106 protein-coding genes and 4 tRNA genes (2 of these 110 cut by a window edge) are annotated in these 115,343 nt (G+C 65.7%); 26 read left to right on the forward strand and 84 right to left on the reverse strand.

Going from position 1 to position 115,343, the window contains the following annotated elements; genetic code table 11:
- The 7 genes in view from AB0O58_RS07940 to AB0O58_RS07970 are tightly spaced (at most 39 nt apart) and all read right to left on the reverse strand, a layout consistent with a single transcriptional unit that may run on beyond the window.
- Window positions 1-246: the 5' portion of a metal-sulfur cluster assembly factor gene (locus AB0O58_RS07940; RefSeq protein WP_027497026.1), read on the reverse strand. 135 nt of this gene lie to the left of the window's left edge; the window shows 246 of its 381 coding nt (coding positions 1-246); it begins with the start codon at window positions 244-246; the stop codon falls past the left edge of the window.
- Entirely contained in the window at window positions 243-740 is a 498-nt protein-coding gene (gene sufU, locus AB0O58_RS07945; protein WP_027497025.1) for a Fe-S cluster assembly sulfur transfer protein SufU, read from the reverse strand. The genes AB0O58_RS07940 and sufU overlap by 4 nt, the downstream gene beginning before the upstream one ends.
- Window positions 740-2,032 carry a cysteine desulfurase gene (locus AB0O58_RS07950; protein ID WP_032372457.1) on the reverse strand — a complete coding sequence of 431 codons (1,293 nt, stop codon included), beginning with the start codon at window positions 2,030-2,032 and terminating at the stop codon, window positions 740-742. The genes sufU and AB0O58_RS07950 overlap by 1 nt, the downstream gene beginning before the upstream one ends.
- Window positions 2,033-2,034: 2 nt before the next feature.
- Entirely contained in the window at window positions 2,035-2,811 is a 777-nt protein-coding gene (gene sufC / locus AB0O58_RS07955; RefSeq protein WP_027497023.1) for a Fe-S cluster assembly ATPase SufC, read from the reverse strand.
- Window positions 2,812-2,850: 39 nt separating this feature from the next.
- Window positions 2,851-4,056, reverse strand: a complete 1,206-nt coding sequence (sufD, locus tag AB0O58_RS07960) for a Fe-S cluster assembly protein SufD (protein ID WP_206497595.1) — start codon at window positions 4,054-4,056, stop codon at window positions 2,851-2,853.
- A gap of 24 nt (window positions 4,057-4,080) precedes the next feature.
- The gene (gene sufB, locus AB0O58_RS07965) at window positions 4,081-5,526 is read right to left on the reverse strand and encodes a Fe-S cluster assembly protein SufB (protein WP_027497021.1); all 1,446 of its coding nucleotides are present in this window, start codon (window positions 5,524-5,526) and stop codon (window positions 4,081-4,083) included.
- Window positions 5,523-6,404: a metalloregulator ArsR/SmtB family transcription factor gene (locus tag AB0O58_RS07970; protein ID WP_032391608.1), complete on the reverse strand. Its 882-nt coding sequence runs from the start codon at window positions 6,402-6,404 to the stop codon at window positions 5,523-5,525. Before AB0O58_RS07970 ends, sufB begins: the two co-directional genes overlap by 4 nt.
- Before the next feature lie 217 nt (window positions 6,405-6,621).
- Between AB0O58_RS07970 and mptB the strand changes: the two genes are divergently transcribed.
- The 4 genes from mptB to AB0O58_RS07990 all read left to right on the forward strand — a co-directional run bounded on the left by mptB (window position 6,622) and on the right by AB0O58_RS07990 (window position 11,090).
- On the forward strand, window positions 6,622-8,280 hold the full coding sequence (gene mptB, locus AB0O58_RS07975) for a polyprenol phosphomannose-dependent alpha 1,6 mannosyltransferase MptB (protein WP_239536226.1): 1,659 nt from the start codon (window positions 6,622-6,624) through the stop codon (window positions 8,278-8,280).
- Window positions 8,277-9,221 (forward strand): ABC transporter ATP-binding protein, encoded by a 945-nt coding sequence (locus AB0O58_RS07980; protein ID WP_032365765.1) that lies wholly within the window; start codon window positions 8,277-8,279, stop codon window positions 9,219-9,221. Before mptB ends, AB0O58_RS07980 begins: the two co-directional genes overlap by 4 nt.
- A complete protein-coding gene (locus AB0O58_RS07985; protein ID WP_032382065.1) occupies window positions 9,218-10,018 on the forward strand; it encodes an ABC transporter permease in 801 nt (266 codons plus the stop codon). The genes AB0O58_RS07980 and AB0O58_RS07985 overlap by 4 nt, the downstream gene beginning before the upstream one ends.
- Window positions 10,019-10,085: 67 nt before the next feature.
- Window positions 10,086-11,090, forward strand: a complete 1,005-nt coding sequence (locus AB0O58_RS07990) for a heme A synthase (protein WP_206497531.1) — start codon at window positions 10,086-10,088, stop codon at window positions 11,088-11,090.
- Between the two features lie 190 nt (window positions 11,091-11,280).
- Here AB0O58_RS07990 and AB0O58_RS07995 read toward each other — a convergent pair whose 3' ends face one another.
- On the reverse strand, window positions 11,281-11,655 hold the full coding sequence (locus AB0O58_RS07995) for a hypothetical protein (RefSeq protein WP_027497017.1): 375 nt from the start codon (window positions 11,653-11,655) through the stop codon (window positions 11,281-11,283).
- Between the two features lie 135 nt (window positions 11,656-11,790).
- On the opposite strand from AB0O58_RS07995, the gene AB0O58_RS08000 reads away from it, so the two are divergent.
- Window positions 11,791-12,756, forward strand: a complete 966-nt coding sequence (locus tag AB0O58_RS08000) for a quinone oxidoreductase (RefSeq protein ID WP_206497530.1) — start codon at window positions 11,791-11,793, stop codon at window positions 12,754-12,756.
- Between the two features lie 28 nt (window positions 12,757-12,784).
- Here AB0O58_RS08000 and AB0O58_RS08005 read toward each other — a convergent pair whose 3' ends face one another.
- On the reverse strand, window positions 12,785-13,789 hold the full coding sequence (locus AB0O58_RS08005; protein ID WP_206497529.1) for a heme o synthase: 1,005 nt from the start codon (window positions 13,787-13,789) through the stop codon (window positions 12,785-12,787).
- A 444-nt stretch (window positions 13,790-14,233) separates the two neighbouring features.
- Between AB0O58_RS08005 and tkt the strand changes: the two genes are divergently transcribed.
- From tkt to pgl, 5 genes are read left to right on the forward strand one after another with little or no spacing between them, the layout of a single operon-like run.
- Window positions 14,234-16,333 carry a transketolase gene (gene tkt, locus AB0O58_RS08010; protein WP_032382068.1) on the forward strand — a complete coding sequence of 700 codons (2,100 nt, stop codon included), beginning with the start codon at window positions 14,234-14,236 and terminating at the stop codon, window positions 16,331-16,333.
- A gap of 3 nt (window positions 16,334-16,336) precedes the next feature.
- Window positions 16,337-17,461 (forward strand): transaldolase, encoded by a 1,125-nt coding sequence (tal, locus tag AB0O58_RS08015; RefSeq protein WP_027497013.1) that lies wholly within the window; start codon window positions 16,337-16,339, stop codon window positions 17,459-17,461.
- 3 nt (window positions 17,462-17,464) lie between these two features.
- Window positions 17,465-19,021: a glucose-6-phosphate dehydrogenase gene (gene zwf, locus AB0O58_RS08020; RefSeq protein ID WP_027497012.1), complete on the forward strand. Its 1,557-nt coding sequence runs from the start codon at window positions 17,465-17,467 to the stop codon at window positions 19,019-19,021.
- On the forward strand, window positions 19,018-19,926 hold the full coding sequence (opcA, locus tag AB0O58_RS08025) for a glucose-6-phosphate dehydrogenase assembly protein OpcA (RefSeq protein ID WP_027497011.1): 909 nt from the start codon (window positions 19,018-19,020) through the stop codon (window positions 19,924-19,926). The genes zwf and opcA overlap by 4 nt, the downstream gene beginning before the upstream one ends.
- On the forward strand, window positions 19,919-20,662 hold the full coding sequence (gene pgl, locus AB0O58_RS08030) for a 6-phosphogluconolactonase (RefSeq protein WP_283542089.1): 744 nt from the start codon (window positions 19,919-19,921) through the stop codon (window positions 20,660-20,662). Before opcA ends, pgl begins: the two co-directional genes overlap by 8 nt.
- 53 nt (window positions 20,663-20,715) lie before the next feature.
- Here pgl and AB0O58_RS08035 read toward each other — a convergent pair whose 3' ends face one another.
- From AB0O58_RS08035 to rpe, 16 genes are all read right to left on the reverse strand, one after another.
- The gene (locus AB0O58_RS08035) at window positions 20,716-20,901 is read right to left on the reverse strand and encodes a hypothetical protein (RefSeq protein WP_139278435.1); all 186 of its coding nucleotides are present in this window, start codon (window positions 20,899-20,901) and stop codon (window positions 20,716-20,718) included.
- Window positions 20,902-20,962: 61 nt separating this feature from the next.
- Window positions 20,963-23,794 carry a phosphoenolpyruvate carboxylase gene (gene ppc, locus AB0O58_RS08040; RefSeq protein ID WP_366238091.1) on the reverse strand — a complete coding sequence of 944 codons (2,832 nt, stop codon included), beginning with the start codon at window positions 23,792-23,794 and terminating at the stop codon, window positions 20,963-20,965.
- A 51-nt stretch (window positions 23,795-23,845) separates the two neighbouring features.
- On the reverse strand, window positions 23,846-24,079 hold the full coding sequence (gene secG, locus AB0O58_RS08045) for a preprotein translocase subunit SecG (protein ID WP_027497008.1): 234 nt from the start codon (window positions 24,077-24,079) through the stop codon (window positions 23,846-23,848).
- Window positions 24,080-24,198: 119 nt separating this feature from the next.
- A complete protein-coding gene (gene tpiA / locus AB0O58_RS08050; RefSeq protein ID WP_027497007.1) occupies window positions 24,199-24,984 on the reverse strand; it encodes a triose-phosphate isomerase in 786 nt (261 codons plus the stop codon).
- A gap of 3 nt (window positions 24,985-24,987) precedes the next feature.
- The gene (locus AB0O58_RS08055; RefSeq protein WP_222080170.1) at window positions 24,988-26,199 is read right to left on the reverse strand and encodes a phosphoglycerate kinase; all 1,212 of its coding nucleotides are present in this window, start codon (window positions 26,197-26,199) and stop codon (window positions 24,988-24,990) included.
- A 5-nt stretch (window positions 26,200-26,204) separates the two neighbouring features.
- Window positions 26,205-27,224, reverse strand: a complete 1,020-nt coding sequence (gap, locus tag AB0O58_RS08060; RefSeq protein WP_032400773.1) for a type I glyceraldehyde-3-phosphate dehydrogenase — start codon at window positions 27,222-27,224, stop codon at window positions 26,205-26,207.
- 121 nt (window positions 27,225-27,345) lie between these two features.
- On the reverse strand, window positions 27,346-28,329 hold the full coding sequence (whiA, locus tag AB0O58_RS08065) for a DNA-binding protein WhiA (RefSeq protein ID WP_027497005.1): 984 nt from the start codon (window positions 28,327-28,329) through the stop codon (window positions 27,346-27,348).
- Window positions 28,320-29,348, reverse strand: a complete 1,029-nt coding sequence (yvcK, locus tag AB0O58_RS08070; RefSeq protein WP_366238092.1) for a uridine diphosphate-N-acetylglucosamine-binding protein YvcK — start codon at window positions 29,346-29,348, stop codon at window positions 28,320-28,322. Before yvcK ends, whiA begins: the two co-directional genes overlap by 10 nt.
- Window positions 29,345-30,211, reverse strand: a complete 867-nt coding sequence (gene rapZ / locus AB0O58_RS08075; RefSeq protein ID WP_032365838.1) for an RNase adapter RapZ — start codon at window positions 30,209-30,211, stop codon at window positions 29,345-29,347. Before rapZ ends, yvcK begins: the two co-directional genes overlap by 4 nt.
- Before the next feature lie 86 nt (window positions 30,212-30,297).
- A complete protein-coding gene (gene uvrC / locus AB0O58_RS08080) occupies window positions 30,298-32,391 on the reverse strand; it encodes an excinuclease ABC subunit UvrC (RefSeq protein ID WP_052053350.1) in 2,094 nt (697 codons plus the stop codon).
- Window positions 32,392-32,471: 80 nt separating this feature from the next.
- Window positions 32,472-32,945: a PH domain-containing protein gene (locus tag AB0O58_RS08085; RefSeq protein ID WP_027497001.1), complete on the reverse strand. Its 474-nt coding sequence runs from the start codon at window positions 32,943-32,945 to the stop codon at window positions 32,472-32,474.
- A complete protein-coding gene (ribH, locus tag AB0O58_RS08090) occupies window positions 32,942-33,439 on the reverse strand; it encodes a 6,7-dimethyl-8-ribityllumazine synthase (RefSeq protein ID WP_027497000.1) in 498 nt (165 codons plus the stop codon). Before ribH ends, AB0O58_RS08085 begins: the two co-directional genes overlap by 4 nt.
- On the reverse strand, window positions 33,436-34,746 hold the full coding sequence (locus AB0O58_RS08095) for a bifunctional 3,4-dihydroxy-2-butanone-4-phosphate synthase/GTP cyclohydrolase II (RefSeq protein ID WP_045841912.1): 1,311 nt from the start codon (window positions 34,744-34,746) through the stop codon (window positions 33,436-33,438). The genes ribH and AB0O58_RS08095 overlap by 4 nt, the downstream gene beginning before the upstream one ends.
- An 87-nt stretch (window positions 34,747-34,833) precedes the next feature.
- A complete protein-coding gene (locus tag AB0O58_RS08100; protein WP_027496999.1) occupies window positions 34,834-35,445 on the reverse strand; it encodes a riboflavin synthase in 612 nt (203 codons plus the stop codon).
- Window positions 35,446-36,438, reverse strand: coding sequence for a bifunctional diaminohydroxyphosphoribosylaminopyrimidine deaminase/5-amino-6-(5-phosphoribosylamino)uracil reductase RibD (gene ribD, locus AB0O58_RS08105; RefSeq protein WP_045841913.1), 993 nt, complete (start codon window positions 36,436-36,438; stop codon window positions 35,446-35,448). It lies immediately after the preceding gene.
- A 38-nt stretch (window positions 36,439-36,476) separates the two neighbouring features.
- Window positions 36,477-37,151, reverse strand: a complete 675-nt coding sequence (gene rpe, locus AB0O58_RS08110; protein WP_032365752.1) for a ribulose-phosphate 3-epimerase — start codon at window positions 37,149-37,151, stop codon at window positions 36,477-36,479.
- A gap of 36 nt (window positions 37,152-37,187) precedes the next feature.
- On the opposite strand from rpe, the gene AB0O58_RS08115 reads away from it, so the two are divergent.
- Window positions 37,188-37,577 carry an MmcQ/YjbR family DNA-binding protein gene (locus tag AB0O58_RS08115; protein WP_032372467.1) on the forward strand — a complete coding sequence of 130 codons (390 nt, stop codon included), beginning with the start codon at window positions 37,188-37,190 and terminating at the stop codon, window positions 37,575-37,577.
- Here the strand turns inward: AB0O58_RS08115 and AB0O58_RS08120 are convergent, their stop codons facing one another.
- The 19 genes from AB0O58_RS08120 to AB0O58_RS08210 all read right to left on the reverse strand — a co-directional run bounded on the left by AB0O58_RS08120 (window position 37,578) and on the right by AB0O58_RS08210 (window position 58,405).
- Window positions 37,578-39,047, reverse strand: coding sequence for a transcription antitermination factor NusB (locus AB0O58_RS08120; protein WP_366238093.1), 1,470 nt, complete (start codon window positions 39,045-39,047; stop codon window positions 37,578-37,580). It abuts the gene before it with no gap.
- A complete protein-coding gene (fmt, locus tag AB0O58_RS08125; protein ID WP_366238094.1) occupies window positions 39,044-39,967 on the reverse strand; it encodes a methionyl-tRNA formyltransferase in 924 nt (307 codons plus the stop codon). The genes AB0O58_RS08120 and fmt overlap by 4 nt, the downstream gene beginning before the upstream one ends.
- A gap of 87 nt (window positions 39,968-40,054) precedes the next feature.
- Entirely contained in the window at window positions 40,055-40,753 is a 699-nt protein-coding gene (locus AB0O58_RS08130) for a PadR family transcriptional regulator (protein WP_080732089.1), read from the reverse strand.
- 234 nt (window positions 40,754-40,987) lie between these two features.
- Complete coding sequence (locus AB0O58_RS08135) at window positions 40,988-42,955, reverse strand: primosomal protein N' (RefSeq protein ID WP_366238122.1); 1,968 nt, start codon at window positions 42,953-42,955, stop codon at window positions 40,988-40,990.
- A 156-nt stretch (window positions 42,956-43,111) separates the two neighbouring features.
- Window positions 43,112-44,326 (reverse strand): methionine adenosyltransferase, encoded by a 1,215-nt coding sequence (gene metK / locus AB0O58_RS08140; protein WP_032372472.1) that lies wholly within the window; start codon window positions 44,324-44,326, stop codon window positions 43,112-43,114.
- A gap of 180 nt (window positions 44,327-44,506) precedes the next feature.
- The gene (coaBC, locus tag AB0O58_RS08145) at window positions 44,507-45,760 is read right to left on the reverse strand and encodes a bifunctional phosphopantothenoylcysteine decarboxylase/phosphopantothenate--cysteine ligase CoaBC (RefSeq protein ID WP_032372473.1); all 1,254 of its coding nucleotides are present in this window, start codon (window positions 45,758-45,760) and stop codon (window positions 44,507-44,509) included.
- Window positions 45,761-45,783: 23 nt separating this feature from the next.
- A complete protein-coding gene (gene rpoZ, locus AB0O58_RS08150; protein ID WP_008716576.1) occupies window positions 45,784-46,089 on the reverse strand; it encodes a DNA-directed RNA polymerase subunit omega in 306 nt (101 codons plus the stop codon).
- Window positions 46,090-46,161: 72 nt separating this feature from the next.
- Window positions 46,162-46,773, reverse strand: coding sequence for a guanylate kinase (gmk, locus tag AB0O58_RS08155; RefSeq protein ID WP_032372474.1), 612 nt, complete (start codon window positions 46,771-46,773; stop codon window positions 46,162-46,164).
- 5 nt (window positions 46,774-46,778) lie between these two features.
- Complete coding sequence (gene mihF / locus AB0O58_RS08160; protein WP_027496987.1) at window positions 46,779-47,099, reverse strand: integration host factor, actinobacterial type; 321 nt, start codon at window positions 47,097-47,099, stop codon at window positions 46,779-46,781.
- 205 nt (window positions 47,100-47,304) lie between these two features.
- The gene (gene pyrF / locus AB0O58_RS08165; RefSeq protein ID WP_032372475.1) at window positions 47,305-48,135 is read right to left on the reverse strand and encodes an orotidine-5'-phosphate decarboxylase; all 831 of its coding nucleotides are present in this window, start codon (window positions 48,133-48,135) and stop codon (window positions 47,305-47,307) included.
- Complete coding sequence (gene carB / locus AB0O58_RS08170; RefSeq protein ID WP_032372476.1) at window positions 48,132-51,473, reverse strand: carbamoyl-phosphate synthase large subunit; 3,342 nt, start codon at window positions 51,471-51,473, stop codon at window positions 48,132-48,134. Before carB ends, pyrF begins: the two co-directional genes overlap by 4 nt.
- On the reverse strand, window positions 51,473-52,603 hold the full coding sequence (gene carA, locus AB0O58_RS08175; RefSeq protein ID WP_032370494.1) for a glutamine-hydrolyzing carbamoyl-phosphate synthase small subunit: 1,131 nt from the start codon (window positions 52,601-52,603) through the stop codon (window positions 51,473-51,475). The genes carB and carA overlap by 1 nt, the downstream gene beginning before the upstream one ends.
- A complete protein-coding gene (locus tag AB0O58_RS08180; RefSeq protein WP_032372477.1) occupies window positions 52,600-53,106 on the reverse strand; it encodes a hypothetical protein in 507 nt (168 codons plus the stop codon). Before AB0O58_RS08180 ends, carA begins: the two co-directional genes overlap by 4 nt.
- A gap of 4 nt (window positions 53,107-53,110) precedes the next feature.
- Complete coding sequence (locus tag AB0O58_RS08185) at window positions 53,111-54,427, reverse strand: dihydroorotase (RefSeq protein WP_027496982.1); 1,317 nt, start codon at window positions 54,425-54,427, stop codon at window positions 53,111-53,113.
- A complete protein-coding gene (locus AB0O58_RS08190; RefSeq protein WP_032372478.1) occupies window positions 54,424-55,392 on the reverse strand; it encodes an aspartate carbamoyltransferase catalytic subunit in 969 nt (322 codons plus the stop codon). Before AB0O58_RS08190 ends, AB0O58_RS08185 begins: the two co-directional genes overlap by 4 nt.
- Window positions 55,389-55,976, reverse strand: coding sequence for a bifunctional pyr operon transcriptional regulator/uracil phosphoribosyltransferase PyrR (gene pyrR, locus AB0O58_RS08195; protein WP_032372479.1), 588 nt, complete (start codon window positions 55,974-55,976; stop codon window positions 55,389-55,391). The genes AB0O58_RS08190 and pyrR overlap by 4 nt, the downstream gene beginning before the upstream one ends.
- A gap of 141 nt (window positions 55,977-56,117) precedes the next feature.
- Window positions 56,118-56,672: a transcription antitermination factor NusB gene (nusB, locus tag AB0O58_RS08200; RefSeq protein WP_032370491.1), complete on the reverse strand. Its 555-nt coding sequence runs from the start codon at window positions 56,670-56,672 to the stop codon at window positions 56,118-56,120.
- Window position 56,673: 1 nt separating this feature from the next.
- Window positions 56,674-57,237: an elongation factor P gene (gene efp / locus AB0O58_RS08205; protein ID WP_027496978.1), complete on the reverse strand. Its 564-nt coding sequence runs from the start codon at window positions 57,235-57,237 to the stop codon at window positions 56,674-56,676.
- Between the two features lie 76 nt (window positions 57,238-57,313).
- The gene (locus AB0O58_RS08210) at window positions 57,314-58,405 is read right to left on the reverse strand and encodes a Xaa-Pro peptidase family protein (RefSeq protein WP_032372481.1); all 1,092 of its coding nucleotides are present in this window, start codon (window positions 58,403-58,405) and stop codon (window positions 57,314-57,316) included.
- Between the two features lie 115 nt (window positions 58,406-58,520).
- On the opposite strand from AB0O58_RS08210, the gene AB0O58_RS08215 reads away from it, so the two are divergent.
- Window positions 58,521-59,171 carry a B-4DMT family transporter gene (locus AB0O58_RS08215; protein ID WP_032372786.1) on the forward strand — a complete coding sequence of 217 codons (651 nt, stop codon included), beginning with the start codon at window positions 58,521-58,523 and terminating at the stop codon, window positions 59,169-59,171.
- Between the two features lie 102 nt (window positions 59,172-59,273).
- Here AB0O58_RS08215 and aroB read toward each other — a convergent pair whose 3' ends face one another.
- The 13 genes from aroB to AB0O58_RS08280 all read right to left on the reverse strand — a co-directional run bounded on the left by aroB (window position 59,274) and on the right by AB0O58_RS08280 (window position 78,261).
- Window positions 59,274-60,386 carry a 3-dehydroquinate synthase gene (aroB, locus tag AB0O58_RS08220; protein ID WP_032372482.1) on the reverse strand — a complete coding sequence of 371 codons (1,113 nt, stop codon included), beginning with the start codon at window positions 60,384-60,386 and terminating at the stop codon, window positions 59,274-59,276.
- A gap of 10 nt (window positions 60,387-60,396) precedes the next feature.
- Entirely contained in the window at window positions 60,397-60,951 is a 555-nt protein-coding gene (locus AB0O58_RS08225) for a shikimate kinase (RefSeq protein ID WP_032372483.1), read from the reverse strand.
- Window positions 60,948-62,135: a chorismate synthase gene (gene aroC / locus AB0O58_RS08230; RefSeq protein ID WP_206497520.1), complete on the reverse strand. Its 1,188-nt coding sequence runs from the start codon at window positions 62,133-62,135 to the stop codon at window positions 60,948-60,950. Before aroC ends, AB0O58_RS08225 begins: the two co-directional genes overlap by 4 nt.
- 12 nt (window positions 62,136-62,147) lie before the next feature.
- The gene (locus AB0O58_RS08235; protein ID WP_052062822.1) at window positions 62,148-62,735 is read right to left on the reverse strand and encodes a prepilin peptidase; all 588 of its coding nucleotides are present in this window, start codon (window positions 62,733-62,735) and stop codon (window positions 62,148-62,150) included.
- Between the two features lie 162 nt (window positions 62,736-62,897).
- Window positions 62,898-63,710: a shikimate dehydrogenase gene (locus AB0O58_RS08240; RefSeq protein ID WP_094717447.1), complete on the reverse strand. Its 813-nt coding sequence runs from the start codon at window positions 63,708-63,710 to the stop codon at window positions 62,898-62,900.
- A 1-nt stretch (window position 63,711) separates the two neighbouring features.
- Window positions 63,712-65,145: an endolytic transglycosylase MltG gene (locus tag AB0O58_RS08245; RefSeq protein ID WP_080730204.1), complete on the reverse strand. Its 1,434-nt coding sequence runs from the start codon at window positions 65,143-65,145 to the stop codon at window positions 63,712-63,714.
- Window positions 65,142-65,675, reverse strand: a complete 534-nt coding sequence (ruvX, locus tag AB0O58_RS08250) for a Holliday junction resolvase RuvX (RefSeq protein ID WP_032372486.1) — start codon at window positions 65,673-65,675, stop codon at window positions 65,142-65,144. The genes AB0O58_RS08245 and ruvX overlap by 4 nt, the downstream gene beginning before the upstream one ends.
- Window positions 65,676-65,677: 2 nt before the next feature.
- On the reverse strand, window positions 65,678-68,347 hold the full coding sequence (gene alaS, locus AB0O58_RS08255; protein ID WP_027496968.1) for an alanine--tRNA ligase: 2,670 nt from the start codon (window positions 68,345-68,347) through the stop codon (window positions 65,678-65,680).
- 43 nt (window positions 68,348-68,390) lie between these two features.
- Complete coding sequence (locus AB0O58_RS08260; protein WP_366238095.1) at window positions 68,391-69,782, reverse strand: replication-associated recombination protein A; 1,392 nt, start codon at window positions 69,780-69,782, stop codon at window positions 68,391-68,393.
- A gap of 49 nt (window positions 69,783-69,831) precedes the next feature.
- On the reverse strand, window positions 69,832-71,001 hold the full coding sequence (locus AB0O58_RS08265; protein WP_366238096.1) for a kinase: 1,170 nt from the start codon (window positions 70,999-71,001) through the stop codon (window positions 69,832-69,834).
- 153 nt (window positions 71,002-71,154) lie between these two features.
- Window positions 71,155-72,063: a transglutaminase family protein gene (locus AB0O58_RS08270; protein ID WP_027496965.1), complete on the reverse strand. Its 909-nt coding sequence runs from the start codon at window positions 72,061-72,063 to the stop codon at window positions 71,155-71,157.
- Window positions 72,060-74,744: a circularly permuted type 2 ATP-grasp protein gene (locus tag AB0O58_RS08275; protein ID WP_366238097.1), complete on the reverse strand. Its 2,685-nt coding sequence runs from the start codon at window positions 74,742-74,744 to the stop codon at window positions 72,060-72,062. The genes AB0O58_RS08270 and AB0O58_RS08275 overlap by 4 nt, the downstream gene beginning before the upstream one ends.
- A gap of 127 nt (window positions 74,745-74,871) precedes the next feature.
- Entirely contained in the window at window positions 74,872-78,261 is a 3,390-nt protein-coding gene (locus AB0O58_RS08280) for a transglutaminase family protein (RefSeq protein WP_366238098.1), read from the reverse strand.
- Between the two features lie 230 nt (window positions 78,262-78,491).
- Between AB0O58_RS08280 and AB0O58_RS08285 the strand changes: the two genes are divergently transcribed.
- Entirely contained in the window at window positions 78,492-79,538 is a 1,047-nt protein-coding gene (locus AB0O58_RS08285; protein WP_032372493.1) for a hypothetical protein, read from the forward strand.
- An 81-nt stretch (window positions 79,539-79,619) separates the two neighbouring features.
- Here AB0O58_RS08285 and aspS read toward each other — a convergent pair whose 3' ends face one another.
- Complete coding sequence (gene aspS / locus AB0O58_RS08290; protein ID WP_032372494.1) at window positions 79,620-81,407, reverse strand: aspartate--tRNA ligase; 1,788 nt, start codon at window positions 81,405-81,407, stop codon at window positions 79,620-79,622.
- Between the two features lie 169 nt (window positions 81,408-81,576).
- On the opposite strand from aspS, the gene AB0O58_RS08295 reads away from it, so the two are divergent.
- Complete coding sequence (locus AB0O58_RS08295; protein WP_032370624.1) at window positions 81,577-82,494, forward strand: neutral zinc metallopeptidase; 918 nt, start codon at window positions 81,577-81,579, stop codon at window positions 82,492-82,494.
- 11 nt (window positions 82,495-82,505) lie between these two features.
- Here AB0O58_RS08295 and AB0O58_RS08300 read toward each other — a convergent pair whose 3' ends face one another.
- Window positions 82,506-83,534 carry an Rv2578c family radical SAM protein gene (locus AB0O58_RS08300; protein WP_366238099.1) on the reverse strand — a complete coding sequence of 343 codons (1,029 nt, stop codon included), beginning with the start codon at window positions 83,532-83,534 and terminating at the stop codon, window positions 82,506-82,508.
- A gap of 128 nt (window positions 83,535-83,662) precedes the next feature.
- Between AB0O58_RS08300 and AB0O58_RS08305 the strand changes: the two genes are divergently transcribed.
- A complete protein-coding gene (locus AB0O58_RS08305) occupies window positions 83,663-84,133 on the forward strand; it encodes a DUF3237 domain-containing protein (RefSeq protein ID WP_032370476.1) in 471 nt (156 codons plus the stop codon).
- 13 nt (window positions 84,134-84,146) lie between these two features.
- On the opposite strand, the gene AB0O58_RS08310 is transcribed toward AB0O58_RS08305, so the two are convergent.
- From AB0O58_RS08310 to AB0O58_RS08320, 3 genes are read right to left on the reverse strand one after another with little or no spacing between them, the layout of a single operon-like run.
- The gene (locus AB0O58_RS08310) at window positions 84,147-84,785 is read right to left on the reverse strand and encodes a hypothetical protein (RefSeq protein WP_201009385.1); all 639 of its coding nucleotides are present in this window, start codon (window positions 84,783-84,785) and stop codon (window positions 84,147-84,149) included.
- The gene (gene hisS / locus AB0O58_RS08315; RefSeq protein WP_366238100.1) at window positions 84,775-86,046 is read right to left on the reverse strand and encodes a histidine--tRNA ligase; all 1,272 of its coding nucleotides are present in this window, start codon (window positions 86,044-86,046) and stop codon (window positions 84,775-84,777) included. The genes AB0O58_RS08310 and hisS overlap by 11 nt, the downstream gene beginning before the upstream one ends.
- A 2-nt stretch (window positions 86,047-86,048) precedes the next feature.
- Window positions 86,049-86,741 (reverse strand): MBL fold metallo-hydrolase, encoded by a 693-nt coding sequence (locus tag AB0O58_RS08320; RefSeq protein WP_204856520.1) that lies wholly within the window; start codon window positions 86,739-86,741, stop codon window positions 86,049-86,051.
- Between the two features lie 191 nt (window positions 86,742-86,932).
- Between AB0O58_RS08320 and AB0O58_RS08325 the strand changes: the two genes are divergently transcribed.
- A complete protein-coding gene (locus AB0O58_RS08325; RefSeq protein WP_027496954.1) occupies window positions 86,933-87,796 on the forward strand; it encodes a peptidylprolyl isomerase in 864 nt (287 codons plus the stop codon).
- Window positions 87,793-88,590 (forward strand): peptidylprolyl isomerase, encoded by a 798-nt coding sequence (locus AB0O58_RS08330; RefSeq protein WP_052068830.1) that lies wholly within the window; start codon window positions 87,793-87,795, stop codon window positions 88,588-88,590. Before AB0O58_RS08325 ends, AB0O58_RS08330 begins: the two co-directional genes overlap by 4 nt.
- A 72-nt stretch (window positions 88,591-88,662) precedes the next feature.
- Here AB0O58_RS08330 and AB0O58_RS08335 read toward each other — a convergent pair whose 3' ends face one another.
- The 12 genes from AB0O58_RS08335 to AB0O58_RS08390 form a co-directional block, all read right to left on the reverse strand.
- On the reverse strand, window positions 88,663-90,993 hold the full coding sequence (locus tag AB0O58_RS08335) for a bifunctional (p)ppGpp synthetase/guanosine-3',5'-bis(diphosphate) 3'-pyrophosphohydrolase (RefSeq protein WP_051365379.1): 2,331 nt from the start codon (window positions 90,991-90,993) through the stop codon (window positions 88,663-88,665).
- Between the two features lie 224 nt (window positions 90,994-91,217).
- Window positions 91,218-91,775 carry an adenine phosphoribosyltransferase gene (locus AB0O58_RS08340; RefSeq protein WP_045841766.1) on the reverse strand — a complete coding sequence of 186 codons (558 nt, stop codon included), beginning with the start codon at window positions 91,773-91,775 and terminating at the stop codon, window positions 91,218-91,220.
- Window positions 91,772-93,469 (reverse strand): ABC transporter substrate-binding protein, encoded by a 1,698-nt coding sequence (locus AB0O58_RS08345; protein WP_308051203.1) that lies wholly within the window; start codon window positions 93,467-93,469, stop codon window positions 91,772-91,774. The genes AB0O58_RS08340 and AB0O58_RS08345 overlap by 4 nt, the downstream gene beginning before the upstream one ends.
- 26 nt (window positions 93,470-93,495) lie before the next feature.
- Entirely contained in the window at window positions 93,496-94,677 is a 1,182-nt protein-coding gene (gene secF / locus AB0O58_RS08350) for a protein translocase subunit SecF (protein WP_032372500.1), read from the reverse strand.
- Between the two features lies 1 nt (window position 94,678).
- Window positions 94,679-96,448, reverse strand: a complete 1,770-nt coding sequence (gene secD, locus AB0O58_RS08355) for a protein translocase subunit SecD (RefSeq protein WP_032365084.1) — start codon at window positions 96,446-96,448, stop codon at window positions 94,679-94,681.
- A 160-nt stretch (window positions 96,449-96,608) separates the two neighbouring features.
- A complete protein-coding gene (gene yajC / locus AB0O58_RS08360; protein ID WP_027496947.1) occupies window positions 96,609-97,034 on the reverse strand; it encodes a preprotein translocase subunit YajC in 426 nt (141 codons plus the stop codon).
- A gap of 138 nt (window positions 97,035-97,172) precedes the next feature.
- Complete coding sequence (gene ruvB, locus AB0O58_RS08365) at window positions 97,173-98,201, reverse strand: Holliday junction branch migration DNA helicase RuvB (protein WP_366238123.1); 1,029 nt, start codon at window positions 98,199-98,201, stop codon at window positions 97,173-97,175.
- Between the two features lie 54 nt (window positions 98,202-98,255).
- Window positions 98,256-98,861 carry a Holliday junction branch migration protein RuvA gene (gene ruvA / locus AB0O58_RS08370; protein ID WP_032372502.1) on the reverse strand — a complete coding sequence of 202 codons (606 nt, stop codon included), beginning with the start codon at window positions 98,859-98,861 and terminating at the stop codon, window positions 98,256-98,258.
- On the reverse strand, window positions 98,858-99,475 hold the full coding sequence (ruvC, locus tag AB0O58_RS08375) for a crossover junction endodeoxyribonuclease RuvC (RefSeq protein WP_032370470.1): 618 nt from the start codon (window positions 99,473-99,475) through the stop codon (window positions 98,858-98,860). Before ruvC ends, ruvA begins: the two co-directional genes overlap by 4 nt.
- Before the next feature lie 106 nt (window positions 99,476-99,581).
- Window positions 99,582-100,340, reverse strand: a complete 759-nt coding sequence (locus tag AB0O58_RS08380) for a YebC/PmpR family DNA-binding transcriptional regulator (RefSeq protein WP_027496944.1) — start codon at window positions 100,338-100,340, stop codon at window positions 99,582-99,584.
- An 88-nt stretch (window positions 100,341-100,428) separates the two neighbouring features.
- A complete protein-coding gene (pdxT, locus tag AB0O58_RS08385; RefSeq protein WP_032400791.1) occupies window positions 100,429-101,031 on the reverse strand; it encodes a pyridoxal 5'-phosphate synthase glutaminase subunit PdxT in 603 nt (200 codons plus the stop codon).
- Window positions 101,028-101,879 (reverse strand): acyl-CoA thioesterase II, encoded by an 852-nt coding sequence (locus AB0O58_RS08390; protein ID WP_027496942.1) that lies wholly within the window; start codon window positions 101,877-101,879, stop codon window positions 101,028-101,030. Before AB0O58_RS08390 ends, pdxT begins: the two co-directional genes overlap by 4 nt.
- 40 nt (window positions 101,880-101,919) lie before the next feature.
- Between AB0O58_RS08390 and AB0O58_RS08395 the strand changes: the two genes are divergently transcribed.
- Window positions 101,920-102,573 carry a hypothetical protein gene (locus tag AB0O58_RS08395; RefSeq protein ID WP_288123789.1) on the forward strand — a complete coding sequence of 218 codons (654 nt, stop codon included), beginning with the start codon at window positions 101,920-101,922 and terminating at the stop codon, window positions 102,571-102,573.
- A 22-nt stretch (window positions 102,574-102,595) separates the two neighbouring features.
- Here the strand turns inward: AB0O58_RS08395 and pdxS are convergent, their stop codons facing one another.
- From pdxS to AB0O58_RS08440, 9 genes are all read right to left on the reverse strand, one after another.
- Window positions 102,596-103,471, reverse strand: a complete 876-nt coding sequence (pdxS, locus tag AB0O58_RS08400; RefSeq protein WP_094652899.1) for a pyridoxal 5'-phosphate synthase lyase subunit PdxS — start codon at window positions 103,469-103,471, stop codon at window positions 102,596-102,598.
- A 239-nt stretch (window positions 103,472-103,710) separates the two neighbouring features.
- The gene (locus AB0O58_RS08405) at window positions 103,711-104,736 is read right to left on the reverse strand and encodes an NUDIX domain-containing protein (protein WP_032365079.1); all 1,026 of its coding nucleotides are present in this window, start codon (window positions 104,734-104,736) and stop codon (window positions 103,711-103,713) included.
- On the reverse strand, window positions 104,736-105,860 hold the full coding sequence (locus tag AB0O58_RS08410) for a glycosyltransferase family 4 protein (RefSeq protein ID WP_027496938.1): 1,125 nt from the start codon (window positions 105,858-105,860) through the stop codon (window positions 104,736-104,738). The genes AB0O58_RS08405 and AB0O58_RS08410 overlap by 1 nt, the downstream gene beginning before the upstream one ends.
- Window positions 105,857-106,762, reverse strand: a complete 906-nt coding sequence (locus AB0O58_RS08415) for a phosphatidylinositol mannoside acyltransferase (protein ID WP_032372505.1) — start codon at window positions 106,760-106,762, stop codon at window positions 105,857-105,859. Before AB0O58_RS08415 ends, AB0O58_RS08410 begins: the two co-directional genes overlap by 4 nt.
- Window positions 106,759-107,442 (reverse strand): phosphatidylinositol phosphate synthase, encoded by a 684-nt coding sequence (gene pgsA, locus AB0O58_RS08420; RefSeq protein WP_032400792.1) that lies wholly within the window; start codon window positions 107,440-107,442, stop codon window positions 106,759-106,761. Before pgsA ends, AB0O58_RS08415 begins: the two co-directional genes overlap by 4 nt.
- 25 nt (window positions 107,443-107,467) lie before the next feature.
- On the reverse strand, window positions 107,468-108,022 hold the full coding sequence (locus tag AB0O58_RS08425) for an HIT domain-containing protein (RefSeq protein WP_032400793.1): 555 nt from the start codon (window positions 108,020-108,022) through the stop codon (window positions 107,468-107,470).
- A 1-nt stretch (window position 108,023) separates the two neighbouring features.
- Window positions 108,024-110,084 (reverse strand): threonine--tRNA ligase, encoded by a 2,061-nt coding sequence (gene thrS, locus AB0O58_RS08430; protein WP_032388436.1) that lies wholly within the window; start codon window positions 110,082-110,084, stop codon window positions 108,024-108,026.
- A 101-nt stretch (window positions 110,085-110,185) separates the two neighbouring features.
- Window positions 110,186-110,578, reverse strand: a complete 393-nt coding sequence (locus AB0O58_RS08435; RefSeq protein WP_094621941.1) for a TIGR02611 family protein — start codon at window positions 110,576-110,578, stop codon at window positions 110,186-110,188.
- Window positions 110,579-110,725: 147 nt separating this feature from the next.
- A tRNA-Val gene (locus AB0O58_RS08440) sits at window positions 110,726-110,797 on the reverse strand.
- Window positions 110,798-111,062: 265 nt separating this feature from the next.
- Here AB0O58_RS08440 and AB0O58_RS08445 point away from each other — a divergent pair.
- The 7 genes from AB0O58_RS08445 (at window position 111,063) to AB0O58_RS08475 (ending at window position 113,506) form a co-directional block, all read left to right on the forward strand.
- Window positions 111,063-111,134 (forward strand) — tRNA-Gly (locus AB0O58_RS08445).
- A 17-nt stretch (window positions 111,135-111,151) separates the two neighbouring features.
- Window positions 111,152-111,222: transfer RNA gene (locus AB0O58_RS08450), tRNA-Cys, on the forward strand.
- A 38-nt stretch (window positions 111,223-111,260) separates the two neighbouring features.
- Window positions 111,261-111,335 (forward strand) — tRNA-Val (locus AB0O58_RS08455).
- Window positions 111,336-111,461: 126 nt separating this feature from the next.
- A complete protein-coding gene (locus AB0O58_RS08460; protein ID WP_080736533.1) occupies window positions 111,462-111,812 on the forward strand; it encodes a hypothetical protein in 351 nt (116 codons plus the stop codon).
- Window positions 111,805-112,512: an alpha/beta family hydrolase gene (locus AB0O58_RS08465; protein WP_032372509.1), complete on the forward strand. Its 708-nt coding sequence runs from the start codon at window positions 111,805-111,807 to the stop codon at window positions 112,510-112,512. Before AB0O58_RS08460 ends, AB0O58_RS08465 begins: the two co-directional genes overlap by 8 nt.
- Window positions 112,513-112,529: 17 nt before the next feature.
- On the forward strand, window positions 112,530-112,982 hold the full coding sequence (locus AB0O58_RS08470) for a hypothetical protein (protein WP_032372510.1): 453 nt from the start codon (window positions 112,530-112,532) through the stop codon (window positions 112,980-112,982).
- Window positions 112,979-113,506 (forward strand): GNAT family N-acetyltransferase, encoded by a 528-nt coding sequence (locus AB0O58_RS08475; RefSeq protein WP_032400794.1) that lies wholly within the window; start codon window positions 112,979-112,981, stop codon window positions 113,504-113,506. Before AB0O58_RS08470 ends, AB0O58_RS08475 begins: the two co-directional genes overlap by 4 nt.
- A 21-nt stretch (window positions 113,507-113,527) precedes the next feature.
- Here the strand turns inward: AB0O58_RS08475 and zapE are convergent, their stop codons facing one another.
- On the reverse strand, window positions 113,528-114,541 hold the full coding sequence (gene zapE / locus AB0O58_RS08480) for a cell division protein ZapE (protein WP_027496929.1): 1,014 nt from the start codon (window positions 114,539-114,541) through the stop codon (window positions 113,528-113,530).
- Window positions 114,542-114,575: 34 nt separating this feature from the next.
- Between zapE and AB0O58_RS08485 the strand changes: the two genes are divergently transcribed.
- Window positions 114,576-115,343: the 5' portion of a pyrimidine reductase family protein gene (locus tag AB0O58_RS08485; protein ID WP_032370461.1), read on the forward strand. It continues 18 nt past the right edge of the window; the window shows 768 of its 786 coding nt (coding positions 1-768); it begins with the start codon at window positions 114,576-114,578; the stop codon falls past the right edge of the window.

The raw sequence follows: 115,343 nt of genomic DNA on the forward strand, positions 1-115,343 counted from the left end.
CTGATCCTCGATGACGTCCGTCAACGGGCAGGCCGCCGATGTCAGTGTCATGTCGACGGTGACGATGTCCTCGGCGTCGATCTTGATGTCGTAGACCAAACCGAGATCGACGACATTGATTCCCAGCTCGGGGTCGACGACGTCGCGCATCGCTTCTTCGAGGTCCTCGAGCACCTTGATCTCGTCGGCGGTGAGTTCCACCGGCGTCGTCGTCACAGCCGGTGTGGTCTCTGTTGCGTCGGTCATGATTGCTGTCCTCCGGAAAGTGCCGACTGGGCGGTCTCGCCCGTCGTAGCTGTCGTATCTGCGTCCACTACTTGAACAACCGCATCCTTGAAAGCCATCCAACCCAGCAAGGCGCATTTCACGCGAGCCGGATACTTGGCCACACCGGCGAACGCAATGCCGTCGCCGATGACGTCTTCGTCTCCCTCGACGGTACCTCTGCTGCCGACCATCTCGCTGAACGAATCCACGGTCTTCAGGGCGTCCTGAACTGACAAGCCGACCACCTGATCGGTCAGCACCGACGTGGCGGCTTGGCTGATCGAGCAACCCTGGCCGTCGTACGAGACGTCCGCAACGGTGCCGTTGTCGACGTGAACCCGCAGAGTGACCTCGTCGCCGCAGGTGGGATTGACGTGGTGCACCTCGGCACCGAACGGCTCGCGCAGTCCACGACCGTGCGGATGCTTGTAGTGATCGAGGATCACTTCCTGGTACATCTGTTCCATTCGCATCAGGCGTGTCCCTCCTCACCATTGCGGTCGGTGCCGAAGAACGATTGCGCGCGACGAATCGCGTTTGCGAGCACCTGCACTTCCTCGACCGTGTTGTACAACGCGAAAGACGCCCGCGCGGTCGCTGCCACTCCGAAGCGCCGATGCAGTGGCCACGCGCAATGATGACCGACGCGAATGGCGACGCCTTCGTCGTCGAGAATCTGCCCCAGGTCGTGTGCGTGGATACCGTCGACGACGAACGACACTGCCGAACCTCGATCGACGTTCTCCGTCGGGCCGATGACTCGAACGCCGTCGATCTTTGCGAACTCGGCGAGAGTGGCTGCGACCAAAGTCTTTTCGTGAGCTGCCACGGCGTCGATACCGATGTTGTCGAGGTACCGCACGGCGGCACCGAGCCCGATGACCTGCGACGTCATGGGCACACCGGCCTCGAAGCGTTGCGGCGGAGGCGCGAACGTCGTCTTCTCCATCGTGACCGTCTCGATCATCGATCCGCCGGTGATGAACGGCGGCATCGCATCGAGCAGCGCGGCCTTGCCGTACAACACTCCGACACCCGAGGGTCCCAGCATCTTGTGGCCGGAGAACGCTGCGTAGTCGACGTCGAGGTCGTGGAAATCGACCTTCATGTGGGGCACGGATTGGCACGCGTCGAGAACGACGAGCGCGCCGACAGCTCGGGCGCGACGCACCAACTCCTCGACGGGAGCGACGGCACCGGTCACGTTCGACTGGTGGGTGAACGCGACGACCTTCACCGCGGACGACAATTCCAGCGAGTCGAGGTCGATTCGACCGTCGTCGGTCACCCCGTACCACCGCAGAGTTGCGCCGGTACGGGCCGCAAGCTCTTGCCACGGAACGAGATTGGCGTGGTGTTCGAGTTCGGTGACGACGATCTCGTCACCGGGTCCGAGATGACGATCGAAGCGCTGATCGGCCAACACGTACGTCACGAGGTTGAGCGACTCGGTTGCGTTCTTGGTGAAGACGATCTCGTCGACGTCTGCACCGACGAACGCGGCGATATCCGCCCTGGCTCCCTCGTACGCGTCGGTGGCTTCCTCGGCCAGCTGATGCGCCCCGCGGTGCACCGCCGCGTTACAGGTGGTGAGGAACTCGCGTTCGGCGTCGAGTACCTGCACCGGCCGCTGCGAGGTTGCGCCGGAATCCAGATACACCAACGGCTTTCCGTCGCGGACGGTGCGCGAGAGGATAGGAAAATCGCGGCGAACGGTAGCGACATCGAACGATGTCGCTACCGCCACAGCTGCCGGTGCAGCCATACTCATGCTCCGGTGGTCGCGGCCTGCGTGTAGCCGGCGTAGCCGTTGGCCTCGAGCTCGTCGGCCAGCTCGGCGCCGCCGGACTTGACGATCTCACCGTTGACGAAGACGTGCACGAAGTCGGGCTTGATGTAGCGAAGAATACGGGTGTAGTGCGTGATCAGCAGCACTCCCCCGTCTTCACGCTCCTTGTACTTGTTCACGCCCTCGGACACCACGCGCAAAGCGTCGACGTCGAGGCCGGAATCGGTCTCGTCGAGGATGGCGATCTTCGGCTTGAGCAGTCCCAGCTGCAGGATCTCGTGACGCTTCTTCTCGCCGCCGGAGAAACCCTCGTTGACGTTGCGCTCGAGGAAGTTCGCCTCGATTTCGAGCTCGCTCATGGCGGTTTTGGCTTCCTTGACCCAGTGCCGCAGCTTGGGGGCTTCGCCGCGCACGGCGGTGGCGGCGGTGCGCAGGAAGTTCGACATCGACACTCCGGGCACCTCCACCGGGTACTGCATCGCCAGGAACAGACCTGCGCGGGCGCGCTCGTCGACGCTCATCTCGAGAACGTCTTCACCGTCGAGGGTGATGGTGCCGGAGGTGACGGTGTACTTCGGGTGGCCGGCAATGGCGTACGACAAGGTGGACTTGCCGGAGCCGTTGGGCCCCATGATCGCGTGCGTCTCGCCGGACTTCACGGTCAGGTCGACACCTTTGAGGATGTCGATCGGCTCGGCGGACGAGTCGGTGTTGGCGACGCTGACGTGCAGATCGCGGATTTCGAGTGTGGACATCAAAGTTCCTTTGTGCAGTCGAGAAAGGTTCGGTTGGGCCTACGCGCCGACGACGGCGAGCTCGGTCTCGATGGCAGCATCGAGACGCTCGCGTACGGCGGGGACCGGAATCTTGTCGATGATTTCGTGGAAGAAGCCGCGGACGACCAGTCGGCGGGCCACCTCCTCCGAGATGCCGCGAGCACGCAGGTAGAACAGCTGCTCGTCGTCGAATCGGCCGGTAGCACTGGCGTGCCCTGCTCCGACGATCTCGCCGGTTTCGATTTCCAGGTTCGGTACCGAATCGGCGCGAGCGCCGTCGGTGAGCACGAGATTTCGGTTCAGTTCGTACGTCTCGGTGCCCTCGGCCTCGGCGCGGATGAGAACGTCGCCGATCCATACGGTGTGTGCGTCGACGGTGCCGGGTCCGGTTTCACCCTGGAGCGCGCCCTTGTACATCACGTTCGACTTGCAATGCGGAGCCGAATGGTCGACGAGCAACCGCTGCTCGAGGTGCTGACCGGCGTCGGCGAAGTACACACCGAGCATGTTCGCGTCACCGCCGGGCGCGCTGTAGCGCACGGTCGGGCTGATGCGCACCAAGTCGCCGCCGAGGCTGACGTTGTAGTGGCGCAACACCGAGTCACGACCGAGCAGGGCGTGGTGGGCGGCCACGTGCACCGCGTCCGACTGCCAGTCCTGGATCAGCACGACGTGCAACTGCGAGCTGTCACCCAGCACGAACTCGACGTTCTCGGCGTACGTGCCGCTGCCGCGCTGATCGATCACCACGGTGGCGCGAGCGAACGTGCCGAGGCGAATCTGCACGTGTCCGTAGGCGACGTGGTCGACGCCCGGTCCGTCGATGGTGATCTCGATCGGCTCCGCTACCTCGACCTCGTTGGGAATGCTGACGATCGTGGCCTCGGTGAAGGCCGAATATGCCTGTGCAGCAATCCGATCGGCAGGCACGCCGGCCTTCCCGAGTCGATCGTCGTCGCGTCCCACGGTCTCCACGACCACCTGGTCCGCAGCCCCGACGGTGACCTGAGCGGTCCCGTCGGCGACTGCCGAACCGTCGTGCAGGCCGCGAAGGCGACGCAGCGGCGTGAAGCGCCACATTTCGTCGCGGCCCGACGGCACCTCGAACGCGTTCACGTCGTACGACGTGAATTGAGCGCCCTTGTTGGCGACGAGCTTCGACTTGTCTTCCTTGGCGGAATCGGGGTTCTCGGATGCCGGGTTTTCCGATGCCACGGCACCCATGACTCCGGTGAGGGGGTTGTTCACTTATCCGACCGACCCTTCCATCTGCAACTCGATGAGCCGGTTGAGCTCGAGCGCGTACTCCATCGGCAGTTCGCGAGCAATGGGCTCGACGAATCCGCGGACGACCATGGCCATCGCTTCGTCCTCGGTCATGCCGCGGCTCATCAGGTAGAACAACTGATCGTCGCTGACCTTCGAGACAGTGGCCTCGTGACCCATCGACACGTCGTCCTCACGGATGTCGACGTACGGGTAGGTGTCGGACCGACTGATCGTGTCGACCAGTAGGGCGTCGCACTTGACCGTCGAACGCGAGCCGTGCGCGCCCTTGTTGATCTGGATCAGACCGCGGTAGGACGTCCGTCCACCGCCACGGGCGACGGACTTGCTGACGATGTTCGACGACGTGTGCGGTGCCAGGTGCAGCATCTTGGAACCGGTGTCCTGGTGCTGATCGGGCCCTGCGAACGCGACCGAGAGAACCTCGCCCTTGGCGTATTCGCCGGTCATCCACACAGCCGGGTACTTCATGGTGACCTTGGAGCCGATGTTGCCGTCGACCCACTCCATCGTTGCGCCTGCTTCAGCCTTGGCGCGCTTGGTGACCAGGTTGTAGACGTTGTTCGACCAGTTCTGAATGGTCGTGTACCGGCAACGACCACCCTTCTTGACGATGATCTCGACCACGGCGGAGTGCAGCGAATCGGACTTGTAGATCGGCGCGGTGCAGCCCTCGACGTAGTGCACGTAGGCACCCTCGTCGACGATGATCAGCGTGCGCTCGAACTGGCCCATGTTCTCGGTGTTGATCCGGAAGTAGGCCTGCAGCGGGATGTCGACGTGCACGCCCGGCGGGATGTAGATGAACGATCCACCGGACCACACTGCGGTGTTCAACGCAGAGAACTTGTTGTCGCCCGCGGGGATGACGGTGCCGAAGTACTCGCGGAACAGCTCCGGCTGCTCCTTGAGTGCGGTGTCGGTGTCGAGGAACAACACACCCTGCGCCTCGAGGTCCTCACGGATCGAGTGGTAGACGACCTCGGACTCGTACTGAGCTGCGACACCGGAGACCAGGCGCTGCTTCTCGGCTTCGGGGATGCCGAGCTTGTCGTACGTGTTCTTGATGTCCTCGGGCAGATCGTCCCACGTAGCGGCCTGCTTCTCGCTGGACCGCACGAAGTACTTGATGTTGTCGAAGTCGATGCCGTCCAGGTCGGAACCCCAGTTGGGCATGGGCTTGCGGTCGAAGGTCTTGAGAGCCTTCAGACGGGCTTCGAGCATCCACTCGGGCTCGCTCTTCTTGGCCGAGATGTCACGGACGACAGCCTCGGACAAGCCGCGCTTGGCGCTCGCGCCGGCTACGTCGGAATCGGCCCAGCCGTATCCGTAGGTGCCGAGCGATGCGATGGTCTCGTCCTGAGTCAGCGGCGCGGCGGGTGTCACCTGGTCTGGTGTGACGGTCATGCGGGCTCCTTCCGGAGGCGTGTGCGTTCTCCGACACGGGGCTGCGTGTCGGACGTCATCTTGTGTGAACTATCTGTCGATACGTCGGTACCGGATCGACCGCTCCTCGATCGCGTCGAGGTGAGCGGTACGTGTGTGGTGCAAGCGCAGTTGCCGTTCGCAATGGTGGCAAGACGCTGCACATGCGTGCCGAGGATCTCGGCGAACGCTGCTTGTTCGGCCTCGCACAGCTCGGGAAACTCTGCTGCGACGTGCGACACCGGGCAATGGTGTTGGCAGATCTGCACTCCGTTGCCGACTTGCCGCGTGGTGGCCGAGAATCCCGCCGCACTGAACGCGTCGGCAATTCTTCCCGCCGCCGTTTCCACGGCATGTGCGTCGGAACCGGTCGCGGGTTCGACGTCGGCAACGATGGTGTTGACGCGTTGCCGCGCGAACGTCTCGATGGCGTCGTTGCCACCGATCTTGCGCAGCTGCCGCATGGCGGCTCCGGCCAGATCGTCGTAGGTGTGGCCCAGCCGATTGCGGCCGGCTGCCGTGAGCTGAAAATGCTTGGCCGGTCGCCCGCGTCCACGCTGACGTGCTCCCGCCGGGGTGGTGATCCTGGCCTCGCCTGCATCGATGAGCGCATCGAGGTGGCGCCGGACACCGGCCGCGCTCAATCCCAGGCGAGTGCCGATATCGGACGCGGTGATGGGGCCTTCTTCGAGCAGTAGGGTGACCACTGCGCCCCGCGTCTGCCCCTCGGGGGCCGATGCCGGTCGCACCGACGACGCGCCTGCTCCGGCGGTCGATGGATCGACGCTTTCCGGACGCACGAGCGAGCTCTCGGTTGTTTTCACAACACCAGTGTGACGGAATTGTTTCACCTGGTCCAGCAAGGGTGCCCTATCCCTCAGGTGAATCCGAGCCGGGCGACGAAGGCCGCGGAGTCCGGAGGACCGGGTGAATCGCGCCATGGCACACAGCTACGCTCCCACTGTGCCATCGACCGAGAGTGAGCAGAGTTCCGAGAACTCGCCTTCCGCGACCGGTGCCAGCTCGTCCCCCGATCCCGAGAACCCCGAATCCACGCGCGGCACGCTGCTGCACAGGATGATTCTCACCCCTGCTCGGCGCGTGTTCGGCCTGGAACCGACCCCACCGGGTGCCGGTGTCGCCACGTTGCACGGCGACGAGCCGGAGGCACCCGGTCTCGATCCCGCCGAGACCGTTCAGCTACGCAACATTCGCCGTTTCGGAGCCGCGGGCGCGCTGCTGATGGCGATCGGCGCGCTCGGCGCGGGTGCGCAGCCGGTACTGCAGAACCCGATCGCGGGCGTCCGGTTACTGAGCCTGCCGTCGCGCATGGCCACGTCGGCTCTGACGGTGACCATGACGGGAACCGTCGTCGTGGTCCTCGCGTGGCTACTGCTCGGCAGGTTCGCGTTGGGGCGGACGCGATCGGGCGCGACTCCTCGCCGCCTGTCACGATCGCAGATGGACCGAACTCTGCTGCTGTGGATCCTGCCGCTGAGCGTCGCACCGCCTATGTTCTCGCGCGACGTCTACTCCTACCTGGCCCAGAGCGAGATCACGGCCCGCGGTCTCGACCCCTACGAGATCGGCCCCGTGGATGCACTGGGGGCCGACAACGTCCTGACCCGGACGGTGCCCAACATCTGGCGAGAGACTCCGGCACCCTACGGTCCGCTGTTCCTGTGGATGGGGCGCGGGATCACGTACTTGACCGGCGAGAACATCGTCGCCGGCATTTTCCTGCACCGACTGCTCGCCTTGGCGGGAGTCGCGCTGATCGTCTGGGCGCTGCCGCGTCTCGCACGCCGCTGCGGGGTCGCGTCGGTCACGGCACTGTGGCTCGGTGCCGCGAACCCGCTGTTGCTGTTCCACCTGGTCGCCGGAATTCACAACGAGGCCCTGATGATCGGGCTCATGCTCGCGGGTACCGAATTGGCGCTGCGCGCGATCGAGCGCCCGGGTGCGTTGCGCAGCACCGATATCGCGTTCCTCATCGGTGGAGCGGGTGTGATCGCACTCTCGTCGACGATCAAGATCCCGTCGCTGATAGCGCTGGGGTTCGTCGGAATGGCGCTGTCGAGACGGTGGGGCGGCACTCTGAGATCGGTCGTCTACGCTGCGCTGCTGCTCGGCACGATCGCCGTCGCCGTCCAAGTCGTCGTGAGCCTCGGCAGCGGACTCGGATTCGGATGGATCCACACTCTGGGTACCGCGGGGGTGGTGCGCAGCTGGATGTCGATTCCCACGATTCTCGGCTTGGCCACCGGATTCGTCGGCGTGCTGCTCGGCCTCGGCGATCACACCACCGCTGTGTTGAGTCTCACTCGGCCGATCGCAGCCGTCGTCGCCGGCGTCATCGTCATCCGCATGCTGGTCGCTGTTCTGAGGGGTCGACTGCACTCGGTGGGAGCGCTGGGGGTGGCGCTGGGAGCAGTGGTTCTGCTGTTCCCGGTAGTCCAGCCCTGGTACCTGCTGTGGGCGGTGATCCCGCTGGCAGCATGGGCCACCACTCCGTCCTTCCGGCGTCCCGCCATTGCCTTCTCGTCCTTGGTCAGCGTGATCCTCATGCCGAACGGCAGCGAATACCAGCCGTTCCAGATCGTGCAGGCCGCAGTGATGACCATCCTGACCATCGTCGTGTTGTATCTGCTGACACGGAACCGGCTGCCGTGGCCCACGCGCAGCGGACCACCGGCACCCGAGCGGCACACCGACGAATACGCTGAGTCCTCGTGATCTCCGGGACGTCGAATGCGGCGCAACCTGTCGTGCAGTTGACCGACGTGCGCAAGTCCTACGACGGCACCACCGCCGTCGACGGACTGAGCCTGAGCATCGGTGCGGGTGAAGTTCTCGCGCTGCTCGGCCCGAACGGTGCCGGAAAGACCACCACCGTCGAGATGTGCGAAGGCTTCGTCGTACCCGACAGCGGCACGGTCAGAATCCTCGGCCTCGACCCCATCGCCGAGTCCGCCCAGCTCCGACCCCGCATCGGCGTCATGCTGCAGGGCGGCGGTGCCTACCCGGGGTCCAAGGCGGGCGAAATGCTCGAGCTCGTCGCCTCGTACTCGGCCGACCCTCTCGACACGACGTGGCTGCTCGACTGTCTGGGCCTGACCTCGGCGGTCCGCACACCCTATCGACGGTTGTCCGGTGGCCAGCAGCAGCGACTGGCGTTGGCCTGTGCCATCGTCGGCCGCCCCGAGTTGGTGTTTCTCGACGAACCGACAGCCGGACTCGACGCCCAGGCCCGACTGCTGGTGTGGGAATTGATCGACGCACTTCGACGGGACGGCGTCGGCGTTCTACTGACCACACATCTGATGGACGAGGCCGAGCAGCTGGCGGATCGGTTGACGATCATCGACAACGGTCGCGTCGTCGCCTCCGGATCCCCGTCCGAGCTCACCAAGCAGGGAGCCGAGGGACAGTTGCGCTTCTCCGCTCCCCCCGGTCTCGATCTGTCCCTGCTCGACGCGGCCCTGCCCTCCGGTTACGTACCGTCGGAGACGTCACCGGGGTCGTACGTCGTCACCGGAGTGATCGAACCGCAGATCCTGGTGGTCGTCACCTCCTGGTGCGCACAGCAGAACGTGTTGGCGACGGAGTTGCAGGTCGATCAGCGGCGGCTCGAGGACGTCTTCCTCGAACTGACCGGCAGAGAATTGAGGATGTGACGGTGCGCAGAGAAGCCCGGCTCGCCGACAACCGTTTCGAGACAGGACTGTTCGCGCCGCGCCCACAGCCGGCGTCGGCCGCTCGGATGCTGTTCGCGCAGTCGCGTCTCGAGCTGAAGTTGTTGCTGCGCAACGGTGAGCAGCTGCTGCTGACGATGTTCATTCCGATCACGCTGTTGATCGGACTCACCCTGCTGCCGTTCGGTGAGCTCGGCGACGACCGCGTCGCGCGGGTCGTGCCGGCTGTGATGATGGTGGCCATCATGTCGACGGCATTCACCGGACAGGCGATTGCCGTCGGGTTCGATCGTCGCTACGGCGCCCTCAAGAGACTCGGTGCCACGCCACTCCCACGGTGGGGAATCATCGGCGGCAAGTCGGTAGCCGTCGTGATCGTGGTGATCATGCAGTCGGTTCTGCTGGGCTCGATCGGCGTCGCCCTCGGCTGGCGACCGAGTGCGGCAGGCCTGCTGCTCGGGGCGGTCGTCATCGCTTTGGGAACGGTGACGTTCGCCTCGATGGGGTTGCTGCTCGGCGGCACCCTGCGGGCGGAGATCGTGTTGGCATTGGCCAACGTCGCCTGGTTCGTGATGCTCGGGATCGGCAGCGCGGTGTTCGTCGACGACCAGATTCCGCAGGGCCTGCAGAACGTCGCACGGATAGTCCCGTCCGGCGCACTCGGCGAGGCGCTCAACCGCGGTGTGGCCTCGTCGTTCGACCTCTTCGGGGTCGCCGTGCTGCTCGTCTGGGCTGCGGTCTGCGGCACTCTCGCGGTCCGAACCTTCAAATTCACCTGAGCGAGGCTTTCCGCCGGTCGCTCTACCCAACGACGCTGTGTAGTTGATCGGCGTTTACCATCGTGGAGTGCCCTACCTCCTACGGAAGCTCTACGGCGTGTTCCTGCGCCTCGTGGCCTATCTGCCCCTGCCCTCGCTGCGGGTACAGCGGGTGCTGGCATTCATCGCCATCCTCACCCAGGGCGGCATAGCCGTCACCGGTGCGGTGGTTCGAGTGACCGGCTCCGGGCTCGGGTGCCCCACCTGGCCACAGTGCTTCCCCGGAAGCTTCACGCCGGTCGGAGTATCCGAGGTTCCGGTGCTGCATCAGGCCGTCGAGTTCGGTAATCGACTGCTCACCTTCGTGGTGGTCATCGCCGCTGCGGCCGTCGTTCTCGCTGTCACTCGCGCGGCCCGGCGGCGCGAGGTGTTGCTCTTCGCGTGGTTCATGCCGCTGGGAACCGTCGTGCAGGCCGTCATCGGTGGCTTCACCGTGTTGACCGGCCTGCTGTGGTGGACAGTGGCCATTCACCTCGTGGTGTCGATGGCAATGGTCTGGCTGGCTACCCTGCTGTTCGTCAAGGTGGGTGAAACCGACGCCGCGCCGAAGTCGTTGCCCACCGTCCCCGCCGCGCTACGCGGGCTCACTGCTCTGTCCGGCGTCGCGCTGACCGGCGTACTGATCGCCGGGACGATGGTGACCGGTGCCGGCCCGCACGCCGGCGACAAGAGCATCGACGAGCCGGTACCGCGCCTGGGCATCGAGATCGTCACGCTGGTGCACGCCCACTCGCAATTCCTGGTCGGGTATCTCGCGCTGCTCGTCGGGCTCGGTTTCGCCCTGTACGCGGTCGGAGCGCCGACTGCCGTCAAGCAGCGGCTGCACGTTCTGGTGGCGATCGTGCTGGCCCAGTCCCTGATCGGCCTGGTGCAGTACTTCACGGGCGTTCCCGCAGTACTCGTCGCGTTCCACGTTGCCGGTGCCGGTGCCTGCACGGCTGCCACGGCTGCGCTGTGGGCATCGTGCAGAACACGCGGTCCTGCGGTTGCCGATCGGGAAGCCGACGTGGACAGGGTCGCCGCAGCGTCCTGAGGCCCGGCAGTCTTCGGGTGTCGGCTCCTCAGCAGGCTCGACACGCGGGTGTCCAAGCACGGCAGTTTCGAATCATAGCGGAGGGGCAGCCGACCTCCCCCTCAGATGGCCGACTGCCCCTTCACTGACTTCGACGCATCGGACCGCGAGACGGTTCCCGTCGAGTCGAAAAAACTTTGCGGCTCTCGTCCTACCCGACGATGGCCTGGTTACGGGCCTTCGGGAACTTCTTCTGCCGAGCGACCCAGCCGGCCATCTTCTCGTAATGGCCCGGTGCCGGATTGACCGAACTGACCAGCTCGCGGTCCCACTCCGCCTCGGTCAGTTCGTCGAACCTGGCGACGATCGCGTGTGCGACCGCAGTGGACGGAACCACCTGATCTCCGAGCACTCCGTCTGCGCCGACCAGCGTGAGCCGGGTTCCGGCCCGACCGATGGGTTGGATCACCACACTTGCCGAGTTGCCGTGATCGGCGAGAAAAGCCTTCACAGCCGCGAGAGTTCCCTTCGGAACCTCGTTGGACGTGTCCTTCTCGTTGCCCGCACTGTCGATTTCGGTAGCCATGCAGACACGATACCGAGGTCGTCCACCGTGCCGGCATCGGCCCGCCGAATCGCTACTGATCGGTAACTTGTCGCACCGGTCGTGGAAGCGTGCCTCCGCCCTCGAACTCACATCGCTCCCGTGTAGAACAGGGATATGCGTGCCATTCGAGTAGACAACACCGGCGGACCCGAGGTCATGGTCGTCGTGGACGTGCCCATTCCCGAGCCCGGACCGGGGCAGGTTCTCGTGCGCGTCGACGCCATCGGGATCAACTACATCGACACCTACTTCCGCCGCGGCATGTATCCACGGTCCCTGCCCTACGTCCCCGGCGACGAGGGTTCCGGAGTTGTCCACGAGGCCGGCCCTGACGTCACCGCGTTCGCTCCTGGGGACCGCATCGCCTGGGCGGCCGCGCCGGGTAGCTATGCCGAGTTCGTCGTCGTGGACGCCTCGTCCGCCATATCCGTTCCCGACGGCGTTCCGGCCGATCAGGCGGCGTCGGCGCTGCTCCAGGGCATGACTGCGCACTACCTGATCGAGTCCACCTACCCGGCGCGCAGCGGCGACACGGTCCTCGTGCACGCGGGCGCGGGAGGCGTCGGACTACTGCTGACCGAGATGGCGGTCGGAAAGGGCGTACGGGTCATCACGACGGTGTCCACCGATGCCAAAGCAGAGCGGTCGGTCCAGGCCGGTGCCGCCCACGTACTGCGGTACGACGACGACATTGCGGCCCAGGTTCGCGAACTGACCGGCGGCGAGGGAGTCCATGCCGTCTACGACGGTGTCGGAGCCGACACGTTCGAGGCCAGTCTGGCGTCGCTGCGTATCAGAGGCACGCTGGCCCTGTTCGGTGCTGCGAGCGGCCCGGTACCGCCGTTCGACCCACAGCGGCTCAACGGGGCCGGATCGGTGTTTCTGACCAGGCCCACTCTGGCGCATCACATACGGGACCGAGCCGAGCTCGAATGGCGTGCGGGCGATGTGTTCGACGCGTTGGCGAGCGGCGCTCTGACGGTCGAGGTCGGCGCTCGCTACGCGCTCGAAGATGTCGCGCAGGCACACATGGACCTGGAAGGACGTAAGACGACCGGTTCGATCGTTCTCGTCCCCTGATCGGGTGCAGATGTGAGGAGGCGCTCGCTCAGGAGACCAGCTGGGCGAGCGTCTGCCAGCCGAGGACAGAGTCGACGGCGAGGCCGCAGAACACCAGCGCCAGGTATTCGTTGGACAGGATGAACAGCTTGAGAGGCTTGACCGGTGTTCCAGCCCGCACGCCTGCGTACAGGCGATGCGCCACGACGAGGAACCAAATTCCCGATGCCACCGCGATCACCGCGTAGACGACGCCGGAGCCCGGGGCCAGTGCCAACGTCGCAGCAACCGTGGCCCACGCGTAGAGCACGATGTGCTTGGTCACCTTGGTCTCCGACGCGACGGCAGGGAGCATCGGGACGTTGGCCGCCTGGTAGTCCTCCTTGTAGCGAAGCATCAAGGCCCAGGTGTGCGGCGGTGTCCACAGGAAGATGACGAGGAACATCACCAGCGCCTGCCAGCCGATCGTGCCGGTGACGGCGGACCAGCCGATCATGACCGGCATACAGCCGGCGGCACCGCCCCACACCACGTTCTGCGAAGTTCGGCGCTTGAGCACCAGGGTGTAGACGAAGATGTAGAAGCAGATCGTGACGACGGCCAGCACGCCGCTGAGGAGGTTGGTCGTCGCCCAGAGCCAGAAGAACGAGAACACCCCGAGGACGAGACCGAACACCAGTGCGTGCGACACAGGCATCGCGCCGCGGGCCAACGGCCGCTTCTCGGTGCGCTTCATCACCTTGTCGATGTCTGCGTCGACCACCATGTTCAAGGTGTTCGCGCTCGCCGCGGCCAGCATTCCACCGAACAGTGTGGTGAGAATCAGCCACGGGTCCACGTGACCGCGATCTGCCAGCAGCATCGCGGGAATGGTCGTGACGAGAAGTAGCTCGATGACCCGAGGCTTCGTCAGCGCGACATAGGCCAGGAAGAGAGCCCACGCTCTGCGCGGCGCCGACGCCGGCGCGGCGTATTCGGTGTCGCCCTGGTCGTCTGCTCCGAATCCGGGGCCGCCGGCGAAACCGTGTCCGCCCGGCTGCTGCCCAATTCGCACTGCGTCTCCTCGCACGACTGTCGTTCTCTGGCGCTCGGCCACTTGCCACGCGCCGTCGGGCACGCGGGTTCGTTCCTGGCGGCCGACCGATCCTGGGAGAACCGCCTCACGAGGACCTCGGCCACCGACGCGCACGCGGATGGTCCCGGTTCGGAAATTGCCCCCGGGAGCCGTCGAGCATGCGCCTACTACAGACGATGGTAGACGGCGGGGTTTGCACGTCCAATTCGCAGGGCACCCAAACCGAAGAACGATGCGGCGACGCCACACACGTTCGTGCTCCGACGGGGGAAGGCACGACAGTAGCGTCGGTCGGAACTAGGCTGGTGGGGGACGTCCTTCGGCATCGACTACGTTCGCGCCTCACGCAGGCGCTGTGCAGTTACCGCCGAGCGACGAATCCTCGGAGCCACAACTCGAACGAATGTCAGGAGATTTCTGCTCGTGTCGATCACAGACGATATTGACGTCCTCACCACGGCGCACCACCCCAGCGACTGGACGGACCTGGACACCCGGGCGGTCGACACCGTTCGTGTCCTGGCAGCGGACGCAGTGCAGAAGGTCGGCAACGGCCACCCCGGAACCGCGATGAGCTTGGCTCCCCTCGCGTACACCCTCTTCCAGCGCACCATGCGCCACGACCCCACCGACACCCACTGGATCGGCCGCGACCGGTTCGTACTGTCGTGCGGTCACTCGAGCCTCACCCTGTACTTGCAGCTCTACTTGGGCGGTTTCGGTCTCGAGCTCGCAGACATCGAAGCACTGCGGACCTACAAGTCCAAGACCCCGGGGCACCCCGAGTTCCGCCACACCGACGGCGTCGAGATCACCACCGGCCCACTCGGCCAGGGACTGGCATCCGCTGTGGGAATGGCAATGGCATCGCGCCGTGAACGCGGACTGTTCGATCCCGAACCTGCGCTCGGCGAGAGCCCGTTCGATCACTTCATCTACGTGATCGCCTCCGACGGCGACATCGAAGAGGGCGTCACGTCCGAGGCGTCGTCGCTCGCTGGCACCCAGCAGCTCGGCAACCTGATCCTGTTCTACGACGACAACAAGATCTCGATCGAGCACTCGACCGACATCGCCTTGTCCGAGAACACCGCGGCTCGGTACGAGGCCTACGGGTGGCACGTACAGGTCGTCGAGGGCGGCGAGAACGTCACCGCGATCGAGGAGGCCATCGAGGCCGCCAAGGCCGTCACCGACAAGCCGTCGATCATCGTGCTGCGGACCATCATCGGGTTCCCGGCTCCGACGATGATGAACACCGGTGCCGTCCACGGTGCCGCGCTGGGCGACGACGAGGTCGCGAAGGTCAAGCAGGCCCTGGACTTCGACCCGGCCAAGACGTTCGAGGTCAGCGACGAGGTCATCGGCCACACTCGCAAGCTCCAGGAACGCGGCCGCGCCGCACACACCGAGTGGATGACGCAGTTCGAGGCCTGGGCAGCCCGTGAGCCCGAGCGCAAGCAGTTGCTCGACCGTCTTCAGCAGGGCACGCTGCCCGAGAACTGGACCGACGTGCTGCCCACGTGGGAGCCCGGCAGCAAGGCCGTCGCCACGCGTGCGGCGTCGGGCGAGGTCCTCAACGCCGTCGGACCCGTTCTTCCGGAACTGTGGGGCGGCTCGGCCGACCTCGCCGGCAGCAACAACACCACGATCAAGGGTGCGAAGTCCTTCGGCCCCACGTCGATCTCCACCGACGACTGGGACGCCGAGCCCTACGGCCGCACGCTGCACTTCGGTATCCGCGAGCACGCCATGGGTGCGATCCTGTCGGGCATCGTCATGCACGGTCCGACCCGCGCGTACGGCGGAACGTTCATGCAGTTCAGCGACTACATGCGGCCGTCGGTTCGCCTGGCGTCGCTGATGGACATCGATCCCATCTACGTATGGACCCACGACTCCATCGGCCTCGGCGAGGACGGCCCGACGCACCAGCCGGTCGAGCACCTCGCGGCCCTGCGTGCGATTCCCAACCTGTCTGTCGTACGCCCCGGTGACGCCAACGAGACGGCATACGCCTGGCAGTCGGTGCTCGCCAGGTCGAGCAGCAGCGGGCCCGTCGGCCTGGCGCTGACGCGTCAGGGCATCCCGATCCTGGAAGGCACCAGCTTCGAGGGCGTCTCGAAGGGTGGCTACATCCTCTCCGAGTCGTCGAAGGCCAGCCCCGACGTCGTCCTGATCGGCACCGGTTCCGAACTGCAGTACGCAGTGGAGGCCCAGAAGCTGCTCGAGGCGCAGGGCATCGCGGCACGCGTGGTGTCGATGCCGTGTGTCGAGTGGTTCGAGAGCCAGGACCAGAACTACCGCGACCAGGTCATTCCGCCCACCGTCAAGGCGCGGGTGTCCATCGAGGCCGGCATCGCGATGCCGTGGTGGAAGATCGTCGGCGGTTTCGGCGAGATCATCTCGCTCGAGCACTACGGCGAATCTGCCGATGCGGCAACACTTTTCCGCGAGTTCGGCTTCACGGCCGACGCCGTCGTCGCGGCCGCGCAGCGCTCCATCACCAACGTGAAGGGATAACTCATGACCCAGAACAAAAACCTTGCCGAGCTGTCCGCCGCCGGAATTTCGGTCTGGCTGGACGACCTGTCTCGCGACCGCATTCGGTCGGGCAACCTCAAGGACCTGATCGACACCAAGAGCGTCGTCGGCGTGACGACCAACCCGTCGATCTTCCAGGCCGCATTGAGCAAGGGTGATGCTTACGACGAGCAGGTCACCAAGCTCGCCGGCGAAGGTGCCGATGTCGAGACCACGATTCGCACCGTCACCACCGACGACGTCCGTGAGGCGTGCGACATCCTGGTACCGCAGTACGAGGCCAGCGCGGGCGTCGACGGACGCGTGTCGATCGAGGTCGACCCCCGCATGGCGCACGACGCGGACAAGACGTACGAGCAGGCCGTCGAACTCTGGAAGATCGTCGACCGTCCGAATCTCCTCATCAAGATTCCGGCAACGGAAGAAGGCATCCCCGCCATTGCCAAGGTGATCGGTGAGGGAATCAGCGTCAACGTGACCCTGATCTTCTCCGTCGAGCGCTACGAGCTGGTCATGAACGCGTACCTCGAGGGTCTCGAGGCCGCCCGCGCCGCCGGTCACGACCTCGACAAGATCCATTCCGTGGCGTCGTTCTTCGTGTCCCGCGTGGACAGCGAGATCGACTCCCGCCTGGACGCCATCGGCACCCCCGACGCCGAGGCCCTCAAGGGCAAGGCCGCGCTGGCCAATGCGCGCCTCGCGTACGTGGCGTACCAGCAGGTCTTCGAGGTGGCTCCTCGGTTCCGCGAACTCGCGGGCAACGGTGCACGTCCGCAGCGGCCACTGTGGGCTTCGACGGGCGTCAAGTCCGACGCCTACCCGGACACCATGTACGTCACCGAGCTCGTCTCTCCGAACACCGTGAACACGATGCCGGAGAAGACCATGGACGCGGTCGCAGACCACGGCGAGATCGTCGGCGACACCGTCTCGGGTAAGGGACCGGAGTCGCAGGAGATCTTCGACCGCATCTCCGCCCTGGGAATCGACCTCACCGACGTCTTCCTGACGTTGGAGAACGAGGGCGTCCAGAAGTTCGAGGCTGCGTGGAACGAGCTGCTCGAAGCTACCGAGGAGCAGCTCCGCCAAGCAGGTCAGAAGAGCTGACCTGTGCCCACCGCAGACACAGAAAACCTGAATTCCGCGGACTGGCGTAATCCACTTCGCGACGCGCGAGACAAGCGGCTCCCCCGCATCGCCGGGCCGTGCAGCATGGTCATCTTCGGGGTGACCGGTGACCTCGCGCGTAAGAAGCTCATGCCTGCGGTGTACGACCTGGCGAACCGGGGGCTCCTACCCCCCGGTTTCGCCCTGGTCGGCTTCGCTCGCCGTGAGTGGCAGAACCAGGATTTCGAGAAGATCGTGCACGACTCGGTACGCGATCATGCTCGAACTCCGTTCAGCGAAGAGGTGTGGAACACCCTTGCCGAGGGCTTCCGGTTCGTTCAGGGTTCGTTCGACGACGATGCCGCGTTCGACGAGTTGTCGCGGACTCTCACCGAGCTCGACACCACCCGCGGCACCGGCGGAAACCATGCCTTCTACCTCTCGATCCCACCCGGCGCGTTCCCTGTTGTACTGCAACAACTTTCACGCTCCGGACTGGCCCAGGCGCAGGACGGCAACTGGCGACGCGTCGTCATCGAGAAGCCGTTCGGTCACGATTTGCAGAGCGCCAAGGAGCTCAACGCGATCGTGAACCGAGTGTTCCCCGAGGACACCGTCTTTCGGATCGATCACTACCTGGGCAAGGAGACGGTGCAGAACATTCTCGCGCTGCGCTTCGCCAACCAGTTGTTCGATCCGATCTGGAACGCGCACTATGTGGACCACGTGCAGATCACGATGGCCGAGGACATCGGATTGGGTGGCCGCGCAGGCTATTACGACGGAATCGGGGCAGCCCGCGACGTCATTCAGAACCATCTCCTCCAGTTGCTCGCGATCACTGCGATGGAGGAGCCGGTGAGTTTCAACCCCACCGAGCTGCAGTCCGAGAAGATCAAGGTGCTCTCGGCGACCAAGCTCGCCGAGCCGCTCGATCGCACGTCCGCCCGCGGGCAGTACTCCGCCGGGTGGCAGGGCAGCCAGAAAGTGAAGGGGCTCAAGGAGGAAGAGGGGTTCGACTCCGAGTCGAACACCGAAACCTACGCCGCCATCACCCTCGAGGTCGACACTCGGCGCTGGGGTGGAGTTCCGTTCTATCTGCGTACGGGAAAGGCGTTGGGCCGCAGAGTCACCGAGATCGCAATGGTGTTCAAGCGTGCCCCCCATCTGCCGTTCGACGCCACCATGACCGAGGAACTGGGGCAGAACGCACTGGTCATTCGAGTCCAGCCGGACGAGGGCGTCACGATGCGCTTCGGTTCCAAAGTTCCCGGGTCCAGCATGCAGGTGCGCGACGTCAGCATGGACTTCAGCTACGGCCAGGCGTTCACCGAGTCATCTCCCGAGGCGTACGAGCGACTGATACTCGACGTACTCCTGGGTGAGCCCTCACTGTTCCCGGTCAACGCCGAAGTGGAACTGTCGTGGAAGATTCTCGACCCGATTCTCGAGTACTGGGCCTCGGGCGGCACCGCCGAACCGTACGAGGCCGGCACCTGGGGTCCGTCCTCGGGTGACGAGATGATGCACCGCACCGGACGCGAATGGAGAAGGCCTTGATTGTCGACATTCCCGCCACCACGACGGCCGAGGTCGGCAAGAAGCTCGTCGAGGTTCGTGAAGCAGGTGGCGCGGTCACCATCGGCCGTGTACTGACCTTGATCGTCGCAAGCCGTGATGCGAGCAAGGCCGAACGGGCGATCGATGCCGCCAACGAGGCGAGCCGGGAACATCCCTGTCGCGTCATCGTCCTCATCCACGGTGATCGGTCCGCCGAGTCGAGTCTCGACGCCCAGATCCGCGTCGGTGGAGACGCCGGCGCGTCCGAGGTCGTCGTACTACGACTGAACGGCGAGCTCGCCGATCACGAACACAGCGTCGTCATTCCGTTCCTGCTGCCCGATACGCCGATCGTCGCCTGGTGGCCGGACGAGGCACCGACGGTACCGGCGAAGGATCCACTGGGCCGGTTGGCGATCAGGCGGATCACCGACGCCACCAATTCGTCGGATACCACCGCAGCGATCAAGGGACGGCTGAGCAGCTACACCGAGGGTGATACGGATCTGTCGTGGAGCCGAATCACCTACTGGCGCGGCCTGCTGGCGACTGCCCTCGATCAGGCACCGTTCGAGGCCGTCACCTCGGCCACCGTGTCGGGACTGGCAGAGGAGCCGGCACTCGACATTCTGGCCGGCTGGTTGGCGGCGAAGCTCGACGTGCCGGTCTACCGGCGAGCCGGCGAGCTCAAGGTCGAGCTGACCAGGGAGAACAGCAGTATTTCGCTGACCCGTCCGCAGACCGGAAAAACCGCCACACTGCGGCGTACCGGTCAGCCCGACGCTCAGGTTGCTCTGGCACGTCGCAACACCCGCGAGTGCCTGGCCGAGGAACTGCGGCGGCTCGACACGGACGAAATCTACGAACTCGCCCTCCACGGTCTGTCGAAAGTGAGCTATGAGTAATCAGTCGGTCCTCCGATACCTCGACGCACAAGGGCTGGTCGATGCCGCCCGCACTCGCTTCGTCGACGTTGTCGTCGCGGCGCAGGCCGAGCGCGGTGTCGCGTCGGTGGTGTTGACCGGAGGCGGGACGGGAATCGCCCTCCTCGAGGCACTGCGCGCGGATTCCGGTGCCATCGACTGGTCACGGGTGGACATCTACTTCGGTGACGAGCGTTTTCTCCCCTCGGGAGATCCCGAGCGCAACGAGGTCCAGGCATCGGACGCGCTGCTGAAGCACGTGGACGTGCACCCGGATCGACTGTTCACGATGGCGACGTCGGACGGCGCCTACGGCTCCGACCCGGAAACGGCTGCGGCGGCGTACGCACAGACGCTGCACTCACGGGCCGACGACGGTCAATGCCCCGACTTCGACATCCACCTGTTGGGCATGGGCGGCGAGGGCCACATCAACTCGCTCTTCCCGCACACCGACGCGGTGCGCGAGCAGCATCGCTTCGTCGTGGCCGTCGAGGACTCCCCCAAGCCGCCACCGGTACGCATCACACTCACCCTGCCCGCCATCCGGAGGGCGAAGCACGTGTGGTTGCTGGTGTCCGGTGCAGCGAAGGCCGAGGCCGTTGCCGCCGCCGTCGGCGGAGCAGCGTCCGACGACTGGCCGTCGGCCGGTGCCATCGGCGCGGAATCGACGGTCTGGTTCGTCGACGAGGCCGCGGCCTCACAGCTGGACCGGTGATCGGCTCGAGCCACAGCTGACAGCAGACGTACTGCGGCGTCGATTCAGGAGATTCACTCCCCTGAATCGACGCCGTAGTCGTTCGAACCGACGCCGTCTGAAGCACTGCCGTCCGAACCACGCATGGACTCGCCGTCGTCACCGAGTCCGCCTCGGAAGTCCGCATACCGCGATCGAGCGATCACCCGATACGCCGTCCCGTCCCGCCACGCGTCGAGAGTGTTTCTGCACGTCCTCATACCCGGTTGGACGCAGACTGTCGGCCACCGGTTCCGCGGCAGCGCAGCGAGACGTACGGTGCTAGCCGCTGTTGCGTAGTGCCGTAGCCAGGCCGTTCATCGTCAGCAGGATTCCCCGTTTGACCCGTTCGTCGTCGTCGCCGTTGCGGTATCGACGCAACATCTCGACCTGCATCTGGTTGAGAGGTTCCAGGTACGGGAACCGGTTGTGTACCGATCGCTCCAGCGCCGGGTTGTCCTCCAGCAATCGACTGTGACCGGTGATCTTCAGATACATCCGAACGGTGGTGGCGTGTTCGGCCTCGATCATGCCGAAGATGCGTGCACGGAGGTCGGCGTCGGGAACGAGTTCGGCATACCGAGCGGCGATGCCCAGATCGGACTTGGCCATGACCTGCGCCAGGTTGGACAGCACAGTGCGGAAGAACGGCCACTTCCGATACAGATCCGCAAGCACCTCCAGCTTGGAGTCGTCGTCACCGACCCACTCCTCGAAGGCCGATCCGGTGCCGTACCAGCCGGGCAGCATGACGCGGCACTGACTCCACGACATCACCCATGGGATAGCACGCAGGTCGTACACGGAATTCGTCGGCTTGCGCGACGCCGGACGCGACCCGATGTTCAGCTCGCCGACCTCGGCAACGGGCGTGGACGTGCGAAAGTACTCGACGAACCCGGGCTCCTCGTGCACCAGCCGGCCGTACGCCGCCCGAGCCTTGGCCGCGAGGTCGTCCAGAACGTCGTAGGCGGCCTCGGCGCCGTCACCCAATCCTTCGAGGTCGAGCAGCGTCGATTCGAGCGTGCCCGCGACCAACGATTCGAGGTTGCGCCGCGCCATCGACGGTTCGGCGTACTTCGCTGCAATGATCTCGCCCTGCTCGGTGAGACGAAGCGATCCCTGCACCACGCCGGGCGGTTGCGCCAGAATCGCGTCGTAACTGGGGCCACCGCCGCGCCCGACCGTGCCACCGCGACCGTGAAAGAGCCGCAACCGAATTCCTGACTTACGGGACGCTTCGAGCAGGTCGAGTTCGGCACGGTACAGCGCCCAGTTGGCCGCGAGATAGCCACCGTCCTTGTTCGAGTCCGAGTACCCGAGCATGACCTCCTGGTTCATACCTCGACCGGCCACGAGAGCGCGATAGATCGGAACGTCGAAAGTGGCGAGCAGCGTCGCGGCACCCTGCTGCAGGTCCTCGATCGTCTCGAAGAGCGGCACGACACCCACCGTCGACCTGGGTGCCGAACCGTCGACGCCGGGATCGAAGATCCCCGCCTCCTTGAGCAGCAGGGCCGCCTCGAGCATGTCACTGACGGACTGACACATGCTGATGATGTAGTTCTGAACGGTGTCCGGGCCCAGGTGGTCGATGGCCTCCTTGGCCGCCTTGACGATGCCCAGTTCCTTCGCAGCGAGGTCGCTGAGTTGCGCGGTGGGCCCGATCAGGGGACGCCGAGTGGCGAGTTCGTGGGACAGCACCGACACGCGCTCGTCCTCACCGAGCGACCGATAGTCCTGATGAACCCCGGCCCAGGCCAACAGCTCCGCGACCACTTCCTCGTGGGTCTCGGAGTTCTGACGCATGTCCAACGCCTGGAGATGAAATCCGAACGTCTCGACCGATTGCCGGAGTCGAAGCAGTCGATCGTCGGCGATCAGACCGTCTCCGTCGGCCCGGAGCGCGCGGTCGAGAGTGTCGAGATCGTCGAGGACTTCCTGCGGGCTCGCATACTGGTTGGCACCGAGATCGATTCCGGACACCGGAACCGCATCGAGAACCGCCCGTGCCGTTGCTGTCAGACGGGCCCGGATACCGACAACGGCAACACGGTACGGTTCGTCGGCCCGGCGATCGTCCGGTTCCGCCGACGCCTCGGCCAGAGCTTCCAGTTCCTCGGTGACCGCGACCAGCCGCGCGGACATCGACAACTCTTTCTCCAGCGCAACCAGTTCGTCGAGGTAATGCTCGAACGCCACGAAACCGGCCTGATGGGTGGCCGTGTGCACCACGTCGCCGGTCACGTTGGGGTTACCGTCGCGGTCTCCACCGATCCACGACCCCGGCCGGAGTATCGGCCGCGGCAGCAGGTCGTCCTCCGGCCATCGCGCTCGCAGCGCCGCGCGGACATCGGCATTGAGGGCGGGCATGACATCGAACAGCGAGGACTCGAAGTAGCGGAGACCCACTTCGATCTCGTCTTGGATGCGCAATCGCGACAGCCGAATCAGGGCGGTTTCCCACAGCGTCAGCACCTGCCGGCGAATCTGCACGTCGATCGCGGCCAATTCCTTGGCGGCTCCGGCGGCTTTGCCCTCCGGGGCAGCCGACGCGACCTCGCGCCGACGCATCAGTGCGGTGATCTTCGATTGGACGTCGAACACCGTTCGACGACGTGTTTCGGTGGGGTGCGCGGTGATGACCGGTGCCACCAACGCGTCGGTCAGCGCGGCGGCAACCTGCTCGCGCGACGGAGCGGCGGCGTCGATCTTCGACCACGTTGCGTCCAGGCTGCTGTCCTGCGGCGGGTCTCCGTTGTCCAGATGAATGGCTCTCCGGCGCTCACGGTGGAGATCCTCGGCCAGGTTCGCCAGCAACGAGAAGTGGCTGAACGCGCGGATCAACGGAACAGCTTGCGCCACTTCGACATCGGTATACCGGCCGACAGAGTCGTCGCGTTCGATCTCCGAGCGGCGCACCGCGAAGGATTCCACTCGCGCGGACTCGATGAGCTCGAAGACCTCGTCACCCTCGTGTTCGCGAATGATCTCACCGAGGATGCCGCCGAGATAGCGGATGTCCTCCCGTAGTGGCTCGGTCAACTCTCGCCCGCGAGCTGTCGGTGTGACGAATGCCGGGGAACCGACTGACTCGTAAGAGGATTCGCTCATCCCCCCAGTATCGTCGCTCGGCCGTCAACTCGCACTCGGAGCCGGGACGGATCAGGTGTACTTGATCTCGAGACCGATCCCGAGGATCGCGATGAGCCAGATGAGGCCGGTGAAGACAGTGAGGCGGTCGAGGTTCTTCTCGACGACCGTGGAGCCGGACAGGCTGGACTGCACGCCGCCACCGAACAAGCTGGACAGACCGCCACCCTTGCCGCGATGCAGCAGGATCAGCAAGATCAGCGCCAGGCTGGTGATGACCAGCAGAATATCCAGAAACAGATCCATGTCCACCTCAAACTCGATTCGATGCCCTCAGCAGCCTACCTGGCCCCACGAACGACTTCGGACACCCCGCCGAAGCGAGGTGTCCGAAACCAGTTCTGCGCAGCGGTGACGATGGCCGATCAGGGCAACGGTCCGCCTGCGGCAATCGCCGACAATGTGGCGAACTCGTCCGCCTTGAGCGAAGCGCCACCGACCAGCGCGCCGTCGACGTCGGGCTGACCGACGATCTCGCCGACGTTCTTGGCGTTGACCGAACCGCCGTACAGCACGCGGACGCCCGCGGCGACCTCGGCCGACGCCAATTCCTTCAATTCCTCCCGAATGGCACCGCACACTTCCTGAGCGTCCGACGCCGAGGCCACGCGTCCCGTGCCGATGGCCCATACCGGCTCGTAGGCGATGACGACCTTGGCGATGTCGTCGGCCGAGAGGCCGTCGAGCGAACCGCGGAGCTGAGCCACGTTGTAGGCCACGTGCTCACCGGCCTCACGAATGTTCAGACCCTCGCCGATGCACACGATCGGTGTGAGCCCGTTCTTCAAGGCAGCCTTCGTCTTCGCCAGCACGACGGCGTCGTCCTCGCTGTGCAACGTGCGTCGCTCGGAGTGGCCGACCACGACGAAGGTGCATCCCAGCTTGGCCAGCATCGACCCGCTGATCTCGCCCGTGAATGCGCCGCTGTCCTCGGCGGAGACGTCCTGCGCACCGTAGGTGAGCAGGAGCTTGTCGCCTTCGATGAGCGTCTGGACGCTGCGGATGTCGGTGAACGGCGGAATGACCGTGACGTCCACCTTGTCGAAGTACTTCTCGGGCAGCGAGAAGGCGATCTTCTGCACCAGCGAGATGGCCTCGAGGTGGTTGAGGTTCATCTTCCAGTTGCCCGCGATGAGCGGCTTACGTGCCATGCGTTACGCCTCCAGGACGGATAGACCGGGCAGCTGCTTGCCCTCGAGGTATTCGAGGGATGCACCGCCACCGGTGGAGATGTGCGAGAAGCCGTCGTCGGGCAGCCCGAGGGTGCGTACCGCAGCCGCGGAATCACCACCACCGACCACGCTGAACGCGCCCTTCTCGGTGGCTCCGATGATCGCCTCTGCGATGCCCTTGGTACCGGCCGAGAACTGGTCGAACTCGAAGACGCCTGCAGGTCCGTTCCAGAAGATCGTCTTCGCATTGGACAGCACGACGGCGAAACGACTGACCGAGTCCGGTCCGATGTCCAGACCCATCCAGCCGTCCGGAATTTCGGATGCCTTGACGGTCTTGGACTCGGCGTCGGCCGCGAACTTGTCTCCGACGACGATGTCGACAGGAAGATGGATCACGTCGCCGAAGCGCTCGAGCAGGTCCTTGCAGACCCCGATCTGATCCTCCTGCAACAGCGAGTTACCGACCGAATAACCCTGGGCGGCAAGAAAAGTGAACGCCATGCCGCCGCCGATGACGAGGGTGTCGACCTTGGGAGCCAACGCCTCGATCACGCCGAGCTTGTCCGAGACCTTGGAGCCGCCGAGCACCACCGCGTACGGACGAGCCGCATCCTCGGTCAGCTTGGCCAACACCTCGACCTCGGCCGCGACGAGTGTGCCCGCGTAGTGCGGAAGCAGCTGCGCCACGTCGTAGACCGACGCCTGCTTGCGGTGCACGACGCCGAATCCGTCGGAGACGAATGCCGCATCGTCGCCGGCCAGAGCAACGAGCTCACGAGCCAGTGCGGCTCGCTCGGACTCGTCCTTGCTGGTCTCACGCGGATCGAAGCGGATGTTCTCGAGCAGCAGTACGTCGCCGTCGGTCAGGCCCTCGGCGCGTGCCTCGGCGTCCTGACCCACAACGTCTCCCGCGAGCTGGACGTGCCGGCCGAGCAGTTCGCCGAGCTTGGCAGCGACCGGAGCCAGACTGTACTTCGCATCGGGCTTGCCGTCGGGGCGACCGAGGTGAGCGGTGACGATGACCTTCGCACCGGCCTCGACCAGTGCACGAAGGGTCGGAATCGACGCCTGGATGCGGCCGGGGTCGGTGATCGTGCCGTCCTCGAGCGGGACGTTGAAGTCCGATCGCACGAGGACGCCACGTCCTTCGACACCGGCATCGAGCAGATCCTGCAGTGTCTTGACAGCCATCGGTGTCAGAGGGACTTGCCGACGAGACCGATGAGGTCGGCGAGGCGGTTGGAGTAGCCCCACTCGTTGTCGTACCAGGAGACGATCTTCACCTGGTCGTCGATGACCTTGGTCAGCGGCGCGTCGAAGATCGACGAGTGCGGGTCGGTGACGATGTCCGAGGACACGATGGGATCGGTGTTGTACTTCAGGATGCCCTTCAGCGGGCCCTCCGCGGCAGCCTTCATCGCGGCGTTGATGTCCTCGGCGCTGGCCTTCTTCTTCAGCAGAGCGGTCAGGTCGGTGACAGAGCCGGTGGGGATCGGCACCCGAAGTGCGTAGCCGTCGAGCTTGCCGAGCAGCTGCGGGAGAACCAGGCCGATGGCCTTGGCTGCACCGGTACCGGTGGGGACGACATTCAGAGCTGCGGCACGTGCACGACGCAGATCGCTGTGCGGGCCGTCCTGCAGGTTCTGATCCTGCGTGTACGCGTGAATGGTCGTCATGAGACCCGAGACAATGCCGAACTCGTCGTCGAGAACCTTGGCGATGGGGCCGAGGCAGTTGGTGGTGCACGACGCGTTGGAGATGATGTTCTGGCTGCCGTCGTACTTGTCGTCGTTGACGCCCATGACGATGGTGATGTCCTCGCCCTTGGCGGGCGCGGAGATGATGACCTTCTTGGCACCGGCGTCGATGTGACCCTGAGCCTTCGCAGCGTCGGTGAAGATGCCGGTGGACTCGACGACGACGTCGACACCCAGTTCACCCCACGGAAGTGCGGACGGTCCCTCACGCAGCGACAGAGCCTTGATCTTCTGGCCGCCGACGACGATGGTGTCTTCGCCTTCGAGCGAGACGTCGTGCGGCAAGCGGCCCAGGATCGAGTCGTACTTGAGCAGGTGTGCGAGCGATGCGTTGTCGGTCAGGTCGTTGACAGCAACGATTTCGATGTCGGTGGTACCGAGCGCCTTCTGCGCGTCGACAGCCCTGAAGAAGTTACGCCCGATGCGGCCGAAGCCGTTGACGCCTACCCGGATCGTCACTGTTCGCTCCTAAAAGTTGTGAAAACAGATGTCTGGTCGTGCCTGCATGCGGGGTGCCACACGCGGTTCCTACCCTAGTGTGCGCTCCGGCGGAGCGCGCGCATCACTCGATCGAGGCGCTCTACGCCTCGTCGAGCAGCTCTGCGGTGACCGCCGACTCGGTGTCGGGTATCCCGGTCTCCTTCGCTTTCCGATCGGCCATGGACAGCAGACGCCGGATCCGACCGGCCACCGCATCCTTGGTCATCGGCGGGTCGGCCAACTGACCGAGTTCCTCCAGTGAGGCCTGGCGGTGCTGAACCCGAAGCGAACCTGCCGCAGCGAGATGATCGGGTACGTCGTCGCCGAGAATGTGCAGAGCCCGCTCGACGCGAGCGGCGGCCGCAACCGCGGCCCGAGCGGACCGGCGCAGGTTGGCGTCGTCGAAGTTGGCCAGACGGTTGGCGGTGGCCCGCACCTCGCGGCGCATCCGGCGCTCCTCCCACACCAACCGGGTGTCCTGAGCGCCCATGCGCGTGAGCAACGCTCCGATTGCTTCGCCGTCTCGTACGACGACTCGATCGGTGCCGCGCACCTCACGTGCCTTGGCTGCCACTCCGAGGCGCCGAGCGGCACCGACGAGGGCGAGCGCTGCTTCGGGCCCGGGGCAGCTGATCTCGAGCGCGGACGACCGGCCCGGCTCGGTGAGCGAGCCGTGGGCGAGAAACGCGCCGCGCCACGCGGCCTCGGAGTCGCCGACCGTGCCGCCCACGACCTGAGCGGGCAGGCCACGCACGGGACGTCCACGGAGGTCGAGCAGCCCGGTCTGGCGGGCCAGAGCCTCACCGTCCTTGGCCACGCGCACCACGTACCGAGACGTCTTGCGCAGGCCTCCGGCACTGAGCATGTGGACATCCGAGGAGTAGCCGTACAGCTCGAAGATCTCGCGTCGCAGCCGCCGTGCGATGGAGCCGAGATCCACCTCGGCCTCCACCACCACTCGACCCGCGACGATGTGCAACCCGCCGGCGAAACGCAGCAGGGCGGACACCTCGGCCTTGCGGCAGCTGACCTGACTGACGGTGAGCCTGCTCAGCTCGTCCTTGACCTCCGCTGTCATGGCCACGAAGTGATCCCCTCTCTGCGCGCCGCTGTCGGTACCGAGCCGTCGGTGGACGACACGATGGCTCCGAGAGCAGCAGCCAGCTTTCCGTAATGATGTGCGTGAGTGCCGGTTTCGGCAACGTCGACGTAGACGACCCCAGCGCCGAGCCGGGCCGCGGCGCGCGCCACGTGCTCGCGGTTGCTGCCCTCCGGGACCGAGGCAGAATCGACCAACACGTGGTCGATTCCCAAATCAGGTGCGTGTTGGGAGAGTACGTGGACATGTCGCTCGGCGGAGAATCCGGTGGTCTCCCCCAGCTCCGGTGCCAGGTTGAGGACCAGTACCTTGGGCGCGCTCGTGCGCGCCAGTGAAGCGAGCTGATCCGGCACCAGAACATGGGGAATGACACTCGAGAACCACGATCCGGGACCGAGCACGACCAGGTCCGCCGCGGCGATGGCGGCCAGCGCCGCCGGCGTCGCAGGCGGATCCGTTGGCAACAGACGCACGCGTCGAACCTTGCCGGGCGTCGTGGCGACGGCGACCTGACCGCGAATGACGCGACTCACGCGTGGGTCGTCCTCGAGGCCGGACACATCGGCTTCGATGTCGAGCGCAATCGGTGACATCGGCAGCACTCGTCCGTCGATACCGAGCATGTGCACCATCTCGTCGAGGGCAGCTATCGGGTCGCCGAGTACTTCGGTGAGCCCGGCGAGCACCAGATTGCCCACCGAGTGGCCGGCCAAGGCACCGGTGCCCCCGAATCGGTGCTGAATGACGTCGGTCCACAGCTGGGTCCTGGCGTCCGAGCGCGCCAGGGCAGCCAGCGCCATCCGGAGATCGCCGGGCGGGATGACGCCGAGTTCTGCCCGCAGACGACCCGAGGACCCGCCGTCGTCGGCGACCGTCACGACTGCAGTGACATCGCTGCTGAGCAGCCGAGCTGCCGACAGCGTCGCGTACAAACCATGGCCGCCGCCCAGAGCGACGATCTTGGGACCCGATCCCGATACCGGACGGTGCGGAGTATCGCTCATTCGCGGCCCAGATCACGGTGCAGGACGCGGACCGATACGTCCCCCTGTTCGGCGAGAATACCGGCCAGGGCCTCCGTCATCGCGACGCTTCGGTGTTTTCCTCCGGTGCAGCCCACGGCCACCGTCATGTATCGCTTGCCTTCCCGCACGTATCCCTCGATGGTCAGATTCAACAGGTGCGTGTACGTCTGCAGGTAGTCGTGCGCCCCGTTCTGTCCGAGGACGTAGTCGCGCACATCCGCGTCCTGACCGGTGTGTTCGCGCAGTTCGGGCACCCAGTGCGGATTGGGCAGAAAACGCACGTCGCAGACCAGGTCGGCATCCATCGGTAAGCCGTACTTGAAGCCGAAGGATTGGACCGTCACGCCGACGCCGACAGTGTCGGAGGCCCCGAAGACCGTTTCGATCTTGCGCCGAAGCTGGTGCACCGACAACGAGGTCGTGTCGACGGTCAGGTCGGCGGCCGCCTTGACCTGCGCGAGCCGTAGTCGCTCGGCCGTGATCCCCTCGGTCAGAGTTCCGTCCTGGCCGTCGTTCTGCAACGGGTGACTGCGCCGATTCGATTCGAACCGCTGGACCAGCACGGCATCGGACGCATCCAGGAACAGCACGCGATTGCGCACACCCTTGGAGTCGAGTTCCTTGACCACCCAGCCCAGATCGCCGGTGAACAGGCGGCTGCGCACGTCCATCACCAAGGCGAGACGCTCGATACGGGGCTGCGACTCCAGCCCGAGATCGACCATCTTGGAAATGAGCTCGGGCGGCAGGTTGTCGGCCACGTACCAACCCAGATCTTCGAGAATCTTGGCGGCCGTGCGCAACCCGGCGCCGGACACGCCCGTGACCAACGCCACTTCGATGCCGTCGTGCGGCGAATCTGCCCGCTCGTCGGGGTTTCCGGGGTGCGGCTCGGACGGAGGGTGTGCCTGTGTCTGTTGTTCGCTCACTACGAAGCCTGTCCCGCCGATTCCACACGCGGTTCGATCGCATGGTCGGCCGTGTTCTCGCCCGGTGTCGTTGCCGTTGCGCTGCCATCATCGCCTACATCGGCCCCGCTCGGGTCGGAACCCAATGCGGCCAGCACCGACTTGGCGGTAGTGGTGCCGATTCCGGGGACCTCGACGATTTCTTCGACCGTTGCCTTCTTGAGATTGGCCACCGATCCGAAGTGCGCCACCAGCGCGGTTCTCCTCGACTCGCCGAGCCCGCGCACCGAGTCGAGGGCCGACGCAGTCATACGGCGCGATCGCTTGCTCCGATGGAAGGTGATGGCAAATCGGTGCGCCTCGTCGCGCACTCGCTGCAGGAGGTACAGAGATTCGCTCGTACGCGGCAGGATCACCGGATCCTCCTCCCCCGGTACCCACACTTCTTCCAGTCGTTTGGCGAGCCCGACGACGGCGACGTCGGTGACACCGAGTTCGTCCAGCACTGCTGCGGCAGCTGCGACCTGCGGTGCACCGCCGTCGACGACGAACAGGTTGGGCGGATAAGCGAACCTGCGTGGCCTCCCGGTTTGGGGATCGAGCGCGGCTTCGGGAGCAAGATCGCCACCGCTCCCGACAGCATTGGCTCCGTCTGCGGAATGACGGAGGAAACGACGGCGGGTCACTTCGGCGATGCTGGCGACGTCGTCGGAGTGCCCGTCGCCCGCCGCTTCCTTGATCGCGTAGTGGCGGTAGTCGCTCTTGCGAGGCAATCCGTCCTCGAACACGACCAGTGACGCGACCACATCGGTGCCCTGTACGTGCGAGATATCGATGCATTCGATTCTCAGCGGCGCCGAATCGAGGTCGAGCGCCTCCTGAATACCTTGCAGCGCAGCAGATCTCGATGTGAAATCACCCGCACGCTTCAGCTTGTGCTGCTGCAGAGCCTCTTTGGCGTTGCGTTCGACGGTCTCGGCCAGTGCCTTCTTGTCGCCGCGCTGCGGAACCCGCAACGTGACGTTGGATCCACGCAACTCGCTGAGCCACACCTGCACTTCGTCGGCGTTGTCCGGTAGCACCGGCACCAGAACCTCGCGAGGAACGGCGTTGGACCCGCCGTCGTCGGTGCCCGGGGTCTGCGCGGACAACGCCGCCTGTTCGCCGTAGAACTGGGTGAGAAACTGTTCGACGAGGGCGGGGAGGTCGGCCTCGTCCTGCCGCTCGATCACCTCACCCGCCTTCTCGACCACCCACCCGCGCTGTCCCCGTACACGGCCACCGCGGACGTGGAAGACCTGAACGGCGGCTTCGAGGGCGTCGGTGGCGAACGCGACCAGATCTGCGTCGGTACCGTCACCGAGCACCACGGCCTGCTTCTCCAACGCCCGACGCAGCGCGCCCACGTCGTCACGTAACCGTGCTGCGGTCTCGAAGTCGAGATCCTCCGAGGCCGCCTGCATCTTCTTCTCGAGCTGCCGCACGAGTTTGTCGGTCTTGCCGGCCAGGAAGTCGCAGAAGTCCTCGACGGTACTGCGGTGTTCCTCGGCGCTGACGCGTCCCACGCACGGTGCCGAGCACTTGTCGATGTACCCGAGCAGGCAGGGGCGACCGATCTGGTTGTGCCGCTTGAAGACTCCGGTCGAGCACGTTCGTGCCGGGAACACGCGCAGCAGCAGGTCGAGCGTCTCGCGAATGGCCCACGCATGAGCGTAGGGACCGAAGTAGCGCACGCCCTTACGGCGGGGTCCGCGGTACACGAACAGGCGTGGGAATTCCTCGTTCATCGTCACCGCGAGCATCGGGTAGCTCTTGTCGTCGCGGTAGCGGACATTGAACCGTGGATCGAATTCCTTGATCCAGTTGTACTCGAGCTGCAGTGCCTCGACTTCGGTGGTGACCACCGTCCACTCCACGGACGCCGCGGTGGTGACCATCTGCCGGGTCCTCGGATGCAGCGAGGCCACGTCGGCGAAGTAGGAATTGAGGCGACTGCGCAGGCTCTTGGCCTTGCCTACGTAGACGACGCGACCGTGCGGATCGCGGAATTTGTACACGCCCGGTTCCACCGGGATGGTTCCGGTGGCCGGACGATAGGTAGCGGGGTCGGACACGCCTTCCACGTTAGCGGTCGGGTCCGACGTTCTCCGCATCTCCAGCTCAGCAGCGGTGCCCGAGAGCGTGCGGCAGAGAGTCAGTCCTGATCGACGCGAGCGGGCGCGTACTCGCGCTCGAGCGCACGGAACTTTCGGACGGCCGCGACGGCGTGCTCACGATCGTTGGACTGGATGGCCATCACATTGATGAACTCGTCGTCGGGGATGTCGACCCTGGCCCACATCGCCCCGTCGGGAAATGACAGGCCGCGCACGAGGTCCCACTCGATCATCCGCTCCGAGAACACGTTTCGGACCGCCACACCTGCCGGACCGACGCGAATGCGCGGGCGGGTGAGCAGCAGAGCCAGGCCAGCCAGCAACACGCCTATTCCCGCCATCGCCAGCTGATCGGCGGTCCTGAAGTAGACCCCGGTCGGCGACACCCGAAGCAGCACCGCGACAGTCGAGTGAGCGACGACGAGCAACACCGCGGCAGCGATCGCGTACCGGGCCGACTTACGGGACTTCACTTCCATGTCCCATTCGGACGGGGATTCGTCGCGCGTCATTGGAAGTCCTGATTCGTCCACGGCTGCCGGAGGTGCTTGAGGGTCAGGGCCGTGTCGATGGCGGCCGCGGTGGCCTGCCCACCCTTGTCCTCGAACGAGTCGGGCAGACCGGCGCGATCGAGCGCCTGCTGCTCGTCGTTGGTGGTGAGCACCCCGTTGGTGACCGGAGTGCCCTCGTCGAGCGATACCCGTGTCAGGCCGGCTGTGACGGCATCGCAGACGTACTCGAAGTGCGGTGTGCCGCCGCGGATGACCACGCCGAGAGCGACGACGGCATCGTGGGTGCGAGCCAGGGCCTGGGCGACTACGGGTAGTTCGATGGCTCCGGCGACGCGTATGACCGTGACGTCGCGTACCCCGGCGGACTCGGCTTTGCGGAGCGCACCGGCGAGCAGCGCCTCGGAGACCGTCCGATGCCACTGACCGGCCACGACAGCCAACTTCAGATCACTCGCGCCTGCCAGCTGAAGGGTGGGTTCGCCGTCGCCGCTCATGGGTTGACCCCGTTCTCGCGGGCAGGAGTGGAGCCTGCGGAATGACCGTTTTCGCCAGTGGGGTCATTTTGCTCGAAGTCGTCCAGGCCGACCAGGTCGTGGCCCATGCGGTCGCGTTTGGTGCGCAGGTAGGTCAGGTTCTCGGCGTTGGCGCGCAACGGCATCGGCACCCGCTCGGTGACGTGCAGGCCGTAGCCGTCGAGCCCGACTCGTTTGGCCGGATTGTTGGTGAGCAGGCGCATGGACGAGACCCCGAGGTCGACGAGGATCTGGGCGCCGATTCCGTAGTCGCGGGAGTCTGCGGGCAGACCGAGCTGCAGATTGGCGTCGACGGTGTCCGAGCCTGCGTCCTGGAGTTGGTAGGCCTGGAGTTTGTGCAGCAGGCCGATTCCGCGTCCTTCGTGTCCTCGCATGTACAGCACGATTCCGCGATCCTCGGCCGCCACCATTTCGAGGGCGGCGTCGAGCTGAGGGCCGCAGTCGCAGCGCAACGATCCGAAGACGTCGCCGGTGAGGCATTCGGAGTGCACCCGGACCAGCACGTCGCTGCCGTCGGCGTCGGGGCCGGAGATGTCGCCGCGCACCAGCGCGACGTGCTCGACCTCGTCGTAGATGCTCTGGTAACCGACGGCCCGGAAGGTGCCGTGGCTGGTGGGGATTCGCGCGTCGGCGACGCGGACGACGTGCTTCTCGTGCTTACGACGCCACGCGATCAGGTCGGCGATCGAGATCAGTGCGAGGTCGTGTTCGTCGGCGAACACCCGCAGCTCGTCGGTCTGCGCCATCGCTCCCTCGTCCTTCTGGCTGACGATCTCGCAGATGACTCCGGCGGGGCGGAGGTCGGCCATGCGGGCGAGGTCCACGGCCGCCTCGGTGTGGCCGGGGCGGCGCAGTACGCCGCCTTCCTTGGCGCGCAACGGGACGACATGGCCGGGGCGGGTGAAGTCGTTCGCTCCGGTGTCGGGGTCCGCGAGCAGGCGCATCGTGGCTGCTCGGTCGGAGGCGGAGATACCGGTTCCGATACCTTCTCGCGCGTCGACGGTGACGGTGTACGCCGTTCCGTGTTTGTCCTGGTTGGTGGCGAACATCGGCGGCAGGCCGAGTCGGTCGCAATCCTCACCGGACAACGGGACACAGAGGTAGCCCGAGGTATAGCGGACCATGAAGGCAACCAGTTCCGGGGTGGCCTTCTCGGCGGCGAAGATGAGGTCGCCTTCGTTCTCGCGGTCCTCGTCGTCGACGACCACCACTGCTTTGCCCGCAGCGATGTCCGCAACTGCGCGCTCGATACTGTCGAACCTGGTCACGAAAGTGCGCTCCATAGGTCTCGGGCCTGGCTCAGCGCCCTGGAAATGTCTCCGATGCACCGTTACCTGCGTGCACTTCAACAGTACTTACTGTGCGTCGATCGCCTGCAGCCGCTCCACGTACTTGGCGATGACGTCGACTTCGAGGTTGACCGGTGAACCCACCTCGGCCGTGCCGAGTGTGGTCAGGTCGAGGGTGGTGGGGATCAGCGAGATCTCGAACCAGTGCCCGCCGTCGTCGACTCCGAGCCCGGACACGGTGAGCGAGACACCGTCGACCGTGATGGATCCTTTCTCGACGACGTAGCGCGCTACCGACGTGGGCATGGTGATGCGCACGACGGTCCAGTTCTCGGACGGGCTGCGTCCGGCTACCGTGCCGGTTCCGTCGACGTGTCCTTGGACGAGGTGCCCGCCGAGCCTGCTACCGAGTGCCGCTGCGCGTTCGAGGTTGACGCGACTGCCGACATCCAGAGCGCCGAGGCTCGATCGGTTCAACGTCTCCTGCATGACGTCGGCGGTGAATCCGCCGTCGGGAAGTACTTCGACGACGGTCAGACACACTCCGTTCACCGCGATGGAATCCCCGTGGCCGGCATCGGAGGTCACCACCGGGCCCCGGACGGTGAAGCGAGCGGCGTCGGGCAGTTCGTCCTTGGCCACGATCTCGCCCAGCTCTTCGACGATTCCGGTGAACATCTACTTCGCTCCTTCGGGCACGACACTCAGAAGAACGTCGTTGCCGATCATGGTGACTGTCTCCGTGCGGAACCGAATTGCGTCGGCAATTGTTCCGATCCCCGCATTCTCCACCGCAGCCGGGCCGGTCCCCAACACCGCAGGTGCGATGTAGGCGACAACGCGGTCCACGAGACCGGCGGCGAGGAACGCGCCTGCCAGAGTCGGACCACCTTCTATCTGAATGTCGGTGTACTCGCTCAGCGCGTCGATCACCGCAGCCGGGTCGTGTGTGTCCAGAAACACCGTCGGTGCCTCCGGACCGCGGATCGCGGCGGTCGCCGGTGCGGGCCTCGATCCGACGACGACTCGAACCGGCTGATGCGATGCCAGGGTGCCGTCGGGGCGACGAGCAGTCAGCCGTGGATCGTCGGCCAGTACGGTTCCGGTTCCGACGACGATGGCGTCGAGCTTGGCCCGTTCGGCGTGCACGTGCGCCCGCGCCTCGGGTCCGGTGATCCACTGGCTCGTTCCGTCGGCGGCGGCGCTGCGTCCGTCGAGCGTCGCGGCGTATTTCCAAGTGACGTGCGGCCGTCCGGTGCGTTGTTTGTGCAGCCAGGCCCGCAGTGGCCCCTGCTGTACCTCGCGCGTCCCCACGCCCTGTTCGACGCGAATCCCGGCGTTCCGCAGTGTGTCTGCCCCGCCGGACGCGAGCGGGTTCGGATCCGCTATCGCGAACACGACCGACGCGACCCCGGCTGCGACGAGAGCCTGCGAGCACGGTCCGGTGCGGCCCGTGTGGTTGCACGGCTCGAGTGTCACCACCGCGGTGCCGCCGCGCGCACGGTCGCCGGCCTCGGTGAGTGCGACGATCTCGGCGTGGGGGCCGCCGGGTGGACGGGTGGAGCCGGAGCCCACCACGATGCCGCGGGCGTCGAGGATCACGGCACCGACCGCGGGGTTGGGGCTGCTGATGCCCCGAGCGGCCTCGGACGCGTCGACGGCCAGAGCCATCGCCTCGACGACCGACACGGCCGAGCCCGGGGCATCGGTCACGACAGGTGGTGCGATGCGCGGGCGGCCCGGCCGCGGAGATCACGCACTGCGGCGGCGGGATCGGCGGTGTTGTACACGGCCGAACCGGCCACGAAGCAATCGATGCCGGCCTCGGCGGCCTGCTCGATGGTGTCGGAGTTTATGCCGCCGTCGATCTCGACCACCAAGCGTAGATCTCCGGAATCGACAAGTGCCCGAACAGCTTTGGCTTTGGACAGTACTTCGGGCATGAACGACTGCCCTCCGAAACCGGGCTCCACACTCATCACCAGCAGAGTGTCGAAGTCGCGCAGAATCTCGAGGTAGGGCTCGATCGGGGTACCCGGCTTCACCGACAGGCCGGCTTTCGCACCGGCGGCCCTGATGTCGCGCGCCACGGCGCTGGGGTCATCCGTTGCTTCGGCGTGGAACGTGACGTTGTATGCCCCGGCCTCGGCATACGGCGGGGCCCAGCGCGCCGGATCCTCGATCATCAAGTGGCAATCGAGGGGAATGCTCGTTGCTTTGAGCAGACTCTCGACCACCGGTAGCCCGAGGGTGAGGTTGGGGACGAAGTGTGCGTCCATGACGTCGACGTGGAGCCAATCGGCCCCCGCGACGGCATCGGCTTCGGCGGCGAGGCGCGCGAAATCGGCGGACAGAATCGAGGGAGCGATCATCGGGGAAACCACGACTGGTGAGCCTAGTCGAGCCGGTATCGTGCCGACATGGCCACCATGGACTCCGCGAGCGCCGTCCTTGCCGAATTGCCCGAAGTCACCGAAAGCGTTCGGTACGGGAATCCCGCCTGGGGCATCGGCAAGCACGTGTTCGCGTGGGTACGACCGTTCAGCAAGGCCGACCTGAAACGATTCGGCGACGAGACCCCGCCCGCCGGACCGATCCTGGCCGTCAGGACTGCCGACCTGCACGAGAAGGAAGCCATCCTCGCCGCACATCCGCGCTCGTGCTTCACGATCCCGCACTTCGACGGGTTCTCTGCCGTTCTGATCGACGTCGACAACGCCGAGGACGACGAACTGCGCGAACTCCTCGTCGACGGGTGGCTGGTGTACGCACCCGCAGACGTGGCCGAGGCGTTCCTGGCCGGAGGGTGATCAGACCGGCTTGCGCAGCGCCGCCATGAACATCGCGTCGGTACCGTGCCGATGCGGCCACAGTTGCACCGACGGGCCGTCACCCAGTTGCGGTACTCCCGGCACGAGCACGCGGGTGTCGAGCTGTTCGACGCCGTACCGGCGTACGGCGTCTGCAACGACGGCCGCTGTTTCGGACAGATGCGGCGAGCACGTCGAGTACAGCACCACCCCGCCGGGCCGGACCAGATCGATCGCTGCCGCCAGCAATTCCTTCTGCAGGGTGACCAATGCCGCCACGTCGGACGGTTGGCGACGCCACCGCGCTTCGGGGCGACGACGCAGCGCTCCGAGACCGGTGCACGGCGCGTCGACGAGCACGCGGTCGTAACCCGCGTCGAGTCCGGACTCGCGGCCATCGACGGTGTGCACCGTCACCGGTAGGTCCTTGGTGGTCTTGGACACGAGGTCGGCGCGGTGCGGGGTCGGTTCGACGGCGTCGACCCGTGCGCCGTCGATCTCCGCCAGGGCACCGAGCAGGGCGGCCTTGCCGCCCGGACCGGCGCACAGGTCCAACCATCTGCCACCGTCGTCGCCGAGCAACGGTGCCAACGTCAGCGCGCGGCCGACGAGCTGACTGCCCTCGTCCTGGACTCCGGCCAGTCCGTCCCGGACGGCATCGAGCTTGCCGGGGTCGCCGCCGTCGAGGTGCACCGCGTACGGCGAATAGGGACCTTCCTCTCCCCCGGTGATCAGCGCCAGTTCTTCGGCGGAAATCTCTCCCGGTCGCGCGACGAGGTGGACCGAGGGACGCGCGTCGTCCGCCTCGAGCACCGCGGCGAGTTCCCCGGCATCGGCTCCGAGCGCATCGGCGAAGGCCTGCGCAATCCACTTGGGATGGGCGTATTCGAATGCCAGGTGACCGACCGGATCCGCCGTCGTCGCCGGTGCCAGCTCGTCGACCCACTGCGCTGCGGTTCGCTCGGACACTCGTCGCAGCACGGCGTTGACGAAACCTGCCTTGCCGGAACCGAATTCGGAGCGGGCGAGATCTACCGACGTGGCGACGGCTGCGTGCGGGGCAACCCGGGTGCGCAGCAGCTGATAGGCCCCGAGCCGAAGGATGTCGAGCAGTGGTCCGTCGATCTCTGCGGCAGGCCGCCCGGCCGCGTGTGCGATCACGGCGTCGAGCACACCCCGAGCGCGTGATGCGCCGTAGGCGAGTTCGGTGGCCAGCGCGGCATCGCGAGAATCCAACTTGCGCTCGCGGAGCAACCCGGGCAGCACCAGGTTCGCGTATGCATCGCGCTCCCGCACCGCTTTGAGCACGTCTCTCGCCGCACGCCGTGCCGGATCGATCGCGTCGACCGCACGGGGTCCGGTGCCCTGCGGCGGCCGGTTCCCTTTGGGCCCACGTGCCCCCGGTGACTTCTTGACGTACTTGCGGGGCTGGCTCGACTCGCGCTTACGAGGCCTGTCGGGCTCTGTCATCGTGCCACCGCCGTATCGTCCAGCCGAGCGCCGCGCGCCCAGTCGAGTGCCCTCATGACCTTCTTGCCCTGAGGTTGAATATCACCGAGAACGACTGCGCCGGTTCCGGTTCCGATGTGTACACCGGTCTTGCGTACGTCGATCGTTCCCGGCTCCAACGCGTCCGGCGACAGCTGAACAGGAGCGATCTTGACGCGGAGATCCCCGATGGTCGTCCACGCTCCCGGGGCCGGTGTGACGGATCTGATGTGTCGGTCGACGAATGCCGCGGATCGCGTCCAGTCGATGCGCGCGGCATCGACTGTCACTTTGCTCGCGTAGGACACACCGTCCTCGGATTGCGGTAGCGCTGCCGCCGTTCCGTCCTCGATCGCGTCCAACGTCGCGGCGAGCAAATGGGCTCCGCTCGACGCCAGACGCCCGAGCAGATCACCCGTGGTGTCGGAATCCCGAATCCGTTCGGTGGTGACACCGAGTACCGGACCGGTGTCCATCCCGACGTCGAGAAGGAACGTCGATGCGCCTGTGACGTCGTCGCCCGCGGCGATCGCGGCCTGTACCGGTGCCGCGCCACGCCACGCGGGCAACAGTGAGAAGTGCAGATTGATCCAGCCGTACCGAGGTATGTCGAGTACCTGTTGCGGCAACAACGCGCCGTACGCAACGACCGGGCACACGTCGGGGGCGAGGTCGGTCAGCGCCGCCACGAACTCCGGGTCCGACGGCCTCGCGGGAGTGAGTACCGGGATGCCGTGCTCGTCCGCCAACACTCCTACGGGCGAGCGCACGGTCTTGCGTCCACGGCCGGCTGCGGCGTCGGGCCGGGTGACCACGGCGATCACCTCGTGCCGTTCGGACTCCAACAGTCGCGCGAGTGACGGGACCGCGGGTTCCGGTGTTCCGGCGAAGACGACGCGCACTGAAGGCAACTCCCTGGGATGGACGAAACGATGTCGGTTGTCCATCCTAGGGAGTCACGACAGCGTGCGACGATTCCGCACCGACGATCACGTCGCGTCGGTGCTGTCGGAACTGTCGGAAGCGTCCTCCGCGAGGATGCGATACAGCGATCGGCGTGCCTCGATGAGCACCTCGGCTGCCTGGTCGACCTGACGCACGGTTCCGACTCCGGCCACCTGACCGGCCGCTCCCATCAATTGTCCGATCAGTGCCCGAAGATCACGTGCATCGATGCCGACGGAATCGGCTACGTCGTCCCAAGGACTGCCGAGATCTGCTCGATGGTCGTCGACATGACGCCTGCCCTCGGCCGTCAGTGCTGCCGTCTTGCGGCCGGCCACCTTGTCGATCAGCACCAAGCCCTCGTCTTCGAGCTGCGACAGAGCCGGGTATATCGATCCCGGACTCGGCTTCCAGGTTCCGTTGCTCTTCTCGGCGATCTGCTGGATGAGTTCGTAACCGTGCATCGGCCGGTCCTCGAGCAGCAGGAGGATCGCAGCGCGGACATCGCCACGTCGGCCCCGACCGCCTCGGCCCCGACCACGACCGAAGTCGGCATTCGGCCCGAAACCGCCGGCCCCGACACCACCGGGCCACATACCGTCACGCCCCCGCCCGACAGGACCTCCCCGACGTCTGCCGTGTTCTCCGTGACCTCTCCTTCCCCGACCTCTCTCGTGTCGTTCTCCGCCGTCTGGTTCTCCGTCTTCTGCCGGGCCGTGCTCATCGTCCTGCGCAACCCACATCTGGAACGGCGCGCCGCGTCGGCGCGGGTCTCCGTGCCGATTGCCTGCGAGTCCCATCCGGGGACCTCCGCGGCGTCCGAATTCGTGTGCAAAGTCTTCGAATGCGTAGTTCATCTCGTTCTCCTTCGTATCGATTGAACGAGTCGACGATATATCGGCAATACAACTTCGACAAGACCCTGAGGTTGCCTCTCTATCTGGACGACGGGAACGCAACAGGACAGAGAAAGCCCATCACCCGATCCGAATGGGATCGATCTGAATCCGTACGCCCGCGCCGAGCTTTTTGGCGCTTCGGGACGCCTGCGCAGTCGACAGCGCTCGCGCCAGCGCTGCTCCGGTGCTTCGCGGAACCCGGATCAGGAGCCGCTGCACGTCTCCGGACAACCCGTCCTCGCCGCTACCCGCAGGTGCGCGTTGACCGTCCGGGAGATCGACGGGACCCAGTACCTCGACCGTCTCGGGTAGATCTGCACTGTCGACCAACGCTGTTATCGCGTCAGTGGTCCCGTCGATCGCCGCCACGTGAACGGCCGGTGGAAACCGAACCTCGACTCGTTCGTCCAGCTGACTGCGCGCGTGCCACAGCGGATCCCAGCGCACCAGGGCCTGGACGGTGGGGATCTCGGACTCGGCCACCACGACCACACGTCCCCCAGCCGCCCCGGGCCGAACCATCGACGCAGCCGTCATCCAGCGGCGCAGTGTCTCTTCTGCCGCACGCAGATCCGCCCGGCCCAGCAGCGCCCAACCGTCGAGCAGCAGCGCGGCGCCGTATCCGCCGTCCACGGTCGGCTCGGCACCGACGGTCGACACCACGAGCGAACCACCGGGGCGCACGGTATCGAGGACGGTGGCCCCACCGGAGTTGTGTATCGGCACGCCAGGGAAGGCGCGGCCGAGCTCCTCGGCCGTGCGTCCCGCTCCGATCACCACGGCGCGCAGGTTGCGCGACCCGCAGACCGTGCAGCGGTGTGCGGCATCGGCGATTCCGCACCAGGAACACGTCGGGCTGCCCGCGCCGTCGCTGCCCGGAGCCGAGGGCAGGGCGAGCGGACCGTTGCAGCGTCGACACCGAGCCGGATGGCGGCACTTCGCACACGCCAGCGACGGAACATAACCGGCGCGTGGAACCTGAACCAGCACAGGGGTATCCGCTTTCAGCGCCGCACGTGCGGCCTCGAAAGCGATCGCCGGTAGCCGCGCGACCCGGGCTGCCGGATCCCGAGCGAGCGCGTGGTCCGAGTCGGCCAGCGCGACCACGTGAGGTTGCCGTTCACGCACCAGCTCACGTGGGGCGACCAGGTCGTGGGCCCAGCCGGAATCGACGAGAGCCTCGGCCTCGGCCGTCCGGGAATGTCCGCCGACGACGACCGCGGCTCCCGACACGTGCGCGCGGAGCAACGCCACCTCACGTGCATGCGGATACGGTGAGCGTGGTTCGGCGAAACTGTCGTCGCCGTCGTCCCAGATCGCGATCAGGCCGAGGTTCGACACGGGCGCGAACACCGCACTGCGTGTCCCTACCACGACAACGGGGCCCGACCTCAGACAGCGCAACCACTGCCGGTACCGCTTGGCCGGTCCCAAACCGGCCGACAGCGCCACCACACGGTCGGCCCCGACTGCCGCGGCGCATGCACCCTCCAGGCGATCGAGATCCCGTTGGTCGGGCACCACGACCACTGCGGACCGTCCGCTCCCCACGGTGACGGCAGCCAATTCGGCCAATCGAGCGGGCCACACCTCGCCGGGTAGGGCCTGCCACACCGCACGCGGAACACGGTGCTCGCCAAGGGCATCGAGGAAATTGGAGCCATGGGTATACGCCGCCCAGCCCGTGCGATCGACGACCGGCTCTGCTGCCTCGTCGACGACCGGAGGGGGCTCTGCCTCGACCCGTGCGTGGCGAGCCGGAACCGCCAGACGCAGCACATCCGCTCGCGTTCCTGCGTAGCGATCGGCCACCGCCGACACCAACTCGGCGATCTCGGGAGTCAGTACGCGCTCGGCGGACACGACCCGGTCCAGCCAGCCGAGACGACCGGGATGGTCGGTCTCGGCCAGCCTGGCGAGTACGAACCCGTCGACGAGCCGGCCGGCAAAACGAACGCGTACCCGCACACCGGGCTGGGCATCGTCGCTGACGTCCTCGGGAACGAGGTAATCGAACTCGCGGTCGAGGTGCGGCAGCGGAAGCATCGGAAGAATGCGCGCGATCGGCAGATCGGTTGCCGCTACCGGCGTCACACCAGCCACCGCACCTCCTTCTCGATCGTCACCCCACACTCGTCGTGGGAGCACCGAGCCGGTGCGAACAGGGTACGTGCGGCAGCATCGCTGCCGGAGTGGAGGGACCTACAGGCCTGCCGCATCCCGGAGCTTGTCGGCGCGATCGGTGGATTCCCACGGAAGATCGATGTCGGTACGTCCGAAGTGACCGTACGCGGCCGTCTGCGCGTAGATCGGGCGCAGCAGGTCGAGGTCGCGGATGATGGCACCGGGACGGAGGTCGAAGACCTCGCTGATCGCCGCCTGAATACGCGCGGGATCGGTCTTCTCGGTGCCGAACGTCTCGACGAACAGACCGACCGGTGCTGCCTTGCCGATCGCATAGGCCACCTGCACCTCGATGCGGTCGGCCAGACCGGCTGCGACCGCATTCTTGGCGACCCACCTCATTGCGTATGCGGCGCTGCGGTCGACCTTCGACGGGTCCTTGCCCGAGAATGCTCCGCCGCCGTGCCGAGCCATGCCGCCGTACGTGTCGACGATGATCTTTCGGCCGGTCAGACCGGCGTCTCCCATCGGACCACCCAGCACGAACTTTCCGGTGGGATTGACCAGCAACCGGACGTTCGAGGTGTCGAGAGTCGGTACGTCCAGCTCTGCGAGTACCGAGCCCAGGACCTTCTCGCGGATGTCGGGAGTGAGCAGGTTGTCGAGGTCGATGTCTGCTGCATGCTGCGTCGAGATCACGACGGTATCGAGACGAACGGCGTCGTCCCCGTCGTACTCGATGGTGACCTGAGTCTTGCCGTCCGGACGCAGATACGGCAGCACACCGCTCTTGCGAACCTCGGTCAGTCTCCGAGAAAGCCTGTGTGCCAACGCAATCGGCAGTGGCATGAGCTCGGGCGTATCGGTGTTGGCGTAGCCGAACATCAATCCTTGGTCGCCGGCACCCTGACGGTCGATCTCGTCGTCGGACAATCCTTCGACGCGGGCCTCGTGCGAATGGTCGACGCCCTGCGCGATCTCGGGTGACTGCGCGCCGATGGCGACGTTCACACCACAGGAGTTTCCGTCGAATCCCTTGGCGGACGAGTCGTATCCGATCTCGAGCACCTTCTCGCGCACGATCTTCGGGATGTCGGCGTAGGCGGTGGTGTTCACCTCACCTGCGACGTGGACCTGGCCCGTGGTGACGAGCGTCTCCACCGCCACTCGGGCTCGCGGATCCTCGGTGAGAAGAGCGTCGAGGATGGAATCGCTGATGGCGTCACAGATCTTGTCTGGATGACCTTCTGTAACGGACTCGCTGGTGAAAAGCCGACTACCGGACTTGCTCACGGACTTCCTCTCGACGCATGTTCTTGCCCGACCCGACGGCTGATGCCGGCCGAGCACTCCACGAAAATTGATGTTCCCTCGGTGTTATCGCCCCTGTGGGAGCCACGCAAACCTTTACGGCGCTGTCGCCCTGGTACCCAGAACGCTAGCTGCTACGACATCGATCGTGCACCCTCGACATCAGCGGGTGTCCGAAGTGGGCCGCGTATCGCGGGAGCGAAGCATCTGGGCGACCGAATCCAACACCCTGCTGGCGAGCAGAGCTTTCGAGCCCTCCCCCAGCGCGGCCTCGGAGCCGTCGGACCCCAACAACCAGCCGTCGTTGTGGTCGACCTCGAAGGCCTTGCCGTCACCCACCGCATTGACGACGAGCAGATCGCAGCCTTTGCGTTCGAGCTTGGCTCGCGCGTAGGTGAGCACGTCACCGTCGGCGTCGCCCGTCTCGGCGGCGAATCCGACGATCACCGTCGACGATCGGACGTCTCCGCTGTGCCGAGCCGACACGAGACCGGCGAGGATGTCGTCGTTGCGGACCAGAGGGATCGACGACGGTTCGTTCGAGCCCTTCTTGATCTTGCTGCTCGCGATGGACTCGGGTCTGAAGTCGGCGACCGCAGCCGCCATCACCACTGCGTCGACGTCGGTCGCATACGAGCGCACCGCGTCCTGCATATCGGACGCGGTCTTCACGTGGACCACATCGACCGCCGCGGGTGCCTCGAGGTCGCTGGTGTACCCGGCGATCAAGGTCACGTGGGCACCGCGCTGGGCTGCGACGCGAGCCAACGCGTACCCCTGCTTGCCGGAACTCCGATTCCCCAGAAAACGAACGGGATCGAGGGGTTCCCGCGTACCACCGGCCGAGATCAGAATTCGCCGTCCCTCGAGATCGCGCGGCATCGCGTCCGCACGTTCGGTCAGCAGCATGGCGAGAGCGAAAATCTCCTCGGGCTCGGGCAGTCGGCCCGAACCGGTGTCGCGTCCGGTCAACCGGCCGGACGCAGGCTCGATCACCTGGGTACCGCGCGATCGGAGCGTGGTGACGTTCGCGACGGTGGCCGGGTGTTCCCACATCTCCGTGTGCATGGCCGGGGCCAACACGACGGGGCACCGAGCGGTCAGCAACGTCGCGGTGAGCAGATCGTCCGCCCGCCCGCCCGCGATTCGAGCCATCAGGTCCGCGGTGGCCGGCGCGACGACGACGAGATCCGCTTCCTGCCCCAGCCGGACGTGCGGCACCTCGGGCACATCGGCGAACACGCCGGTGTGCACCGGCTGGCCGGACAATGCCTCGAATGTTGCGCGGCCGACGAATTCGAGCGCCGACGCAGTCGGAATCACTCGAACCTGATGGCCGTTCTCGGTGAATTTTCGAATGAGCGCACAACTCTTGTAGGCGGCGATACCGCCGCCTACTCCGACGACCACATGCACGTCAGGTGTCCCCTGTCGGGTTCTTATTCGCCTTCGGTGTGCTCGAGGAGGTCTGCGTGAATCTCGCGAAGCGCGATGGACAGCGGCTTTTCCTGCAGACCGGGCTCGACCAGCGGTCCCACGTATTCGAGGATTCCGTCACCGAGCTGGTTGTAGTAGTCGTTGATCTGGCGTGCACGCTTGGCTGCGTAGATGACGAGGGCGTACTTCGACGAGGTGCGCGCGAGCAATTCGTCGATGGGTGGATTGGTGATGCCGAGCGGCGTGTCGTAGGCCGGCAGAGCGCTGCGTCCGTCGAAGTCGGAAACGGCCGCTGAAGTGCTGCTCACTGATGATCTCCTGAAATTGCATCGTTGGTGCTACGAACTAGCTGGTCGGGGCCTCGTGCGCCGTGAATATGGTCAGCTGTTACCGACCGACGACCTACCGACCAACAAGGATACCAACTGTTCGCACGAATGGTCGACATCGGTATTGACAACGACCGTGTCGAACTCGTCCTGTGCCGCCAATTCCACCCTCGCCGTTTCCAGCCGCCGCTCGGTGGCGGCGCTCTCCTCCGTCGCTCGACCTACCAGACGAGAGACCAGGTCTTCCCACGTCGGCGGTGCCATGAACACCAGCAGGGCTTCCGGCTTGGACACCCGAACGGCACGCGCACCGGCCAGATCGAGCTCGAGCAGTACCGGACTGCCGGCTTCCAGAGCGGCGTCCACTGCGGCTGCAGGGGTTCCCGACCGCTGCAGGCCGCCGTGGATACTCGCCCACTCCAACAGCTCACCGTCGGCGATCATCCGGTCGAACTCCTCGGACGACACGAAGTGGTAGTCCTGACCATCCACCTCGCCGGGCCGCGGCGATCGCGTCGTGACCGACACACTGAAGACCAGCTCCGGTAGCGCCGCGCGCACGAGCCGAACGACACTGGACTTGCCGACGCCGGAAGGGCCGGACAGCACCACCAACCGGCCCCGCTTCTTCTCCGGCGCGGACGTCGCCGCAGTGTCACTCACCGTCGTCAGGCCTCGAAATCGAACTTCGTCAACAGCGCTTTGCGCTGCCGATCCCCGAGTCCGCGCAGTCGACGAGTGGGCGCGATCTCCAACTCCGTCATCAGCTCCGCGGCCTTGACCTTGCCCACCTTCGGCAACGCCTCGAGCAATGCGGATACCTTCATCTTGCCGAGAATCTCGTCCGTCTCGGCGTCCTTGAGAACCTGCTTGAGGTCGGTGCCGCCGCGCTTGAGGCGCTCCTTGAGCTCGGCGCGAGCCTTGCGGGCGATAGCTGCCTTCTCGAGGGCAGCAGCGCGCTGCTCGGGGGTCAACTGGGGAAGGGCCACTGTCGGTTCCTCCGTCTTCTCGTTTCGGGGCGAGCGACCGGTCCGATCAGGATCGGTACGCCGCTCATCGGTAGGTGCCTGCCGAGGACCATCCGTGCAGGGGTTCCCGGTCGATTCGCATTGTCGTCGGCAGCGTTAGCGACCGTACCGACGACGGGCGCTCACCGCTAACCCACCCCCACACGCTCGCCGACGCGACCATGGACTATGCGAGACCCGCTTCGATCTCGTCACGCAACTGCGTCGCCGCCGCACGCAACGCCGTCACCGACGGACCCGCCGCCAGCACACTCCGAGAGGAGTTCGGCAACAGCAGCTCTCGGCAATCACGGAAGATCTCTGCCAGATCGTTCACCGTGGCACCTTGGGCACCCAAGCCGGGCGCGAGCACCGGCCCGCGGTAGCCCGACAGATCGAGGCCGTGATCGCGGGTGGCGCCGACCACCAGGCCCACCGTGTCCGCATCGACACGGTTGCGCGCAGCCGCCGCGTCGACGATCGACTGCGCAACGGACCCACCCGTCGACATCGACGCGTGCTGCAGCGCGGAACCTTCCGGATTCGACGTCCGGGCAAGGACGAACACTCCGCGGTCGTTTGCGACAGCTCGGTCGATCGCCGCACCCAACGAGTCGAACCCCAGGTACGGCGACACCGTGACGGCATCGGACGACAACGGAGAACCCGGCTCCAGCCACGCCTGCGCGTACGCATCCATCGTCGTTCCGATATCGCCGCGCTTGGCATCGGCGATCACCAACGTGCCTGCGTCCCGCAACACCCCGACAGTGCGCTCGAGAACCGCATAGCCGGCTGAACCGTACGACTCGAAGAACGCCACCTGAGGCTTGACGACAGCCACCTCACCGACGAACGCCTCCACACACAGCTCGGCGAAGACCTCGAGACCGTCCGCCGAGCGCGGCAGGTCCCACGCCTCGAGCAGAGCCGGATGCGGATCGATGCCGACGCACAGCCGACCGCGCGCGGCGACCGCTGCCCGGAGCCGGTCCGACCAACTGTGGTGATGACTCACGGCAGAACCAGGCCTTCCTTCAGACCCGCATGCAGATCCTGCAGGGAACGAACACCGATTCCACCGGCGATGGCGGCCTCGATGCCCTGCACTGCGGCCGACGCACCCTGCACCGTGGTGATGCACGGAATGTTCTGCGCCACAGCGGCAGAACGGATTTCGTATCCGTCGACGCGGGGACCGGAGTTGCCGTACGGGGTATTGATGACCATCGCGATGTCGCCGGCCAGGATGCGGTCGACGATCGTCTGCTCACCCTCCGGGACATCCTCGCCCGACTGCTTGTACACCTGCTCGCACTTGATTCCGTTGCGCCGCAACACATCTGCGGTTCCTTCGGTGGCCAGGATGTCGAACCCGAGATCGGCGAGTCGTTTCACCGGGAAGATCAACGACCGCTTGTCCTTGTTCGCCACCGACACGAATACTGCACCGCCGGCGGGCAGCGAACCGTACGCGGCGGTCTGACTCTTGGCGAAGGCAGTGCCGAAATCGAAGTCGATACCCATCACCTCACCGGTGGACTTCATCTCCGGGCTGAGCAGTGTGTCGACGCCGGTTCCGTCCGCGCGGCGGAACCTGTTGAACGGCAACACCGCTTCCTTGACGGCGATAGGCGCACCCGCCGGGACGGTGCCACCGTCTCCGGTCTCCGGCAGGATTCCCGCAATCCGAAGTTCGGCGATGCTCTCCCCCAACATCACTCGGGCGCAGGCCTTCGCCAGCTGCACGGCCGTCGCCTTGGACACGAACGGCACCGTCCGGCTGGCCCGAGGGTTGGCCTCGAGGACGTACAGAATGTCGTCCTTGAGGGCGTACTGCACGTTCAGCAGGCCCTGGACACCGATTCCCTTCGCGAGGGCTTCGGTCGATCGACGCACGTTCTCCAAGTCGGTCTTGCCGAGCGTGATCGGCGGGAGCGCACATGCGGAGTCGCCGGAGTGGATGCCGGCCTCCTCGATGTGCTCCATGATGCCGCCGATGTACACCTCGGTGCCGTCGCACAGCGCGTCGACGTCGATCTCCACGGCATCTTCCAGGAACCGGTCGACCAGCACCGGTCGGTCGTCCGAGATCTCCGTCGCATTGGAGATGTAGGTCGCCAGGGATGCCTCGTCGTAGACGATCTCCATACCGCGTCCGCCCAGCACGTACGACGGGCGCACCAACACCGGGTAACCGATTCCTGCGGCGATCTCACGCGCCCCGTCGAACGTCGTCGCGGTGCCGTACTTGGCTGCCGGCAGTCCTGCCGCGTCCAGTACCTTGCCGAACTCTCCGCGGTCCTCGGCGAGGTCGATGGCCTCGGGAGAGGTTCCGACGATGGGTACGCCTGCGGCTTTCAGTCGCTTCGCCAGACCGAGCGGGGTCTGTCCGCCCAGCTGCACGATGACCCCGCGCACCGTTCCCGACGCCGCCTCGGCCCGGTACACCTCGAGCACGTCCTCGAACGTCAGCGGCTCGAAGTACAGGCGATCGGCGGTGTCGTAGTCGGTGGAGACTGTCTCGGGGTTGCAGTTGACCATGACCGTCTCGTAGCCGGCCTCGGACAGCGTCAGCGCCGCGTGCACACAGCTGTAGTCGAATTCGATGCCCTGACCGATGCGGTTGGGACCGGATCCGAGGATCAGGACCTTGGGCCGGTCCGGCTGCGGGGCAACCTCGGTCTCGGCTTCGGGGTCGAGCTCGTAGGTGCCGTAGTGGTACGGGGTCTTGGCCTCGAACTCCGCCGCACAGGTGTCGACAGTCTTGTAGACCGGGTGCACACCGAGCTCGTCGCGCAGCGCCCGCACTCCGTCCTCACCGTCGAGTTCGGGTCGCAGAGCGGCGATCTGGCGATCGGACAGACCGTGGTACTTGGCCTGACGCAGCAGCGCCTCGTCGAATTCGGCCGCCTCGCGAACCTGGACGCCGAGTTCGTGGATCTGCTGGAACTGGTCGAGGAACCACGGGTCGATCTTGGTCGCCTCGAACAGCTGCTCGAGGGTGGCACCGAGAGCGAATGCCTTCTCGATCCCGTACATCCGACCGTCCTGCGGTACGGACAGGTCCTTCAGCAACGCGTCCAGACTTTCTGCCTCGACCTCGGGGCCGGTCCAGTAGCCCGCGCGCTTGGTTTCGAGCGAGCGCATCACCTTGCCGAAGGCCTCGGTGAAGTTGCGGCCGATGGACATCGCCTCGCCGACGGACTTCATCGTCGTGGTCAGTGTGCCGTCGGCACCGGGGAACTTCTCGAACGCGAATCGCGGTGCCTTGACCACCACGTAGTCCAGCGTCGGCTCGAAGCAGGCCGGCGTCTCCTTGGTGATGTCGTTGACGATCTCGTCGAGGGTGTACCCGATGGCCAGCTTGGCGGCCATCTTGGCGATCGGGTAGCCCGTGGCCTTGGACGCCAGAGCCGACGAGCGTGACACTCGCGGGTTCATCTCGATGACGACGAGTCGGCCGTCGGCCGGATCCATGGCGAACTGGATGTTGCAGCCACCGGTGTCGACGCCCACCTCGCGCAGGATGTCGATGGAGAGGTCGCGCATCTTCTGGTACTCGCGGTCGGTCAGCGTCATCGCCGGCGCGACGGTGACCGAGTCACCGGTGTGCACGCCGACGGGATCCACGTTCTCGATGGAACAGACGATGACCACGTTGTCGCGGCCGTCACGCATGAGCTCGAGCTCGTATTCCTTCCAGCCGAGGATGGACTCCTCGATCAACACGTTGGCCGTCGGGGACGCCGCCAGGCCGCCTCCCGCGATCCGAGTCAGATCCTCGTTGTTGTAGGCCAATCCCGAACCGAGCCCACCCATCGTGAACGACGGCCGGACGACGACCGGGAAACCGAGCTCGGCGACGGTCTCGCGTACCTCGTCCATCGTGTAGCAGACGGCCGACTTGGCGGATTCTCCACCGACCTTGGCGACGATGTCCTTGAACTTCTGTCGGTCCTCGCCGCGCTGGATCGCGTCGAAGTCGGCCCCGATCAGTTCGACGCCGTACTTGGTGAGAATGCCCTGATCGTGCAGAGCGACAGCAGCATTGAGAGCCGTCTGTCCGCCCAGGGTCGCGAGTACGGCCTGGATGGGGTGGCCCTGCTCGGCCTCGCGAGCGAAGATCTTCTCGATGAACTCCGCGGTGATCGGCTCGACGTACGTCGCGTCGGCGAACTCCGGGTCGGTCATGATCGTGGCCGGGTTCGAGTTGACGAGGCTGACCCGTAGGCCTTCCTCACGAAGCACTCGACACGCCTGGGTGCCGGAGTAGTCGAACTCGCAGGCCTGGCCGATGACGATCGGGCCGGATCCGATGACCAGGACGTGGTTCAGGTCTGTGCGGCGTGGCATTACTTCTTCTCCTGAAGGACGCTGGTGAAACGGTCGAAGAGGTAGGCGGCGTCGTGCGGGCCGGCCGCGGCCTCGGGGTGGTACTGCACCGAGAAGGCGCTGCCGCCGATCAGCTCGACGCCCTCGACGGTGCCGTCGTTGGCGCAGGTGTGGCTGATTCGTGCTCGACCGAAGTCGGTGTCGAACTCCTCGCCGGCTTCACCTTCGAGTGCGAACCCGTGATTCTGCGCGGTGATCGCGATGCGACCGGTGGTGTGCTCGATGACCGGGATGTTCATGCCGCGGTGGCCGAACTTCATCTTGTACGTGCCGCGACCCAGTGCCCGCCCGAAGATCTGGTTGCCGAAGCAGATGCCGAACAGCGGCAGCTCTCGTTCGAGTACCTGCCTTGTCAGCGCGACACTCGTGTCTGCCGTGGCCGGGTCTCCCGGGCCGTTGGACAGGAACACACCGTCCGGGTTCAGTTCGAGAACCTGCTCGATGCTGGTGTTCGACGGCACCACGTGCACGCGGATACCGCGCTCGGCGAACATTCGTGGAGTGTTGGTCTTGATGCCGAGATCGACTGCCACGACGGTGAATCGAGCGTCGCCGGTCGGTTCGATGGTGTACCCGGCACCGGTGGTCACCTCGCCGGCGAGATCCGCGCCGAGCATGGACTGCTGACCGGTCACCTGCTCGAGCATCTCTTCAGAGGTGCCAAGGGCGTCGCCCGAGAACACTCCCGCCCGCATCGAACCGCGCGTACGCAGGTGCCGAACCAGGGCACGCGTGTCGATTCCGGCGATGCCGACGACGTTCTGCGCCTCGAGCTGGTCTTGCAGCGTTCCGGTCGAGCGCCAGCTCGACGTCCGGCGCGCTGGATCTCGAACGACGTAACCGGCGACCCAGATCTTGTTGGGATCCTGGGCACTGGCCGCCTCGCCGTCCTCCTGGTTCCAGCCGGTGTTACCGATCTGCGGAGCCGTGGCCACCACGATCTGGCGGTGGTAGCTCGGATCGGTCAGCGTCTCCTGGTATCCGGTCATACCGGTGCAGAAGACGGCTTCGCCGAGCGTGCGTCCCTGGGCCCCGAACGTGGTGCCGCGGAACGTCCGGCCGTCCTCCAGAACAAGAACTGCGCTGCTCACGCGGTTTCCTCCTTGGTTTCTCCGGTGAAACCCTCTGTCCACACCGGGTAGATCTGCTTGTCGTCGGCCCTGAAGCCGGTGTCTATCTCGGTCCCCGTCGGCAACTCCCATCGGATCACCAGGAGACCGTCCTTGGTCATGACCTTGCCCGCGAGTCCGCGCTCGGTACGGATCGCCCGGATCGATTCGTTCGGAATCCAGATGGGTGACTCGCCGTCCCGATCGAGGAGGATTCCCTTCTCGTGTCGTGACAGCTCGCCGGTGGCGCGGTGGCCGATGTCGCCCACGGCGATCCGGTCCTGCCAACTCGGCGCAATGGTGCTGCCGACGTAGAGCCCGGTGGCCGGCTGGATTCGGTTGGCACCCAGGTCGTCCGGCACGGCCGGGAACTCGCCGATGCGTCCTTCCTGACGCTTCTGACGCCCGCGCCAACCCCGGAAGATCAGCGCGATCATCAGCGCCCAGAACAGGATGAAGCCGATGACGATGAGAACTCTGTCCACGGCTCTACTCCCCTGCCCTGTTCGCCACGACTCCGTCGCGGACGGTGATACGTCCACGGAAGACGGTCGTGGTCACCTTGGACGAGAAGCTCATGTCCTCGAACGGTGTGTTGTGTGCGACGCTGGCGAGCTTCTTGCCCGACACCGTCCAGTCGGCCTTCGGATCGACCAGCGTCAGGTTGGCGATTTCGCCCACCTCGATCGGACGGCCCTGATCTGCCAGGCCGACGATCTCGGCCGGACGTTCGCTCATGACCCTCGCCACACCGCGCCAGTCCAGCAGACCCGGGTTCACCATCGTGTCGACGACGATCGACAGCGCGGTCTCCAGTCCGAGCATCCCGGGCCGCGCGATGGAGAACTCACAGCACTTGTCCTGCTCGGCATGCGGTGCGTGATCGGTTGCCACGCAATCGATCACGCCGTCGGCAAGACCCCTGCGCAACGCGTCCACGTCGGACTTCTCGCGCAACGGCGGGTTCACCTTGTTGACGGCGTCGTACGTCTCCAGACGCGAGTCGTCGAGGAGCAGGTGATGGGGCGTTACCTCGGCGGTGATCGAAATTCCCTGCCCCCGAGCCCATTTCAGCAACTCGACGGTGCCGGCAGTGGAGGCATGGCAGATGTGCACCCGCGCATTCGCGTCCCGAGCGAGCAGGGCATCGCGCGCGACGATCGATTCCTCGGCGGCACGGGGCCATCCGGTGAGACCGAGCCGGGCGGCGTTGGGACCCTCGTGAGCGACCGAACCGACGGTCAATCGCGGTTCTTCCGCATGCTGGGCGATCAACACTCCGAGCGAACTCGAGTACTCCAGTGCGCGACGCATGATCAAGGGATCGTCGACGCAGTGGCCGTCGTCGGAGAACATCTTGACCCGACCGACCCCGGCAGCCATCGTGGCCATCTCGGCCAGCTGCTTGCCTTCGAGCCCCACGGTGACGGCCCCGACGGGGTGCACGTCGACGAGCCCGACTTCCTGTCCGCGGCGCCACACATGGTCGGTCACGACGACCGAATCCGCGACCGGCGAGGTGTTGGCCATGGCGAACACGGCGGTGTACCCGCCCAGAGCGGCTGCGGCGGAGCCGGATTCGATGGTCTCGGTGTCTTCCCGACCGGGCTCCCGCAGATGGGTGTGCATGTCGACGAATCCGGGCAGCAGAACCTGGCCGCGCGCCTCGACCACGTCGGCACCGTCGGCGTCGACGTCAGGCCCGATCTCGACGATCTCCTCGCCAGTGATCAGGACGTTCGTTTCGGGGCCCTCGCCGTACAGCAGGACTCCACGCAGCAGTACCGACGGTGCCGGAGCGGTCATGATGCTCCCCCGTCCGAACCGACCAGCAATCGGAACAGGACTGCCATCCGCACGTGAACTCCATTCGTAACCTGTTGCAAGACTGCAGTTTTGGGTGAGTCAGCCACCGAGGACGCGATCTCCATACCGCGCAGCATCGGCCCCGGATGCAGCACCACGGCGTGCTCGGGCAGCAAGTCGAGTCGGCGCTGCGAAAGCCCGTACGTGATCGAGTACTCCCGCGCCGACGGAAAGAACCCGCCGTTCATCCGCTCGGCCTGCACCCGAAGCATCAACACCGCGTCCAACCCGGGTAGCTCGGCATCGATGTCGTGCGAGACCCGAACCGGCCAGCCCTCGACACCGACCGGCAGCAGAGTCGGTGGCGCTACCAGCACGACGTCGGCTCCGAGGGTGGACAGGAGAATCGCGTTCGATCGCGCTACCCGGCTGTGCAGAACATCGCCGACGATCGCGATCCGGCGACCGGAGATATCGCCCAGGCGTTGCCGAACCGTCAGGGCATCGAGTAGCGCCTGAGTGGGGTGTTCGTGGGTACCGTCGCCCGCATTGATGACCGCAGGACCGGCACCAGCGGAACGACCATCGAGACCAGCGCCTTGGTCGGCGGTCCACCGGGCGATCTGGTGCGCGGCACCGGACGCAGGGTGGCGGACGATGAGTGCGTCGGCACCGGCCGCACGCAGGGTCATCGCAGTGTCGCGGAGGGACTCCCCCTTGGATACCGACGAACTGCTGGCGCTGACGTTGATCACGTCGGCACTCATCCATTTGCCCGCGACCTCGAACGACACCCGTGTTCGGGTGGAGTTCTCGAAGAAGACGGTCATGATCGTCCGGCCGCGCAATGTCGGCAGCTTCTTGACCTCGCGACCGAGCAGTGCCTGCTCGAAACGTTCGGCCTCGTCGAGTAGTTCGGTGGCGGATTCTGCGGTGAGGTCGGCGACCGACAGCAGGTGTTTCATCGCGTCGATCCTCCCTCGGACAAGCTGACGCCATCCCGCCCGTCGTGCTCGGAGAGCAGCACCGAGACGTCCTCGGAGCGGGCCGTGGGCACGTTCTTGCCCACGTAATCCGCCCGGAGGGGAAGTTCGCGGTGGCCGCGATCGATCAGGACCGCGAGTTGGACGGCGCGAGGGCGTCCGACATCGCGCAGCGCGTCGAGCGCCGAGCGGACGGTACGGCCGGAAAACAGCACGTCGTCGACCAGAACGACCAGGGCATCGTCGACTCCGCCGGTCGGCACCGAGGTGCGTTCGAGTGGACGGTGCGGCTTGTTGCGCAGATCGTCGCGGTACAGGGTGATGTCGAGCGAGCCGAGCGGGGGCCGCACGCCGGAGAACGCCTCGATACGTTCGGCGAGACGCTCGGCCAGAGTGGTACCGCGAGTGGGAATGCCCAGCAGCACGACACGCGGCGAGTCGGGAGCGTCGAGCGCGGTCTTCTCGATGATCTGGTGAGCCATACGAGAGATGGTCCGACCTACATCGGCTGCGGACAGCAACTCGCGGACGGCAGAATCGGCGGATGAACTTTCGGGCGCAGGCAAACTACGACCTCCTTCTCCGCCTCTCTGGACGGATCGTTAAAGGATGTCTGGCACTAGAACTGCGTAAAGCCTAGCAACGCTCTGCGAACCGGACCCACCAGGCTCGCAGAGCGTTCGGTCACACTGCCGTGGACGGGTGTGTCACTGATCGGAGTCGACCGTCGCATCGTCCGGGCCTGCGGCCTGGGGACGCGACGACACAGCTGCCGCAGCGGCGCGAACCTGCGGTGCCACGAGCACGATCTGGCCGAGTACACCGTTGACGAAGCCCGGCGAATCGTCGGTGGACAGCTGCTTGGCCAGCTCGACGGCCTCGTCGACAGCAACGACCGGTGGGACGTCGGTGGCGTGGAAGAGCTCCCACACCGCGACCCGCAAGATCGCCCGATCGACTGCGGGCAGGCGGCCGATCGTCCAATCCTTGAGATGATCGGCGATCACGCCGTCCAGTCGGTCCAGGTTCTCTGCCACCCCCTCGACCAGCGTGGAGGTGTACTCACTGACCGGTGCGATCGTGTCGTCGCCGCGCGCGAGTTCGATCCGTTCGCTGGTCAGATTCACCGGGTCGACGTTGCGCGCTTCTGCCTCGAACAGGAAATCCACGGCACGCTTGCGGGCCTTGTGGCGCGCACCCAGCTTCTTCGCGCCGGGGACGCCGTTCTGCGAACCGGAGGATGTCGACTTCTTCGATGACACGTTAGGAGTTCACACGCCCGAGGTAGTTGCCGTCACGGGAATCGACCTTGAGCTTGTCGCCGGTGTTGATGAACAACGGCACCGAGATCTCGGCTCCGGTCTCGAGCGTGGCCGGCTTGGTGCCACCGGTCGAGCGGTCTCCCTGCAGGCCGGGGTCGGTGTGCTTGACCTCGAGCTCGACGGTGACGGGCAGCTCGACGTACAGCGGGACGCCCTCGTGCATCGCGACCTGGACGCGAAGGTTCTCGAGCAGGAATCGCGCGCCGTCGCCGACGGTCGCCTCACCGATGGAGAGCTGATCGTAGGTGTCGGCATCCATGAACACGTAGTCGCTACCGTCGTGGTAGAGGTACGTCATGTCGCGTCGGTCGACCGTTGCGGTCTCGACCTTCACACCGGCGTTGAACGTCTTGTCTACGACCTTGCCCGACAGCACGTTCTTGAGCTTGGTTCGCACGAACGCAGGCCCCTTACCGGGCTTGACGTGCTGAAATTCGATGATCGACCACAGCTGGTTCTCCAGGTTGAGAACCAGTCCGTTCTTGAAATCGCTGGTGGAAGCCACTTGCTTCGCGTCTCCTCAATCGTTTGTGCGCGTGACGCGCCGTCGGTCACGTGCGGGATTCGCTCCCGCCCGCGCGCTAGACGGACGTGAGTTCCTTGCTTGTCAGGGTGAGCAGTTCCGGACCCTCGTCGCGAACGACGAGTGTGTCCTCGATCCGAACGCCGCCGCGGCCGGAGAAGTAGACACCCGGTTCGACGGTGACCGCTGCACCGCTCAGCAGTGTACCGGTGCTCGACTTCGCGATTCCCGGCGCTTCGTGAATTTCGAGGCCGACTCCGTGACCGAGCCCGTGCAGGAAGTACTCGCCGTACCCTGCCTCCTCGATGACCGACCGCGATGCGGCGTCGACCGAAGCGGTCTCGATACCGGGTGCCAGCGCCTCGCGACCTGCGGCCTGCGACCGCTGCACCAGTTCGTACAGCTCGCGCTGCCACTGCGCCGGCTCGCCGATGACGAAGGTGCGCGTCATGTCCGAGTGGTACCCGGCCACCAGCGCGCCGAAGTCCAGCTTCACGAAGTCCCCCTCGGCCAGTACGGCGTCGGTCGGCCGGTGATGCGGCACCGCGGAGTTCGCCCCGGCGGCAACGATGGTCTCGAACGAGACGGCGTCGGCACCGTGATCGAGCATCAGCGATTCGAGCTCGCGAGCCACCTCACGCTCGGTCCGGCCCGCGCGAATCCCGCCGCCGCTCAGAAGCTCGGCGAGCGCGTCGTCGGCGGCGCGGCACGCGTCTCGAAGCACACCCACCTCGTACTCGTCCTTGACCATGCGCAGCGATTCCACGACTCCCGGCGCACGCACCAGTTCGAGGCCGCCGTCGAGCTCGGCCCACGCCCGATGGGCGTCGACCGTGACCACATGACTCTCGAAGCCGACACGGGTGCCGCGACCGGAAATACCGGAACCGAGCAGGTGCAGCGCCGACGGGCGGTCGATCTCTGCGCGCAGATCGGGAACCTGCTCGGCGACCTGGGTGACGTAGCGGCCGTCGGTGCAGATCACTGTTCGCTCGTCACCTCCGGTCGACACGAGCAGCGCGGCATTCGAGCCGGTGAAGCCGGTCAGGTAGCGCACATTGAGCAGGTCGGTGATCAGAATCGAGTCGAGGCCGTCCTGGGTCAACAGCTCTCGCAAGGCACCGCGGCGGGCGCCGAAATCAGCAGACATGTTCCCGACATTACTGGTCGGCCGTCAACGGATCGGGAGCCTCGGCTGCGCCGCCCCCACTGCGAACCTGTGGGCCCCGACACACAATCGGCCACGTGCGGATATGCTGTGCCGCATGACTGGGTGGGCAGTGCGTGGCATAGGTATGGCTTTGATCAACGTCGTCGCTCGACTGCTGCTGGGGGCAGCGGTGTCGATGTGGCCTCTGAGCGGTTCGGCGCTGCGATGGGTGGCGTATGCCCTCGTCGTGCTCGTCATCGCCGTCTGGGCCGGCATCGACGGGATCCGCGACCGACGCAGGAACCCCGACCCGGACAAGGGCGAGGACCTGACGATGGTCTGGCTGAAGGCTGCTGTGGTCGGCGGACTGCTCGCCGGATTGCTCAGTTGGATCATCGATTTCTTCGTCGACTTCAGCCTGGGTCAGAACGGACTGATCTTCGAGCTGACCTCGGGCGCAGCGTTCACGATCCTGACGGTGTTCGTCGTCGCGAGCATCGCGATGTTCGTCGGCAGGCAGATCGTCAACCGCGAGGCGAAGAAGAAGTTGGCCACCTCCGACGCCGAGCGAGCACACGAGCGCCAGCTGGTGAACGCGGGCTCGGCCGAGCAGGCGGACCGGGCGGGCACGCGGTCGCAGGCCGAACCGCAATGGGCACCCGAGCACGGCGAGGCCGACACCGAGGTGTTCTCGGCTGTCGACGCCGACGGCAAGCCCCGGATGGACAAGCGCGGCAACCGTCGCGGGAGCGCCGACGCCTCCTGATCCACGCGACACACGTCCAACGGGCGGTGGTCGATGCAGTGTTTGCATCGACCACCGCCCGTTGTGTGTTCGGAGTGTGTCCCAGGCCTACAACACCCGGATCTACAACATGATGGCGGAACCACCGGCCGCCGGAGCCTCGCGCCCCACAGCCGAGAAAGCCGCGACGAGCAGAGCCGGATCCGGGCCCTCGAGTCGACCGGGCTTGGCCAATCCGTCCAGGACGACGAATCGAAGCAAGCCTGCGCGGTTCTTCTTGTCCGTCTGCATTCCCTTGAGCAGATCCGCGAACGCGTGCTCGTCGTAGGTCACCGGCAGGCCGACCGATTCGAGAATCGCCCGATGGCGGTCCGCGGTCGCGTCGTCGAGCCGGCCCGCCAGACGACCGAGCTCGGCGGCAAACACGAGCCCGACCGACACCGCAGCTCCGTGCCGCCAGCGATACTGCTCGCGTCGCTCGATGGCGTGGGCGAGGGTGTGCCCGTAGTTCAGGATCTCCCGTAGATTCGATTCCCGCAGATCGGCGGCCACGACCCTGGCCTTGACTTCCACGGACCGTCTGATGAGCTCCGGCAGTACGTCGCCGGTCGGATCGAGCGCCGCAGCGGGGTCTGATTCGATGATGTCCAGAATCACCGGGTCGGCGATGAAGCCGGTCTTGATCACCTCGGCCAGGCCCGACACGATCTCGTTCTTCGGCACGGTCTCGAGTGTCGCGAGGTCGACCAGCACCGCGGCCGGTTCGTGGAACGAGCCGACCAGGTTCTTGCCGGCATCGGTGTTGATTCCGGTCTTTCCACCGACGGCGGCGTCGACCATGGCCAGCAGAGTCGTCGGAACGTGGACGATTCGAACGCCGCGCATCCACGTCGCCGCCACGAAACCGGCGAGATCGGTGGCCGCGCCGCCGCCGAGCGAGACGATGGCGTCACTTCTGGTCAGGCCGATGCGTCCCAGCACCTCCCAGCAGAATCCGGCGACCGCGAGGTCCTTGCCGTCCTCGGCGTCCGGAACTTCGATGCGGTGTGCATCGATCCCCTTGTCCGCCAATGCAGCTCGCACTGCTTCGGCCGTCTCGGCCAGGGGTGGCTGATGGAAGATCGCGACCGTCGCGGTTCCGGCGAGCTCGTCGACGAGGTCCGTCAACAGGCCTCGGCCGATGATCACCGGGTACGGGTTGGCACTCTCGACCTGGACGCGTACGGGCTCTGTCATCGAATCACCTTCATCTACTGGGGGTTTCGTCGTTCACTTCGCGAACGGGCACCGGTGCGAGAGCAGTGAGCTTGGCCACCAACTGATTCACGACTCGGGCCGGACTACGACTGTCCGTCCGCACTCGCACGGTGGCAACCGAGCGATAGAGGGGGCGGCGGTGACGCATCAATTCCTGGTACTTGGCGCGCGGGTCCGGGCCCGCGAGCAGTGGCCGAGACGTGTTGGCTCCAGTTCGCCGAAGCCCCTCCGACACACTGATTTCCAGATAGACCACAGTGTGCGCGGCGAGCAGCTTTCGGGTTGCAGCCGACAATACGGCTCCGCCGCCGAGGGAAAGAATGCCGTCGTGCGAGGCCAGGGCATCGGCGACGATCCGCTCTTCGATCTCGCGAAATGCAGGCTCACCGTCGTGCGAGAAGATATCGGCGATGGTTCGCCCGGCTTTTCGTTCGATGGCCACGTCGGTATCGAACAGATCCAGATTCAACGCCTGGGCCAGTCGCCGTCCGATGGTCGATTTTCCTGCACCCGGCGGTCCGACGAGGACCGCGTACGGGCTCATCGCGGAGGTCGGGCGGCGGTGCCCTTCACGTAGTGGTCGACGTTGCTCGTCGTCTCCGCCAGCGAATCCCCACCGAACTTCTCCAACGCTGCCTGCGCGAGTACAAGGGCAACCATCGTCTCCGCCACGACTCCGGCGGCCGGAACAGCGCACACGTCCGAGCGCTGGTGGATGGCAACCGCTTCGTCGCCGGTCGACATGTCCACCGTCGACAGCGCGCGGGGAACCGTGGAGATGGGCTTCATCGCGGCGCGCACCCGCAGAGCCTCACCGTTGGTCATTCCGCCTTCGATCCCGCCCGCGCGGTTCGTCGAGCGGAGAATTCCGTCGGGCCCTGGCTTGATCTCGTCGTGTGCGACACTGCCGCGTCGGCGCGCGGTCTCGAAACCGTCGCCCACCTCGACACCCTTGATCGCCTGGATGCCCATCAGCGCAGCCGCCAGTCTGGCGTCGAGCTTGCGTTCACCCGAGACGAACGAGCCGAGGCCGACCGGCAGTCCGTGCACGACGACCTCGACGATGCCGCCGAGGGTGTCGCCGTCTTTCTTGGCGGCTTCGATCTCGGCGATCATGGACTCCTCGGCGGCCTTGTCGAAGGCCCGCACCGGAGACTCGTCGATGGCATCGATGTCCGCGCCCGCGGGCGGCGGGCCGACGTAGGGATCCGAGGCACCGATGGAGATCACGTGCGAGACGACGTCGATGCCGAACGCCTGCTTCAGGAACAGCCGCGCGACCGTTCCGATCGCCACCCGCGCCGCGGTCTCACGCGCACTGGCACGCTCGAGCACCGGACGTGCGTCGTCGAAGCCGTACTTGAGCATCCCGGAGAAATCGGCATGCCCGGGTCGTGGTCGAGTCAGTGGAGAGTTACGGGCCAGATCGGCGAGGACGGCCTCGTCGACGGGGTCGGCCGACATCACCTGTTCCCACTTCGGCCATTCGGTGTTGCCGACCTCGATCGCCACCGGCCCGCCCATGGTCCGGCCGTGACGAACGCCGCCCGTGAGGGTCACCTTGTCCGCTTCGAACTTCATGCGGGCACCGCGGCCGTAACCGAGGCGACGGCGAGCGAGTTGGCGAGCAATGTCGTCCGAGGTCACCTCGACTCCCGCGACCATTCCTTCGAGGATGGCGACGAGAGCGGGTCCGTGGGATTCTCCGGCAGTTATCCAGCGCAGCACTCGAACATCTTTTCACGCCGTGGCCGCCGCAACTGCCAGCAGGGTGGCCGCGCACATCGACGGCCCGTGCGCGATGCGCGCCCGGGGGTATCCGCAGGCCGCCGCGATCGACCCCACCACGGCTGTGGCCACCGGCGCCGACAACGCCGCGACGGTCCACCCGGCTGTACCGCCCAGGCAAGCGATCGAACCCACCGACCAGGCGAGCTTGACGTCACCCGCGCCGAACGCCCTCGGCGCACCGAGATGAACCACGAGGTAGATGCCGAACAGCAGCCCGCCGCCCAGCAGCGCCTGAGCCGAACCCGTCGCCACCAGCACTGCCGGAACCACGACCGCACCGGGAACGGTCAACACGTTCGGCAGCCGGCGACACCCCAGGTCGACGGCGATCAGCGCTGCGAACCACCACGTCAGTACGCACCAGGTGATCAGCCCCCACGACGCGGCATGCGGGCTGTCCCAGAACCGCCACCACGCCCACCCGGATCCGAGGACACACAGCGCCGGTAGAAGACGCGGCTCCCATCGACGCAACGCGACGCGCAGCACCACACCGGCGACAGCACCGACCGTGACAGCAACACCCAGACTCCACATAACTCGAAGCGTCGCACCGAGACGAACCGAGTCGCGCGCACAATCCAGGTCACGAAAAGATCTGTGGACAACCGCCGCCCTGTGAACAACCGTCGCCCTGTGCACAGCCGATGATCGACGGGTGCCGACGGAGGTTGCCAGTCGGCCGACAAAAGAACGCGGCTACAGAACGACGCCGAGCGCCTCTCGCATGGCCGATCGTGGTGCCGGCATACCGGTGAATTGCTCTACCTGCCCGTAGGCCTGGTTGAGCAGCATCGACAGTCCGCTGATGACGGTTCCGCCGGCGTCGTCGACCGCAGCGGCGAGTGCGGTCGGCCAGGGGTCGTAGATCGCATCGAGTACGACGGGTGCCCGGCCGAGAGCGGCCGCGAAGGGGGCAACTCCGGCTGCGGGCACGGTGCTGACCAGCACGGCCGACGCCGCTGCGACGTCGGCGAGCCCGGGATCGCTGAACTGTGCGAAGTCGGCGCGGAGCCCGGCGGCCACCGCGCACTCGAGAGTGGCCGTCGCACGATCGGCCGATCGAGCAACCACCGTGACCGACGCGGCACCCAGTGTTGCCAGTGCCACGATCGCGGGTCTCGACGTGCCTCCTGCACCCACCACCGTCACGGCGGCACCGGTCAGATCGTCGATTCGAGCATCTCGCAGTGCGCCGACGACGCCGTCCACGTCCGTGCAGTCCGCCCGCCATCCCGACGTCGTCCGCAGCAGAGTGTTGGCCGACCCGGCCAGGACGGCGCGTTCGGTACGTTCCGACGCGTACGTCAGAGCGGCGACCTTGCCGGGCATTGTCACCGACACGCCGACCCAATCCGGCCCGAAACCGTCGACCAGTCCGGGAAGTTGCTCGGCCGTGCACTCGATTCGGTCGTAGGTCCACTCGTCGAGGCCGAGGGCGCGGTAGGCCGCCCGATGAAGCACCGGTGACTTCGAGTGCTCGATCGGGCTGCCGAGTACGGCGGCACGCATGTCAGCGGCCGCTGTCGAGGAATCCGGCTTCCACCTTGCCGATGTTGGCCAGGTGCTCGTCGTAACTACGGGTGAACAGCGTCTCCCCAGCCTGGTTGATGGTCACGAAGTACAGCCAGTCTCCGTCGGCCGGCATCTCGACGGCCTGTACCGCACCGATGCTCGGGGACGAGATCGGAGTGGCGGGCAGCCCTTCGCTGGCATAGGTGTTCCAGGGCGTCACCGTGGCGCGATCGGCGTCGGTGGTGGCCACCTCGGTGGTGTCGAGCGAGTAGTTCACCGTCGAGTCGAATTCGAGCTTCTGCGGCACCGCGAGACGGTTGAGGATCACCCTCGCCACTTTGCTGAAGTCCTGCGGCAGGGATTCACGCTCCACCAGCGAGGCCGCAACGAGTGTGTCGTACGGGGTAAGTCCGGAGTTGCTGCCCGCGGTGAGGATTCCGGTGTCCTCGTACCGGGTGGCGCTCTCGGACACCAGTTGTTTCAGGATGTCCGCAGGAGCGGCGCTGGGATCGAAGTCCCACGTTCCGGCGGCGATCAGACCTTCGAGCTGGCGGTCTCGGTCCGGCACGCCCTCGACGCGGTCGGTTGCCCACTGCGGCACTCCCAGGGCCGCCGGATCGTCGACTGCTCCTGCTGCGTTGAGATCGTCGTAGCTGATGCACGTCGGACTGCCACTGCCGGTCCGATCCACACAGCTGGCCTCGGAGATCAGCGTGTAGATCCCCTTCTTGACCGAACCGGTGTTCACGTCTCTCGCGTCGTGCAGTTGACGCCCCTCCGAGATGACCATGTTTCCCACCCGCGAGGCAGGATCCACCAGCTCCTCGACCGCGCGGGAAGCCGGAACACCGCTGGTGAGCAGGTAAAAGCCCGGCTGGACCGACGTGATCGCATTGTTCTGCAGCGCAGCTTCGAGGAACGCTCCGGAACTCGCCACCACGCCCTTGTCCGCAGCCTCGGTACCGATTTGCTGGGCGGTGTCGTTGGGATGGACCTGAATCACAACTCCGTCACCGGACGAACCGGCCGCGAAGTCCTCGTTCGGTGTCGTTCGATTCCCGAACTTGTTCACTGCGAAGTACCCCCCTCCTGCCACGGCGACGACCAACAGCAGCCCGAGAACCAGGGCGACGACTCGGCCACGACGCTTCCGGCTGGACGCGGCGCGTTCCCTGCGACCGGCGGCGCGGCTCCGACCCACGGCCTGCGGCATCGCTCCGGCATCCGGGTCGACTGCCGGGCCACCGCCGGCCTCGCGGTCCGCACGACGGGTGCCCTGCGTATGCGGTTCACTGCGTTGCGGCGGCCGGGACCGATTCATACTCCGGTGGAACTCACTGCCCTCGTCCACGCGATACCCGATCGGATCGGTGTGGGCCTCGTCCGGGGCCACCCGCCGTCGACCCCGATCATCGGACCCATGGTTGCTCACTCGTCGACCTCCGTCGATCCTGAATTCGTCGTTGCTCGGTGCGCCGCGGCCCGTCGTTCGTCGAGCCAACCCTGCAGTATCGCTACCGCGGCGGCCTGGTCGATGACCGATCGCTGATCCTTCGCGCGCACACCACTCTCCCGTAAGGCACGCGACGCGCTCACCGTAGTCAGTCTCTCGTCGGCCATGCGAATCGGCACGCCGCCCAACCGCCTGTGCAGAGAACGGCCGAATCTCTCCGCCGCGTCGACTGCACTTCCACGTTCACCGCGCAACGTGCGAGGCAGTCCGATGACGACCTCGACGGCCTCGTACTCGGCAATGATCTCCGCCACCCGGACGACGTCCGGCGCATCGGGTCCCTTGACCTTGGACCGCGGCACCGTTTCGACGGGCGTCGCGAGGACGCCGTCGGGGTCGGACGACGCGATGCCGATGCGAACGCTCCCGACGTCGATGCCGATGCGTCTGCCGCGGCCCGGATCGTCGACGCCGGGTCGATCGGGGCCTCGCCCCTGAGTCGGCACGATCGTCAGTGGGTGGTGAGTTCGGTCAATCGCGCCCGAGCGGCGTCGATCCCTGCGGCGATGCCCGCGACATCCGAGCCCGATCCCTGGGCGAGTTCGGGCTTGCCACCACCTCGGCCACCGATGCTCGGACCGAACGACGCGACCAGCTCGCCGGCCGCGATTCCGGTCTCCTGGGCGGCCTTGTTCACCGAGACCACGAACGGGACCTTGCCGCCGACCGTGCCGAACAGCACGACGACGGCCGGATCGGTGCCGAGTCGGCCGCGGATGTCGGTGGCGAGCGTCCGCAGGTCGTTGCCGCCGACGCCGTCGGGTGCCTGCGCGACGACTGCTCGTACGTCACCGAACCGTTCGGCTTTGCCGACGTACTCTCCCGCCGAGGCCAGTACGGCCGCGGCTTTGACCGACTCCAGTTCCTTCTCGGCGACCCGAAGACGTTCGACCAGATTCTCGATGCGCGCCGGCACCTCCTCGGACGGGACCTTCAACGACGACGCGACGCCGGCCAACAGCGCGCGTTCCTTCGCCAGGTAGCGGTACGAGTCGAGGCCGACGAAGGCTTCGACGCGGCGTACTCCCGAGCCGACCGAGGATTCGCCGAGGATGGTGACCGGACCGATCTGCGACGAGTGTTGGACGTGAGTGCCACCGCACAGTTCCATCGAGAACGGCCCGCCGATCTCGACCACGCGGACCTCGTCGCCGTAGTTCTCGCCGAACAGCGCCATGGCCCCCATCTTCTTGGCGCTGTCGAGGTCGGTGACGAGGGTGTTGACCTCGTAGTCCGAGCCGACCGCATCGTTGGCGACATTCTCGATGTCGTCGCGCTGCGCCTCGGACAACGAGCCCTGCCAGGAGAAGTCGAATCGCAGGTACCCCGGCTTGTTCAGCGAGCCTGCCTGCGTCGCATTGGGTCCGAGCACCTGGCGCAGTGCGGCGTGCACCATGTGCGTGCCCGAGTGTCCTTGGGTGGCGCCCTTGCGCCAGGCGTGGTCGACGTCGACATGCACGGTGTCACCCTCGGTGATCTGGCCGGTATCGACCACGGACTTGTGGGTCCACACCTTCTTGGCGATCTTCTGCACATCGTTGACCTTGACGGTCAGGCCGGGTGCGGTGATGGTGCCGATATCGGCGATCTGACCACCGGATTCCGCGTACAGCGGGCTGCGGTCGAGGATGATCTCCACGCTCTCGCCGGCGACCGCGGTCGGAACCCGAACGCCGTTGGAGATCAACGCGAGAACCGTTGCCTCGGAACCGAGTTCGTCGAACCCGGTGAACTCGGTCGGCGAACCGTCGACGAAATCCTTGTAGACGGTGAGGTCGGCGTGTGCATGCTTGCGCGCGCGGGCGTCCTCTTTGGCGCGAGTGCGTTGCTCGGCCATCAACGAGCGGAATCCGTCTTCGTCCACGGACAGTCCGGCCTCGGCGGCCATTTCGAGCGTCAGGTCGATCGGGAACCCGTAGGTGTCGTGCAGCGCGAAGGCTTCGGCGCCGCCGATCTTTTTCGCGCCCGACGCCTTGACGGCCTCCGCGGCACCCTCGAACAGCCGCGAGCCCGACGTCAGGGTCTTGAGGAAGGCGGTCTCCTCCCCCACTGCGACGGTGAGGATGCGATCGAAGTCCGTGACCAGGTTGGGGTACGACTCGGCCATGGTGTCGCGGACGACGGTGATGAACTGCGCCATCGTCTCGTCGGGTGCGCCGAGGAGTCGCGCGGATCGGACGATGCGACGCAGCAGGCGCCGAAGCACGTAGCCGCGGCCGTCGTTGCCGGGATTGACTCCATCGGAGATCAGCAATGCAGCGGTGCGCGCGTGGTCGGCGATGACGCGGAAGCGGACGTCGTCGTCGTGGTTACTGCCGTAGGTCCGACCCGACAGCTCCTCTGCCTTGGCGATGACCGGCCGCACGAGATCGGTCTCGTACACGTTGTCGACGCCTTGGAGCAGGAATGCCACGCGCTCGACGCCCATGCCGGTGTCGATGTTCTTCTTCGGCAGTGGGCCGAGGATCTCGAAATCGTCCTTGCTGATGCCTTGGCCGCGTTCGTTCTGCATGAAGACGAGGTTCCAGATTTCGATGTACCGGTCCTCGTCGGCTTCGGGGCCGCCTTCGGCACCGAACTCGGGGCCTCGGTCGTAGTAGATCTCCGAGCAGGGTCCACAGGGTCCGGGGATTCCCATGGACCAGTAGTTGTCGGCCATTCCACGACGTTGGATGCGTTCGTCGGGCAGACCGGCGATCTCCTTCCACAGCTCGATCGCCTCGTCGTCGTCGAGGTAGGCCGTGGCCCAGATCCGCTCGGGATCGAACCCGTAGCCGCCGTCTTCGACGCTGTCGGTCAGCAGGGTCCAGGCATGCTTGATCGCGTCGCGCTTGAAGTAATCGCCGAACGAGAAGTTTCCGGCCATCTGGAAGAACGTGTTGTGCCGAGTGGTGATACCGACGTTCTCGATGTCGAGGGTGCGCACGCACTTCTGGACGCTCGTCGCCGTCTTGTACGGCGGCGTCTGCTGCCCGAGGAAGAACGGCACGAAGGGAACCATGCCCGCATTGACGAACAGCAGGTTCGGATCGTCGAGGATCAACGACGCACTGGGTACTTCGGTGTGTCCCGCCTTCACGAAATGGTCGAGGAAACGCCTGCGGATCTCATGGGTCTGCACTGATACAGGTTAGCGTCGTCAGACCCTGTGCCGATTCGAGGGCCTATCGGCCTCGGATGATGCGCCGCAGTTTCCCCACCCTGGTCGCGATTTCGCGCTCGGCACCGTGTTCGGTGGGCTCGTAGTAGTTCACGCCCACCAGTTCGTCGGGCGGATACTGCTGTCCCAGCACGCCACCCGGACTGCTGTGCGGGTATTTGTATCCGACCGCGTTGCCCAACCCCTGGGCACCCTTGTAGTGGCCGTCGCGTAGATGCGGAGGCACCGATCCGGACTTGCCTGCGGCGACGTCGGCCATGGCCGCTCCGAGGGCGCCGATCACGGCACCGGACTTGGGCGCTGTCGCCAGGTGAATGGTTGCCTGCGCCAGCGCCAGTCGCGCCTCCGGCATTCCGATCATCTGCACGGCACTCGCCGCGGCGGTGGCCGTCTGCAGTGCGGTGGGATCGGCCATCCCGATGTCCTCGCTCGCATGGACGACGAGCCGCCGCGCGATGAAGCGGGCGTCCTCCCCCGCGGTGATCATGCGTGCGAGGTAATGAAGTGCGGCATCGACGTCGGATCCCCTGATCGACTTGATGAACGCGCTGATGACGTCGTAGTGCTGGTCGCCGTCACGGTCGTAGCGCACCGCGGCCTTGTCGACACTGGCCTCGACCGTCGCGAGGTCCAGCATTCCGTCGGTTGCGGCACCCGCTGCCGCCTCGAGGGCCGTCAACGCTCGGCGGGCGTCACCGGCCGCGAGCCGCACCAGGTGGTCCATTGCGTCCTCGGCGATGGTCACCGCACCGTCCAGGCCTCGGGGATCGTTGGCCGCACGGGTCAGCAACAGTTCGATGTCCTCGGAGCGGAGCGGCTGCAATTGCAGCACCAGCGATCTCGACAGCAGTGGTGACACCACCGAGAAGGACGGATTCTCCGTCGTGGCGGCCACGAGCAACACGATTCGGTTCTCGACGGCGGCGAGCAGTGCGTCCTGCTGCGTCTTGGAGAAACGGTGGACCTCGTCGATGAACAACACGGTCTGCTCACCGGACAACAGCCGGCGGCGCGCGAGTTCGATGACGTTGCGCACTTCCTTGACCCCGGCCGACAGGGCGGACAACGCCTCGAACTTGCGACCGGTCGCCCCCGAGATCAACGACGCCAGCGTGGTTTTTCCTGTTCCGGGCGGGCCGTACAGCATCACCGAGGACGCTCCGGATCCCTCGACGAGACGACGCAACGGTGCGCCGGGTGCCAGCAGATGAGACTGTCCGACGACCTCGTCGAGCGTCGTCGGTCGCATGCGCACAGCGAGCGGTGCGTCGGGGCGCGTGTACGTGGAAGTCGGACGCGGCTGGTCGATCATCGGATCCGGTGCCGCGGGCGGATCGAACAATCCGTCGCCGTCCGACTCGTCGTCCGAGATGTCACTTCCGAAACCGCCGCTCACTGGTCGAACGCTACCGATTCGACGGTACGAAAGGCGAACGCGTTCGCGCTCAGCGGTCCCGCTTCGCGCGCAGAGCGGACACGACCGACTCGGCGCAGTCGGCGATATCGGGCTCTCCCGAACGCACTGCGCTGTCCTGGAGCACCGACCAACGCGAAATCAGCGCCTGCGACCGCGGTACCGACAGCTGGTGTGCGCGCGCCGCGGCAATTCGAGTGTGATCGTCGGGTAGGAACCAGTACGTGGTCAGCCACACCCAGATCAACCTCGCGTCGAGCAGCTTGGTAGCCAGCACGTGGTCGTCCGCCAGTGCAGGCCAGATGCCGACGACCTCCGAACGCCACGCGTCGATCATGGCCTGCTCGCGATCGTGCGAGAGCTCGAAACTGCACAGACACCCCGGGAACGACGCCAACGCGTACGTGATGTCGAGAGTGGCGTCTCGAAAACCGCCCCACTCGTAGTCGAGGAATCGAACGCCTTCGTCGTTGACGATGATGTTGTCGGGACACAGATCCGACGGGCTGAAGGCACGGAACGCTCCGTGTGCGAACAGCCGTCCGCTGCGCGAGACCCGTTCGAGAAGGACGTCCGGTGGTGCCCCTACTCCGAGCAATCCGGTCAACATGCCGGGTACCGCGGCGAGGGCATCGGGTATCTGCGCGGAAATCCCGTCTGCCGAGTCGGGCTGGCCGACCCGCCGAAGCAATGCTGCGAAATCGTCCTCGCGGCCGACGGTTGCCGCATGCATGCGCCCGAGCGCCTGAGCCATGGCCATCAAGGAGTTGGTGACCATCGATGCATCGGAACTGCGCAGCAGCGTGGGGATCGCACTGGCGTCACCGAGGTCGCTCAGAATCAACAGCCGAGCATCGAGATCGTAGGCGTGCAGCTCCGGCCCCGGCCTGCTGTCGGTGGCCAGGGCGTTCGCGAACTGGTACGACGCGGCCTCGCGCAGAAATGCACTCGACCCGGCGACATCGGTGAGCTCGGAATGCAGCTCCGATTCTCCGGGAAGATCGCGCACCTGCTTGACGACAAGGGTTCGCGGAAGCTGAAAAGGATTCTCGGACACCTTCACTCGCAACACGATGGCTTGGCCACTACCCCCGAGGTCGACGGGATCGATCAGCGTCACCGGTGCTCCGGTGCGCTTGGTCAGTAGTCGCTGGGCTGCTGCCACTACCTCGGATACAGGGTCTGCAAGTGTTGCGGTCATCGTTGTCCAAGCTACCTGTTCGCTACGTTGTACTGTGCCGTGTCGTCGGCTACGAAAGAGACACGATTGTCCGTTTTGCGGCTTTCGAGATCCCATTCGTAGACCCGACCAGCCGGCCGGTTACCCCGAAGCCACCAAAGTATGCAGCGCGAACTACATCGGTGCAACGTCGACCGAGACCGCGATCGTGCTCTTCTCGGCCTCGGTGTAGATGACCCCGCGCAGCGGCGGAACGTCGGCGTAGTCACGGCCCCAGGCGACCGTCGCATATCGCTCGTCGACCAGCTGATCATTGGTCGGATCGAAGGCCAGCCAGCGGTCGTCGGGCATCCACACCGCGGCCCACGCGTGGGTCGCATCGACACCGATCATGCGTTCCTTGCCCGGTGGCGGTTCCGTGGCGAGATAGCCCGACACGTACCGTGCCGCCAACCCCTGCGACCGCAGACAGGCGATGGCCAACCGAGCGAAGTCCTGACAGACCCCCGAACGTGCGGCGAGGACGTCGACCACGGTGGTCGATACCGTCGTGGACCCGGACAGATACCGAAAGTCGGTGAAGATTCGGTGCGTCAGATCGACGATGACGTCCGCGAGCGGACGCCCCGGCGTGAAACTGGGCGCGGCGTACGCTCGCACCTCGTCCGTGATCTCCGGCGTCGGCAGATCGAGGGCGAACTCCACCGCCGATGAACGTGCCGAGTCCGCTGCATCGGTCCTGGTGGGGTCGAACATGGCCATCCGGGCCGATTCCCACGGGGCAGTCGCAGGCCACGACGTGGTCTCGTCCACCGGCCGCGGGTACACCTCGACGAGCGAATCCGCCGTGACGACCAGCTTCTCGTGATCGTTGGTCACGTGGAAGTACACGTCTTCGTTGCCGTAGACATCGACGCCGAACGATTGATCGGTGGGTGGCGGCTCCACCGTGACCGACTTCTCGACGCAGTGCTGCCCGTCCATGTCCCGCGGCGCGAGAAATCCTCGCCCGTAGGACGACGTGACGCGATCGGAGTAGGTGTACGTGGTGATGTGCTTGATTCGGTACCGACGACTCGTCATCGTGCCCCGCTTCCGATCCGCGCACCGACGCTGCCCCACAGCGGCTGGGTACCGCCCGGCAGCGACATGTGCGTCGCGAGAACAACTCGGGACAGTTCTTCGAGCGAATCGTGAATACCGTCCACGAGCTCGATCAGTTCCACCCGCCGCCCGGTGGCGTCGACCGACTCCAGATCACCCGGGTCGACGCGCCGCAACCGAACCCGCATCTGCTCGACGAGCTGTTCGGGCCGCGAGCTACCGGACGCATCCGGTAGCGCACCGAGGTCGTCACGAAGGCGGTTGAGTTGGTACACCAGTGCGCGAGGGTTGCCGGCGTCGAACAGCAGCAGCTGCGCGACTGCAGCCGGCCGTGCACGACCACTGTTGCGTCGGCGATAGATCACCGAGGACTCTGCCGCAGACAGCACCGAATCGATGACCGCCTGTTCGGTGGACGGCGTCAGGGCGTGACTCAGTGTCGCTGACAGCAACACTGTCAGTTGCAATCCCCGCTCGATTCGCTTGCCCGCGTCCATCAGGTACCAACCGGCGTCCCGAACCATCGACTCCGACGCCAGTCCGGACAGCGCCAGCAGACCACGCAGCACGCTCGATTGCGATGCAGCCAGCTGGGCACCGTTGTTGACGGCCGACTCGCCCAACTCCTCGAGCGCGGTGTCGATGCGAGCGAGCACTGCCCAGGTGTCGTTCGAGAGTTGATCGCGCACCGCACGAGCTGCCTGTTGCATCCGGTCGACCGACTGCGCCAGTGAACCGAGGCGCTCCACCGAGAGCATCAGCGAGCGCATTTCGGCCATCGCATCGGCGCGGATCGTCTCGTCCAGGAATCCCGGTCCCGTGCGCGACACCTTCGTGACCGCTTCCAGCAGAATCGGCAGGCTGTCGCTGCCGTCGAGCCACGGCATCGAGCGATAGTCCTGATCCCGCTCCCGGGCGGCGATGAGCAGACGCGTCATGTCCTCCGCGCGTTCGCTGTACCGACCGAACCAGAAGAGATCACCCAGCACACGCGGGGAACTGACCACCTCGACGTTGGACGCGGCGTACTGCGGCAACTCCTCCACCGTGGCAGGCGGGGTGTGCGGAGCAGAATCGGCCGGAGTGACCCTCTCCACCGACTTGACCCACACGTCCTTGGACGCGACGGTGATCAGTGGTTCGGTGACCGGTGCCGTGATCATGACCTGACCGAGACCGCCTCGCATCGGGGTGTAGCCGACCCGCTGCGCGACGGTGAACAAGCGCATTCCGACCTGGGCGGGAGCAACCGCCAACTGCTCCCCCGACCCGCTGCCCCACGACGAACCCACCGGAGCCAGTGGGAACTCCGGCACTTCCTGACCGGTCCATTTCCACGGAGCTGCCTCGACCTCGTCCCACAGCGCCCGGGCCGCCTGCTCGGTGAGATCGTGACCCACGACCGCGCGTCGGGACACGGTGGATCTCAATACCAGCGATCGGAAGCGAGTTTGCATGTGCGAGAGTGCGATCGGATCACCACCCCAATAGGTGGGGACCGAATCGAGAGTCAGATCCTCATCCAGCAGAGCCCGGCTCAGCGCCGGCAGCAACGGTGTCAGTGCGGGATTCTCGAGGACTCCGCTACCGAGAGTGTTGACCACGCTCACCGCACCGCGCCGCAGGACCTCGACCAGACCGACCACACCCAGATGCGAATCCGGACGCAGATCGAGCGGGTCGACGAACTCGGCGTCGACGCGTCGTAACACCACGTCCACCCGTCGCAGTGTGCCGAGCGAACGCATCCACAAACAGCCGTCCCGCACCACCAGATCGGCGTTCTCGACGAGCGGGAAGCCCAGAACCGTTGCCAGATAAGCCTGATCGAACGCCGTCTCGGAATGCGACCCCGGCGTCAACACCACCACGACAGGATCCTCGGCGGACGCGGGTGCAGCGTCACGCAGCGCCAAGCGCATCGCCCGAGCGAACGTCGACAGCGGCCTCGGATTGCTCGCCTGGAACAGCTCCGGCATCGCCCGCGACATCACTCGCCGATCGGCCAGCGCATACCCCACCCCGGACGGTGCCTGAGTGCGATCCGCAACGACCGAGAACCGGCCGTCGGACCCGCGCGCGATGTCGGCTGCGTGCATGAACAACTGATGCGGACCCGGGACGGTGATGGCGTGCGCCGGTCGAAGATAGCCGGGGTTGCCGAAGATCAGCTCGGGCGGAATCAGACCGCGCCGGACTGTCTCCTGCGCACCGTAGATGTCGGTCAGGATGGCGTCGAGCAGTTGCGAACGTTGAACCAGCCCCGCTTCGAGCCGATCCCATTCGTCCGCTGCAACGACGTACGGGACGCTGTCCAATCCCCACCGCACGGAACTGGGCCCGGGCTCGTTGCCGCCCGTCGGAATCGGGTTGTACGTGATTCCGTGATCGTCGACCAGCCGGCTGACCCGGGACTGCAACGTCTGCATGGCACCCGGGCCGGCGTGGCGCATACCGTCGACCAACTCCGCCCAGTGCGGACGCACCGTGTCGTCGGCAGCGAGCATCTCGTCGAACAGATCTCTGCGACCCGTCACGGCCTCACGTCGACCGTGATATTCGAGCCACGGTGACACGAGGTCGGGTGACACGGGGTCGGGCGCACCGGCCGCCGTCTCGCTGCGGCCCGCCTCACTGTGAGCGGTATCCACGGGCACCATCGAGCCGTTGTTCCTTCCGTCGGTCGATCACACTCCGTCGCCGGATGAGGCGTGGTCGTTGCCGAATCCACCCGTTCCGCGTCGGACAGAAATCGCTACCGGTCGACTCGTTCTTTTCTTGCCCGCCTCAGGACGTGTGAACCCCGGTCCGGCGCAGGTCCAGCATGCCGGGCGCAGTCACGTCGATCGCTTGGCGAGCGTGCATCTCGAGCAATCTTGCTATGTCCACCTTGCCGGACGTGAACCCGCCCTCCTCGAAACGACCGTTGCGTCGCGCTTCCGCCTCCACCGAGTTGACCGGTGGACCGTCGTACGACCGTCCGCCGGGGTGCACCACGTGATACGAGCACCCGCCGACTGCGCGTCCGGTTTGCATCTCCACCAGATCGAATCGCAAGGGACTCTGCACCTCGATCGTGGGGTGCAGCGCGCTCGGCGGTTGCCAGGCGCGATAGCGAACTCCGGCGACCTGGACGTCCTGTCGCTCGGTGCGCAACATCGGTACCGGCACCCCGTTGCAGGTCAACAGGTAGCGGCCCACATCGGCACCGGCAACGCGAACCTGGATGCGCTCGACCGAGGAGTCCACGTAGCGCGCCGTGCCCGACGACGTCGACTCCTCCCCGAGCGTGTTCCACGGCTCGATTGCACCGCGCAGTTCGATCTCGGCATCGCCGACGACGGTGGTACCGATGCGCGGGAAACGAAACTCGGTGAACGGGTCCAGCCAGCTGGTATCGAATTCGATGCCGTGCTCGCGGAGGTCCTCGGCGACCCGGCCGATATCACCGATCACGAAGTGCGGCAACATGTATCGACCGTGCAGGTTGGCACCGTGCCGAATCAGTGGTGCTTCGAGCGGGGTATCCCAGAATCGCGAGACCATCGAGCGCACGAGTAAGGACTGCACCATCGCCATCTGATGATGCGGCGGCATCTCGAATCCGCGAAGTTCGAGCAGACCGAGCCTGCCGCGGGTGGAGTCGGGGCTGTACAGCTTGTCGATGCAGAACTCGGCACGGTGCGTGTTCCCGGTGATGTCGGTGAGCAGGTGCCGCAGCGCCCGATCGACGACCCACGGCGATGCCGAACGGTCAGCACCGGTCAGACGCTTGATCTCGCTGAACGCAACCTCGAGCTCGTAGAGCGACTCCTCACGACCTTCGTCGGCTCGGGGGGCCTGCGAGGTGGTACCGATGAATCGACCCGAGAACAGGTACGACAGCGACGGGTGACGTTGCCAATGTGTCAACAGAGACACCAGCAGGTCCGGTCGGCGCAGCACCGGCGAATCGGACGGTGTGACGCCACCCAGAGTGATGTGGTTGCCACCGCCGGTGCCGCGAGTGGTGCCGTCGTTGTCGAAACCCTCGGTACTCAACCGTGATTTACGCGCCTCGAGATACAAGCGCTCCATCAGCTCGTTCTGCTCCGCCCACGACGACGTCGGCTGAACGTTCACCTCGATGACCCCGGGATCCGGAGTGACCGTGAGGGTTTGGATACGGGGATCCGAAGGCGGGCCGTAACCCTCGAGGACGACCGGTGTCTCGATCGCGGATGCGGCGCGCTCCACCCGAGAGACCAGATCGACGAAGTCGTCCAATCGATCCATCGGCGGCATGAACACGTGCAGTACGCCGTCGCGTACCTCGGCGACCAGTGCGGTCACCGCAGTTCCACCCACTCCGGACGTCTCCCGCACCGCCTGCGCGTAGCGCGACTCGGCCGGGTCGACGGCCCGCGGTGGTTGCTGCGTCAGCTGCGGGGTCGGCAGATCGGGTTTCGGTGCGGTGGGATCGGCCGGGTTCTCGACCGGACCCCCGTCCCACGAGATCGCTCGTAGCGGCAGACGGAGCCCTGCGGGAGAATCCCCCTCCAACAACACGATTCGCCCACGTCGCAGCTTCCAGTCTGCGCTCTGCCAGCCAGTGCCGTCCTCGGTCCGCGAGATCGGCAGCACGAATGCCGCCGGTTCGTCGGTACTGGCGTCGAGCCGTTCGAGGAGAAGCCTTCTCGCATCTGCGGAATCTGTCCCCGGTTCGAGATCGTCGGCGTCGGCCGGCGGATCCCCGTAGGGCTGACGCACCAGATCCAACAGCTTGACGAGCGGGTCCTCGTAGGCCGGACGCGCTTGCGAGGCGGGCAGACCCAATCCGTCGACCAGTCGGTCGATCAGCTTCTGCGATACGGAATTGTCGACTGGATCAGGACGCAGATCGTCCGCCGACCACGGATCGGCTATGAGGTCCGAGTCGTGCCACAGTGCCTGGCCGTCGGTGCGCCAGAACAAACCCACCTGCCATCGTGGGAGAGGCTCACCGGGATACCATTTGCCCTGGCTGCGCTGGACCATGCCGTCGGGCGCGTAGATGGTTCGAAGTCGTTCTGCGAGAACGCTGGCCAGCTTGCGCTTGTGCGGACCGTCTGCGGTGGTGTTCCACTCGGGCGCTTCCTGGTTCTCGATGGCGACGAACGTCGGCTCACCACCGACGGTCAATCGAATGTCCTGATCGAGCATGCGCCGGTCGATCTTCTCGGCCGTGGCCTCGATCGCGTCCCACTGCTCGGCCGTGTACGGCAACGTTGTACGCGGATCCTCGTGAACACGCACCACAGTGTTCGAGAAGTCGAGTTCGGCTGTGCATTTGCTCGTCGCGCCGGAAATTGCGGCCGCGGTCGACGGATGCGGCGTGGCCGACAGTGGAATGTGACCCTCGCCGGCGAACAGGCCCGACGTGGGGTCCATTCCGACCCAACCGGCACCGGGGAGGTACACCTCGGTCCAGGCGTGCAGGTCGGTGAAGTCCTCGACCGGCCCGGACGGACCGTCCAGCGATTTCACGTCCGAGGACAATTGGACGAGGTAACCCGAGACGAAGCGCGCGGCCAGGCCCATCTGACGAAGGACCGACACCAGCAACCACGCGGAGTCACGGCACGATCCCACGGCGGACGTCAACGTCAGGTCCGGGGTCTGCACTCCGGGCTCCATCCGCACGGAGTAGCCGACGTCCGCCATCACGGCCTGATTGGCCATGACGAGAAAGTCGATGGTGCGCAACGATTCTCCGCGCTCGACGACGGCGGCCTGCAGCTTCTCCACCCACGCGGACACGACCGGTCCGGGCCCGGAACCGGCCTTGTCCTCGTCCACCGGGCGAAGATAGGGCTCGAGATCGGGCAGATCGTGTTCCTCGTATGCGAAGCCGAAGTGCTCCGCCCATTCCTCGAAGAAAAAATCCAACGGATTGATCGACGCCATGTCCGCAACGAGTCCGACCGTGATGGACAGATGGTCGGTTCGCTCGGGGAACACCACGCGGGCGAGAAAATTGCCGAAGACGTCCTGCTGCCAATTGACGAAATGCTCGGCCGGCTCGATCTTCAGCGAATACGCCTCGATCGGAGTGCGCGAATGCGGTGCCGGTCGCAGCCTGATCTCGTGCGGAAAGATCTTGACCGTGCGGTCGAATCGGTAACTGGTGCGATGTTCGAGTGCAACCTTGATGCCCACGGCGAGCCCCTCGTGATAGTCCCGGTATGGGTAGAAACAACAACCCTAGTGGGCCCCGGCCCGGTGCGCTCGGCAAGAATTCGAACCATCGACGATGCCCGACGGTATTCGGGCCCGCACGACCGTCCACGTGTCGAACGCCTTGACACAACTCAGCGGTCTACGGTTCGCTCAGCTTCGAAAATGCGGACGAATCGTCGACGTACCACGCCAGACATGAAGGGTGAATCGTGAGTGAAAACCCGCCCGACGGACCGCAATACGGTCGCGGACCCAACCCGGACAAGCCGGACCCGAACACGCCGCAGACACCGGGAAGCGGGTACCCACCGCCCGGCAACTACCCGCATCAGGGCGGTGCCCCGGGCGGTTATCCTCCCCCGCCCGGCAACTACCCGCCCCAAGGCAACTACCCGCCTCAGGGCGGCTATCCTCCCCCTCCCGGAAACTACCCACCGCCGCCCGGAAACTACCCACCTCAGGGTGCGCCCGGTGGCTATCCACCCCCGCCCGGCAATTACCCACCGCCGCCCGGGAACTACGGGAACTACGGAAATCAGAACTACGGACAGACACCTCTCGGACCCAACCCCGGTCGACTCGACGTCGGTGCTGCACTGAGCTACGGCTTCGACAAGTTCAAGGCCAACACCGGACCGTGGCTCGGTATTACGGCCATCGTGTGGGCGGTCAGCGTCGCCGTGTTCATCGTCACGTTCGCGTCGACCCTGACGGCCGCGGTCGCTGCTGCCGACCGAGGTGAAAGTACTGCCGTCGCGGCGACGTCGGGCGCATTCCTGGTGGTGACCACGATCGCGACATTCGTGTCCTACTTCGTGAATGCGGCATACGTACGGGGAGCGTTGGACGAAACGGGTGGGCCACAGAAGCCGACGTTCGGCAGGTTCTTCCAACTCACGAACGTTCCGCAGATTGCGGTACTGGCTTTGATCTGGACGGTGGCCAGCGTCGTGCTGAGCTTCGTTCCGTTCCTGGGCACCGTCCTGCTGATCGTGATCGGTTTCCTCGCGAACTTCGCACTGACTTTCCTGATCGATCGCAACCAGTCGGCGATCGAGTCGATCAAGTCGTCTATAGACCTGACGGTCAAGAACTTCGGCCCGGTCCTGCTGCTGTTGCTGGCCCTCGCCGCCATCAACTTCGTCGGCATTGTGCTGTGCGGCCTCGGTCTGCTCATCACCCTTCCGGTCTCGGTGATCGCCACCAACTACGCCTACCGCGTACTCACCGGCGGGCCCCTGACTCCCGCGCGCTGATCTCGCACCACGACAGACGCGAATGTCCCCGTAACGCACTGCGTTACGGGGACATTCGTTCTTGCGGACCTCGAGTGGAAGCTAGGCCTCTGTCGGCGCTTCTTCCTTCTTCTCCGGCTTGAAGTCGACGCCCGATTCCTTGCGCTGCTGCGCGGTGATCGGTGCAGGCGCGTCGGTCAACGGGTCGATGCCGCCACCGGACTTGGGGAATGCGATGACCTCACGGATGGAATCGACTCCGGCGAGCAGCGCGGTGATGCGATCCCAACCGAACGCGATTCCGCCGTGCGGCGGCGCGCCGTAGCTGAAGGCATCGAGAAGGAAGCCGAACTTCTCCTGGGCCTCTTCCTTGCCGATCCCCATGATCGCGAACACTCGTTCCTGAATGTCCTTGCGGTGGATACGAATACTGCCGCCGCCGATCTCGTTTCCGTTGCAGACGATGTCGTAGGCGTAGGCCAGAGCAGATCCCGGATCGGTGTCGAATGTGTCCATCGACTCCGGCTTCGGCGACGTGAACGCATGGTGCACGGCCGTCCACGCCCCGGACCCGACGGCGACGTCGCCACTGGCGGTGGCGTCGGACGTGGGCTCGAACAGCGGCGCGTCGACGACCCACACGAACGCCCACGCCTTGGGGTCGATCAGGTCGAGCTTGCGTGCGATCTCGCCGCGGACGGCGCCGAGCAGTCCGCGGGAGGCCTTGACCGGACCGGCGGAGAAGAAGATCGCGTCGCCGTTCTTCGCGCCGACGTGCGCAGCGAGGCCGTCCCGTTCGGCGTCGGTCAAGTTCTTCGCGACCGGGCCGCCGAGGGTGCCGTCCTCACCGACCAGCACGTAGGCCAGGCCCTTGTGTCCACGCTGCTTGGCGAATTCCTGCCAACGGTCGAGCTGCTTACGGGGCTGCGACGCACCGCCGGGCATGACGACCGCACCGACGTACGGAGCCTGAAAGACGCGGAACGTGGTGTCGGAGAAGAAATCCGTGCACTCGACCAGTTCGATGTCGAATCGAAGATCGGGCTTGTCGGAGCCGTACCGGCGCATGGCCTCGGCGTAGGTGATCCGCGGGATGGGTGCCGTGAAGTGGTGCCCGACGAGCTTCCACAGCGACGCCAGAATTTCTTCGGCCAACAGGATGACGTCGTCCTGGGTGACGAAGCTCATCTCGACGTCGAGCTGGGTGAACTCGGGCTGACGATCGGCCCGGAAGTCTTCGTCTCGATAGCAGCGAGCGATCTGGTAGTACCGCTCGATACCTCCGACCATCAGCAGCTGCTTGAACAGCTGCGGGCTCTGCGGCAGTGCGTAGAAGCTACCCGGCTGCAGACGAGCGGGAACGAGGAAGTCCCGTGCGCCCTCGGGGGTGGAACGCGTCAGCGTCGGGGTCTCGACCTCGACGAACTCGTGGTGCGCCAGAACCGATCGGGCGGCGGCGTTGACGTGCGAACGCAGTCGAATCGCATGGCCGGGGCCCTCACGGCGCAAGTCGAGGTAGCGGTATTTGAGGCGTGCTTCCTCACCGGGCTGATCGTCGAGCTGGAACGGCAACGGTGCGGCCTCGGACAGGACCTCGATCTCGGATGCCTCGACCTCGATGGCACCGGTGGGGATCTCGTAGTTCGCGTTGCCTTCGGGACGACCCTCGACCTTGCCGGTCACCTTCACCACGTACTCGGCGCGCAGTCGGTGGGCCTGCTCGAGCGCTGCTCCCTCGCGGAAGACGACCTGAGACACACCGGATGCGTCACGCAGATCGATGAAGATGACGCCACCGTGATCGCGTCGACGGGCCACCCATCCCGTCAACGTCACAGTTCGGTCGACGTGCTCGGGGCGTAATGAGCCGGCGAGATGGGTGCGCAGCACGGGTGTCCTTTCGAGAAAAATCCGCTGATCGTGTTCTTCGCTCACCGATCCTACGGAGCGCATCGCCGCAGAAGGAAACGAGATCCCGTCCCGGCATGCGAAGCTAAGACCGACAGTGGCGGTATCGGTTCGCACGGAGTATGCGGGCTCGGCGGAGGGGAACTCCAGCATGACGTTCAGAGAAGGCTCGCAAACGACACCGGGCCGAGTCTCCGTCGGTGGTAGCGGCGGAGGCGGCGGACGCGGCAAGTTGGCGATCGGCGGTGGCGCGGGTGGGCTGGTCATCATCGTCCTCGCGCTGCTCTTCGGCGGCGACCCGGGAGCAATACTGAACCAAATCAGTGGGGGCGACAGCTCCGCCGGGCAGGGCGAGGACGGGTCGTCCGGAACACTCGACTGCGACGTAGCAGACGCGAACAGCAACGTGAACTGCCGCGTCGACTTCACGGTGGGAAGCCTGGACACCGTCTGGGAATCGCAGCTGCAGCCTCAAACCGGCGTCGCCTACGTCCAGCCGGACGTGCGGTTGTTCTCTGGAGCAACGAACACCGGCTGCGGCAACGCCACCAGCGCCGTCGGGCCGTTCTACTGCCCGGCCGATTCCACGGCGTATTTCGATACGAGCTTCTTTCAGGTCCTGGTCGATCAGTTCGGCTCCAGCGGTGGGCCACTGGCACAGGAATACGTCGTGGCGCACGAGATCGGCCACCACATCCAGAACCAGTTGGGCGACATCGGGCGCGCACAGCAAGACCCTCAGGGTCCCGAGTCCGGTGGCGTGCGGGTGGAATTGCAAGCCGATTGCTACGCAGGAATCTGGGCGCACTACGCGGCCGAGACCGTCGACCCGAAGAGCGGCGTCCCATTTCTCGAACCGCTGACCTCCGCCCAGATCGACGACGCACTGTCCGCCGCATCCTCGGTGGGCGACGACCGGATTCAGCAGGCGTCCACCGGCCGGGTCAACCCAGAGGGCTGGACGCACGGCTCGTCCGCCCAGCGCCAGGCGTGGTTCTCCACCGGCTACGAGACCGGACAAGTGGCCGCCTGCGACACGTTCTCGGCTCGCGACCTCGACAATCCCTGAACCAGTACTGCTCAGAACAGCGTGAGTGCCGGCCCCGAGGTCACCAACCCGCGGGGTTCGGCAGGCTCGTTCGCGGGCAACGCGCGGGTCTGGTCGGCGGCGAAACCGTAGGTGTCGAGCAGCGGATCGATTCTCGCCTTCAGCCACTGCTTGTACTCCGGAGTGACGTACGCCCCGTGTCCGTAGAGCTGGCGGTATCTGCGTACCAACGCCGGGTGCTCCTTCACCAGCCAGCTCATGTACCAGTCCTTGGTGCTCGATCGAAGATGCATCGGCAGCGCCGTGACGGTCGTCGCCCCGGCCTCGGCCAGCGCAGCGATCAGCCCGTCGAGTTGTTTGGCTCCGTCGGTGAGAAACGGAATGACCGGCGCCACCAGCACACCGCAGTCGAGTCCCGCATCCCGCACGGCGCGGATGAGGTCCAACCTTGCTCGCGGACTTGGTGTTCCGGGTTCGAGCTGCTTCTGCAAATCTGCATCGTGGATCGCCAAACTGATGCTCACGTGTACGTCGACCTTCTGTGCAGCCAGGGTCAGCAGCGGCAGATCCCGTCGCAACAGCGTTCCCTTGGTCAGGATCGAGAACGGCGTACCCGACTCGGTCAACGCGCGAGTGATGCCGGGCATCAACCGATATCGCCCCTCGGCGCGTTGATAGGGATCGGTGTTGGTCCCCAGCGCGACCGGCTCCCGCTTCCAGGATCGACGTGCGAGCTCTTTGCGGAGGACTGCCGCAACGTTCGTCTTGACGACGATCTGCGAGTCGAAATCGTTGCCGGAATCGAGGTCCAGGTATTCGTGTGTCGGCCTCGCGAAGCAGTACCGGCACGCATGCGAGCATCCGCGCATCGGATTGACGGTCCACGAGAACGGCACCTGCGATTCGCCCGGAACCTCGTTCAGGGCACTCTTGCACAACACCTCGTGAAATGTGATGCCCTCGAACTCCGGGGTCTGCACGCTGCGGACGAGCCCGGACCGTTCCAGCCCCGGTAGCGCGCCCTCGTCTGCGGCATCGAGAGTCTGACCGGCCCATCGCATGCACACAGTCGAACATTTGTTCTATGCCGTGTCAAGGTCGGCATCGCTCCCCCGCATCCCCCGGTCGGGTCCGGCAGCCGACAAGCGATAGCGTAGGGCCCGAAGTCGATCCTAGGAGTGCACCGCACGTGACCGCCCCGAACACACCGACCCTGGAACCCATTCTGCGCCTGGGCCTCACCCTGGGACCGGCCATCGAGATCGGTTCGGTGCCCGAAGGCGACCGAGTCGTCACCACCGTCCTCGGCGGGGCCGCACCCGGCCCGGACATCGAGGGCACTCTGGCTGCTCGATCGACCGTCGTCAGCGTCACCCGGCCCGACGGGTGCACCGAGTTCAGCAGCGATCTCGTCCTCGAATTGGCAACCGGCGGTTACCTTTCGCTCGACTACCGAGGAGTCCAGTTCGGACCGGCCGAGGTCATCGACGCTCTGAACGATCCCGACCGAGAGGTCGACCCGGCGACCTACTACTTCCGCGGCACGTTGCGAGTGTCGACCGCTGTTCCGAAGTTCACGTACCTCAACCGGGCCCTCGTCGTCACCTCCGGCTCACGATCGGCCGAGGCCGTGGTGCTCGACGCATTCCTGGTGACCTGAGAGCCGTCCGCTCTCATCCGAGCAGCTGCGCGACCTCACGGTCGGTCAACGTCGCATGCGGAGTGCGACCTTTGCTGCGAACAAGTTCGATCGCTCGGTAGAGAGGTCGCTCGTCGAGCCCGGCGTCGCGAGCCTCGGCCCGCAGCTGATCCACCAGCACCGACGCGATGGCCGCCGCGGGAACGAGTTCGGTGGTCCACAGCGAATCGGCGAGCGTGCGCAACGCAAGAATCGGCAGTTCGCGGCCGCCGCCTCTGGTGTACAGCGCCAATGGCAGGACGATGCGAGTACGACCGTCGTAGAGCCGCAGCGAGATCTGGTCGATTCCGGCCGTGCGGATGGTCATCTCCGCCGTCACCACCTCCGGCATGTTCAGCCGTCGGGTGCGCAGTCCCCGCGCGCACAGCCGGGGCCCGTCGAGCCACACCCGGCGGCGCAATCCCAGCCAACCCGACAGCGCTGCCGGACCACCGACGATCACTCCGACGAGGACTGCCACCCACACGGGGGCGAAGAGCGCCAGAACGACGCCCAGCACGACCCCGAGCAGCAGCGAACCGACCACGATCTTGCGTAACCGCGGCGCGAGGAACTCCGCCGAGACCAGATCGAGGGCTACCGGACCTGCCGGGGGCCGAGGGTCATCGGCCAAGGCGCACTCCGAGGACGTCGACCACGTCGGCCAACGTGACCGTCTCCTGCTCGCCGTTCGAAAGGTCTTTCACCACGATGGATTCGGCCGACAGCTCTTGATCGCCCAGCACGAGTGCGTAGCGTGCTCCCGAACGATCAGCCGCTTTCATCGCTCCCTTCATGCCCCGATTTCCGTACGCCATGTCCACCGCGATTCCACTTTCACGCAACTGAGCTGCGATGTCGACGATCGCGAGTTTGGCCGCGGCACCCATCGGGATGCCGAACACCTGACACCGCGACGTCGTGCCTGCGGTCTTTCCTTCGGCGGCCAACGCGAGGACGGTGCGGTCGACACCGAGCCCGAATCCGATACCCGACAGTGCCTGCCCGCCCAACTGCTCCATCAGGCCGTCGTAGCGTCCGCCGCCGCCGATGCCCGATTGGGCCCCGAGGCCATCGTGCACGAACTCGAACGTCGTCTTCGTGTAGTAGTCGAGCCCACGAACCATGCGCGGGTTGACCAAGTACGGAACGTTCATCACATCGAGGTAGGCCAACACCTCGTCGAAATGCTGCTTCGCCGAATCGGAGAGATGGTCGAGCATCAACGGCGCGTCGGCAGTCATCTCGCGCACCTCCGGCCGCTTGTCGTCGAGAACCCGCAGGGGATTGATCTCGGCGCGTCGACGCGTGTCCTCGTCCAAAGGAAGCGCAAAAAGAAACTGCTGCAGCAACTCTCGATACTGCGGGCGGCAGGTGTCGTCGCCGAGCGAGGTGATCTCGAGCCTGAAACCGGTGAGACCGAGGGCGCGGAACCCGGCGTCGGCCACGGCGATGACCTCGGCGTCCAACGCCGGGTCGTCGACCCCGATCGCCTCGACTCCGACCTGCTGCAGTTGGCGGTAGCGGCCGGCCTGCGGGCGCTCGTACCGGAAGAACGGCCCGGCGTAGGCCAACTTGACCGGCAGCGCCCCGCGGTCCAAGCCGTGCTCGATCACCGCACGCATGACGCCCGCAGTCCCCTCGGGACGCAGAGTCACCGACCGATCGCCGCGGTCGGAGAAGGTGTACATCTCCTTGCTGACCACGTCGGTCGATTCGCCGACTCCCCGGGCGAACAACCCGGTGTCCTCGAAGATCGGGAGTTCGATGTGGCCGTACCCGGCTGCGCGCGCGGCACCGAGAAGGCCCTCACGGACAGCGACGAATTCGGCCGAATTCGGGGGGAAGTAATCGGGAATGCCCTTGGGCGCGGAAAAGGTGGTCGGCTTGCTCACGGTCACAGCTTTCCTTGCTCGGGGTCACCGAGTCCAACGAGGAACGGATTGGACCCGCGCTCCTGGCCGATGGAACTCTGGCCGCCGTGTCCGGGGAGCACGACGGTGTCGTCGCTCAGCGGCAGCAACCGCGACGCGATGGACCGTAGAAGTTGGTCGTGGTCGCCGCCGGGCAGATCTGTCCGGCCGATCGATCCGGCGAACAGGGTGTCGCCGGTCAGCGCCAACGGAACATTCCCGTCGGGGCCGTCCGCCTCGGCGAGGAACACCACCGAGCCCTGCGTGTGCCCCGGAGTGTGCACGACAGTGAAGTCGATTCCCGCCAGGCTCAGACGTTGCTCGTGTGCCAACTCGATCACCTCGTCCGGCTCGTGGAACTCAAGGTCGCCGAGCACGGCAGCGAGCGTCGGACCGGTCCCTTTGATCGGGTCCGCCAACATGTATCGGTCCTCGGGCGCAATGTATGCGGGGATTCCGTACTTCGAGCAGACCGGCTCCACGGACCACGTGTGGTCCAGATGACCGTGGGTCAGCAGCACCGCCGTCGGGGTCAGCGAGGATCGCGTCAGGAAGTCGACCAACGGATCGGCGGCATCCTGGCCGGGATCGACCACGACGCACTCGGATGCGTCGTCCTGAGCGAGGATGTAGCAGTTCGTCTGAAACATTCCTGCGGGGAATCCGGTGACGAGCAAGACAATCGCTCCTAAGAGGCAGAGGCCGAAGTACCGAGCCAGCTTAGTGGGGAGGTTCTCGTCGGGTCCCCCCAGCATGCTCTCAGGCAATGATGGCAAACTCGCGTTGGCCGATTGTCGGCCGGCTACCACACGACCCACCCGCTCAGCGAGCAGGCGTGGTCGAACCAGGACAAGCGGGAGGACACGAATTGCCCAGCAACGAGCAACGGCGCGAGGCTGCCAAGCGAAAGCTCGAACGCCAACTCGTACGACGTGCAGAGCGAGCACGACGTCGGAAGCAGTTGACGATCGCCGGCTCCATCCTCGGTGTGGTTGCGGTCGTGGCCGTTGTCTCGGTCGTCTTCGTGGTGACCCGCGGTGACGACGACGCGAGCACGGCGCAGGACTCGACCACGTCTGCACCGGCCGATTCGATCATCGCTGCGGGCCGTACGGAACCGCTGCCCGAGACGGTGAACTGTTCGTACCCTGCCGCCGCACAGCCGGCCGCCAAGCCCAACACCCCTCCCCGCACCGAGAACATCCCCACCAGCGACGAGCCCTTGAGCTACAGCATGGCCACCACCGCCGGCAACATCGGCCTGACACTGAACAACCCCGAATCCCCGTGCACGGTGAACAGTTTCGTGTCCCTGGCCAATCAGGGTTACTTCGACGGCACCACCTGCCACCGCCTGACGACGGGTGCCGGCCTGCAGGTGCTGCAGTGCGGCGATCCCACCGGCTCCGGTAGTGGCGGGCCGGGCTACCAGTTCGCCGACGAGTTCCCCACCGACACGTACGCCGAGGGCGACCCTGCCGCGCAGACTCCTGTCCTGTACCCCCGCGGAACCCTGGCGATGGCCAACGCCGGCCCGGGAACCAACGGCAGCCAGTTCTTCCTCGTCTACGGCGATTCGCAACTCCCGCCCGCCTACACCGCCTTCGGCACGATCGACGAGACCGGTCTCGCCACCTTGGATGCCATCGCGGCCAAGGGGGCGCAGGGCGGTGCCTCCGACGGCGCACCGGCCGAGCCGGTGGACATCACCTCGATGCAGAGCGACCTGTGACACGCGTACCCGGTCTGGTGATCGCAGCCTCCGCTGCGGCACTTCTTATCGCCGGCTGCTCCGGATCGACGGAGACCGCTGCCACGCCCACTCCGGCCGGTTCGACGACCGCTGCCTCGACGGCGGCCACGACGACCACCCCGCGGCCGCCGCTGAATCTGTCGCGGTTCGGTGCGCTGCCGCCCGTTCCGCAGCCGACCACCGATACGGTCTCGTGTGCGTACCCGGCGGAGTCTCCGGCCGCCAAGGAGGTTGCTCCGCCTCCGACCGAAAACATCGACGTCTTCGGAACGGTCGACGTGACGCTGTCGACGACCCAGGGCGACATCGGAATGACGCTCGACCGTACCGAAGCCCCGTGCGCCGTCAACAGTGTGGTCAGCCTGGCTCAGCAGGGCTACTTCGACGGCGCACCGTGTCATCGGTTGACCACCTCCCCCGGCCTCGAAGTGTTGCAATGCGGCGACCCGTCGGGATCGGGTCGTGGCGGCCCCGGCTACAGCTTCGCCAACGAATACCCCACAACCGCGTTCGCCGACGATCCCGCGCAGGCCCAGAACCCGGTCGTCTACCCCCGTGGCACCCTGGCCATGGCCAATGCAGGCCCTGACACCAACGGCAGCCAGTTCTTCCTGGTGTACGCCGACTCGGTGCTGCCGCCGCAGTACACGGTGTTCGGCACCATCTCCGATGCCGGCCTGCAGACCCTGGACGCCATTGCGGCCGGTGGAGTCAGCGGCGGTGCAGAGGACGGAGCGCCGGCGAATCCGGTGGTCATCACCTCGGCAACCTGACGTACCGCACGACGAGGACAGGGTGAGCAGAAATTCCTGCTCACCCTGTTGTCGTATCGGGTCGGAATTCGGTCAGGCCGCCGAGGTGAGCCTGTACACGTCGTACACGCCCTCCACGTTGCGCACGACGTTGAGCACGTGCCCCAGATGCTTGGGGTCACCCATCTCGAACGTGAACTTGCTGATCGCCACCCGATCGCCCGACGTCGCGACGGATGCCGAGAGGATGTTGACCTTCTCGTCGGCCAGAGCCTTCGTGACGTCCGAGAGCAACCGATGCCGGTCCAGGGCCTCGATCTGAATGGCCACGAGGAACACCGAGGAGGCCGACGGTGCCCATTGCACCTCGATGAAGCGCTCGGACTGCTCCTCGAGCGACCGCGCATTGGTGCAGTCGGTGCGGTGGACGCTGACCGACCCGCCGCGGGTGACGAACCCGAGTATCTCGTCCCCGGGTACAGGGGTGCAGCACTTGGCGAGTTTTGCCACGACACCCTCGGCACCGGTGACCAGTACCCCGGCGTCTCCGACCTGACGCGGTCTCGTCGGAATGGTCGACGGCGTAGAGCGCTCCGCGAGTTCTTCCTCGACGTCACCGACACCACCGAGATGAGCGACCAGCCTCTGCACGACGTGGCGAGCAGAAACGTGGTTCTCACCGACCGCGGTGTACAACGCTGACACGTCCACGTACCGCAGTTCGTGGGAGATGGCCGACATGGACTCGGCATTCATCAAGCGCTGCAACGGAAGTCCGCCGCGACGGACCTCTTTCGCGATGGCGTCCTTACCGGCTTCGAGGGCCTCTTCGCGACGTTCCTTGGCGAACCACTGACGGATCTTGGTCTTCGCACGCGGTGACGCGACGAAGCCCTGCCAATCTCGACTCGGCCCGGCCGTGACGGCCTTGGACGTGAAGACCTCGACCACCTCGCCGTTGTCGAGGGTTCGTTCGAGTGCCACCAGGCGACCGTTGACCCGGGCTCCGATACAGCGGTGACCCACTTCGGTGTGCACCGCATAGGCGAAGTCGACCGGACACGATCCGGCGGGAAGCGTGACGACATCGCCCTTCGGGGTGAAGACGAAGATTTCCTTGACCGCCAGGTCGTAGCGCAGAGACTCGAGGAACTCGCCCGGGTCGGCCGCTTCACGCTGCCAGTCGAGCAACTGGCGCATCCACGCCATGTCGTCGACCTCGGCGTTGTCCTGTGAGTGCTTGCCCTTGGTCTCCTTGTATCGCCAGTGAGCAGCGATACCGAACTCCGCGGTGCGGTGCATGTCCCTGGTGCGAATCTGCACTTCCAGTGGCTTGCCCTCGGGCCCGATCACCGTCGTGTGCAGCGACTGGTAGACGCCGTACCGTGGCTGCGCGATGTAGTCCTTGAAGCGGCCCGCCATCGGCTGCCACAGCGAGTGCACGACGCCGACCGCGGCATAGCAGTCGCGGATCTCGTCGCACAGAATGCGCACTCCCACGAGGTCGTGGATGTCGTCGAAGTCCCGGCCCTTGACGATCATCTTCTGGTAGATCGACCAGTAGTGCTTGGGACGTCCCTCGACGACGGCGCTGATTCTCGATGCCGCCAGTGTGGCGTTGATCTCGGCCCGTACCTTCTCGAGGTACGTGTCGCGGGACGGTGCCCGATCGGCGACCAACCGAACGATCTCGTCGTACTTCTTGGGATGGAGAATGGCGAAGGCCAGGTCTTCGAGCTCCCATTTGACGGTGGCCATACCCAGCCGATGAGCAAGCGGCGCAATGACTTCCAGTGTTTCCTTGGCCTTGCGGGCCTGCTTCTCCGGGGGCAGGAATCGCATCGTGCGCATGTTGTGCAGTCGATCGGCGACCTTGATGACCAACACCCGCGGGTCCCGCGCCATCGCGATGATCATCTTTCGGATGGTCTCGCCCTCGGCGGCCGTCCCCAGTACGACCTTGTCCAGCTTGGTGACCCCGTCAACAAGATGGGACACCTCGTCACCGAACTCCTCGGTCAACTTGGCCAACGAGTAGCCGGTGTCCTCCACCGTGTCGTGCAGCAGGGCCGCAACCAACGTTGTGGTGTCCATACCCAGTTCGGCGAGGATGTTCGCCACGGCAAGTGGATGGGTGATGTACGGATCGCCGGACTTGCGCATCTGTGTGGAATGCAGCTCGTCCGCGACGTCGTAGGCCCGCTGCAGCAGCGTCAGATCGGCCTTGGGATACAGCTCGCGATGCAGACTGACCAGGGGTTCGAGGACGGGCTTGACCGCCGCGCTGCGTCCGGCCGTGATGCGACGAGCGAGCCGCGCCCGAACTCGACGGGAGGCCGAGGTGGGCACGGGTGCCGAATTGCGTGCACCCGAGGGTGCCTGGTCGTCGGCCTGCGCCGAATCACTCGACACCGGCTCGCGCACGCCCGGTCTGTCCACCACCGGATCGTTGACCACTGCGGTATCGACGACCGCGCTCGTATCGCCGGACGCGACCAAATCCGCACCGGTTCCCGGCCGATCGGCGACTGCGGGCCGCTCGGGCAAGGGCTGATCGATGTAACGGGTCACTCTCATCACCTCCTGCCACACATTCGCGCCGACGCCAGGACAGATCCGGTCGACGCTGTATCAGTCGACTTTAGTCCTCAGACTCGAACCAGGCAGGCGAGCGGGTAGTCACTGCACTTGCTGCGGCCGTCGAGCGCCTCTATTTCCAGCACCACGGTCGCCCCGACCACCACCGCGCCCTGCTCGGCCAGCAACCGAGCTGTCGCATCGACGGTACCGCCGGTGGCGAGGACATCGTCGACCACGAGCACCCGTCGACCGGCCAGCTCGATGGAGGTCGGAATCTGCAGTTCTGCGGTTCCGTACTCGAGATCGTAGGTTCGCGAGTGCACGGGCGGCGGCAGTTTGCCCGCCTTGCGTACAGCGAGCACCCCGCAACCGAGCTCGAGTCCCACGCCCGCTCCCAGCAGAAACCCTCGGGCATCGATGCCGGCCACCAGATCGACGTTCTCGAAACCCTCCGTCAGTGCCGTGACGACACTGCGCAACGCGGGCCCCTCCGCGAACACCGGGGTCAGGTCGCCGAACCGCACCCCGTCCACGGGAAAATCGTCCACCCACCGTGTCAGCCGATGCACGGCCGACACGGCATCACCGCGCACCCCGCCGTCCTGAGTCACTGTCGCATCGCTCATTTCAGAAGTACCCACCGATCCATGTTCCAGCCGGCACCGGCCGCCGTGGGGTTGGCCACGACGTCCTGCATACCGTCGCTGACGACGGTGGTGCGCGGCTCGCTGTACAGCGGAAGCGACGGCATGTCGTTCCACAGAATGTTCTCGCCCTCGGTCGCCAACGCCAGCACGCGCTCGGGATCGTCGGTCACCGCCAGCTGGTCGACGATCGAGTCGATCCGCCCGTTGCTGTACCCGCCCACGTTGAGGCCGATACCGGTTCGCAACGAGTACCGTGCGACGACGGACGACGCCGAGCCGGTCGGCCCTGGCAGCGACCCCGCGCCGCCGAGAACGGCGTCCACTGTTCCGGCACGAAGCGCGGACGGCGTGAACTCCGGTGAGCTCGCGTCCTCGACGGTGATCCCCGCCGCCGCACAATCGGTCGCCATTCGGCTGACCAGCTGAGCGCGGCGCGCGTCCGGTGCCAGGTAGCCGACGCGTACGGTGAGCGCACTGCTACCCGATGCGGCCAGTTCCTTGCCCGCGCGGTCCAGGTCCGACCGCTGGTACCGGTCGCCGACCGTCGCGGCAACCGAGGGGTACACCAGAGTGTCCGGTTGCATCAGCCGCGAATCGACGACCCCGGAGCCGGGCCCGGCCGGCGGTGCTTCGAAGCCAGGGTGCCCGAGTGTGTCGAACAGCTCCGTTCGCGGGATGCATGCGGCCACGGCCCGGCGAGCACTCGCCTCCGCCAGCGCGCCCTGGGTCGCGAACGTCAGCTGCTCGACGCCTCGCGACGGTTCCGTGACGGTCTCGAACCCCTCTGTCGAACCCAGATCGATCGCGCCCGCACCCTGGTCGATCACGTCCAGAGATCCATCGGCAATCTTGGCCGGGACGTCGGTGCCCTTGGGCCAGATCACGACTCTCTGCGTCTCGGGCGGAATGCCCCACCAGGCGTCGTTCGCGACCAGAACCAACCCGTCCTCGGGGGTGTACGAGTCGACGCGGTACGGACCGGCCGACGGCAGCAGCGACGTGTCGACAGAACCGGGCGTCAACGTCCACCCGGTGTTCCAGAAATCGGCGATCCGAGAGACGACACCGTCATCGCCGGCCACGATGGGATCGACGACGTTCGGTACCCCGGCCGCGCGCGCAGCCACGTGTGCGGGCAACAGATCGGTGGCACCGAAGAGAGCTCGCCAGTTCTGGTAGCTGCGGCCCGGGGCGAAGACGACGGTGGCGTCCTTGGACCCGGGGACGCAGTCGATGCTCGCGATGTCGGAGTATCCCGCCGTCGACGCCGCGTCGAACAGGGGACGGTCGGTGGCGAACCGGCCGCTGTTGGCGGCCCACGCCAGCACCAGGTCATCGCACGCCATCGGTGCGCCGTCGGAGTATTTCGCCGCAGGCGCGATCGTGTACTGCAGCGTCAGAACGTCCCCAGGCACCACGGCGACGGTACCGATGTCGTTGTCCGACAGCGCATCACCGTCCGGTCCCAGATAGCTGAACCCGACCTGGACTCGTGTGAACGCCTGACGCGCTCCCGACGCGGCCCCGTCGACGGTCCTGGCGTTGTAGTTGTTCACCACGTTGTCGAACGAGTACCCGATGGAAGGCACCTTGTCCTCCGAGGCCGAACATGCGGTGAGCGACGCTGCGGCCAGACCCGCTGCCAGCAGTGCCGCGCTCCACCTACGTTCCACGTGCACTCTCCATCTCTACGATCTCGCTATCGGCGCTTCTTGTTCCGCTTCCCAGTGGGGCGATTGCCGGGCTGCGGTGCCGACGCCTTGCTGACATCCACGCCGACGGCCACCGGTTCGGGTGCGAGACCGGCGGCGCGCGCCGCCGCGTCGGCACGCTTGGAGTGGACCTTGCGAGTGTGGACCGCGACCGGGCCCCACTTCTCCTTCAGGGTCACCAACAGCGGCGTGGCGAAGAAGATGGACGAGTAGGCACCGACGATCATGCCGACGAGCTGCACGAGAGCGAGATCCTTGAGCGTTCCCACGCCCAGCAGCCAGACCGCGACGATCATCAATGCGATGACCGGCAGAACACCGATCACGGTCGTGTTGATCGATCGCATCAGAGTCTGATTCACGGCGAGGTTGGCCTGCTCCGCGTACGTCTTGCGGTGCAGGTTCAAGATGCCTCGGGTGTTCTCCTCCACCTTGTCGAACACCACGACGGAGTCGTACAGCGAGAAGCCCAGAATGGTCAGCAGACCGATCACCGTGGCCGGGGTCACCTCGAAGCCGACGAGTGAATAGACGCCCGCGGTGACGACGAGGTCGAAGCCCAATGCGGCCAGGGCCGCCAGCGCCATGTCTCGTTCGTATCGGATGGCGATGTAGATGCTGACGATCACCAGGAACACCGCGAGGGCTATCAGAGCCTTCTGGGTGATCTGACTCCCCCATGTCTCACTCACGTCGGAGACGCTGATGGCATTGGGCGTTGCGGTGCCCGAGTTGTCCTGCGGCTGGAAGGACTGGAACAGCGCCTGTCGAAGAGTGTCGACTTCGGCTGGATCGAGCGCCTCGGAACGGATCTGCACCGTGGCCGCGGCACCCGAGCCGACCGTCTGGACGGACACCGGGGGCATGCCCAGCGAGTCGTTGTAGACGGTTTCGACCTGCTCGGTGGAGATGTTGTCCGCGGCGGGCAATGCGATGCGGGTGCCGCCCTCGAAGTCGATACCGAGCGTGAACCCACGCACGAGGAAGCTGAGCAGGCAGATCAGCACGATGACGCCGGTCAGCACGTAGTAGAACCTGCGGCGTCCGACGATCTCGAATGCACCGGTGCCGGTGTAGAGACGAGAGAACCAACTGTGCCTGGGCTGCGTGGACTGGTCGACGCTCGAATCGTCGAGAGGCGATGGGGTCGAGGTGGCCGTATCGGACATGTCATGCCTCCTTCGACGGCGACGCGGCGCCGGTCTTGACGGCGACTGCCTTGTTGGCGGCGCGCTTTCGTTCGAGCGCGATCTGCTGGACCGCGCCGAGACCGTTGACGGACGGCTTGGACCAGAATTTCGACTTCGACGCCAGATTCACCAGCGGCCACGTCACCAGCACCACGACGATGACGTCGAGGATGGTCGTCAGTCCCAGGGTGAACGCGAAGCCGCGCACCTGACCGACTGCCAGTACGTACAGAACGGCAGCGGCGATGAAGCTGACCGCGTTGCCGGACAGGATGGTCTTGCGTGCGCGGGCCCAACCGCGGGGCACTGCGGACCGGAAGCTGCGGCCCTCGCGAATCTCGTCCTTGATGCGTTCGAAGAACACCACGAAAGAGTCCGCGGTCATGCCGATACCGATGATCAGGCCGGCGATGCCGGCGAGGTCGAGGGTGAAGCTGATCCACCTGCCGAGCAGGATCAGGATGCCGTAGACGACGAGCCCGGCCAGCGCCAACGACAGAGCCGTGAGCAGGCCGAGGGCTCGGTAGTACAGCAGGCAGTAGACCAGCACGAGGGCCAAGCCGATGGCACCGGCGATCAGGCCTGCTTCGAGTGACGCCAATCCCAGTGTGGCCGAGACCGTTTCGGCCTCGGAGGACACGAACGACAGTGGCAGCGAACCGTACTTGAGCGTGTTGGCCAGTTCGGAAGCGCTCTGCGCGTTGAAGTTGCCGGTGATCGACGTGGCACTACCGGCGGGAGTGGCACCCTGAATGACCGGCGCGCTGATCACCTTCGAGTCCAGTACGAATGCGGCCTGCTTCTGCAGGTTCGCAGCCGTGAACTGCGCCCAGGTGTTCGACCCCTCGGAATCGAACGTCAGGCTCACCTGGAACTGAGCCTGCTGGTTGTCGAATCCCGACGTCGCGTCGGCGATCTGCTGACCGTCGATGATCGTGGGACCGAGAAGGTAGACAGCTGTTCCGTCGGTGGAGCAGGCCACGAGCGGGAGCGCAGGATCGTCGTTGCCGGCGAGCGGGTCCGCGGCGTTGCAATCGAGCGACTGCATGGCGAGCTGCTGTATCTGCTGATCCTCGCTCTGACGAAGCGCCTTCGCGTCGGCGATCTCCTGGGCTGCCCGATCGGCGTCGGACAGCGACGCGTTTTCGGCGGGATCACTCGAGGTCGGGGCGTCCGTCGCGGGTGCGTCCGAGGCCGGAGCACCGGTTGTCGGAGCGGGGGTCGGGTCGACCGTCGTCGGATCCTGCGCCGGAAACACCCGACTCTGCGGAGCCGCCGGAGCAGCAGGATCGACGGCTGTCGCCGGATCTGCCGGCGCAGCCGGGTCCGTCGGAGTCTGCGGAGAACCCGGCGTCGCCTGGCCTGCGGATGGTGCAACCGACCCCACCACCGGACGAATGAACAGTCGAGCGGTCTGCCCCAGAGTTCTCGCCTGAGAGCTGTCGTCACCGGGCACCGTGATGACGAGATTGTCGCCGTCGATGACCACCTCGGAACCGGACACGCCGAGACCGTTGACGCGGGTCTCGATGATCTGCTGCGCCTGCTTGAGGCTGTCCTGCGACGGCGCATTTCCGTCGGGCGTGCGTGCAGTCAGCGTCACTCGCGTGCCGCCCTGCAGGTCGATTCCCAACTTCGGCGAGGGGTCTTTGTCTCCGGTGAAGAAGACCAGGGCATACACCGCCGCCATCAGCACCGCGAAGACGGCGAGATAGCGGGCGGGATGCACCGATCCGCTGGAAGGTGCCACGGTGTGTGATTCTCCTCTGGGCGGTGGAAAAGTGTCTGTTCCTGTTGGCTCGCGCCTCGTTGTGTCAGCGGCGGGCGGTGCGATTGTGCACCACGACGCTCACCGCAGACGAAACCGCTGCCGGATTGTGTCTCCGACAGCGGTTCGGATCTTCGCTACGTCACTCTTTTTCGAGGCGCTTCGTCGTCTGCTCGACGGTTTCGTCGGCGGGGTTCCCGACGTCCTTGTGCAGCGACGGAGCTGCCGGCTCGGTGGGGCCGACCGCAGCGGTGCCGGCGCCGGGCACCGAATCGAAGGTGTTCTCGTCCGACTCGCCGTCGTCGAACTCGGTGTCGTCGGGCAGAACCTCACGCACGACGGCGCGTGACCACGTCGTGATGACGCCGTCGGCGATCTCGAGGTCGATCGTGTCGTCCTCGACCAGGACCACTCGTGCATACAGGCCTGCGGTGGTGACGACCTCGTCGCCGACCTTCAGCGAGTCCTGCATTTCCGTGGTCTTGGCCAGCACCTTCTTCTGTCGGCGCGCGTTGAGAAACAGCGGTACCAGAAGGGCCACGATCAGCAGCGGAAACAGCAAATCCATCGGAAGGTCAGTCCTCGAAGTTCGGTTCGATAATCGTCATTGTCTCGTGCGAGAACGTCGCTGGTGCGGGCCTCGCAGCTACCCAGTGTGCCATCACCTGTGGCCCGCTCGGTCCGTTCGTCTCGTGTTGCGGCCGTTTCACTCGAATAATCCCTGCTGGACCTCGGCCGATCGCACCGAAATTCCCCCGACTGCGAGATCCGGTGGCGGGGTGAGACCGAGGTGGTGCCAGGCGGCGGCAGTGGCGACGCGACCGCGCGGCGTACGGGCGATCATCCCGGCCCGCACCAGGAACGGCTCGCACACTTCCTCGACCGTCGAGGGCTCCTCGCCGACGGCGACAGCGAGAGTGGACACTCCCACCGGTCCCCCGCCGAAACTTCGGATCAGCGCGCTGAGGACGGCACGGTCGAGGCGATCCAGTCCGAGCTTGTCCACGTCGTAGACCACGAGCGCGGCCTTGGCGGTGTCCTGGGTGACGGTGCCGTCCCCGCGCACGTCCGCGTAGTCGCGAACTCGGCGCAGCAGTCGGTTCGCGATTCGGGGTGTGCCACGCGAGCGTCCTGCGATCTCGGCGCAGCCGTCACGGTCGATGGGGACACCCAGAATCCCGGCGGATCGCATCAGAATTCGTTCGAGTTCACTCGGCTCGTAGAAATCCATGTGCGCCACGAACCCGAAGCGGTCGCGCAGCGGTCCGGTGAGCGCGCCGGACCGGGTGGTCGCACCGACGAGAGTGAACGGGGCGACCTCCAAGGGAATGGATGTCGCTCCCGGCCCCTTGCCGACGATCACGTCGACACGGAAGTCCTCCATGGCCAGATACAACATTTCCTCGGCCGGCCGGGCGATCCGATGAATCTCGTCGATGAACAGCACGTCCCCTTCGACGAGGTTGCTGAGCATCGCGGCCAGATCGCCCGCACGCTCGAGGGCGGGCCCGGAGGTCAACCGCAGTGAGGTGCCGAGTTCCGCGGCGATGATCATCGCCATGCTGGTCTTTCCCAGGCCGGGCGGACCCGACATCAGGATGTGATCGGGGGTGCCGCCGCGCATCTTCGCCCCCGAGAGCACCAGCTGCAGTTGCTCACGCACCCGAGGCTGACCGATGAAATCGGTGAGGTTCTTCGGACGCAGACTGATCTCGATGTCGAGGTCGTCGGACATGGCCTCCGCACCGACCTGGGATTCCCCGAACTCGTCGTCCTCGGTCACGCCGACCTACCTGGACTTACCGAGGTACGCCAACGCGGCCCGCAGTGCGGTGGACGTCGTGGCCTCGGGCTGCTGTGCGAGTACCGCGTCGGTGGCCTCCTCGGCCTGCTTCGCCGGAAATCCGAGACCGATCAGGGCTTCGACGATCTGATCGCGCATCGAGTTGCCGACCCCGGAACCGGGCACCACGGAACTGCCGGCGCGGCCGACAACGGCGTCGACCTTGTCGCGCAGCTCGACCACCATCCTCTCGGCCCCGCGCTTGCCGATACCGGGAACTCTGGTGAGGGCCCCGATGTCGCTGTCCGCCAATGCTGTTCGCAGGGAGTCGGGTTCGTGTACCGCAAGCGTGGCCATCGCAATTCGTGGCCCGACTCCGGAAACCGTGAGCAGCAGCTCGAACAGCTCACGTGATTCCTTGTCGGGAAACCCGTACAGCGTTTGCGAGTCCTCGCGCACGATCATGGTGGTGAGCAGAGTGGACTCGCTCCCCCGATGCAACGTCGCCAACGTCGCCGGTGTGGCATTGACGCGATATCCGACACCGGCCGCCTCGAGTACTGCGTGATCGAGAGCGATGTCGATCACCGACCCGCGAATGGATGCGATCACCGTGCGCCCGCCTCCTTCTTGGCCAGTTTCTCGATTTTGCGCGCCACGGCGGCGCGAGCTTTGCGTTCCTCGGCCAGACGCGCGTCGTACTTGCGCTTCTGTTCGGCGGCCATCGCCTCGGCTTTGGCCATCCGGGCGATCATCGGGGCGCGCCAGCAGTGACAGATACCCAGAGCCAACGCATCTGCGGCATCAGCGGGAGTCGGCGCGGTCTGCAGCCCGAGAATGCGCATGACCATGGCGGTGACCTGTGCCTTGTCGGCCGAACCGTTGCCGGTGACGGCTGCCTTCACCTCACTGGGAGTGTGGAAGCAGACGTCGATACCGCGCCGGGCCGCAGCCAGTGCGATGACGCCGCCTGCCTGCGCGGTGCCCATGGCCGTCCGTACGTTGTGCTGAGCGAACACTCGCTCGATTGCCACGACCGACGGCTTGTGTGTATCGAGCCAGTATTCCGCCGCTTCGGATATCCGCAGCAGACGCTGCGCGAGATCCATGTCGGCGGGAGTCCGGACCACATCCACGTCGAGAGCGACGACTGTGCGACCGACGCCTCCCTCGATCAAACTGAGCCCACACCTGGTGAGACCGGGGTCGACACCCATCACCCGCACGTCACCACACCTTCCGCTTACGAACTGTTGTTCGATAGCGTAGCGGAACGCACCGACGGATCAGGGCTACGACACCCGGTCGATCACCGTGAGCAAACGGACCGGGTCAGTCCTCGTCGTCCAGTTCGGCCATGACCTCGTCCGACAGGTCGACGTTGGACCAGACGTTCTGCACGTCGTCGCTGTCTTCGAGGGCGTCGATCAGCTTGAAGACCTTGCGCGCTCCGTCTGCGTCCACCGGGACGTTGACCGAAGCCTGGAAGCTCGCCTCCGCGGAGTCGTAGTCGATGCCCGCGTCCTGCAGTGCGGTACGCACTGCGATCAGATCGGTCGGCTCACTGACGATCTCGAACGTGTCGCCGTTGTCGTTCACTTCCTCGGCACCGGCCTCGAGGACCGCCATCAACACGTCGTCCTCGCTCTGTCCGTTCTTCTCGAGCGTCACGACGCCTTTGCGTGAGAACAGGTAGGACACCGAACCCGGATCGGCCATGTTTCCGCCGTTACGAGTCATTGCTACTCGAACTTCGCCTGCTGCACGATTGCGGTTGTCGGTGAGGCACTCGATGAGGATGGCGACACCGTTGGGGCCGTAACCCTCGTACATGATGGTCTGCCAGTCGGCTCCGCCCGCTTCTTCGCCGGCTCCGCGCTTGCGCGCACGTTCGATGTTGTCGTTGGGAACCGACGTCTTCTTCGCCTTCTGGATGGCGTCGTAGAGCGTCGGGTTGCCCGTGGGGTCACCACCACCCGTGCGGGCCGCCACCTCGATGTTCTTGATGAGCTTGGCAAACGACTTGCCGCGTCGGGCGTCGATCACCGCCTTCTTGTGCTTGGTGGTGGCCCATTTTGAGTGGCCGCTCATGCGATAGAGCCCCTTCCTGCTCGAATTCGGTGTTGTCGACTTTACTCGCCCGTGTCATCGCTCCGCCCCAACCGGCGATTACGGGTTTCTACGCGCTGCGCACCATGTCCACGAAGAGTCGGTGCACTCGATCGTCTCCGGTGACCTCGGGATGGAAGCTGGTGGCCAGCACTCGGTTCTGGCGCACGGCCACCACACGGCCCGCAGCAGGCCCGTTCGGGACGGTGGCGAGTACTTCGACGTCCGCACCGACACGCTCGACCCAGGGCGCGCGAATGAACACTGCGCGCATCGGTCCGCCCTCGATGTCGGCGAATTCGAGATCGGTCTCGAACGAGTCGACCTGTCGGCCGAAAGCGTTGCGGCGCACGGTGATATCGAGACCGTCGAGGTGTTCCGCGTCGGGCCTGGTGTCGAGGATGTCCGACGCCAACAGGATCATCCCCGCGCACGATCCGTACGCGGGCATACCGTCGGCCAGACGAGCGCGCAGCGGCCCGAGCAGATCGAAGACACCGAGCAGGGTGCTCATCGTCGTGGATTCGCCACCGGGAATGATCAACCCGTCGATTTGGGCGAGTTCGTCCGGCCGCCGCACGGTGATTCCGTGCGCACCGCTCGACTCCAGCGCGGCCAAGTGCTCGCGAACATCGCCCTGCAGTGCGAGTACGCCGATCGTCGGCGGCGTCACTTCAATCCGAAGGGATCGACGTGTGGCTTCGAGGTGTCCCGCTCGAAGCGCATCAGTCCCTCTTGGACGACGGCGGCGACCATACGACCGGAGATGTCGAAGATTCGCCCCTGCGCCAGTGCTCGTCCGAAATCAGCGGACGGCGACGTCTGGTCGTAGAGCAGCCATTCGTCCGCTCGGAACGGCCTGAGGAACCACAGCGCGTGATCGAGGGAGGCCGTCTGCGTGACGGCGTCCGGGTGCGGCACCTTGGCCGATCCGATGAGCGTCATGTCGCTCATGTAGGCGAGCGCGCAGACATGGAACACCTGATCGTCGGGCAGCGTGTCGCGGTACCTGAACCAGACCCGTTGCTGCGCAGCGAAACTGGGATGCTTGACGGTCTGATCGTCGGGAATGAGACGGATGTCCCATTCGGACCACTCCTTGTAGTAGGAGGTGTCGTACTCCGCCAGAGTGGTCGGGTCGGGCAACGATTCCGGTCCGACCACCTCGGGCATGAGGTCCTGATGGGAGATCCCGTCGTCGTCGCCGTGGAACGAGGCGGACATCGTGAAGATGGCCTTGCCGTGCTGAATTCCGGTCACTCGACGGGTGCAGAACGACCGGCCGTCCCGAATACGATCGACCATGAACACGGCCGGCTCGTTCGGGTTACCCGGCCGGAGAAAGTAGCCGTGCAGCGAATGCACGCGGAACTCGGGTGCCACGGTGCGCACGGCCGCGACGAGCGCCTGGCCGGCAACCTGGCCGCCGAACGTCCGCGGCAGCCGGCTCGGGAACGTGCGTCCCCGATAGATGTCGTTCTCGATTCGTTCCAATTCGAGAATGTCCTCGATGCTGGCCATGGCTGTGTCCACCTTTCTGTGACAACGGCTCAGGCTAACAATGAGTGGACCAGGCAAGATGGTCGGTGTGGGTCAACCGATACCGATATTTCCCGATCTTCTGACCAGGTCGATCGTCGATGAGTGCCCCGCCGGGTCGCGAACGATCGTTGTCGTCGACGGTGCCGACGCCGCGAAGCCGGTCGACTTCGCCTCTCGCACAGCCGAACACGCCCGCTCACAGGGCAGGCCTGCCGACGTCGTCGACCTGCACGATTACGTCCGGCCGGCGTCAATTCGATTCGAGTATTCGCGAACGGACGAATTGAGCTACCGCACTGTGTGGTTCGACTACGATGCCGTGATACGCGAGGTCATCGCGCCACTGCGTGCCGGTGGCCGAGGTCACTATCTGCCGCGTCTGTGGGATGAGGCAACCGATCGATCCGCCCGCGCTCGTACCGTCGAGGCCGCGCCGAATCACATAGTCCTGATTGCCGGTCCGATGCTGCTGGGCCGAGGACTGGACGTCGATCTTCGAGTGCAGTTGCGGTTGTCCGAGGGTGCGCTGCGTCGGAGAACCGACACAGCCGACCAATGGACCTGCACGGCACTGCTCGAGTACTACGACTCGATCGACGAGTACGCCGAGCGGCCGGACTTCGCGGTCCGGTGGGACCATCCGGACCGCCCGGCACTGGAACGCAGTCAGTAGCTACGCAACCGGAAGAGGACGGTCACCAACCGCGCTCGGCGAGACGGTGTGCGACGGGCAGGTCGTCGACGTTGATGCCGACCATCGCCTCGCCGAGTCCACGGGAGACCTTGGCGAGGACATCCGGGTCGTCGAAGAAGGTAGTGGCCTTGACGATTGCCTCGGCACGTTCTTTCGGGTTGCCGGACTTGAAGATTCCCGATCCGACGAACACTCCCTCGGCACCGAGTTGCATCATCATCGCTGCGTCGGCCGGGGTGGCGATACCGCCGGCGGTGAACAACGTGACGGGCAGCTTTCCGGCACGGGCGATTTCGACGACGAGATCGTACGGAGCCTGCAATTCCTTCGCCGCGACGTAGAGCTCGTCTTCGGGAAGTGATGTGAGACGACGAATCTCGTCGCGAATCTTGCGCATGTGGGTCGTCGCGTTCGAGACGTCGCCGGTGCCGGCCTCGCCCTTGGAGCGAATCATGGCTGCGCCCTCGGTGATTCGACGCAGTGCTTCACCCAGGTTGGTGGCACCACACACGAACGGAACGGTGAAATTCCACTTGTCGATGTGATTGGCGTAGTCGGCCGGGGTGAGGACCTCGGACTCGTCGATGTAGTCGACACCCAGGCTCTGCAGGATCTGCGCCTCGACGAAGTGCCCGATGCGGGCCTTGGCCATCACCGGAATGCTGACCGAGGAGATGATGCTGTCGATCATGTCCGGATCGCTCATCCGCGACACCCCGCCCTGCGCGCGGATGTCGGCGGGAACGCGCTCGAGCGCCATGACGGCAACGGCACCGGCATCCTCGGCGATCTTCGCCTGGTCTGCGGTGACCACGTCCATGATGACGCCGCCCTTGAGCATCTCGGCCATACCGCGCTTGACGCGAGCGGTGCCGATTCCGTTCTCGTTGGACCCGCCGTCAGCGGATCCAGTGGAAGCAGCGGGCGAATTGGGGGCGTGTGGGGTACTCAAGCCAACTCCTGTGTTCTCGGCAGTCCGGATCTTCGCGCAGAGCCGCTGCCCTGCCCGCGAAGGGGCGGGCCGGCGCGGCGACGCGCCCAGAACTGTAGGCCGCTACCGCGTCGTTTCCCATAACCACTTGACGATTGCTGGACTGGTCGGAAAGGTCCAGATTGTCAGCGGATGGCCCTGACGTCCGGGTCGCCGCGTCGCGCGAGCGCTACGTTGACCTCGTCGAGAAGTTCGGCCAGATCCTGTGGATACACGTTTTCGCCGACCGCACTCAGCGCCCGGATGTCTGCCTCGGTACACCAGCGATGCCCGGTGACGGTTCGTCGCTCGAAGTCCGTGAACCCGGCACTCTCGGGCTCGAACTCCTGCGTCCGATGCGCGAAGAACAGTTCCTCGGACCGGATCAACGTTCCGTTGAACGGGAAGGTCGCAACTCGACGCCACAGCGGTCCGCGCAGGTCGGACGCGTCGACGGTCAGGCCGGTCTCCTCGTGCACTTCGCGTACCGCTGCCTCGCGAAGGGACTCCCCCTTTTCGACCGCACCTCCGATGGTGAACCAGAAGAACGTCTCGGGCACCGTGGGGTCGTGTCCACGCAGGAGCAGGACACGGCCACGCTCGTCGAGCAACACCACCCGCGCAGAGGTACGCGGCGTCGCCCGAGTCTCACTACCGAACGTTGCCGCGGCCGAGCGCTCCGCGATCTCGAAGTACGACGGCAGGGCGGCGGTGCCGCCGAGATGCAGCCACCGGACCGGACGGCGTACCCGTAGAGCGAGGGTGTCTCGGACGGCGTCGTTGTGGAAGCGTCGTGCGATCAATACGCGTGCTTCGGCGTCGGCGAGTTCGGCGACCAGCTGCGGTGGCAGTGCGGCCGGTTCGACAACGGCGAGTGCCATGGACACCGCGTTCTCCGCTTCCTCCCGCTGCGACCGGTCGGCGCGTTCGGCTCGATCTGCCAGTGCAGCAAGCTCTTTGCTCGACGACACCGAGCCCCGGGTGGCGGCCGACACGGCTCGCGCGACGACGGCTCGGCGCGCGAGTGCAGCATCGAGGGCCTGCCAGGCGAGGTCTGTGCGAACGTGGAGCCGATCGAGTCGGTTGGCGGTTCCGTAGGCCCACAGCCCGACGACGAGGATCAGAACCGCGATCAGTCCGAGGACCAGGATGGTGACGGCAGACAGTGTCATCAGCTCGCGGCTCGCACTTTCTGTCCGCCGAGGGTGACCGTCTCGTACACGCGCAGGATCTGTTCGGCGACGACAGGCCAGTCGTACGTGGACACGGCCGCCGAGGCGGCGTCGACGAGACGCTCGCGGACGGCGTCGTCGGACAGAATGGAGGTGACCGCTGCCGCGAGTGCCGCAGAATCGTCGATCGGAACCAGCAGGCCACATGCGCCGTCGCGTAGGACCCGACGGAACGCGTCCAGTTCGCTTGCCACCACGGGGGTTCCGGCTGCCATCGCCTCCACCAGAACGATGCCGAAGCTTTCGCCGCCGAGGTTGGGGGCGCAATACACGTCGGCGCTACGCATCGCGGAAGCCTTCGTGGCGTCGTCCACCTGGCCGAGGAAGGTCAGATGCGAGGCCAGCGCGCCTGCTTCCTTGCGAAGCTTGTCCTCGTCGCCCCTGCCGACGATGAGAATTTCGATGTCGGGGTGAGATTCGACGAGGGCCGGTAGCGCGCCCAGCAGCACGGCCATTCCCTTGCGCGGTTCGTCGAAGCGGCCCAGGAACAGCACTGTCCGGCCCGGACGCGGATAGCCGTCGAGCACGTCTGCGTCGGCGAACGCCGGCACGTCGACTCCGTTCGGAATTTCGACCGCATCGGACCCGAGCGCCTCGACCTGCCATCGCCGCGCCAACTCGGACACGGCGATCCGACCGCTGATCTTCTCGTGATAGGGCCGCAGCACGCCCTGGAACGTGCTGAGCACGAGAGACTTGGTGGTGGATGTGTGGAACGTGGCCACGATCGGGCCGTCCGCGGCCTTGAGTGCGAGCATCGACAGACTCGGCGCATTGGGCTCGTGAATGTGCAGCACGTCGAAGTCGTTCTCCGAGATCCACTTTCGGATCCGTGAGTACGTCACCGGGCCGAATCGCAGCCGGGCGACCGACCCGTTGTACGGAATGGCCAAGGCTTCTCCGGCCGACACCACGAATTCGGGGAGCTCGACGCCGTCCGAGGCGGGAGCCAGAACGCTGACCCGGTGACCGCGCTCGATGAAGACCTCGGCCAACTGCTGGACGTGGGCCTGCACTCCGCCCGGCACGTCGAACGAGTACGGGCACACCATGCCGATTCTCATGTGCCCTCGATTCGGGCCCGGCGCTCTGCCGACCAGTCGCTCATCCACAGCGGCTGCAGCATGTGCCAATCGGCGGGATGAGCGCGGATTCCGGCGGCGAAATGATCCGCAACCGTCTGAGTCGCAGCGGCTACTCCCTGCGAGACGTCCACCGCGGGCGAGATGTCGAATCCCCAACCGTCGCCGTCGAAGTAGCCGTGTACCGGGAGCAGCGTGGCACCGGTGTCGATGGCGAGCTTGGCCGCACCTGCCGGCATTCGTGTCGGTTCCCCGAAGAAGGTCACCGGTACTCCGTGCTTGGCCAGGTCTCGTTCGCCGAGCAGGCAGACCACCTTGTTCTGGCGCAGTCTGTCGGACAACGCGAGCAGGGGCGGTTGCTCGCCGCCGCTGAGCGGAAAGATCTCGAATCCCAGGCTCTCGCGATACGCCACGAAGCGTTGGTACAGCGACTCCGGCTTCAACCTCTCGGCCACGGTCGAGAGGCCACCGTGCGTCCGTACCAACCACATTCCGGCCATGTCCCAGTTGCCGCTGTGCGGTAGTGCGAGCACCACTCCCTTGCCGGCACCGAGCGCCGCTTCGAGATGTTCCTTGCCGTACACGCATCGATCGATGACGGCCGCCTGAGCGGCCAGGTCCATCGACGGCAGCCGGAATGCCTCACGCCAGTACCGGGCGTAGGAGCGAACACTCTCTCGGATCAGGTCATCCGGGACCTGCTCCGCCGTGGTCCCCAGCACCCGAGCGAGATTGCGGCGCAGCTGATCCGGGCCGCCGTTACGGGACGAGGCGAAGTCGGCACCGCGGTCGAACAACCGACGGGCGACACCCTCGGGTAACGACCGGACGAGACGCCACCCCGCGGCGTACCCGGCGTCGGACGCGCGTTCCGACAGATTCATGTCGGCTCCACACCGCCGTCGTCGGAGACCGATGGAGCCGGCGGCACGATAATGTCGCGGGCACCCTCGGATCCGCGGACGGCGAGCACTCGTTGGAACACGGTCACGATGCTCAGCGCGGCAAGAATCCACATTGCGGGATAGATGAGACTGTCCAGCCACGGTATGTCGAAATGTCTTCCGACACCGGTGAGCCCGGCCCCGACCAGAACGATGACGAGGCGGTCGGGTCGTTCGATCCAACCACCGTCCGCGGACAGGCCGCTGGCCTCGGCGCGCGCTTTGGCGTACGAGATGACCTGCGAGGTGACCAGGCAGACGAGAGTGGCAACGAGCAGTAGCTTGTCGTTCTCGGAATACACGGCCCACCAGGCCAAGCCGCCGAAGATCGCACCGTCCGCAACGCGGTCGCACGTCGCGTCGAGAACGGCACCGTACTTGGTGCCGCCTCCGCGTGCGCGAGCCATCGCGCCGTCGAGCATGTCGAACAGAACGAACAGGGTGATGACGATCGAGCCCCACCACAGGTAGCCGGCAGGGAACATCGTCACCGCAGCGGTCACGGTGACGACCGTGCCGATGACGGTCACCGAGTCCGGAGTCAGGCCGGTGCTGTTGAGCGCGCGGCCCAACGGGGCCGTCAACTTCGAGACCGGCGCACGGCCGAAGATGCTCAGCACGCCGCACGCTCCCCGTGCCGGTGATTCATTCGTTCCAGGCCGAGGCAAGCAGGGCCCGAGTGTCGCGGAGCAGTTGCGGCATCACCTTGGCGCCGCCGATTACCGTGATGAAGTTGGCGTCACCACCCCACCGCGGCACGATGTGCTGGTGCAGGTGCTCGGCCAGCGAACCGCCTGCAGCCGCCCCGAGGTTGAGGCCGACATTGAAACCGTGCGGGCTCGACACTCGCTTGATCACGCGAATCATCTTCTGCGTGAACGCCATCAGCTCCGAACTCTCGGCGGGGGTGAGATCCTCGAGCGCCGCGACGCGTCGGTACGGCACGATCATCGTGTGGCCGGGATTGTACGGGTACAGATTGAGCACGGCATACACCGATTCGCCGCGCGCGACGACCAGTCCGTCCTCGTCCGTCATCTTCGGGATGTCGGAGAACGGCTCGGTCGACTTCGCCGAACCCTGCGCCGAACCCTGTGGGGCCTCGGCGATGTACGACATCCGATGCGGGGTCCACAATCGCTGCAGCCGATCCGGTTCACCGGCACCGGTGGCGACGATCGACTCGTCGTGTTCTTCCATGTCAGCTCACTCCGGCGGTACTGGTCTGCACGAGTTCGGCGGTCGGTGATGCGTTGTTGCGTGCGGCGATCCACTCGGTGATCACGGTCACGGCCTCCGCCACCGGAACCCCGTTGACCTGAGTGCCGTCCCGGAATCGGAAGCTGACGGCACCTGCTTCGACGTCGCGCTCGCCGGCCAGCAGCATGAACGGGACCTTCTGCGCTGTCTGATTGAAGATCTTCTTCTGCATCCGGTCGTCGCTCGCATCGACCTCGGCCCTGACTCCGCGCTTCTTCAACTCCTTCACCACCGCGAAGAGGTGGTCCTGATGCACCTCGGCCACCGGAATTCCGACGACCTGTACGGGCGCCAGCCAGGCCGGGAAAGCACCGGCGTAGTGCTCGGTCAGCACACCGAAGAACCGCTCGATGGATCCGAACAGGGCACGGTGAATCATCACCGGGCGCTCCTTGGTACCGCCGGAACCGGTGTACTCGAGCTCGAAACGCTCGGGCAGGTTGAAGTCGAGCTGAATGGTCGACATCTGCCAGGTGCGGCCGAGCGCATCCTTCGCCTGCACCGAGATCTTCGGACCGTAGAACGCGGCACCGCCCGGGTCGGGCACCAGATCGAGACCCGACGCCGCGGCCACCTCGGCGAGGGTGTTGGTGGCCTCTTCCCAGACCTCGTCGCTGCCGACGGACTTCTCCGGATTACGAGTCGACAGTTCGAGGTAGAAGTCGTCGAGTCCGTAGTCCTTGAGCAGCCCGAGAACGAATTCGAGGGTGCTGGTGAGCTCGCCGCGCATCTGTTCGCGAGTGCAGAAGATGTGCGCGTCGTCCTGGGTCATGCCGCGCACTCGGGTCAGACCGTGGATGACGCCGGACTTCTCGTAGCGATAAACCGAGCCGAACTCGAACAAGCGCAGCGGCAGTTCACGGTACGAGCGGCCGCGGGAGCGGAAGATCAGATTGTGCATCGGGCAGTTCATCGGCTTGAGGTAGTAATCCTGGCCGGGCTTGCGCACGTCGCCGTTCTCGTCGAGTTCGGCATCCAGGTGCATCGCCGGGAACATGCCGTCCCGGTACCAATCGAGGTGACCGGACACCTCGTACAGATGGCCCTTGGTGATGTGCGGGGTGTTGACGAACTCGTAGCCCTCTTCGATGTGGCGCTGACGTGAGTAGTTCTCGAGTTCGTTGCGGATCACGCCGCCCTTGGGGTGGAACACCGGAAGACCGGAACCCAGTTCGTCGGGAAAGCTGAACAGGTCCAACTCGGAACCGAGCTTGCGGTGATCACGACGTTCGGCTTCGGCGAGCAACTCGAGATGCGCATCGAGCGCCTCGGTGGACTCCCACGCGGTGCCGTAGATGCGTTGCAGATCGGCGTTGTCCTGATTGCCGCGCCAGTACGCAGCCGAGCTGCGGGTGAGCTTGAACGCCGGCACGTACTTGGTGGTGGGGATGTGCGGGCCGCGGCACAGATCGCCCCAGATGCGTTCACCGGTACGAGGATTGAGGTTGTCGTACGCGGTGAGCTCTCCCCCGCCGACTTCCATGACCTCGGGATCGTCGATCCCGGACTTGTCGTCGATCAGTTCGAGTTTGTAGGGCTCGTTCGCCAACTCTTCCCGGGCCTGATCGACCGATTCGTACACCCGACGCGAGAACCGCTGCCCGGCCTTGACGATCTGCTTCATCTTCTTCTCGAGTGCAGTCAGATCCTCGGGGGTGAACGGCTGCTTCACGTCGAAGTCGTAGTAGAAGCCGTCCTTGATGAACGGGCCGATGCCCAGCTTGGCATCGGGGAAGAGTTCCTGGACGGCCTGAGCGAGAACGTGCGCAGCCGAGTGCCTGATGACGCTTCGCCCGTCCTCGGTGTTCGCCGGGACCGGCTCGACCTCGGTATCGGAGTCTGGAGCCCACGACAGGTCACGGAGCTTGCCCTCCGGATCTCGCACGACGACGATCGCGTCGGGACCCTTGTTCGGCAGGCCGGTGTCGCGTAGCGCCGTACCTGCGGTCGTTCCTGCCTGCACCGAGATGCGGGCGGGCGAGACGGCGGCGACAACGGGCATGCTCACAGCGATGTACTCCTCGATCGGTTCATCTGGCCAGGAAGGCCTCCGACAGCCTATCGGCAACGGGCCACCGCGCGACCCTCAGCGCGGCGCGTGCGTCACAAGGGACTCTCGAGCCAGGTCCAGTCGAGGCCGAACCAACCTCCGACCAGCGCGAAAGTGCCCAGAAGCCACAGTGTTGCGAGCACGACGACCGTCGTGAACAACACGCCGAGCCCCTTGACGACGATCGACTGCTTCGAGAACCAGGCCATGAACGCGTCGTACCTCTTGCGGACGAAGCGCAGCGCGCCCTTGGCCCACTCGAACTCCGAGGCCAGGATGCCCAGTCCTGCGAACACGATCAGCCAGCCGGGGCCGGGGTACGGAATGGCCAGCACACCCAACGCCAACACCAGAGCTCCGACGACACCGACAGTGATCCGGTAGGCGAGATCGAGCGACTTGTTCTCGGCGATGCGAGACCGAAACCGTCGATGCTTCTTCGCCAGCTGTTCTGCCGGACCACTCGAGTCCGCTGTGCTGGTCTTGCCGTCCGCCTCGCGGGACGTGGATCCGTCGGTGCTCACCGGGTCAGATTACCGGGACGGAACACGAAAAAGCCCGCACCGACAAGCGGTGCGGGCTTTCTTCGTCTGTGGTCCCGGCTGGGATCGAACCAGCGACCTTCCGCGTGTGAAGCGGACGCTCTTCCACTGAGCCACGGGACCGAACGAGGCAAAACATTAACACGAGGTGTCGCAGTGGATCGAATCGCCTGCTCCGGCTCGTCCATGTCGCATTCGACGCCCGTGTCGAGCGCAGAGCTCGCTCCCCCGGACCCGGTCCGACCCCATCTTTCACACGGTTCACAGCCGCCAGAGACCCGAATTCTGGGGCTGACCACGAGATTTGTGAGTTTCACTCCCGTTGGGTTAATGTTTTCCCCGCACCACGGAGACAGCAACTGCCCAGCAGTGATTGCCTCCGGGGTATGCGGATGTGGCGCAGTGGTAGCGCATCACCTTGCCAAGGTGAGGGTCGCGGGTTCGAATCCCGTCATCCGCTCGAGGGTCTCGACCCATGGTGGAGTGGCCGAGTGGTGAGGCAACGGCCTGCAAAGCCGTGCACACGGGTTCGATTCCCGTCTCCACCTCGCTAGTGCATCGGTTGCGAAGGCCGATGCGAGGACATGCGCGATTAGCTCAGCGGGAGAGCGCTTCCCTGACACGGAAGAGGTCACTGGTTCAATCCCAGTATCGCGCACCACAGTGAGAACAAAGGACCCCCTTTCGAGGGGGTCCTTTTTTGTGTCTTACCCAGTCTCGGTGGTGATTCACGCCATAGAAGTGCACAGTGGAGACGACGCACACACTTCGATGGAAGGACACTCACGTGTCGGACGATGCTCGCAGTGCACCCACGGACGAAACACCCACCGACACGGCCGGCCCCGGTGACGCGACCGACACCGAAGAGCCTCAGGTCGACGACGCCACACTCGAAGAAGCGAAGAAATCGGTCGAGGGACTCGACGACCGATACCGACCCGGCGCTCGGCCCACTGTGGCGCTCCCCGGAACCAACGGCACCGTCGCGGGTACGGCCTTTGCCGACATGGTCGACGACAACGGTGAGATGGTGGATGCCGACGATCGGGATGCATCCGACAGCTCCGAAACAGACAGCACGGACACCGATCACGCCGGCAGCGACGAAAAGGTAACGTCCTCGACCGATGGCTGAACACGACGTTCCCGACGCCCCCGCCGACATCGAACTCGGCGGGGGCGTCGCGTTTCTTCACACGCCGCCGATCCCGTCGCGCGGAGGGCTCGCTCTCACTCACGGTGCGGGCGGCAACTGCGGGTCGGTGCTCCTACAGAACATTGCGTCGGTGTGGGCGGCGGCCGGCTTCACGGTGTTGCGGTTCGACCTTCCGTTCCGAGTCCGCAAGGCCAAGGGTCCTCCGCATCCCTCCCGTTCCGAGGAGGACCGGATGGGGATCGCCGCGGCCGTCGATCGACTGCGTGCCGAAACCGACGGGTTCGTCGTGTTCGGCGGGCATTCGTACGGCGGCAGGCAGGGATCGATGATCGCGTCGGAGCAGCCGGGTCTCGTGGACGGTCTGGTGCTGACGTCCTATCCCCTGCACCCACCGGGCAAGCCCGACAAGCTTCGGACCCACCATCTGCCCGACCTACGTACCCCCACTGTTGTGCTGCACGGCACCAGGGATCCGTTCGCTACCACCGAGGAACTCGGGGCGGCGTTCGCTCTGGTTCCCGCTCCCACACTGCTGATCGACATCGACGGCGCGGGCCACGATCTCGCACCGGCGAAGTACGACGCAGCGCAGCGGACTCTCGATGCTGCTGTCTCACTGTTCGAATCGCCGCCCGCCGATCGGCCGGGCGTCGTCCCGCTCTTCGACCCGTCACGCTGAAGTGGTGTACTGACGTTATGCCGACCTGGGGATGGTTCATCGTTGCGCTGGTCCTCGTCGATACCGCGGTGCTCGCGGCCTGGTTCCTCGCGCGTCGAAAGCCGGACAGATCGCGCGCCACGTCCCAGAGCCTGAAGCTGGTAGGACTGGACGACGGTGCGCGGGCAGACATTCACCAATTGTTGGCCGCGGACAAGAAGATTCAGGCCATCAAGGTCTTCCGTGATCGAACCGGTGCCGGATTGCTCGATGCCAAGAACGCAATCGAGACGATGCAACGCGGAGCACCGTTTCCTCCCCCGTCGACCATTCTCGATGCAGCGAGTTCGGGTCCCGTGCGATGGGACGACCTCCTCCCCCGATTGACGGCACTCAAATCGGAAGGCAAAGCGATTGCGGCGATCAAGCTGCTGCGCGATCGAACAGGACTGTCGTTGCGGGACGCGAAGAATGCCGTCGATCAGCTGTGAGCGTTCGTGAGGCGGGCCCGGCGGATGCGCACCGAGTCGCCGAGCTGGCCGCACTGACCTTCCCCTTGGCCTGCCCACCGGGAACGCAACCCGATGATATCGAGACTTTCGTCTCGAACGTGTTGTCGGGCAAGCACTTCGAGGCGTACATCGTCGACCCGAACAGGACCGTACTGCTCGACGAGTCGGCCGAGGCACAGGTACTCGGATACGCGATGCTGGTGTTCGGCACTCCCACCGACTCCGGCATCCGCTCGGTGCTGTCCCACGAGCCGACGGTAGAGATCAGCAAGCTGTACGTCCGACCCACCGAACACGGCGGCGGAGTCGCAGCGCGCCTGATGACGTTGGCGCTGGACAGTGCTCGTCGGCATGGCTGCCGAGGGGCGTGGCTGGGCGTCAACCAACAGAACGTCCGCGCCCAGAAGTTCTACGCCAAGCACGGATTCGAGACAGCCGGCACCAAGACGTTCGTCGTCGGCGACCGGACGCACGACGACTACGTCATGCAGGTGCAGCTCTGAGCCTGCCTCGACCGAGGCAGGTCAGCCGACGGCAGCGAAACGAGACAGTGCGAGCAGACGGGACGTCGCACGGAGGTACTTCTTCCGGTAACCACCCGCGAGCATCTCCTCGGTGAAGATCTCGTCGAGCTTTCCACCCGAGGCCGTCACCGGAATACCCGCGTCGTACAGGCGGTCGGCGAGGACGACCAGTCGCAACGCAATTGCCTGATCGGAAGCCGGGTGCACGTTCTTCAGGAACACCGCGGGAATACCGTCCAACAATTTGCCGTAGCGCGACGGGTGCAGCGTGCTCAGGTGCGCCAGCAGGTCGTCGAAGTCGTCCAAGGTCGCGCCCTCGATACCGTCGGCACGCTCGATGAGCTCGCCCTCCGACGTCGGCTCCGGGGCCGGCGGCAGATCGCGGTGCCGGTAATCGGGACCGTCGACGCGGACGGACTCGAAGATCGAACCGAGCTTCTTGATCTCCCGCAGGAAGTCCTCGGCTGCGAAGCGGCCTTCGCCGAGCTGGCCGGGCAGGGTGTTCGATGTCGCCACGATGGACACGCCGCGCTGCGAGAGCTCCGACAGCAGTCGCGAGACCAACATCGTGTCGCCCGGATCGTCGAGCTCGAACTCGTCGATGCACAGAACACTGTGGTTCGAGAGCTCTTCGAGAGCCTTGTTGAAGCCCAATGCACCGACGACGTGCGTCAACTCCACGAACGTGCCGAACGCCTTCGGTTCGGGGACGCTGTGATAGATCGAGGCCAGCAAGTGGGTCTTACCGACGCCGAAGCCGCCGTCGAGGTAGAGCCCCGCACCGGTGGCCGGGGTCTTCTTACCGAACAGTCCGCGCTTGCCCTTGCCGCGAATCTTCTGCACCTTGTTCGCGAATTCCTCGGCTTTCGCGACTGCAGCGGCCTGCGTCGGCTCCTTGGGATCGGGAATGTACGAGGAGAAGCTGACGTCGTCGAACATCGCCGGCGGAACCATCTGCGCGATCAGCTGATCGGAGGGGACCACGGGATTTCGGTCGACAAGGCGTGCGGGCATTGATCGAGCGTAACGACGTGGTCTCATGTGACTCATGCAGCTTCTCGATATTGGGACCTACTTCACATCGGAGCAGGCCGCCGCAGCGCTCCCCGCCATCGGAACGGAAGTGGACGACGACGGTCTGCGATCGCTGTATGCCTACCCGACCGATGTGGGCCGACCGTGGATCCGTACCAATTTCGTCTCCAGTATCGACGGGTCCGTCACCTCCGACGGTGCCTCGGCCGGATTGGGCACCCCGGCAGACACCCGGTTGTTCGGCATCCTGCGTGAGCTGTGCGATGCGGTGCTCGTCGGTGCCGGCACCGTGCGCGGAGAGAACTACGGCGGGGTCGCCCTGTCTCCCGATGTCATCTCTCGCCGGCAGGCGAACGGTCAGGAATCGGTGCCGACCATCGTGGTCGTCACCGCCTCCGGCTCCATCGATGCGCGGTCTCGCCTACTGACGGACACAGCGGTGATGCCGGTGGTGCTCACGTCCGCCGCGGCGGACCGCTCTGCGGTAGGCGAACTCCGGACGGCCGGGGCGACGGTGCTCGAGGTGTCCGGCGAATCGGTGTCGACCACCGACATTGTCGAGTCTCTGTCCCAGCTCGGGTTCGGTCGAGTGCTGTGCGAGGGCGGACCAGGACTGTTCGGTCAGCTGGTGTCCGACGGGGCGGCGGACGACGTGTGCCTGACGATCTCACCGAAGGTGATCAGTGGGCCTGCCGGCCGCATCGCCCATGCCGCACACGCCGCCGATACGTCCATGCAGCGCGCACTCGTGCTCGGCGACACCGACGGCACGCTGTTGACC

This window comes from Rhodococcus sp. NPDC080181, from assembly GCF_040702225.1.
Lineage (GTDB): Bacteria > Actinomycetota > Actinomycetes > Mycobacteriales > Mycobacteriaceae > Rhodococcoides > Rhodococcoides fascians.

Excerpts from the sequence above, each read along its gene's own strand:
- sufU (WP_027497025.1), bottom strand. The coding sequence starts at position 740 with ATGCGAATGGAACAGATGTACCAGGAAGTGATCCTCGATCACTACAAG.
- AB0O58_RS07950 (WP_032372457.1), bottom strand. The coding sequence starts at position 2,032 with ATGGCTGCACCGGCAGCTGTGGCGGTAGCGACATCGTTCGATGTCGCT.
- sufC (WP_027497023.1), bottom strand. The coding sequence starts at position 2,811 with ATGTCCACACTCGAAATCCGCGATCTGCACGTCAGCGTCGCCAACACC.
- sufD (WP_206497595.1), bottom strand. The coding sequence starts at position 4,056 with ATGGGTGCCGTGGCATCGGAAAACCCGGCATCCGAGAACCCCGATTCC.
- sufB (WP_027497021.1), bottom strand. The coding sequence starts at position 5,526 with ATGACCGTCACACCAGACCAGGTGACACCCGCCGCGCCGCTGACTCAG.
- mptB (WP_239536226.1), top strand. The coding sequence starts at position 6,622 with ATGATTCTCACCCCTGCTCGGCGCGTGTTCGGCCTGGAACCGACCCCA.
- AB0O58_RS07995 (WP_027497017.1), bottom strand. The coding sequence starts at position 11,655 with ATGGCTACCGAAATCGACAGTGCGGGCAACGAGAAGGACACGTCCAAC.
- AB0O58_RS08000 (WP_206497530.1), top strand. The coding sequence starts at position 11,791 with ATGCGTGCCATTCGAGTAGACAACACCGGCGGACCCGAGGTCATGGTC.
- tal (WP_027497013.1), top strand. The coding sequence starts at position 16,337 with ATGACCCAGAACAAAAACCTTGCCGAGCTGTCCGCCGCCGGAATTTCG.
- pgl (WP_283542089.1), top strand. The coding sequence starts at position 19,919 with ATGAGTAATCAGTCGGTCCTCCGATACCTCGACGCACAAGGGCTGGTC.
- AB0O58_RS08035 (WP_139278435.1), bottom strand. The coding sequence starts at position 20,901 with ATGAGGACGTGCAGAAACACTCTCGACGCGTGGCGGGACGGGACGGCG.
- ppc (WP_366238091.1), bottom strand. The coding sequence starts at position 23,794 with ATGAGCGAATCCTCTTACGAGTCAGTCGGTTCCCCGGCATTCGTCACA.
- secG (WP_027497008.1), bottom strand. The coding sequence starts at position 24,079 with ATGGATCTGTTTCTGGATATTCTGCTGGTCATCACCAGCCTGGCGCTG.
- tpiA (WP_027497007.1), bottom strand. The coding sequence starts at position 24,984 with ATGGCACGTAAGCCGCTCATCGCGGGCAACTGGAAGATGAACCTCAAC.
- AB0O58_RS08055 (WP_222080170.1), bottom strand. The coding sequence starts at position 26,199 with ATGGCTGTCAAGACACTGCAGGATCTGCTCGATGCCGGTGTCGAAGGA.
- yvcK (WP_366238092.1), bottom strand. The coding sequence starts at position 29,348 with ATGAGCGATACTCCGCACCGTCCGGTATCGGGATCGGGTCCCAAGATC.
- AB0O58_RS08085 (WP_027497001.1), bottom strand. The coding sequence starts at position 32,945 with ATGACGCGCGACGAATCCCCGTCCGAATGGGACATGGAAGTGAAGTCC.
- ribH (WP_027497000.1), bottom strand. The coding sequence starts at position 33,439 with ATGAGCGGCGACGGCGAACCCACCCTTCAGCTGGCAGGCGCGAGTGAT.
- AB0O58_RS08100 (WP_027496999.1), bottom strand. The coding sequence starts at position 35,445 with ATGTTCACCGGAATCGTCGAAGAGCTGGGCGAGATCGTGGCCAAGGAC.
- ribD (WP_045841913.1), bottom strand. The coding sequence starts at position 36,438 with ATGGCTCTGGCCGTCGACGCGTCCGAGGCCGCTCGGGGCATCAGCAGC.
- AB0O58_RS08115 (WP_032372467.1), top strand. The coding sequence starts at position 37,188 with ATGGCCACCATGGACTCCGCGAGCGCCGTCCTTGCCGAATTGCCCGAA.
- AB0O58_RS08120 (WP_366238093.1), bottom strand. The coding sequence starts at position 39,047 with ATGACAGAGCCCGACAGGCCTCGTAAGCGCGAGTCGAGCCAGCCCCGC.
- AB0O58_RS08130 (WP_080732089.1), bottom strand. The coding sequence starts at position 40,753 with ATGTGGGTTGCGCAGGACGATGAGCACGGCCCGGCAGAAGACGGAGAA.
- AB0O58_RS08135 (WP_366238122.1), bottom strand. The coding sequence starts at position 42,955 with ATGCTTCCGCTGCCGCACCTCGACCGCGAGTTCGATTACCTCGTTCCC.
- carB (WP_032372476.1), bottom strand. The coding sequence starts at position 51,473 with ATGCCACGCCGCACAGACCTGAACCACGTCCTGGTCATCGGATCCGGC.
- AB0O58_RS08185 (WP_027496982.1), bottom strand. The coding sequence starts at position 54,427 with ATGACCGCTCCGGCACCGTCGGTACTGCTGCGTGGAGTCCTGCTGTAC.
- AB0O58_RS08190 (WP_032372478.1), bottom strand. The coding sequence starts at position 55,392 with ATGAAACACCTGCTGTCGGTCGCCGACCTCACCGCAGAATCCGCCACC.
- AB0O58_RS08210 (WP_032372481.1), bottom strand. The coding sequence starts at position 58,405 with ATGTCTGCTGATTTCGGCGCCCGCCGCGGTGCCTTGCGAGAGCTGTTG.
- AB0O58_RS08215 (WP_032372786.1), top strand. The coding sequence starts at position 58,521 with ATGACTGGGTGGGCAGTGCGTGGCATAGGTATGGCTTTGATCAACGTC.
- aroB (WP_032372482.1), bottom strand. The coding sequence starts at position 60,386 with ATGACAGAGCCCGTACGCGTCCAGGTCGAGAGTGCCAACCCGTACCCG.
- AB0O58_RS08225 (WP_032372483.1), bottom strand. The coding sequence starts at position 60,951 with ATGAGCCCGTACGCGGTCCTCGTCGGACCGCCGGGTGCAGGAAAATCG.
- AB0O58_RS08235 (WP_052062822.1), bottom strand. The coding sequence starts at position 62,735 with ATGTGGAGTCTGGGTGTTGCTGTCACGGTCGGTGCTGTCGCCGGTGTG.
- AB0O58_RS08240 (WP_094717447.1), bottom strand. The coding sequence starts at position 63,710 with ATGCGTGCCGCCGTACTCGGCAGCCCGATCGAGCACTCGAAGTCACCG.
- AB0O58_RS08265 (WP_366238096.1), bottom strand. The coding sequence starts at position 71,001 with ATGACCGCAACACTTGCAGACCCTGTATCCGAGGTAGTGGCAGCAGCC.
- AB0O58_RS08270 (WP_027496965.1), bottom strand. The coding sequence starts at position 72,063 with ATGACGAGTCGTCGGTACCGAATCAAGCACATCACCACGTACACCTAC.
- AB0O58_RS08275 (WP_366238097.1), bottom strand. The coding sequence starts at position 74,744 with ATGGTGCCCGTGGATACCGCTCACAGTGAGGCGGGCCGCAGCGAGACG.
- AB0O58_RS08295 (WP_032370624.1), top strand. The coding sequence starts at position 81,577 with ATGACGTTCAGAGAAGGCTCGCAAACGACACCGGGCCGAGTCTCCGTC.
- AB0O58_RS08300 (WP_366238099.1), bottom strand. The coding sequence starts at position 83,534 with ATGCGATGGGCCGGTCAGACTCTCGATGCCGCAGACGAGGGCGCGCTA.
- AB0O58_RS08340 (WP_045841766.1), bottom strand. The coding sequence starts at position 91,775 with ATGAGCGATGCGACAGTGACTCAGGACGGCGGGGTGCGCGGTGATGCC.
- secF (WP_032372500.1), bottom strand. The coding sequence starts at position 94,677 with ATGTCCGATACGGCCACCTCGACCCCATCGCCTCTCGACGATTCGAGC.
- yajC (WP_027496947.1), bottom strand. The coding sequence starts at position 97,034 with ATGGATTTGCTGTTTCCGCTGCTGATCGTGGCCCTTCTGGTACCGCTG.
- ruvB (WP_366238123.1), bottom strand. The coding sequence starts at position 98,201 with ATGTCCGACGACCTCGACATCGAGATCAGTCTGCGTCCGAAGAACCTC.
- AB0O58_RS08380 (WP_027496944.1), bottom strand. The coding sequence starts at position 100,340 with ATGAGCGGCCACTCAAAATGGGCCACCACCAAGCACAAGAAGGCGGTG.
- AB0O58_RS08390 (WP_027496942.1), bottom strand. The coding sequence starts at position 101,879 with ATGGCCAGCATCGAGGACATTCTCGAATTGGAACGAATCGAGAACGAC.
- AB0O58_RS08395 (WP_288123789.1), top strand. The coding sequence starts at position 101,920 with ATGAGTGGACCAGGCAAGATGGTCGGTGTGGGTCAACCGATACCGATA.
- AB0O58_RS08405 (WP_032365079.1), bottom strand. The coding sequence starts at position 104,736 with ATGACACTGTCTGCCGTCACCATCCTGGTCCTCGGACTGATCGCGGTT.
- AB0O58_RS08410 (WP_027496938.1), bottom strand. The coding sequence starts at position 105,860 with ATGAGAATCGGCATGGTGTGCCCGTACTCGTTCGACGTGCCGGGCGGA.
- AB0O58_RS08415 (WP_032372505.1), bottom strand. The coding sequence starts at position 106,762 with ATGAATCTGTCGGAACGCGCGTCCGACGCCGGGTACGCCGCGGGGTGG.
- AB0O58_RS08425 (WP_032400793.1), bottom strand. The coding sequence starts at position 108,022 with ATGGAAGAACACGACGAGTCGATCGTCGCCACCGGTGCCGGTGAACCG.
- thrS (WP_032388436.1), bottom strand. The coding sequence starts at position 110,084 with ATGCCCGTTGTCGCCGCCGTCTCGCCCGCCCGCATCTCGGTGCAGGCA.
- AB0O58_RS08465 (WP_032372509.1), top strand. The coding sequence starts at position 111,805 with ATGGCTGAACACGACGTTCCCGACGCCCCCGCCGACATCGAACTCGGC.
- AB0O58_RS08470 (WP_032372510.1), top strand. The coding sequence starts at position 112,530 with ATGCCGACCTGGGGATGGTTCATCGTTGCGCTGGTCCTCGTCGATACC.
- zapE (WP_027496929.1), bottom strand. The coding sequence starts at position 114,541 with ATGCCCGCACGCCTTGTCGACCGAAATCCCGTGGTCCCCTCCGATCAG.